The following is a 115,343-nucleotide window of genomic DNA, read 5'->3' as shown; positions in this document are numbered from 1 at the left end:
ATGGCGCGCGATTTCGAGGTAGAGTTCGCTGGCCGCTCCTTTGTCTGCGTCGACCAGGGATTGACCCCGAATGAAGCGGTAGATATCGTTATTAGGCCGGAGGATTTGGAGATTACCTCCCCTGAGAACGGAAAGCTGCAGGTACGCGTGGATTCGCAGCTGTTCCGGGGCGTTCACTACGAGATTTGCGGTTATGATGAGGCTGGCAATGAGTGGCTTGTCCATTCCACGCGCAAAGCGACGGTTGGCGAGCAGATTGGGCTGACCTTTGATTCGGAAGCGATTCATGTCATGCGTCTAGGTGAGACGGAAGAGGAATTCGATAAGCGTCTGGAAGCCTATAGCGAGGCCGGCGATGTTAAATAAATCGCGCAGCTTTTATCTCATCCCTTATTTAGCTTGGATCGTCCTATTCGTTATTGCGCCGATCCTATTGGTCGCTTACTATTCGTTATTTAATGTGGAAGGCAGCTTTACATTTGATAATTACGTGAAGTTCTTCACGCCAGTGTACATGCGGATGACGCTCAGCTCCTTCTGGTACGCATTTCTGATTACGGCCATTTCGTTGCTCGTTGCTTATCCTACGGCCTACTTGCTGACGAGGACCAAGCACAAGCAGCTGTGGCTGCTGCTTATTATTTTGCCAAGCTGGATCAATTTGCTATTGAAAGCCTACGCCTTTATCGGCCTATTCGGTACATATGGCTTGACCAACTCGGTGCTGGAAGCGATCGGGATCGGGAAGCAGCAAATTTTGTTCACCGATTTTAGCTTTATTTTTGTATCCGTCTATATTTTCATACCGTTTATGATCCTGCCGATCTTCAATGCGCTGGAGGAGATGAATCCTTCGTTGGTGTATGCGGCACGCGATCTGGGGGCGTCGGCTTGGATGACTTTCCGCCGCGTCATTTTTCCGCTCACCATCAGCGGAGTGAAGGCAGGCTGTATGGCGGTGTTTATCCCTGCGCTGTCGCTGTTCATGATTACGCGGCTCATTGCAGGGAATCGCGTCATCACGCTAGGGACCGCGATAGAGCAGCATTTTCTGGTTACGCAGGACTGGGGCATGGGCTCGACGATCGCTGTGTTTCTCATTCTGGCGATGGCAGCGATGATGCTCGTTACCGGCAACCGAAAGCGAGGTGCAGCCGATGCGCGCAAAAAATAAATGGTCCAATCTTTATCTAGTGCTCGTATTCGTTGTACTTTATGCGCCTATCTTTTATTTGATGTTCTATTCGTTTAATAGCGGCGGCTCGATGCGCAATTTTGAGAGCTTTACGCTGGATTACTACAAGGAAGTATTCGAGGACACGCGCTTGCTCATTATTGTGCTGAATACGTTCGTCATAGCGCTGCTGTCATCGGCCATCTCGACGATTCTGGGTGTTATGGGCGCGATTGCGATTCACCATATCCGAAGCCATCGTCCAAAGCAGACGCTGCTTACGCTGAATAATGTGCTCATTGTCAGCCCGGATGTCATTATTGGTGCATCTTTCCTGATTCTGTTCACCATTATCGGCATCAAGCTGGGCTTCGTATCGGTACTGCTCTCGCATATCGCGTTCAGCGTGCCGATTGTCGTCATTATGGTGCTGCCGAAGCTGCAGGAAATGAGCTCGACACTAATTGATGCGGCGCGGGACCTGGGCGCAAGCTCCTGGCAGGTGCTGACGAGAGTCGTGCTGCCGTTTATTAAACCAGGCATATTCGCAGGTTTTTTCATGGCGCTTACCTATTCGCTCGATGATTTTGCGGTGACGTTCTTCGTGACGGGCAATGGCTTCTCGACGCTGTCGGTAGAGATTTATTCACGGGCACGCCAAGGGGTGTCGCTATCGATCAATGCGCTGTCTACGCTTATCTTCCTGTTTACAATTATTTTGGTCGTAGGGTATTACTTCATTAACCAGCGGAACGCGAAGCCGTCGGCTAAGGAGGGGCGCTAATGAAGCAGCTAGTGCGAATGTTTGCTGTTGTGATGATCGTCTCGCTAGGGCTGATGTATTTCATTTCCTACCTGAATTCAAGCGCAGGCTACAGCGGCGACAACACGCTCACGATATATAATTGGGGCGATTACGTTGACCCTGAGCTGCTGACAAGGTTTGAAGAGGAGACAGGCATCAAGGTGATCTATCAGACCTTCGATTCCAATGAAGCCATGATGACCAAGATTGAGCAGGGGGGCACGACGTTCGATGTCAGCATCCCTTCCGAGTACGCCATCAGCAAGATGAAAGAGGAGGATTTGCTGATCAAGCTTGACCACTCGAAGATTCCGAATTTGAAAAATATCGATCCGAGGTTCATGAATCTGTCGTTCGATCCGGATAATGCCTATTCGATCCCTTACTTCTGGGGCACGGTCGGCATTGTCTACAATCCAGAGCTGGTGGGTGACCTAACGTTCGCCAGCTGGAATGAGCTGTGGGATCAGAGCCTGCGCAATCAAATCCTGCTGCTCGACGGCGCGCGCGAGGTGATGGGTATGGGGCTGAACAGCCTCGGTTACTCCCTCAATGACACGGAAGAGGCGCATCTGCAAGAGGCGAAAGCGAAGCTGCAGCTGTTGACGCCGAACGTGAAAGCGATCGTAGGTGACGAAATTAAGCTGCTGCTAGCGAATGAAGAAGCGGCTGTCGGCTTGGTGTGGTCAGGAGATGCCTCGGAAATTATGGGCGAGAATGAGAAGCTCGATTATGTCGTGCCGGAGGAAGGTTCGAACCTGTGGTTTGATAATATGGTCATTCCGAAAACAGCGAAAAATATCGAAGGCGCGCATCAATTCATTAATTTCATGCTCGACCCCGAGGTAGCAGCGCAAAATACGGAATATGTCGGTTATTCCTCGCCTAACCAAGCGGCGATGGCCTTGCTGCCTGAAGAGATTTCAGGCGACGAGCGTTTTTACCCAGATGAGGAGTTGACCAGCAGGCTTGAGGTGTACGACAATCTTGGCAAAAGAATGCTGGCTCATTACAATGAGCTTTTCCTGGAGTTCAAAATGCATAGGAAATAAGCCGCCTATGCGGGGTTGATTTGGATATAGGCTAGGCAATATCTGTGAATAGATGGGGCGAAGAGATTGAATAACAAGTGGATGAATTACGGCGGGCTAATCCTGATCGCAGTCGTGTGGGGAGCCAATTTCGGCATCTCCCGGCTCGCGATGGAGTCGTTTAACCCGGTAGTGTTTTCGTTTTTAAGGTTTGGCCTGGCTATTCCGTTTTTCTTTGTTATTCTAAAGCTGACTGAGGGCAGCGTGGGCATTCCTTGGCGTATCGTGCCGAGGCTTGCACTCATTGGCTTAATCGGGATTACGCTGCTCGAAATCACGGTAATGTACTCGATCAAGTACACGACACTGGCGAATGCATCGCTGCTGAATGTAGCCCCTTGGCCCATCTTCGCTGCTTTGTTTGCGCCTCTGTTCATGAAAGAATCGATAACGCTTCGGCTGATCGTTGGCGGCGCTATCTCAATTGTAGGCGTATGCTTCGTCATCCTTGGCGGGGGTGAGGGCTTCAGTCTCTCTTCTGAAAATATGCTAGGCAACGCTATGGCGTTTGGCGTCAGCATTATCGGGCCGCTCTTTAATTTAAGCTCGATGTCGCTGATGAAGAAATATTCCGCGCTGCGCGTCAGTACATGGACGATCGCCTTCGGCGCGTTGTTCATGCTTCCTCTGACCTTCGGCTCTTGGGGGCAAACCAATTGGTCTGCGCTGCAAGCCGGGCATTATCTATCGATTGGCTACAATGTGCTGATCTGTACGGTTATGGCTTTTGTCGTGTGGAATGCGTGCATGTTCAAGGTGGGAGCGACGCGGTCAAATTTTTTCCGTTATGCGGTTCCTGCTGCGGCGGTTATTGCCGGTTACTTTATGTTTGGCGAGAAAATCACGCTGCTGCAAATGTGCGGCGCAGGCTGCATGGCGGCTGGGCTGATCTGGATCAGCATCGAGCGCAAACGGCGTGAGGAGCCCGTGGCTCCGGCGGCGAACGCGGGCGGGCACTTTGTATAAAGGGAGCATCGTGTTGATGATGCCGATAGAAGACACACGCTAACGTTTGTAGGAGTGACCATGGAGTTGTCCAAAAGAGCTGAAAGTGCTCCGGCGGATAGCTCCTTTTTTGTGCACAAAAGAGTGTTAGCGAAATGTAAGCGGTTCATTAGAAAGGGGTGGAAATTTTTTTTCTAAAGATATCAAAGCGTTTGCAAAAATAGCGAAAAAACCAGTCGGTGCAAGGGATTCCCCGATTTTGGGAGAAAGAGGGGACAGGCCCGTATTACGCCATTTGGGCGCTTGCCCTCCTTGACGTAAACTTTTAAAAAATGTTACGGTTTTGTTAGTAAATCTAACATTTATGCTCTTGAGAGGAGACGGATGAATGATTAAAGCGATAATTTTTGATTTTGACGGCACGATTATTGACACAGAAACGGCTTGGTACAACGCTTTTCGTGATGCATACAAAGAACATGGTGTAGACCTCACATTGGAACAGTACTCAGGCTGTATTGGCACGAGTCTTCATACCTTTAACCCTTACGAGTATTTGATGACGGATTTGAATCTTCCCATCGATAAGCAGGCGTTCCGCGAGCTTGTTCATCAGCAGCATTCAGAGCTGATGCAAAGCGAGCAGGTACGCACGGGCATTCTAGATTATTTGAACTATGCGCAGGACTCTGGCCTGAAGATCGGCCTTGCCTCAAGCTCGGCTCGCGCCTGGATCGACAAGTATTTGGAGCAGCTTGAAATCGGGCATTACTTCGAGTGCATACGTACGGCGGATGATGTAGCTAAGGTGAAGCCGGACCCTGAGCTCTATACACAGACGCTTGCAGGACTCGGCGTAAAAGCAGGTGAAGCGGTGGCGATCGAGGATTCGCCTAACGGCGCCCGGGCGGCATCGGCAGCGGGCATGTCGTGTATCGTCGTTCCCAATACGATTACAAGAAGCTTGTCCTTCGACAAGTGCGAGCGTTCGTATCATGCGGAATCGCTGGCTCATATTGATTTTCATGAAATGGTTGCAGGCGGGCTGTAATAGGCAAGCGATTTGGATTTAAATTCGGATAGAGATGCAGATATAGATGCGGATAGAATGTGAAACGTAAAGCAGAAGCTTTTTATAACAAAATAAGTCAGAATATTCTGTCTAATTAAAGACGAAACCATCCAAATTAAGGGGGTTCGGACGATGAAGGCTGTTCATTTTGGCGCAGGCAATATAGGTAGAGGCTTTATTGGTCTTCTTCTGTCCAATGCGGGTTATGAGGTTACGTTCATTGCCCGCAATGAGAGGAAGGTCCAGCTGCTTCAGCAGCAGAAGAAATATGCCGTGACGCTGGCGAATGAAGCTAGAGATACGGAAATTGTGAGAAACATATCGGCAATCAGCGGGAAAAATAAAACGGCCGTGACTGAGGCGGTTGCAACAGCGGAGCTGGTCACCACGGCGGTGGGAGTAACGGCACTCAAGCATATCGCTGAATCTATCGCGAGCGGGATTGAGAAGCGGCTTAAGGAGCACAATTACAAGCCGCTGCACATCATTGCGTGCGAGAATGCAATATCCGGAAGCTCGCAGCTGAAGCGGCGGGTGTATGAACATTTGGCTGTAGAGTGGCATGAGGCGGCGGATCGCTGCATTGCTTTTCCCAATACGGCGGTAGACCGGATCGTTCCTGCGCAGGAGCATGACGACCCGCTGAAAGTGACCGTAGAGCCGTATTTTGAGTGGATCATCGATCGCTCGGACATGCTCGAAGGTTATCCAGAAATCGAGGGCGTAAAGTATGTAGACTCCTTGGAACCTTACATCGAACGTAAGTTGTTCACCGTGAACACGGGCCATTGCACGGCAGCGTACCATGGTTACCTTGAAGGGTATGCGACGATTCAAGAAGCGATGGGGGATGACAAGATAAAGGAGGAGCTGTCGAAGGTGCTTGGAGAGACGGGCAGCATCCTTACCTCCAAATACCACTGGGACGAGAAGAAGCATAACCGGTATATTCAAAAAATGATGCTGAGGTTCACGAATCCGAGGCTGACGGACAACGTGATTCGGGTAGGGCGCTCGCCGATCCGTAAGCTATCTTTAAATGATAGGCTGGTGAGGCCTGCCTTGCAGGCGCATAAACTGGGTATTCCAATCCCGCACCTTACCTCGGCGATAGCGGCGGCACTGCTGTTTGATTACGAGAAGGATGAAGAGGCTGTTATGCTGCAAACGGCTATTCGCCACACGGGCATTCATGATGTGATTACCTCCCATATGGGGATTCCTCACAAGCATGATATTCATCAAAGCATCGTAGATCGCTATGGGGCTTTGAAGGAGTTTTATGCGGTAATGAAATGAGATTGGGAAATAGTTACATCCTTGTGCGTAATGAAGAACGAGAATGCGAAAGAGAATTGATGGGAGCTAGACTCCCGTCAATTCTCTTTTTTTGTTGTTATTTTGCGGTCGATGACAGTTGTAAGTCGCTTTAATCCTCAAATCTATGTCACTGTTACTCCCACTCAATGAAACCTAACATGACAATGGATAAAATCGCTGAATATTTGTACTTTTTAGCGAAAAATTTCTTTTAAAATACTATTGAAAAAGGTAAAATCAAAAAAGCGGCTTTTCAATGGATTGGGAGTCGAACTCTACGAAGAAGGAATGAACCCGAAATGACAGTGACTACAGTGGAAGAAACGTTAAATCCGTACCAAATCGCACAGCAACAAATTGATACGGCAGCAGCGCATTTGCAATTGCCTGAGCATGTTACGCAAATCTTGAAGCAGCCAAAACGTGTGCTATCGGTAAACTTTCCCGTTCGTATGGACGATGGAAGCGTTCGTGTATTTGAAGGATACCGTTCTCAGCATAACGACGCGATTGGACCCACTAAGGGCGGCATTCGCTTCCACCCGGATGTAACACTTGACGAGGTTAAAGCACTTTCCATGTGGATGAGCTTCAAATGCGGCGTTGTTGGACTGCCATATGGCGGCGGTAAAGGCGGCGTTATTTGTGATCCACATCTTCTTAGCAAAGGCGAGCTTGAACGTGTCAGCCGTGCTTTCATGGAAGCGATCGCTGATTTCGTAGGACCGGACAAAGATATTCCAGCTCCAGACGTGTACACGACTCCGCAAATTATGGGTTGGATGATGGATACGTACAGCAGACTGAAGGGCGTTAACTCCCCAGGCGTTATTACAGGCAAACCGCTTATCCTTGGCGGATCGAAAGGCCGTAATGAAGCAACAGCTCAAGGCTGTGTATATACCATTCTAGAAGCGCTTAAGGATCTGGATATCCCTGTTCAAGACGCTACTGTAGCTGTACAAGGCTTTGGTAATGCAGGCCGTATTGCTGCTCGTTTGCTTAGCGAAGCAGGGTGTAAAGTCGTTGCTGTCAGCGACTCCAAATGCGGCATTTATGATCCGAACGGAATAGATATTGAAAAAATCTCCACACTAAAGGATACATCTTCCATCCGCGAGTATGGCGAATCATTCGTAATCTCGAACGAGGCGCTGCTTGAGTTGAATGTTGATATTTTGGTACCTGCTGCGCTTGAGAATGTCATTACAGCGGCTAACGCAGACCGTATCAAAGCGAAGATTATTGCAGAAGCAGCTAACGGCCCTACAACGCCTGAAGCGGATCGCGTATTGTTCGGCAAAGGCATTACCGTTATTCCAGACGTACTTGCCAATGCAGGCGGTGTAACGGTTTCGTACTTCGAGTGGGTACAAAACCTTGCGAACTACTACTGGAGCGAAGCAGAAGTGCTTGAGAAGCTTGAGACGAACATGGTCCTTTCTTATGTAGCGGTTCGTGACCTTGCTAAAGAACATGACGTAGACCTTCGTACGGCTGCTTACATGATTTCGATTAAACGCATCGCAGCAGCGATGGACGCAAGAGGCTGGATCTAAGCTTGAAACCATTTTAAAGGAAGAGGTGGCGGCATCATGACTGAACAAATTCGTATCGGTATCGTTGGTTACGGCAATTTGGGCCGCGGGGTAGAGCTTGCGGTTAAGCAAAACCCAGATATGAAACTAGACGCTATCTTTACCCGCAGAGACCCGGCTTCCATTCCGTCTGCGGTGAAAGCCTACTCCATTGAAGACGCAGAACGTTTTGTGGGTGACATCGACGTTATGATTTTGTGTGGTGGCTCCGCAACGGACCTGCCGGAGCAAGTGCCTGCTTTCGCACGCTTGTTCCATACGGTAGACAGCTTTGACACGCACGCACGCATTCCCGAGTTTTTCGAACAAGTGGATGCGATTGCGCAAGCGAGTGGCAAAGTTAGCGTTATTTCTACAGGCTGGGACCCGGGCTTGTTCTCACTGAACCGCCTGCTGGCTGAATCGATTTTGCCGGAAGGCAAGGAGTACACGTTCTGGGGCAAGGGCGTGAGCCAAGGTCACTCCGATGCGATTCGCCGTGTCAAGGGTGTTAAGCATGGCGTGCAATACACGATTCCGAGCGAAGAGGCGGTAGGCCGCGTACGTGCGGGAGAGAATCCGGAGCTTACTACCCGCGAGAAGCATGTCCGTGACTGTTACATCGTAGCGGAAGACGGGGCAGATCAAGAGGCGATTGCGGAGGAAATCCGTACGATGCCGAACTACTTCTCCGATTACAACACAACCGTGCACTTTATAGATGAAGCGACGATGAAAGCGGAGCATTCCTCGATGCCGCATGGCGGCATGGTGCTGCGCAGCGGCAAGACGGGTGAGAACAGCACGCAAATCATCGAGTTTGGTTTGAAGCTGGACAGCAATCCGGAATTCACAGCCAGCGTGTTGGTTGCTTATGCGAGAGCGGCTTACAAGCTCGCTCGCGAAGGCCAAGCTGGAGCAAAGACGGTTTTCGACATTCCATTTGCTTATCTTTCGCCAAAATCCGCAGCAGAGCTCCGCAAAGAGCTTCTTTAGCACTGAACAATTTCTGAAAAAAGCCTTGTATTTGACAATTTTTTACTAACACTTTTGGTAATTGTAGGATATAATGAAGAAAGTTATGAGTTAGAAACTGTCGAAATATAGCGAGAAGTGCTGAATCTTACAGCTTCGTGTGATAGAATTGAGATCAGAAGTGCCTATCAAGGGCGATTGATCAAAATCTACCAGAAAGTGAGATCAGCATGATAGACATCCATACACATATTTTACCCGGATTGGACGATGGTGCAGCCAATTGGAATGATGCTTTGACTATGGCCCGGGCAGCCGTATCAGAGGGAATTACAACCATCATTGCAACTCCGCATCACGCCAACGGGACTTATACTAATGCAGCAGAAGACGTAGCCGAGCACACTCACGCCATTAACGAACAGTTAATCGCTGCGGGTGTGCCTGTTACTATTAGGACCGGTCAAGAAATTCGTGTCCATGATGATCTCCTCAACGCCTGGTATAGGAGGGAACTGCTGACTTTGGCGGATTCTAGCTATGTATTGATTGAGATGCCATCCTCTCGTATTCCGAAGACGATGATTGAACTCATTCACGAGTTCAATGTCTTAAATCTCAAACCTATTATTGCTCATCCGGAGAGAAATGCCGAGGTGACGCAGCATCCGGAACGTTTGGCTGAACTGATCGAAGCGGGGGCGTATGCCCAGATGACTACGCACTCCTTATTAGGAGGGTTCGGGAAGCGCATCGAGCAGCATGCCTGGTCACTTATGAAGAGTGGGCACATTCATATTGTTTCTTCCGACGCACACCATGTAGAGCGCCGCGGATTTCGTATGGGCGAAGCCTATTCGTTCATTGAGAGGCGGATGGGAGAACAGTGGGTGAACTATTTCAAGAGCAATGCAGAAGCTGTTATTCACGATACATCATTTCATAATCAACCGCCGCTTGCCTCTGTCTCAGAGGGGGCTGTACGCCGTTTCCTTTCCTATTTTTATAAGAAATAGGTGGTACTAGATTTGGTGGGAGTAATAGTAAATAGATACATACATAATGGTAGAACGATTGGCGTTATTAGTCATTCATCTATTAGATGGATGCAACTATTTCTTATATAGGAGTGAATGAGAGTGACATTAAGAAAAAAAATAGCAGTATCTACGATTGCTGCGAGCGTAGCCCTTACGGCTTTCGCTGGAATTCCGCTTAGCAACAAGGGTCTTGCGGACAAGCTAGGACTAAATGGGGTAACTTATGCAGCCTCAGCCTTGACTGACTCTGCTCTAGTAACTGAAGCGAAGAAGCTTTACGACGCTCTGGTTGCTACAGGAGGATGGCCGAAAGTACAAGCTCTTCAAACTGCACTGAACGTGCTTGATGTCCATGTGAAAGGCGATATCGTTGATCCGATCGTTGATCGTTTCAATCCAACGGATGCTGAAGAAACACAACTGGAAGGTTTGTTCTTCGCAGCTATATCGTTGTCCTACAACCCTTCAGTTGAAGGCTTAGACAATCTGCGCACGCAATACGGGCCACTTCTTCAAACGTTTGCTACTGAAGCAGGCGTAGAAGATCTGACAGTTGACAATGTTGCCGAATATTTCTTCGATATTCAGAAAGAACTTGTCGCACAAGTGAAGAACAAAAGCTTGTCCGCGCTGCTTGATCTGATGCAGAATAAAGACAGTGTTAAGCAACTTATGCGTGATGTTTTGAATGCATTGTCTGGGAAAAATTATGCGGTACAACAAGTTTTCGCTCATTATGAAGTGAAAACAGCTGATGTGCTTGAAGTACTGACTCGCTCAAGAACGGCAGTAAACAAAGACAGCCTGTTTACGGAAGCAGCAGTGGCTTTGTTTACAGCATATGAATCTCTTAATCCGCCAACCACGGACCCTGGAACTAATCCAGGTACAGGAACGGTAACGCCAGTCATTCCGCTTCCGGTATCCACGGACAAATTGCTTAATGATTTGAAAGCAGCGCTTGATAAAGCAACAGAAGCAGAGAAAACAGCTATTATTACGAAATTTGTCACAGATGCGAAAGCAGAAATTACGACGCTTGCTGCAATTAGCGCTTCAACTAATGTAAGCATTGTTAACGGACAAGCAGTTCTTCAACTGAATGAAACGAGCCTGCTTGCTGCAATTGCAGGTATCAATGCCGTTTCCGATAAAGTGAAGGAAGTGGCTCCAGCATCGGCGCTTGCAAAAACAGCTTTGACTATCAACCTAGGAACTATTACGCAAAAGGATGTCGTACTTAACCTTTCTGATGCAACTGTGAAACTGGCGGCAGCTGGAAGCGTTTCTGGCGCTACCTTCGTTGTTGATAAATTTGAAGTAACGATTCCAGTTGGCGGCACATTCTCGTCAGCTATCGCTCTAACGATCAAGAAAAGCGATGCAACTGCAGAAGTAGTTGGCGCTTTGAAATCGGCTTCGGAGCTTTATGATTTCAACCTGACCGTTGGCGGTACAGCAACAACATCGTTTAACCGTCCGATCGTAATCAGTATTCCGCTTGGCGATACGACTGGCCTGGATAATGAGCTTCTTTCCGTAGCGAAATTCGTGGACGGCAAGTTAGTATTCAATGGCGGACGCGTATCTGGCGGCTCGATTATCGAATCGTTTGTGTCCTTCTCATCTTATGTTGTTGTCGAAAACAAAGTTTCGTTCAGCGATATTGCTTCCGTAGAAGCATGGGCTGGCCGCGAGATTCAAGTGGTAGCTGCCAAAGGAGCTATTGAGGGCAAGTCGGAAGGCAAATTCGTACCGAAGGATAAAGTCACTCGCGCTGAATTTGCGAAGATGCTGATCCGTGCTCTTGATCTTGAAAATGGCTCAGCAGTTGAGAGCTTTGATGATGTTAACTCATCTGATTGGTTCGCTCCTTATGTAGCTGCCGCAGCAGACCTGAAAATCATCAACGGTCGTTCGGCATCGAAGTTTGATCCTAATGCAACGATCACTCGCGCTGAGATGGCTACAATGATCTCTCGCGCTTTGAAAGTACAAGGAGCAGCTGATGTAACGGATGTGAACGCAGCTCTTAAAGGCTTTGCAGATGCGGCTAAGATCAGCGCGACGTTGAAAGAAGGCGTTGCATTCGCAGCGACTAACAAAATCGTTATTGGCGACGCAGGCAAGTTCTTGCCAAACAACAATGCGACTCGCGCAGAAGCAGCTGTTATTATTTATCGGGCTCTTAGTTTCGACAATTAATTAACGATAATGTCAATGTCTTCCTCTCATGTAGGTGAGAGGAAGATTTTTTGTGAAAAAACTGGTTGGTTGTAATAATATAGATTATTATGTATTAGGATGTAGTTCTTTAGGATTATAAAGTAATTCTATATAACTAGATTCGATGGAGGAGAATGGAGTGTCTAACGAACTAGATTTACGACAATACATGGCAATTATCAAGAAAAGGTTAGCATTAATTATTGTGTTCGTTATCATCTGTACGGCAGCAGCAGCTGTAGTTAGCATGTTCTTCAAAGATCCGGTCTATGAGGCGTCCACGAAGATCATTGTAAATCAGACGGCAACGCAGTTGACGACTGGACAGCTGGATATTAATCAAATTAACTCCAATATTAAGATGATTGATACATACAAGGAAATTATAAGAACACCAGCAATTTTGGATAAAGTAGCTTCGAAGTATCCTGAACTGGGCTTAAGTGCAACCGAGCTTTCACGCAAGATTCAGGTAAGCTCTGTGAACAATACGCAAGTCATGACCTTGGTCGTGCAAGACGTGGATTATAAGCTGGCTGCACAAGTCGTGAACGCGGTGTCTAAGGTGTTCCAAGAAGAGATCCAACATATCTTCAAGGTGGAGAATGTATCGATTCTGAATGAAGCGGTCATTAATGCACAGCCAAGTCCAGTGTCGCCAAATATTCCACTTAATATTGCTATCGCATTTGTTGTTTCACTAATGATTGCAATCGGCATTACATTTCTGCTGGAGTACATGGATGATACGATCAAGACAGAAGCAGATGTATTGCAATATTTGGGCCAGCCTACGCTAGCCATGATCTCAAGAATGAATACGGAGGATGCTAATTCTAGCCATAGCAGCAAAGCCAACCAAACCTACAAGGCAGGTGAATTAGAGCGTGTCTCAATTGAAAAATAAGCGTCAGATTATTACTGTTACAAATCCACGGTCGCCTATATCGGAATCTTATCGCGCGCTGCGCACCAACATTGAATTTTCATCCATTGACGATCAACTGCAGGTGTTAATGGTTTCCTCGGCAGGCCCTGGTGAGGGCAAGTCGACAACCATAACAAATCTAGCGGTGACGTTCGCGCAATCGGAGAAGAGAGTGGTGCTGGTAGACGCCGACCTTCGTAAGCCTACGGCCCATCATACTTTCTCTATTTCGAATCGCTATGGACTTTCTTCTGTGATCTCTCAGCAATGCTCGTTAGAAGAAGCGATTCAGATGTCAGACATCCCCAACCTGGACGTCATTACGTCCGGCGCGATTCCTCCGAATCCGGCCGAGATGATGAACTCTAAGCGAATGACCTTAATTATTGAGAAGCTAAGACAAATGTACGACATTATCCTCATTGACACACCGCCGCTGCTTGCCGTAACGGACGCGCAGATCGTGGCTACCAAGAGTGACGGCGTCATTCTCGTCGTTGATCAAGGTAAGGTGAAACGTGAGATCGCAAGCAAAGCTGTGAAGAACCTGGAGAACGTGAATGCAAGAATTTTAGGGGTTGTCCTTAACAATGTGAAGCGCAAGGCCAATGAAGAGGCCTACTATTATTATTATGGCATGCAAGACAAGTAAACCAATTTGAAGAGGTTAGTTTTAGTGGAGGGATGAGTAAAGTGAGCAACAGAAATAGAATGCTAGTTATCTTGGTGGTCGATATTTGCATTATATGGGTAGCGATTGCGATATCCTATATGTTTCGGTTTGATGGAAGTATCCCTCCCTTCTATGAGAACCAAATGCTAGTATTTGCGTTATCTACCACCGTGATCTGCGGAAGCAGTCTAGCTTTTTTTCGTATGTACAGACGAATGTGGCAGTATGCGAGCATTGGGGAAATCATAGAGCTGGCGAAAGCCATTATTATTGGACTTGTTCTTTCTTATGCAGTGACTTATGTATTGTTTGGGAATCGCGTCCCGCTCTCGATCGCATCCCGAACACTTGAGCTTATGATTATATTTATGGGAGGCTCACGCTTCCTCTGGCGCTTAATCCGAGTAAACAGAACAAGAAAGACAGAATTAACAAATAATGTATTAGTTGTAGGCGCAGGCGACTGTGGAGCATTGATCGCGAAGGAAATCATGACAAGCAACAGCTTTTTGGGCAATCGAATTATAGGCTTTATCGACGATGATCCGCATAAACGAAATATGCAAGTTGTAGGCTTGCCGGTATTAGGCACAAGCATGAACATTGAAGAGGTTGTACATAAATATCAAATCCATGACATTATTATCGCCATGCCTTCCGCCAAGCGGGTGCATATCAGCGATATTATCAATATTTGCAAGCTATCCGGGGCAAAGGTGAAGATCATTCCTTCCATTAATGATTTCATCAAGGGCAAGCTGGCTGTACGGTCGTTACGTAATGTAGAGGTCGAGGATCTACTGGGCAGGGAAGAGGTGATGACCGATCTGGAAGGCATCGCAAATTATGTATCGGATAAGGTGGTTCTCGTTACCGGGGCAGGCGGCTCGATCGGCTCGGAGCTATGCCGGCAAATCTCTTCTTTCCAGCCCTCCTGTCTTCTGCTTCTGGGTCATGGGGAGAACAGCATTTATACGATAGAGATGGAGCTCAGAACGAAGTTCCCGCAGGTGAAGCTGGAAACCGTTATCGCCGATATTCAGGATTGCAGCCGAATGGATGATGTGTTCCGCAAGTACCGGCCTCAGGTGGTCTTCCATGCAGCGGCTCATAAGCATGTGCCTCTCATGGAGCGCAATCCATCGGAAGCTGTGAAGAACAATGTATTCGGTACTCGTAACGTAGCCGATTGTGCGGATAAGTATAAAGCAGAACGATTCGTGATGATCTCCTCTGATAAGGCAGTTAATCCATCCAGCATTATGGGTGCAACGAAGAGAATTGCAGAGATGTACATACAAAGCATTAACACCATTAGTGAGACCCAGTTCGTAGCGGTCCGGTTCGGCAATGTACTTGGCAGCCGTGGCAGCGTAATCCCAAGATTCAAGGAGCAGATAGCTGCAGGCGGTCCAGTCACCGTTACCCATCCGGATATGGTTAGGTACTTTATGACGATACCAGAAGCTGTACAGCTGGTCATTCAAGCAGGTGCCTTTGCCAAGGGTGGGGAGATCTTTGTTCTAGATATGGGCAAGCCGGTGCGCATCCTTGATTTGGCGCAGGATCTTATCAGACTCTCTGGATACGAGCCGAATGTGGACATAGAGATTAACTTCAGTGGTATGCGTGAGGGTGAGAAATTGTTCGAGGAGCTGCTAACCGATGAGGAAGCGGTAACATCGACTCAACATGAACGAATTTACATAGGCAAACCAACACACATTAATAGAGTAGAGTTAGAGCTTCAGTTCAAACGAATTGAGAAAGTCATTGGTGAAGACCAGCATTCCATCAAGGATGTTATTGAGCATCTTGTTCCTTTTTATTCCCATGTATCTTAAGTAAACAGTCTATCTTAGCGGAGGCGAATAATATGAAAAAGTGGAAAAAGGTATTGATTTGGGTAGCATCAATTATTGTCATATTGGGAGTCGGTGGCTTATTTGCAGCAAACTATGCTGTGGATAAGCTTATTTCTTCATTATCAGAGAGTCTTGAGAATGAGATCCTAAATGAAACGATGAATGAGACTGTGGACGGTGCAATTACGGAAGGAACTGATCTAGTGGCAGGGGCAACGGATGCGCCTGTAACAGATGAAGGCACTCAGGAAACGGATATAGCTGGAGAAACATCTACGAGTCCTGAAATAACACCAGATACAAACAACGGTAATTCTACAGGTGAGGGTACTAAACCGTCTGACGGAGGTTATAAAGCAGAAGTTAGTATCGATAAAGCGAAGGATGTTCAGGAGAAGATTACAGTTGGAGAGAAAGCTCAACTTACATCCGTGTTCTTAAAGGAATTAAGTATGTCTGATATTAAGGAACTACAGGGCTTAGCAAGTGGTGGGCTAAGTGTTGAAGATAAGAAAAAGGCGAGAAGTATCATTTTGGATAAATTATCGCCTGAACAATACGATGAACTCATTCAGATTGCTAAGAAGTATGGGATGAGTCAGGGGAAGTCTTACGATCAAGTGATTAAAGAAAAATAAAAGGTAAGACAGGAGGGGAAATCTTGTGAAGGTTCGCAAGGCAATTATTCCAGCGGCAGGACTTGGAATTAGATTTTTACCAGCGACAAAGGCAATGCCTAAAGAGATGCTTCCAATCGTAGATAAACCAACCATTCAATATATAGTTGAAGAAGCAATAGAGTCAGGGATTGAAGACATTATTATTGTGACTGGCAAAGGCAAGAGAGCGATTGAGGATCATTTTGATAATTCATTTGAGCTTGAACAAAACTTGTTGGAAAAAGGTAAACTTGAACTTCTAAATGAGGTTCAAAAGTCTTCTAAGATGGTGGACATCCATTATATCAGACAAAAAGAGGCTAGAGGATTAGGGCATGCTATTTGGTGTGCTAGAAAGTTTATTGGTAGCGAGCCCTTTGCTGTATTATTGGGTGATGATATTGTCCAAGCGGAAAAGCCTTGTTTAAAGCAGATGATTGAGCAATATGATCGATACAATTCATCTATTATTGGAGTCCAACGTGTTCCTGTTGACGAAGTATCTCGATATGGAATAGTAGACGGAAATGAAATTCATGACCGTCTATTTAGTGTGCAGAACTTAGTGGAAAAACCTAATACAGATGAGGCACCATCCAATATAGCAATTATGGGACGGTACATACTGAGTCCTAAAATATTTGAAATCTTAGATAATCTGCAGCCCGGTGCAGGTGGGGAAATTCAATTAACGGATGCCATTGCAAAATTAAACTGGACCGAAGCTGTTTATGCTTATGACTTTGAAGGGGTCAGGTATGACGTAGGTGAGAAGCTAGGGTTTATTAAAACCCAAATTGATTTTGCCTTGCAACGCGAGGATTTAAAATATGATTTGTTGGAATATATTAAGTTATTTGTTGAAAAGCAAAAGCTGAGAAACTAACAATGAATTGTTAGTTTCTAACGTGGAGGTAAGGGAATGTATATTCATATAAAACAATATTTTGATTTTGTAATAGCGTTAATATCTCTAATCGTATTATGGCCATTATTTGTTGTGATATCAATTTGCATTCAACTAGACTCCAAAGGTCCTGTTTTCTTCAAACAAAAAAGGTTAGGAATTAATAAGAAATACTTTTACATATTAAAATTTAGAACAATGCGAACGGATGCTCCTAAAGATATGCCTACTCATCTCTTAGAAAACCCTGAAATTGCAATCACACGTATAGGTAAGTTTTTAAGAAAAACAAGTTTAGATGAGTTACCACAAATTTTTAATATACTTAAAGGTGAAATGAGTATCGTTGGTCCACGTCCAGCATTGTGGAATCAATACGATCTTATAGAAGAACGTGATCTTTATCGAGCTAATGATATTTATCCTGGATTAACTGGGTGGGCACAAGTCAACGGAAGAGATGAGTTACCGATTGAGATTAAAGCGAGATATGATGGTGATTATGCTGAAAATATGACTTTCTTATTTGATTTGAAAGTTATAATCAAGACCTTAACTAGCGTAATAAAGAGTGATGGTATACATGAGGGTAATACTCATTTATGAGGAAATAATTAAACCTATTTATTTGAAAAGCAAGATATTTTTTTATTTGTAACTAGATTAACAGAGCGCACTGTACGTTTGTTTTTAGAAAAGCTAGAAAGTCATACAATAAGCTATTTAGAAATGGAGTTATCTCAGTAGAGCAAGTTCTTCGAATGTAAGAGGACAAGGCTTTTAAGCATGAGAATGCAACCAGAGATTTTAATTATAAACCAGTATCATTTGAAAAAGGTATTCAGGAAGAAGTAGGGGAGTACCTTAATAGCAAAAGAAAAGGGATATAAAATGAAACTATTAGTGGTTTGCCAATACTTTTATCCGGAACAATTTAGAGTCAATGATATATGTTTTGAATTAGTTAAACATGGGCACGAGGTTTCAGTTCTCACAGGCCTTCCTAACTATCCTGCAGGTATGGTTGATAGGAAATACACATGGTTTAAAAATCGAAGTGAACAAACGAATGGTGTTCATATTTTCCGTTCTTGGCTTATTGGGAGAGGAACAGGAACTATAAGGTTAGCATTAAACTACTTAAGTTTTGCTATAAGCTCGGTCCTACGGGCTATGTTTTTAAAAAAAGACTTTGATGCTATTTTAGTATATCAGTTATCTCCGATTACAATGGCTTTACCTGCGATTATACTTAAAAAGATAACTAAGAAGCCACTAATTATTTATTGCCATGACCTGTGGCCTGAAAGTATAGCTTCTGCTGGTATAGCAAAGGAAAGTATGGTATATAAGATTCTATTAAGGGTATCACAATGGATTTATAAACAAGCCGATGAAATATTTACTAGTTCAAAAATGTTCAGTGAATATTTCCGTAATACAATAAAATATGAAAAAGAAATTACTCATCTTCCAGTATATGCTGAAGCGCTATTTGAAAATATAAAAAAATCAGCTAAGAATGCTGATACAATAAATTTACTTTTTGCTGGAAATATAGGTGAAATGCAAAGTGTTGATACAATAATTCATGCTGCTAATGAGTTGAAAAATGATAACAATATTAAAATTCATATAGTCGGAGATGGGTCTTCCCGGGATAAGTGTGAAATGCTTGCAAAGCAATTAGGTTTAGAGAATGTTATATTTCATGGTCATCATCCAATTAATCAGATGCCACAATATTACGAGATGGCGGACGCATTTTTAATTACGCTGAAAGCAAATAAAGTTATTTCTTATACATTACCTAATAAGGTCCAATCGTATATGGCAGCTGGGAAGCCTATTATTGGTGCTATTGACGGAGAAACAAAATATGTAATAGATGAATCTCAATGTGGATTATGTTCGCCAGCTGAGGATTACAAACAACTAGCAGCTAATATTCAAAAGTTTGCTAATGAAAGACAAAAACAAAATATATATGGTGAAAATTCAAAGAAATATTACAATAGCCATTTTTCTAAAGAAATATATATTCAAAAGCTAATTAAATCAATTAATAAAGCTGCAGAATGAAAGGGTGTATTAAATGTTTAAGGATAAAACTCTTTTAATCACTGGTGGTACAGGATCGTTCGGGCATGCTGCTCTAAGGAGATTCCTCGATACAGAAATTAGAGAGATCCGAATATTTTCTCGTGATGAGAAAAAACAGGATGATATGCGTAAACAATATAAAAATGAAAAATTGAAATTTTATATAGGTGATGTGCGAGATATAGCTAGTGTTAAAAATGCAATGCATGATGTAAATTATGTTTTTCATGCAGCAGCTCTAAAACAAGTTCCTTCTTGTGAATTTTTTCCACTGGAAGCTGTGAAAACCAATATCTTAGGTACAGAAAATGTTTTATCTGCTTCAATTGATGCGGGAGTAAGTAAGGTTATATGTCTCTCTACAGATAAGGCTGCGTATCCGATTAATGCAATGGGTATTTCTAAAGCAATGATGGAAAAGGTATATATAGCTAAATCAAGGACTATATCTTCTGATAAAACTCTTATTAGTGGTTCTAGGTATGGAAACGTAATGGCTTCACGCGGGTCAGTTATTCCATTATTTATTGAACAAATAAAGAATGGTAAACAAATAACTATAACAGATCCGAATATGACCAGATTTTTAATGAGTCTTGAGGAAGCAGTTGAACTTGTTATATTTGCATTCGAGAAAGCTCAGGCAGGAGATATTATGGTACAAAAAGCTCCAGCATCAACAATAGGAGATCTAGCCCAGGCTCTAAAAGAATTATTTCAAGCAACAAATGAAATTGTTACTATCGGAACACGTCATGGGGAAAAGTTATATGAAACCTTACTTACAAGAGAGGAACATCTAGTAGCAGAAGATTTCGGAAACTTTTATAGAGTTCCAGCAGATCAAAGAGATCTTAACTATGATAAGTATTTTGTGGAAGGTGAAGAACTTCTTACTTCTGAAGTTGAATATAACTCACATAATACACAAAGACTTAATATAGAACAAATAAAGGAAAAATTGTTATCACTAGATTTTGTTCAAAATGAGTTGAAAGGTTGGAATGACTAGTGAAAATTCTTGTAACCGGTGCTAATGGCTTTATTGGTAAAAATTTAATAGCAGAACTTAAGAATAGAGGCTATAACAACATATTGAGAATAAATAGAGATTCTAAAAAGGAATTGTTAAATGAATATGCGAGTGAATGCGAATTTGTATTTCATCTCGCAGGTGTGAATCGACCACAAGATGAATCAGAGTTCATGTCGGGTAACTACGGATTTACTGTGGATTTACTAGAACTCCTTAATAAACATAATAATAAGTCCCCTATACTAATAACTTCTTCAATTCAAGCGGAAAAGGAAAATCCATATGGTGCAAGTAAAAAAGCAGCAGAGGATTTGTTATTCTCTTATTGTGAAGAAAGAGGTAGTAAATCAATTGTTTATCGCCTGCCAAATCTGTTTGGAAAATGGAGTAAACCAAATTATAATTCTGTTGTGGCAACGTTCTGTTATAACTTAGCAAGAGATTTAGAGATTAAAGTAAATGATAAAGATGCTGACCTTAATTTGTGTTATATAGATGACGTTATAGATGAATTTATAAGATCTCTAGAAGGTAACGAGAATAAAAAAGGAATATTTTGTTATGTTCCTGTGACATATAATATTAAAATAGGGGAATTAGCTGATAAGTTGCAATTATTTAGTGCTAATAGAAGAACATTGATAATGCCCTCGTTAGAAAGTCCTCTTGATAAAGCATTATATGGAACGTATCTTTCATACCTAGAGGAAAATAATCTTTCCTATAAGTTGAAAAAAAATTCAGATGATAGAGGTTGGCTTGCGGAATTCATTAAGTCCGATAGTTTGGGGCAAATATTTATTTCAAAAACTAAACCAGGTATTACTAGAGGTAACCATTGGCATCATACGAAGGTGGAGAAGTTTCTAGTTATTCAAGGCGAGGCGATAATAAAGCTTAGAAATATTAATACCTCTGAGATATTGGAATATAAAGTGAGTGGGGAGATACCTGAAGTAGTGGACATTCCCGTCGGATATTCGCATTCAATTACTAATGCTGGACTAGATGAAGTTATAACATTATTCTGGGCCAGTGAAATATTTAATGTAGACAAACCAGATACATACTTTGTGGAGGTATAGTTTAAAGTGACTAAATTAAAGTTGATGACTGTTGTAGGAACAAGACCTGAAATAATTAGATTATCAGAAGTAATAAAAGCTTGTGATAAATATTTTAATCATGTGTTAGTTCATACTGGGCAAAACTGGGACTACAATCTAAATCAAATCTTTTTTAATGATCTTGAACTTCGGGAACCAGACCATTATTTGAATGTTGTTGGAGCGCATTTAGGTGAGACAATGGGGAATATTATTGCAAAATCATTTGATATTTTGAATCTGGAAAAGCCTGATGCGCTTTTAATACTGGGAGATACTAACTCAGCGTTGTGTGCAATTTCTGCAAAAAGATTAAAGATTCCTATATTTCATATGGAAGCGGGAAATCGTTGCTGGGATTGGAATGTATCTGAAATGATTAACAGGAAGATTGTAGATCATATTGCTGATATTAACTTACCATATACTGAGCATAGTAGACGATACTTGATATCAGAGGGTATCGATGGTAAGGATATATTTGTTACAGGGTCTCCAATGACAGAAGTACTGAATAAACATATGCATAAGATAAAATCTAGCCGAATTATTGAACAACTAAATTTAGAAAAAAGGAAATATATATTGTTATCAGCTCATAGGGAGGAAAATATTGATATAGAGGAAAACTTCATATCACTTATGAGTGCTGTTAACAATATTGCAGAAAAGTACCAAATGCCTGTTATATATTCCATGCATCCACGATCAAAAAAGATAATTGAAAAAAATAAGTTTAAATTCCATTCGCTAGTCAGAAGTGTTAATCCATTTGGTTTCATCGATTATAATCATTTGCAAATGAATGCCTATACTGTGCTATCAGATAGTGGTACTTTATCAGAAGAATCAGCTATTCTCGGATTCCCAGGTGTACTGATAAGAACTTCTACAGAAAGGCCCGAGGTTTTAGATAAAGCTAGTATTGTAATAGGGGGTATAACCAGCGAGGACATAGAGCAAGGAGTAGAACTCTGTGTATCAATGTATGAGAACAAAGAAGTGACATTGATTGCGGATAATTATGTGGATACTAACGTGTCAGTTAAGATTGTAAAGTTAATTCAAAGTTATACGAAGATTGTGAATATTACTATATGGGGAAAATAGTTGCGGGAGTACTCAGAATGAAAAAAATAATGATATTTACAAGTGGATATTTACCAGGTAAAAGATATGGAGGCCCGGTAGTTAGTATTAATAATTTTGTTAATTTGTGCGGAGATGATTTTGAAATATATATAGTAACAACTAATCACGATTTTAAAGAAAATATTCCCTATCGCAATATACAGGAAAATTGGAATATAGTTGGAAAATCTAGAGTTATGTATTATGCAGATAAAGATTTTAATTATAATAAAATTAATAATACTGTTAATAGTATTAATCCAGACGTTATTTATTTGAATAGTTTTTTTAATGCTAAATTTGTTATTCCAATATTACTCTTAACAAAAATGAAAAAAAGAAATGTTTTAGTAGCTCCTAGAGGAGAATTTTTTCCAAGTGCGCTCAATCAAAAAAGAATTAAAAAGACTATATATCTATTTTTTATGAAAAAGATATTGCTCAATAAAAATACTTTATTTCAGGCTACTACTGAAGTTGAAAGTGAACAAATAAAAACCGTGCTAAATATAAACTCAAATAAAATTTTTTTGCTTGAAAACTTACCATCATTACCAATGAATTTAGTTGAAAAAAATAAAAAAATAGAAGGATGTCTAAAGTTAATATATATAGCTAGAATACATTCACATAAAAACCTGAATTTCGCATTGCAATGTTTGAATGAAATCAAAGGTGATGTTACTTTTAATATTTATGGTCCTATAGAGCAGTCAAATTATTGGGAAAGTTGCAATAAGATAATTAATGAATTGCCACGTAATATAAATGTGAATTACTGTGGCATAGCTGAAAGAGAAGATATTCATCGATTATACTCTGAGAACGATGCTATGATACTTCCAACTTTATCTGAAAATTATGGACACTCTATTGTAGAAGCGATGTTATCAGGTTGTCCTATTGTAATTAGTAATAATACTCCATGGACAGATGTAAATGAAGCTAATGCAGGGTGGGCTTTATCCTTGTCAAAAAAGCAAGATTTTATATTTGTAATTCAGAAGTTAGTAGATATGGACGATATACAATATGAGGCTTTAGTAATAAATCTTAATAAATATATTCAAATAAAAACAAAAACAATTGAAATCAAACAAAAATATTTAAGTGTATTTAGTAATTTTAAAGCGGATAATGTATTAGATTCTTGAGAAAGAAAATTCAAAGGAGATAAGCATGTTAAAGATTTTTTATGAAGTACAGTCTATCTTTGAAAAAATAAATTTTAAGCTGTTAAAGAAATTTACGTATAGGGTTATACTCGAGCTAGTTCGTTTTATTGTTCCCTTATATTATAAATATTTTCCTGCTAATGAGAATGGTATAATTGATTGTATTGAGAAGCAAAGTAACCCCAAAATAATAGTAACATTAACTTCATTTCCTCCAAGAATGAACACATTATGGATGGTACTTGAATCATTATTGAGGCAATCAAAAAAGCCTGATCGAATAATCCTATGGCTTGCGAGATCGCAATTTCCGTATTTCGATGACATAGACACAAGAATTCAAAAAATGGAAAGTAGAGGTCTTGAAATCCGCTTCTGTGAAGATTTAAGGTCTCATAAAAAGTATTATTATGCTATGCAAGAGTTCAATAACGATATAATAATAACTGTGGATGATGATATTTTTTATCCAGAGAACATGATAGCAGAATTGTATGCAAAGCATATAGAATATCCAGAAAGCATTACTTGTTATAGAGCTCATAAAATTACTTTTATGAATGGTCAAGTAAGTAAGTACGTAGATTGGGATCATGGTGCAAGAGGATATACTGATAAGGATTATTTACTAATGGCAACTGGTTGCGGAGGCGTATTGTACCCACCTAATTGTCTATATCATGAAGTATTTAATATCCAAGCAATACAGGAATTGTGTTTAAATGCCGATGATATTTGGTTGAAATGTATGGGTATATTGAAAGGAACTAAAACAGTAAAGGTACATGGAATATATTCTGAGATGTTTTCAACACGTGGTTCATCAGATTCTGGTCTTGCCAAGAATAACGTTACAGGAGGCCATAACGATGAACAGTTGAAAAAAGTTTTGGAAAGATACTTAATAGATTTTAATAGGTTGAATGTTTAAATAAATATTATAAATACAAAAGGTGAGGTTATGTTAATCTATATTAAAAGTAAGGTGGAGTAAGTTGAATAGTATAATTAAGAAACAGGGATTACTAAAAATTATTTTAGGGTTTTCAGCAGCGAGTTGGATAAGTGCAGCGCTTAATTTTATTTCATTACCGATTTCAACTCGTTTGTTTGACCCTAGCCAACTTGCTAGTATTAATTTATTTTACGCAATTTTCACTCTAATCGCATGGTTTGCATGCCTTGGTCTTGACCAAGGTTATATAAGATTTTTTAATGAAAATGAGACTGAAAATGATAGGAAAAACTTGCTTTCAGTGTGTATGGCAATGAGTATTCTTGCATTAATTGCAATTACGTTAATTGCAATTCCGTTTAGGGGAAATATATCATTTTGGATTTTAAATAAGGAAGGCAACGAGAATTTAATTTATTTCTTATTTATTTGTGCTTTAAATGCAGTCGTTATACGTTATTTGAGTATGTTACACCGTATGAAAAATAATGTGTTTCTCTATACAATAACTGTAATATGCTCATCAAGTGTAATAAAATTGTCTTATTTAGTTGCTGCGCTTTATGATGCTCACCATTTAACCGCAATTCTGATTATGTTTTTGGTAAGTCTATTTTGTTTGATTATTACTTTAGTAGGGAACAAGAAAAATCTTAATTTTAAAATCTCAATAAGAAAAAATCTCTCGAAGAAAGTGTTTCTTTATAGTATCCCATTTATGCCGATAAGTGTAATGTCGTTGCTTAATAACGATTTGCCTCAGTATTTATTAAGAAGTTTAGATGATATTAGCAATTTGGGGATATATACAACAGCAGTAACTTTAGCAGGTATTATCACTTTGCTACAATCTGGTCTCGGTGTTTTTTGGGGACCCTATGTTTATAAAAACTATAAGAATAAAGCCGAAAAAATTAAAAAAATGCATGAGTTAATAGTATTCGCTATGGTTTTTTCTGCGGTATTAATCATTTCGTTTCAGGATATTATTGTATTATTATTAGGAGAAAAATATAGAGTTATGACTGCTTTTTTTCCGTTTTTACTTATCTCTCCTGTTTGTTACACAATTGCAGAAACAACGGGTGTAGGCATTGCTATTGAAAAAAAGAGTAATATTAATTTAGCTATTTATAGTTTTAGCGTAGTATCTAATATAATAGCATGTTACATATTCATTCCATTGTATAGTTTAGAAGGCGCTGCTATGTCGTCGGCATCGGCAGCAATTATAATGTTAATATTTAAAACACTATTTGGTCAAAAGTATTACAAGAGTATTGATAAATATAGATACACAATAATCGGGATGTTTGCTCTGGTAGCTGTATCTAGTATAAATGTATTATTCAAAAATGATATTTGGATTTGTATTATTTTTAATTTAGTATCGTTAATTGGATTATCAATGGTTTTTAAAATAAATTTAATAGTTAAAAGTTTTAGACACAAAGCTGTGTAACACTGAATTATTTACGATTAATTCCTAAGTAAAGTTTAATTGAAATTTTCGAGCTTATTGCAAAGACTTAAATATTCTATTGAATAACTTTAAGAGGAATGAAATTAAAAATTTTTCTATGTGAATGCAGAGTTTTGAAATTTGAATGATACTAAAAGTATTTAGTTTTTAGTAATTTAGGAGGAAAATATTATGACACTTTCTGATGGAATAATTAACAGATCCGAAAAAGTGGCTATAATTGGATTAGGATACGTAGGTATGCCTCTTGCTGTAGCTTTTGCAAAAAAGGTTACTGTAATTGGTTTTGATCTAAATGTTGATAAAATAAATCTCTATAAAAGTGGAATCGATCCTACAAACGAAGTGGGAAATGATGTTATTAAACAAACAGATATTGAGTTTACATCAGATGAAAAAAAGCTTAGTGAAGCGAAGTTCCTGATAGTTGCAGTACCAACTCCTATAAATCCAGATAAAACACCAGATTTAGCACCTGTAGAAGTTGCTAGTACTTTAATTGGGAAGAATTTATCAAGGGGTTCAATAGTAGTTTATGAGTCAACGGTATATCCTGGCGTTACTGAAGACGTTTGTATTCCCATTCTTGAAAAAGAATCAGGTATGAAATGTGGAGTGGATTTTAAAGTAGGCTACTCACCAGAAAGAATTAATCCAGGTGATAAAGAACATAGATTAGAGAATATCAAAAAAATAGTGGCTGGTATAGATATAGAGAGTCTTAATGATATTTCAAGTGTATATGAACTTGTTATTGAGGTAGGAGTACATAGGGCTAGCTCAATTAAAGTAGCGGAAGCAGCAAAAGTTGTAGAGAACAGTCAACGTGACATTAATATTGCATTTATGAATGAACTTGCTATGGTGTTTGATCGTATGGGGATTGACACTAACGAGGTTATAGAAGCGATGAATACTAAGTGGAATGCACTTAGTTTTTATCCAGGATTAGTTGGAGGACATTGTATTGGCGTGGACCCATATTATTTTGTATATGAAGCTGAAAAATTGGGTTACCATTCACAAATCATATTATCAGGTAGAAAGATAAATGATGGTATGGGTCAGTTTATCGCAGATAATATAATAAAGAATCTTGTTTTGGCAAATAAAGTTGTTAAGCAATCAAAAGTTGTTATATTTGGAATTACTTTCAAAGAAAACTGTCCCGATACTCGAAACTCTAAGGTGGAGGATATCATTATTCGTCTTAAGGAGTATGGTATAGATCCACTTATTGTTGATCCGCAGGCTAATGCTGAAGATGCAAAGTTTGAATATGGAGTAGAACTATCAGATTTACATGAGTTATCAGATATAGATTGTTTAGTATTTGCTGTAGCACATAATGAATTTAGAAGAATGACCATGCATGAAATTAATGGTTTGTTCAGGAGTTGTTCTTATGATGAAAAAGTAATTATTGATGTGAAAAGTATATTGGATAAGACACTAGTTCATAAATTAGGTTATAGGTATTGGAGTCTGTAGGGTGATTTTTTATTAAGAATTCAATTTGTATAGTTTATGAAAAATTAATAATTTATTTAACAGGCGGGCAGTATGAATATAAAAAACGACAACATACTAAGGGAAAAGATGAATACTTTTTTTAAGCTATATTTTGCGTTTGTATCGATGATGATATTAAATTTTTTTCTTACTGCAAACCCGTTCTCAGCATTGCATTCAGGAAAAGCGGGTTTGAATCATAATATAATTAGTGATAAGTTTTTTATAGTCCCTGCATATTTAGTGCTAATATCATTAATAATTTTGTTGATATATGTAAATAAAATAGTGCTTGATTACAAATTCACGGTAGCCATGTGTATTTTATTAGTATCAGGATTATATACACAAGGCTTATTTACTAATCTTGTAACTTATGTGTACAATTTTTTAACTTTTTCACTAGTCGCCTCTCTAGCTTTAACAATGTATAAATTAGATGATAATGATGAGATTATAAACTTGAAAAAAATTGCAAACATATTAACTGTTTTTTTGTTTGCAGGTATACTATTAGCTTTGATGTTTCCTAACAGATATGGTTTTTTACCATTTGAATTTTCGAGGCAATCCAGAGGCGAGGTGACACTATGGAATGTCACAGGAATTTTCACTTTGTATCCAACTATAGCAATCTTAGCTTTTAGAAAATACAAAATAAAATATTATATCATCTTATCATTGATAATGACATTGATTGTTTTATCGACCTCTACTAGAGCTCATGTAGTTATTACTTTATTACCTTTTTTTATTGTTATTCTATTTAATATAAAAATAATATATAAAATGATTTTGATTAGTTTTTTTGTAGTATTTACTTTATTTTTTAGAGAAAATATCTTGGTCTTTATTATGGGAAGTAACGTTAATTACTCTTCTGATATAACAAATGGAAGATTAGAATTATGGCAATATCACTGGGAGTATATTTTGCGAAATCCTTTATTTGGTGCAGGTGCATCTTTCTCTGAAAGAATAGGAGATTATACAGGGAGAGCGGTATCTGAAATCGGTGCATTAGCGTGGTTTTCAGAAAACGGTATTATTTTTGGTTCTATTTTAATGTTGATAATTGTAACAGCCGCATTCAGAAGTGTGAGGTTACTTTTAAAAGGAAAAAATACAACAGATATTGAAATGTTTTTTTCACTAATAATGTTAAGTATGTTCCCTAATTTAATTCAAAGTTATGGACGAATACTAAGTTTGGAAGATATGATTTTTTGGTTTTCTGTGTTTTTTTTGAATGCCTATAGTAAAAATCTGTTCCCAAATATTAAGCTGTATAAGTGAATATATATTATATCTATTTTAAACTTATTGATTTAGTAATGGGAAAAAGTATTGTAGTATAGTACTTCCTGCATGTTAAAAAAGTATTTGTAATTCTTTCGGATGGTATAAAAATTCAAATTCGAATAAGTCAGGCATAGTAGGCTATTATCATACTATTTCAAACTTAACCTTCTATACGTCATCCAACAATTTTGTTACTATGCCAGTAACAAAATAGCGTAAACCATACGACAAAGGCAATACCATAGAAAAATGGTTATGCAAAGCTAAAGGGGCTTATCTGTGAGAAGACTGCTAGCGCGCTACCCAATATCGTGCCACCCGCCATGGTTTATATGGGAAACAGGCGTAACCTTTACTGTCCTTAAAACGTTATAAATGTAAGCTGACGCCGTATTCGTCTCAGGCGTCAGCTTGTTTTTTTATTCTAATCTAAAAAGGAGAATCATAGGTGGCCATTGCTCGAGCAATAGCCCTTATGAAACCAACACGATGAAAAATCGAAATAAGTATCTTTTTATTTTAGCAGGCGCACTCGTAATTATTGGAATCGTTATTTATGGCAGTATGAGCTTATTTTCCAAGATCAATCAGGTAGAAGAGTTAAATGGGCAATTGGAGGAAACCGCGGAGGGGAATACGGGAATCGTTTCTTCATCGTCATCGTCGTCTCCCACACCATCTCCCGATGTGGAACCAGAAGCGTCTATGATTAATGAACCTACGCAGACTCCAGAGATAGTGCCTTCTACTCAGCCGGGGAATGCCACTCCTAGCCCGATTGCAACTTTGACACCAGGACCTACGTCTGATAACGTAGACAAGGACGATAATTCCAAGGGTGAATCTACCAATTCGGAAGAAAAGTCCCGGAAGAAGAAAAAGATTGATGCTTCAGTCACGGCCAAGCTGGGCAGTCTGAAATCTTCCTGCCAAGCAACAAGTAATAGTCTGGTGAAGCAGATCGCAGGAGAATTGAGCAGTAATAAGGATGCTACGCTTGCGGATATTCAGAGCAAATACCTGAATAAGGTTTTTTCTGCGGAGTCAGATTGTGATGCCAAGTTTAATGAATTAATAAGCAATGCCAAGAGTGAGTATAAGGCCGCCGACCTAGGGGATCAAGCCTTCCCTGATTGGAGCTCGCAATACGAGAGCGCGAAGGCTCAGGCCAGAGCCGATGCACTGGCTGTTATTGCAGATTCGATTAAGTAATCAGTCCTACAATTTCAAGGAGGATTTATGAAAAAGTCACCTGTATTATCTGTTTTTCTAGCCATGATGATGCTTTCTTCTTTATGGACGGCTGCTGCTTCAGCAGCAACGACAACGATTAAGACTAAGACCCAACCGGTTCAACTTAAGTTTGACGGGCAGTCGCTTAAGCTGCCGGATGGTCAATATGCTTTTATCTATGAAGGTCGTACTTATGTACCTATTCGTTATATCTCCTACGCACTTCAAAAGACTGTGAATTGGGATGGCGCGACAGCAACAGTATCAGAGCCAACGGAGAAGGAGTTGGAGGCGCTTAAGAAGCACCTACAGTCCGCAACTTCTGGGACACAGAAGCCTCAGGCAAGCGTTGAGATCACGATTCAGCCTGTAAAGGCTAAGCTCGTATTCGACGGGAAAGCGGCGGTTCTGCCGGCTGGACAATCTCTCTATGGCTACAAAGGCTCCATCTATGCGCCAATCCGTTTCTTGTCGGAGTCAGTGGGCACGCAAATCGGTTACGATGCTGTGACGAAGACGGTGAGCGGGGAATCAGCAGCTTACCGGGCGGAGCAGGGCGGTGGCGGCGTTGTTCTTCCAGGAACAGGCGGCGGCACAGGAAATGCGGGTGGAGGCAATACAGGAGGTACCGGCGGCGGTACAGTAACGCTAACGTATGAGCAAATTACGGCTGAAGCAGAATCCAAGCTTGCAGCGTTGGAAAAGAGCTGTACAGTAACATTGATGGATGTTTATGCGAAATATATACTTGCTGGCGACGCGGATAAAGTGAAGCTGAAGGAAAAAGGCATTCAAGAGGTGAACAATTGCTCGGCGAAGTTCGAGACGATCATGTCCGAAACAACGAGCAAGCTGACATCGAACGGATTCAAGACCGATATTATCGCTACTTATCGCGAGGCGTTCCAAAAAGCGCTTGCTGATGGAAGAGCTTTGGCAGAGAGCATGGCCTAATTCCATAAAGTAAAAGGGAGAGCAGGAAGTCATAATGACTTCTCTACTCTCCCTTTTTTTGTTCGATTTCGTCTATTGGCCGCTATATATGCGGTAAATGAGCGCAGCCGCTTCGGCTTTAGTTGTTGTTTGTTTTGGCTTGTAGGTACCGTCCTCGTAGCCTGTAATTAGGTTCTGCTGCTTAAGAAGAGCAACGCCATCTTTGGCCCATACGGCAATAGTGGAAGCGTCCTTAAAGCCTTTCAGCTGATTATCGCTAGTCGTTGCTGCTAGTTTCTTGCTATTGTAGGCTTCTAATGCTCTTGAGAGAAGCGTAGCAATTTCTTGGCGTGTAATCTCAGCTTTTGGCTCGAATGTTGTTGCTGTTTTTCCTTGAATTAGGCCTTGCTGATATGCAACAGCAATTTCATCATAATATTCGCTGTTCTTTGCTACATCTGTAAATGGCAGGCTAAGGCCAGTACCATCCAGACCGTAAGAGCGAACGAGCCAAGCCGCAAACTGCTCACGTGTTACTTTTAAGCTTGGGCCAAATGATGTCGTTTGATCAAGCACACCTTTCGCAAGAAGGGTGTTAACGGCTGTAGCCGCCCAGTGTGTAGCTGCAATATCCTTGAAGCTTACCGTTGATTTCATTACGGTGTATTTGCTGAAATGACCACGTTTGACGTTTACGGTCTTCGTTACCGGATCATAAAGTCCGCCTACCGGCTCCCATGTCAATGTTTTTTCATTCAACAGATATACAGTAAGGTTAGCTAGATCAGCCTCCGTGTATTTGGAAGTATCGATAGCTGACACGTCAAAGGTCACTGGCATCGGTTTTTGGAATGCCTCAACCTTCTTACCGTCTATGGTTGCTTGGAATTCCATTACCGGAATGTTCGCAACTTGTGCTGCAGAAGCTGGCGCCGTAACGGTTAGATTATGGACCGTCTCCGCTGCAAGCGTGATTGTTTGGCCGCTAGTCACGCTGCCGAAGGTATCTGGCTCAACGGTAAAGCCAATATTGCCCATGCTAAGCTTCAAGCCTGCAAGACCGCTGGCTTGAACAGCCTGATAGATCTCGGAAGGTAAGTCCGCTGCCAGTTTTGTTACATTCTCGCTTTGTTTTGGAATATGAATCGTAATAACTGGGTTAATGCTAGCAGCTTTATCCGCTCCAACTGCTGCACTTAACTCTTTCACGGTTTCACTCAAAGCTGCTTTTGTTGTTTCCAGCTGTTGAGCAATTTGTTGTGCGTCAAGTGTAGTCATTAAGGCATTGCCTTCAACTTTAATATTCTTGCTATCAAGTGTTATGGAAGCTGCTTTCTCGACTGCTTGTTTGCTAAGCAAAACAAGGGAATCTTTTAATTCATTTAATTGAGCAGCATCTGTACTGCCTAGGCTTTGCAATACTGCTGTTGTGTCTTTGATAATGGATTTTGCAAGTTCAATCGCTTTCGGCCCATCTTCAATTTGCTCGAATGCATATTTTGTGTTGTTTACCATTTGCGTAATGGAGGCAGTAATCTTTGCCTTCTCATCTGCGGTTTTCATAGAATCAAGCAGCTTGGAAGCGGCCGCAAGCGTTGACGATACATTTTGTACAGACTTCTCGGCTTCTTTCGCATCTTTGATCTCTTTCACTGCAGCTAGCACGCCGTTAATGAGATCTGCTGCTTTGTCAGCTTTCTCTTTGTCTGAGTTACTGTTCTCCAATAGCTCTTGCAGGCCTTTGTCAGCCGCAGCAGCTGTTGGAGTTGGAGTAGGGACGCCGCCGCCAGTTACCGGACCCGTGCCCGTGCCTGTGCCTGGTGCAGGGGTTGGGGAAGGCGTTGGACTTGGTGTCGTACTTGGAGTTGTTCCAGGGCCAGTGCCAGGATCAGTATTTTCCTCGCCTGAAATCACGACTTTAATTTTTTTATCCAGTGTATACGTATTTCCATCTAGAGTCAGCGTTGCTGTTACTGTATAATCCCCGCCTCGCTCCACATAGAAATATCCAGGGAAATAGTAGAGTTCATCTCTTTCTTCAATAACATTCCCTTTACCATCCTTAATAGTTACTTTAACGTTCTCGGGTAAAATATCCTGAGACCCAATGTTCCAGTATTTGTTGAACACGAGCAGTTTAGGCGTCGCATATTGAGTAATGCTATCGCCATGTTCATTGACAAGTCCTAGCTGTATTAATTTTCTGTCAGGAGGGAGCGTAAGCTTGCCAGATGAATCTAGATTTAAAATGTCGATCCCTTTCAACGGTGACAAAGTAATATCGGTTTGCTGGCCCGCCTTAAGCTCTTCCTTGGTCAATAGCATTTCATAATAATATTGCTTTGAACCGTCAAAGGCGCTTAAAGAAACCCAAATGTTTCCTGGTGTTACGTTAACAAGCTCGCTTTGGTAATTATTAGTATAACTACGCAGCTGAGAATGGTTATCTGTCACGTATGTGATGGAATTAATGTAGGCATCTCCAACCATTTTAATGGTAGCAAGCGAATTGGAGTTGCTAGGGATATCCAGTGAATTCACATCTTGGCTTAATTCAATATTTTCCAAGTAAATGAGGTTTCCTTCTATTGTTCTTGCGAGCACATTGTAAATGCCCTTTGTTGCGTAAAATTTGTTTTGGTCTTCACGATTGCCAGAAAGAATAGTATTACTGTCGTATGCACCAATACTAGTAAGGTCTTTATGGATAATGGAAACCTGACTTACTCTTTCGCTCACATTAACGGTAGATACTTGCTGCAAAGGCTGCCGTGCATCCAATACTAGGTTGTAATCCTTGCCGGGCTCTGTGTTTACATTACCTATCATGTAATAGCCAAAAGGCGAGCTGCTGCTATTGTTATACCAATTATTGCTGCGAATAAAATCGATTTTCACTTTAGAAGGTGAAGGGACAATCATATAACTCACGGTATCATTATAGTACGCAGAGCCCTGCTGCCATGACGTTGTAGTGCCTGCTTGAATAGTGGCATACACGGAGGCATTTTGCATAGGTATGCCACCAGGAACATTCAATTGATCACTGGATTCAGGTTTATCAAGTCCAGAAACTCTGACAATAGCTTCAGTCTTTGGATCAATTCCATATAAATGTATGCTTTTGTTCAAATACCCCGACTTACTGAATGTGAACTGATTATGCCCATTTAGATAATCATTAGCCAGTGTTATTTGTCCATTGGCATCGGAACGTAAAGTCATTTCATTATATTCTAGTAGAGTAACGCCTGCGACTGGAGCGCCCGTCTGTCCGGTAATATGCTCTCTGACCGTGAATTTTAATTGTTTAGAGTTAACGTTGGTGATATAAGGCTTATTGACGAGATCAATAAGATTGCCGTTTTGATCACGAATTTCGACATCAAATTCACGTTTGGGAGCGACAGTGAAGCTGGAGCTGCTTTGTTCTGCCCATTCGTTTTTATCATTTTTTTGCAAAAACTTTATTGTATAATTGCCAACTTCTGTTGCAAGGAAATCGTAATAGTAGTATTGATCTAAAATCTCGCTCTTACTACTGTAAGAACTGTATAAGTAGTTATTGTCAGAATAGAGTTCATTGTCTTTATTAATGACTATTTTACTAGAGCTGTTAATATCAAGAGCTTGACCATTCTCATCTTTGTATTTGGCCTGCAGGCTTAAGGATTCTCCCAAAATCAGCTCATTTCTTTGTTCTAACCGACCTAGCTTTTCTACGCCAACCTCGACGGTAGTAACTACTGATTTGCCGGATTTAAAAGTATAGCTGCTCTTTATTGGAAGAAAATCAGAGGCAATTATAGCTTGATCCCCTGCAGCATTAATCGTAGCATTCATTTTGTAAATGGTTTTATTCGTTTCTACAAAAACACGCTTATCCACTGCAAGTTGGGTGGAGAGCTGATAATAGTTGTATCTGTTATTAACATACGAGACAAGAAGAGCAGCGTCTTCTTTGGAATTTCTGTAGTCCGCATCGATGCTAATGGCCGAGAAACGACTAGAGCTAAGGTTGTCAGAGAAGGTAAGGCTTGGTTGTATCGTGTTGATGACATTGCTTACAACCGCTTTATCTCCATTTGGCAGCTCAAGCTCAGCTGCAAATTGAAAAGTCTTTCCTTTTGCCATATATAGTGTTTCTACATTTGCCAGCTTTGCGTTCTCATCCCGGAAAACTTGTCTGCTGCCGCTGTTATTATTCAGTGCGAGAGACTTCACATGGACAGGCTGATCATCCCATTTATATTGAAAAGAGACTTTGCTATATTCCGCTGCATTCAGAATTAATTGTTTAGGCTGCCCATCTAATGTAGGCGCAAGCTCTTCAGCGCTCAGTTCATAAAGATAAGTTTCATTGCTGATTGGTGACTTAATGGTTGATTTGAGTGTGCCCAAGCTGCCATTGGTTAAGTAGACGACAACGCCAGCTGTTTTAAAGGAATCGATGTTGCCTTGACCATACTCATAGGAAGTATTCATGACTCCTGAGAGCAGTCTGCTATCTTTGTCCCGATATTGCAGCTCGACAGCCCTGTAGTTCTTATAACGACTTTCGAGAATATCTTGAACGTAGAGGGTTTCAACCGTATAAGAAGGCAGGTTCTCATCTACCTGAAGAAACAACACGGGATTCCAGCTGTTATGTATAGGAACTCCGCCTTGGCCATTCAGCACGATTTGTCCGTCTTCATTTGTAGTCAGCTTAATGCTGCTTAGGTAATTGTAATAAACCATGCTGACGGACTTGCCCACGGCTGGTTTGCCATATTCATCAAGTACTGTAACAGTAATGTTCTTGTCATCTGTACGAATGGTTGCGTTCGTAACGAGAGTAGCATTTCCGCCTTCTTTTGCCGTACGTTCAACCTTGAAGGTATATGCGGTTGGCAAGATATTAACCGTTTGCTCCCATTGAAGCGGTCGAGTCTCACTATGGAAGGCGGCTTTGAGTTTGTAGGCCGTACCAGGCTTCAAGCCTTCAAAGGCAAGGTCTGTAAACGGAATGGAGTATGTAGAATCAATAACACTAACTTTATGATCTTCAATTTGTTTCTTGATGGATGGGGCGACAATCGTATTATTGGCATCGACGAGTGTAAATTCGATCGTTTTACCACCCATTAGGTATGCATAATCCTCTTTTTCGACATCAATGACACTTTTTAGAACAACATCTTTTGAACCGTTCTGCTGGTTAACTGTGGATACAATGTCCACCGTTGTAGCGGCCATAGCGGTAAAAGCATGGCCTAGCGCCAGTAACAGGATCATTAGCAGCAAAAAGCTGCGTTTGAACATTTTATTTTGCAATGTTAGTCTCTCCTTGCTTCAAATGGTTGAATCTTCTTGAAATGTCTATATTACTCTGATAACCACTACTATAGTACCAGAATTTGCATTAAACGAATAGTAGAATATACCTTAATATCCTAAAGGAATAGGCGGAATGTGACGAAACGCTGTCTTTTTTTGTTTGTTTTTCTACTCTAAAACCCTAAAAAATCTATACTGCAAAAAATTGACCTACCCTAGCATCGAGTTTTACTTTACAATATCTAGAGGTGTATTCCTAAAAACATACATCTGTAGGAGATAGGAGGGACTTAAGTCTCTTTTATTTGATATGCTAGTATTTGCTGTTTAATTTTCTATTCATAGGTATATATATTTGGAAGTGGAAGAGGCTTGGCAAACGTTGCCGAGCTTGATATAGGCGTAAGGGAAGCAGCTACTCAGTTATTCTGTAAGCATGTGGTTTCCTAGTCGGTATAATAACTGAGTTCTGAAGTGATAGCGTCACCGCGTGGATTGCATTCTGGTTGAGAGAGGGGAGAAGTTACATTAATAGGGATATCGCGTTGCATAAAATAAAGCTGGAGCAAAAAATCGAGCTGCTGCGTCAAGAGATGGTTGAGAAGCTATTAATGAGCCAATCTTATCAATCTGACGATGTCTTGGGGGCGAGTCAAGCTTTGGATCGCGTGTTGAACTGCTATGATTGTGTGCGTTATGAGAGAGTATGCGACAAGAAGCTGAGCTGTGAATCGCTTGTATGCTCGCCAGCAGACTATATGCTTATTTAAACAGGCGTTTGCGTTTATTGTTTTTGAATTTGTACCAATAATGTCCGTCCTCGTCTTTAAATAATCGGATGCCGAATATTTTGAATGGGGTGGAGAGCTCGGTAAACATTAAATAACTAGACATGGCAACCTCCTTATTTATAATCCTTTTAAATATAATACCAAACTTAAGACTTATTGACTATATTAAAATGGGACTTATATACTGCTTTCCCTCATTAAGAGAAAAGAACTAACGCCCTTGTTATCCTATCTCTGTTTTTACTCGTATACTCCTCGATCCCTTCGGAAACTCATTTATCAGCCGACCTGCACTCTAGGTTAACCTCCAATTTTGTTTGCGAGTTTTATTTCAAGTATGATAGAGAGATAAAAGTTTGTTTGGCAGGAGGCGCAAGATGCAGTGAATCGTTCATCAACTTGGATCTCAACCCTTGTATGGGGACTATTGTTTGCGGGATGGCTGACGCTCTTGTTCGTATTTTCTTCTCAGACGTATGATCAGCAGAGTATTCAGCCTTTCCTCCGCAGCCACTTTAGTGCTGACCAGCTTGTACGATGGCTGCCGGACGTTACGGTTAAATATCGGACGAGCGTAATTAACGCTCACGAGCGGCCTTATTCCTTCATTGAATTTTTCTTTCGCAAAGGCGCGCATTTCTTCGTATATGCCACGTTTGCCGCGATGCTGTTTATGTTCCTGCGCGCGCTTAGTCGCGGTCGTTGGTTGATATCAATTGCAATTACGCTGCTGGCAGCCGTTGCGATCCCAGCTCTGGACGAGTGGAATCAGCTTGGCTCGGATGAACGGACGGGCAATGCGACGGATGTTTTGCTTGATTTTATCGGTGGCTGTACGGGCTTGCTTGTATGCTTGTGCTTACTCGGATTGGTGAAGCTCTGGAGGCGCGTAAGGCCATCGAATCGTCTCTAAAAATAGTTGCGGACAAAGCGGGCCGCTATCCCTTATAATCGTTTTGTTACTTTAAAGATTCGGTAAATGTGGGGGAGTCGCGGCGTGCAGCGCTATGAGGAATTGGATTCACTAAGAGGTTTGGCCGCTCTTGCGGTTATGGTTGGTCATTTTTTGATGGTGTTTACGCCAATCGTACAAAATACATCAGGCCTCGGCTTGCTGGATTACCCACTTAATTTGTTGAAATATACGCCATTGCATGCGATTTGGGGCGGTCATGAAGCGGTCATTATGTTCTTTCTGCTTAGCGGCTTCGTGCTCTCGCTGCCGTTCTTCAGCGATCGCCAGCAGAACTATACCAAGTATGTTATCAAGCGGATTTGCCGGATTTACATTCCGTTTATCGTTGCGTTGTTCATTGCGATTGCGCTGCGGGAAATTCTCTTCGTTTCGAAGCTGACGGATTTAACGACTTACTACAATAACCTTTGGGTAGCTCCGCCAGATATGAAGTCGATTATTCACCACTTGTTGTTTGTAGGCAATTACAATACGACGAGGTATGATCCCATTCTATGGACACTTGTGCATGAGATGCGCATTTCATTATTATTTCCTTTTGTTATGCTAGCGATAGTTAAAGGGGGCTGGAAAATCGGCCTGCCGCTTGCAATCGCTTTATCCGTAGGGGCAACGGTAATGCTGGATATTTTCGAGACGCGCTTCATGACTAATTTTATCGTGTCGCTGCATTACGCTTCCTTCTTTATTGTGGGGGCGCTTCTGGCGAAGTATCAGGGCAAGCTGAGAGCGGTCTTCGCTCGGTTGAACAGCTGGTGGGGAGCGCTGCTTCTGATCGTTGCGCTGTGCTGCTACAGCTTCAAGTGGATTGGCTATGGCGAAGATTTCCACGATATGTTCATGCCCCATGGCGGGGATTGGATGACGGCGCTTGGCGCATCGATCTTCATTATAGCTGCGCTATCGTCCGCTCGTTTATCCCGTCAACTGCAGCGCAGACCGCTATTGTTTCTAGGCAAAATCTCATATAGCTTGTATTTGTACCATATGATCGTTTTGCTGTCCCTCATCCACTTGTTAAATGGTGAAATGGATAAGACGTTTATCGTGGTACTTGCCTTTGCCGCTTCGTTCGGAGCGGGTACGCTCAGCTATTATTTTGTCGAGCTGCCATCGATTCGTTTGGGCAAATGGCTGACCGGACTTAGGAAGAAGCCTGTTGTGGCAGCCGCGAGCGGCGGGGAAGGCTCAAGCGCTTCAATGTAACAGAGCATTGCGTAAAGGGAAATGGCAGCTTTATTAGCGCTTAGTATTTGATGAGAAATATGACTACAGTCTGTCCGCAAATAAGCATAAGAGCCGCAGGGATGATTTACCATGCGGCTCTTTAATCAGTGTTTCAAAATTAACAATGAAACAAGCTAAATAGCGTGCATTTGTTGAATAATTATGTAAACACAGACTATCCCCTTTTGGGGTTGAAGTATCGTCTTCCGTTAACGCAACAACCGATTACCTTTGATCATTCAAACAACCCCCAACTATACCCAAAAATGTTCTTAGAAATTAGACGGAAATGGTAATAAAATGTTGCGAATAATTGCCCGTTCATTCAATCAACAACGGCAGCCTATCGTGTGTAGTCGCCTGTGGGAATGTTGTGGTTAAACTAATGTTACACGTTAGTATCATAACTAATCGTCATTGCTACGGCTGCTGCCAACTAGCCATTTCGCAGCATCTAAGAGGTCCTTCGCAACAAAATTCGGTGTCGCTTGCTCATACCATGTATGACGATATTTTTCCAAAGACGGCTTACCCCAGCCTGTCTCTACAAGAATTCTTTTGGCTCCTACTGCGGCAGCTGCAAGCATATCCGTTGAACCCACGTCACCTATAACCGCACAATGAGTCAGATCTAGTTCATACTCCGCTGCAGCTTTCTGAAGCATGCCAGGCCGTGGTTTATGACACTCACAGCCCTCCTCGGGCTCATGGGGGCATATATATGCCGCATCAAATCCATAACTTGCAAATTCTTTATGAAAATCTGATTCCGTCGCTAAGCCCTTAGAAATGTTGTGTTGATTAGTAAGGGCAAATATTTTCATTCTATGATCTTTTAATAGCTTCAATGCTGCTAATGATGTAGGGAATAACTCAAAATCTCGAGGATGAATGAAGTGACCATGACCACCTAAAGTTCCATCACGATCCACAAAAACAGCTTTAATGATCAATAAAATAGCCCCCTTATTGTATATTGCTCAAATATGGTAATTCTCCTTATGATTGGAATTATCCTTCCAGCTGCCCATCTCCATCCAAGAATGGTAGACTAAATAGAAGCAGTAAGAATAGGTTGGTGAATCGATGAACGGAAAAATTATGGTCATTGAAGATGAACGGAAAATTGCGGATGCTATCGCATATGCCTTAAGAAGAGAAGGATATACCGTCGAGGTTGTTGATCATGGAGCTTTGGCTATCGAAAGGTTTTATGCGTTTCGTCCGGATGCGATTATTTTGGATGTAATGCTTCCCGGCATGGATGGTTATGACATTCTAAAGAAGCTTCAGGATAAAGGTCGCATCGGAGTAATTATGCTGACTGCCAAAGAGGATATTGTTAATAAAATTTTAGGACTTGAGCTGGGAGCCGACGATTATATCACAAAGCCCTTTGATATGCGGGAGCTGCTTGCGCGTTTAAAGTCATTGCTAAGAAGAATGCAGGCTGCGGGAGAAAAGCCAGAGCTTGATGAGATTAGGTTAGGTGCAATCGTGCTGCATATAAGTAAACGTACGGCTTGGGCAGGCGATGAGAAGCTGGACTTGACGCCTAAAGAATACGATCTGTTGGCTCTGTTAGTATCCAGCCCCGATAGGGTATATACCAGGGAGCAGCTACTCGATTTGGTCTGGGGAATGGAATATATAGGCGGTACGCGTACCGTGGATATTCATGTTCAGCGGCTGAGAAAAAAGCTGGGGCCAGACATCAGTGAAATGATACAAACCGTTCACGGTATTGGATATAAAGTCTTGGGAGGTTACGGTGAGAATCAGCATAAAAATTAAATTCAGTATTTTTTTGGCTGCGCTATTGCTTCTTACTGTATTCGTCCTAAGCTTGCTGGTGCTCGAGGGAATTAAGCAAAATCAACAAGCAGAGGTTGAGCAATACTTAGCCCAGCAAGCGACAACTGCAAACGTCTATTTTATTCAGACCCTTATGGCTGAGTCTAATAAGGTGCCTCAAACGTTCCTGGCTTCGAAAGGCAAGGAGTTTGCCGGGCAGTTGGAATTAATCAGCGGACAATCGGTCGTGCTGTATGATCAGCAAGGAACCGTCATGAATAAGGATAGATCGCCTGCGATCTCCGACAGCATGAAAAAAACGTTAGCCTTTGCGCTAAATAATAAAACGGCCTATTTGACGGCTAAAGATTCGTTATTTTACATGACTCCATTAAGAACAGGCAATGAGCAAGTGGGCGTTGTTCAGTTCAATTACTCGCTGTCGAAAAACCTTGCCTTTTACAATCAGATCAAGCAGATGTTTATTTATATAGGCACGGGTGTATTTTTACTCAGCTTTATTCTGGCTTATTTTTATTTTAATGCGTTTGCCAGCGGCATCATCAGGCTTAACCAATCGGTGGGCAGGATTCGGGAGGGGCATTTTAAGACAGAAACGCTCTCGCGTAAGGATGAAATCGGTGAACTAAGCAAAGGCATTCGCGAGATGAGCGAGCAAATGATGAGAACGATGCGGGATAAGGATCAAGAACGGGAAAAGCTAACACTGGCGGTTCATAAGCTATCCCTGCTAGATCAGCAGCAAAAGCAGTTTATTGGCAACGTCACCCACGAATTTAAAACGCCGTTAACATCAATTAAAGCCTATATCGACTTGCTTGACATGTATCCGGATGATGAGAAGCTGCTGGAAACAGCCAAAATCAATATTCAAAGTGAAACCCAGCGGCTTTATGAAATGGTTGAAAAGGTGTTGCAACTCGCTTCCTTGGAAAAATATGATTTTGAATTTAATAAGGAAAAGATCGATGTGCAGCCGGCTATCCAATCGGTGCTGAACAGCCTGAAAGGCAAAATGGACAAGTTCGGGATACAACTGGAAACCGATTTAACCGAGGCTTATGTGGAAGCCGACAAAGATATTTTGACCATTGTGCTTGTGAATCTCATGGATAATGCCATTAAGTATAACAAAGCGCAGGGCCATATTTTTGTGAAAAATGATGTGAAGAATGGCCTGGTTACCATTGAAATTGCCGATACGGGCATTGGCATTCCTGAAGAAGTCGTTCACAAGATTTTTGATCCGTTCTACACGGTTGATAGAAACAGATCCCGAGAAAACGGCGGCGCAGGCCTTGGGCTTTCTCTAGCTAAGCAGTATGCGGAAACGCAAGGGGGTTCTATCGCTCTTGTAAGCACAGATGCGGCAGGAACTGTATTCCGAATCTCTTTTCCAACATATAATCCAGTGGAGACGAGTGCATGATGAACAATTTCGATGCTTTTGTTTACATCTTGGAAACATCCGTTTGTATTTCTGGAACAATTTCTTGATATTGTAGGTATCGAGGAGGCGATCAAGATGAAGAAAACAAAAATGGTGATTAAGGGGTCTATTGCAGCGTTGCTTGTATTTGTCACAGCCTGTAGCTCGGGAGAGAATGTTGACAAGGTGACCATCAAAGAGCCCGGTGAAACGATAACGGTCATTGATAATGCAGGCAAGGAAGTCGGCGACCCTAATGTATCCGTGGAAAAAGTAGAACCGTATGAAAAGGTAGAAATGACGGATTGGCTGGATGAGGAAACCGTTATTGTGTCCAAAGAAAATACGTCATTAGACAAAATGAAGCTGGCAGAATTGTCGGATTCATATCCTAGAAGCCTGTATTTGTACAACATCAATACCAAACAATACAAGCTGCTAAAAGAACAGGATAATGTGTTTTTGGGAGGTGCAGCCTTATCTTCGGATAAAAAGCATTTGCTGTATCATGAATTCGATTTAGGCGACCCTGTTTATTATGTATTGAACCTGGAAACGCTCCAATCCTTCGGTATCATCGGCAATAATATTGGCGGAGCCGCCAGTGCCAAATGGACGGATGAAGAAACGGTTATCGGCGCAGCTTACAGCGGTGGCGCCTATACGGCAAGTACGGGTGGGAGCATTGCTCCAATAGCCGATTTGAGTGAGGAAGCTTTGTTTATTGTTGAAAAAATGAAGGATACGGTTTATTACAATACCAATTCCGATGAATCCTTAATGGCGCTGAACTTAGCTACCAAGGAAAAGACTAAATTTAAGTTCGATCATGTATACAAGGTAGTACCCTCGCCGGATGGGAATCAAATGCTGGTCATGCAAACCAACGGCTCCAAAAGCGTGATGATTCTTTGTGACGCGGATGGGGGGAATTCGAAAACGATTGCAGAGGGTACGGAGCTTGGCGGTGTTTCATGGTCGCCGGATCAGCGTATGATTGCATACAGCGAGAAGGACGATGCAAACGGAATAACCGTTAAAGGGATTTATGTCTACGATATGTTAACAGGCAAATCAACTCAATTAGCGGTAGATGTCGAAAATGCAGTCACCTCTTGGAGCCCTTCCGGCAAAGCGCTGGCGTATACGGAATGGAATGGCAGCCAATATAATAGCAAGATTGTTCACTTAAAATATTCGCTACAAAAATAAAAAGGCGAGCTATTCGGAGTTCCCCGCCCGAGTACACTGTCATCGCTGGGAGGTGTGCTTCCGTTAAGCATCCAAATGTGCCAAGCTCGGCGGTCGCCAAAGCGCTCGCAACCAAATCAGCCTCACCGTTCACTCGGTGGGGCTGTTTTGGCTGCGATTTCTCGTTAAACCCATTTATTATATAAACAACCTCATCCATGCGAGAAGCGCTGACGGTATTTGCGCGGTGAGATGCTCTCGTATTTTGCGAAGCAGGAGGTGAAGTAAGCAGCGTGGTTAAAGCCGACCTCTTCCCCAATTCGGGCGATAGGAAGATCCGTCTGAAGCAGCAGCAGCTTGGCGCGCTCGATTCGGAACCGCATCAAATAGTCAAATGGGGCGCAGCCGAACTCTTTTTGCATGCACCTGGCGATATACACGGGATGGAAGTTAATGCTCTCGCCCAGCTCCTGCGCGGTTATATTTTCACGGTAATGCTCCCGCAAATAGGAGGCTGCCTGTTCCGCGCAAAGGGCGGAGGGTGACGGCCCCTGCATCTCCATCGAGGCGGACAGCTGCTCAATTACCTCCTGAAACACGAGCTGCTGCTTCCATTTCACGCTCGGGATATGATCATTCATATTGAGCTGGACGAGCTGCCGCAGCAAGCTGTCCAGCTTGGAGGGCTGCAGCAGCTTGGCGAACTGTGGCAGTTGTTTCGTAAAGGTTTGTGTTGTGTAAAAACTAGCGGAAAGCGCTTTCTCTTTGGACGGCTCTGCTTGCTCTGGTACAGCAGCTTGGTCAGATACGCTCCAGGCACCTGTGGTCTGAAAGTGAACCCAATAATAAGTGGTCTGCTCTTGGCAGGCAAGAGTGGCGTAGTGATGGGCATCCGGCCGTAAAATAAGCGAATGCCCCGCTCGCACTTCGTAATGCTGCTCTTCCTCACCCATGTACAGGCAGCCACGCGTGACCACAAGCAGGTCAAACACTTCAATATTGCGTCTGCTTGGATGTTTCCGCCCCGAGGGAGCAACCGTATAACCTCCGATTATATAGTGGGGGAGCGGAGGAATCGTCAAATGTATGATCGTCATGTTCTCGTTTGCTCCTTGCTCTATTGAAGTTTGTATCGTTATAGTTTCGGTTGTAAAAGTGATACATCAAGCTCAGTATAGCATCTATAATTTGAAATGACGATGGATGATCAAACAACGGATGTAGGCGGCGTTAACGCGGTCTGCGCAGGGGGACACGGGGATGGCTTTAGCTAACAAAAAATTATCGCTCTGGATGTTGGCATGGCCGATATTTATTGAGCTTTTCTTACAGTTTTTGCTGGGGGCGGCGGATACCTTAATGGTGAGCCGGATTTCGGATGACGCGGTTGCGGTGGTCGGATTCTCCAACCAGCTGTTTCAAGCTTTAACGACGCTATTTATTACCGTTGCGAGCGGGGCGGGTATTCTCATCGCCCAAAAAATCGGCTCGCGCAACGGCGAGGATGCCCGCACGATCGCCATTATGGCGGTGAATGTAAGTGCAGTGATCGGCCTTGCGCTTAGCGTGCTGCTGATTCTAATGCCCGAGCAGATCGCGGCGCTGCTGCAACTGCCTGAGGATTTGCTGCCGCTGGCCAAAACCTACATCTCTATTGTAGGCGGCGGCATGGTGCTGATTGCCTTGATGTCGGCGCTTAGCACTTCTATTCGGAACACAGGCAATACCAAGGGGCCGATGTATACCGCGATCGGTATGAATGTCGTACACGTAGTGCTCAACTATGCGTTTATTTTCGGGGCATTCGGCTTTCCAAAATGGGGTTTGATGGGCGTAGCGATCTCAACTGTCGTGTGCCGCTTGTTAGCAACGATCGTGCTATTCATTATGTTTCTCAGCTCCTTCGAGCGGACCATCGGCTTGCGCGATCTCAATGTGTTCAATCGCAAGCTGTTCGGTGAAGTAATTCGCATCGGCTGGCCGCTTGGCGTGAATATGTCCTGCTGGGTATTTACGCAGCTGCTTATTTTCAGCTTTCTGGCGATGCTCGGCTCGAATGAACTGGCCGCGCGAACCTATATGAATACGCTCGAGTCGTTCTGCTTCCTGCTCGGTTATTCGATTGCGTTAGCGGTACAGATACAGATCGCGCATCTATTCGGTGCAGGCCGCGTCAAGGAGGCTTACGGGCTTGCTTACCGTGCGATGTGGATTGGTTTGGGCGTGGTAACGGTGAATGCTTTTATCATCTTCCTATTCGGCAAGCAATTGCTAGGTATGTTCACGGAGAACAAAGGAATCGTGGCGCTGGGCGTATCGCTGCTTGGCATGAACCTGATTCTGCAGCCGGGCAAAATGATCAATATGGCGCTAGGGAACGCGCTGAATGCGGTGGGAGATACCCGTTTTACAATGTGGACCTCCGTATTCTCGATGTGGCTGGTCGCAACAGCCCTTGCGTATTGGGTTGGGATTGAGCTCGGCTGGGGGTTGATCGGCATTTATGCCTGCATGATCCTGGATGAGTATATACGCGGCACGCTGTCGCTTATCCGGTGGAAAGGGCAGAAGTTTCTGCGCAAAGCGGAACGAATCGAGGACGAAGCCAAAGCCAAGGCATCCTCCGAGAATAACGGTGGAGCACTTCATAAGAAAACTGCAATGGAAGTGTAAGAAATGTTTAGAATTCGAGCTTGATGCTAGAGAAAAGCGTATAATAGAAATAGGAAAAGACAGCGGCTTAGTTAGTAGAGGCTGCTGTTTTCCGTATTTGGGGTAAGGGAGCGATACAGGAATGGCAGCATTAGTTATTATGAACGAAAAGATACGCGCCTCCGAGGTGCATTTGACCGGATTGCGAGGCGAGGATCTTGGCATTGTCTCGCGCGATGAGGCGCTGACCAAGGCACGGGAGCTGAAGGTGGATTTGGTCTGCACTTCGCTGATGAGCAGCCCTCCGCCTTGCAAGCTTGTAGCCAAAGGGCAGGCCAAGCAGCAGGCAGGCCAAGAGAAGAAGGGCGGAAAGACGCAGGAGCAGCCAAGCAAGGTGAAGGAGCTGCGTCTGACTCCACATATTGAGGAGCATGACTACGATACGAAGCTGCGACAAGCTGTGAAGCTTCTTAGCTCCGGCAACGCCGTGCAGCTTGTCGTCCGTTTGAAGGGCAAGGAAGGCCCTAAGGCGAAGGAGCTTCTGGAGCGCATGCTGAAGGATTTGGCGGAAAGCGGCAAGAAGCAGTCGGGCATCCAAGTCAGCGGCAAGCAAGCAGCTGTGCAGGTATTGCCTTTATAGGAAGAGAATAATAAAGGGGAATGGTCGGCCAGCATTCCCCTTCATCTTGTTTCCTTACTTCTACCGCGAGCAATGCTACACTTGAAGGAAGAGGGAAACGATATCGAAGGAGCTTTTTCGGCAGCAAAAATTAAATGTTTATGTATGCGCTTTCTTAAATGCGAATGGGATGTAATAGAGTGTAAAGCAAACGTTCCATAATGATCATTCACGAGGTGAATCATTAATGAAGAAAACTATTCATACCGGTCCAATCAAGCTGCCGAAGCGTCCAGACCCGAAGCTTTGGGTCAGTAAAGCGCCGTTTGGGCTCGGACGCATTAAGCCGCATCATATCCGCGATACGATTAAGGTGATGTGGGATAACCGGGACAGCCTGCCTTACGCGTACCGAATTCTCACTCAGGGAGTGTGCGATGGCTGCGCGCTTGGCGTATCCGGCTTGTACGATCAGACGCTTGATGGCCCGCATATTTGTACAACGAGGCTCAATGTGCTGCGTCTGAACACGATGCCTGCCATCAAGGCTTCCATTCTTCACTCCGATATCGAAGAGCTCCGGAAGCTAAATAGCACGCAACTGCGCAAGCTGGGCCGACTTCCGTATCCGATGATCCGTAGCAAAGGAGAGCGCAGCTTTCGCCGAATTTCTTGGGATGAGGCGCTGGACCGCATTGCGGCAAAAGCAAGGGACATCGATCCGAAGCAGCTGGCCTTTTACTTAACCGCCCGCGGGATTACGAATGAATCGTATTACGTAGCTGCGAAAGCGGCGAGGCTGATCGGCACGAACAATATCGACAACGCTTCGCGCATCTGCCATTCACCGTCCAAAACGGCGATGAAACGCTCCATTGGCGTAGGAGCCTCTACTTGCAATTACAAGGACTGGATCGGCACGGATGTACTGGTGTTTTGGGGAAGCGTCGCCGCTAATAATCAGCCCGTGTCGACCAAATACATGTATGCTGCCAAGCGGAAAGGGACGAAAATTATCGTCATTAATCCTTATCGCGAGCCGGCGATGGAGGGCTATTGGATACCGTCTATTCCGGAATCTGCGTTGTTTGGCACGAAGCTGGCTGACGATTTCTATCAGGTGAACATCGGCGGGGATATTGCGTTCATGCATGGTGTCATGAAGAGTTGGTTTGAAATGGAGGAGAGGGAGCCAGGCTCGGCGATCGATTATGCTTTTATACATGAGCATACGAATGGACTCGAGGAGCTGAGGGCTCATATCCTCCGCCAAGAATGGGCGCAGCTGGAGAAGTCCTCTGGCCTCTCCGCCCAGCGGATGCGGGAATTCGCTGTCTTGCTTTCCGCGGCCAAATCCGGCGTATTCGTCTGGAGCATGGGGCTTACGCAGCATCGCTTCGGGACGGACAATATCTCACAGGTCGCGAATCTCGTGCTGCTGCGGGGTTTTCTCGGGCGCGAGCACTGCGGCTTAATGCCAATCCGCGGCCATAGCGGCGTGCAGGGCTCTGGTGAAATGGGCGCTGATCCGTTCAGTCTGCCAGGTGGAGAATTTAAAGGAGACGATATTACCAGAATTGAGGACATATGGGGCTTTAAGCTGCCGGATTGGCAGGGGGATATCGTTGGCGTATCACTTGAGAATGCGCTGCTCCCGGATCAGCATGAACGCAAGCTGAAGCTGTTTTATACGTCGGGCGGGAATTTCATCGAAACGATGCCGGACCCGGAATTCGTGAAGCGCTGCTTGGAGGCAGTCGATATAAGAGTTCATCAGGATATCGTGCTGAACAGCTCTACACTCCTTGATGCGAGGGAGGAGGTCATCGTGCTGCCTGCGATGACGCGTTATGAGCAGCCGGGCGGCGGAACTTCTACCTCGACGGAGCGAATGGTTTATTATTCGCCGTCGATTGAAGGCCCAAGAATCGAAGAAGCTCGCGCGGAATGGCAGATTTATGCGGACCTCGCAGCCCGCATTCGGCCGGAGCTTAAAGCAGCGATTACCTTCGAGGATGCTGCGGCGGTTCGCCGGGAAATTGCGGCGGCCAATCAGCATTATGAGGGGGTCGAGCTGCTCAAGAACCAAGGTGACGTGTTCCAATGGGGGGGAGCCTGGCTATGCGAAGGCGGCATGTGTCCGACCCCTGATGGACGGGGCCAGCTGCTGCCGGTTGAGCTTCCTGAGCTGCGAATACCGGAAGGGCATTTCTACGCGACGACACGGCGTGGCAAGCAGTTCAACTCGATGATTTACGGAGAGAAGGATGCTTTTAATGCTGCGGGCCGCTATGACGTCCTGATGAATGAAGCGGATTTATCCGATCTTGCGCTCACTGAAGGGGACGCCATTGTCGTCTATAACCGAAGCGGGAGCTTCCATGGGCGAGCCAAACGGGAAGACATCGCTCAAGGGAATATCGAGCTTTACTGGCCGGAAGGCAACAGCCTGTTTCCGAAAGGAGTCTATGAGCCGCTCGCGGGCATCCCTGAGTACAATACGTCGGTTATCGTGGAGCGGGCTGACACTTATCATGCGTTTAAGGATACTAAGTATATGGAGAAACGGATCATTGAGCTGGAGATTGAGCCGCCGGCTTGAGTATGAAGGCTGGATGGCTGGACACGAACTAGCTTGGTTTGCAGCACATTGCGGGAGAGGGGCATGCGAGTGGAGCTTTCCAACACGACAACATGGCGCATTCTCAAATATGATGGCAGCATGGCATTGGAGAAGGAAGACGAGATTGCGGCAGAGTTCCCACTTACTTTGAAGCTTGATGGCGAAGAGTTTGCTACGTTAGTCTGCTCGCCATCGGATCTTCAGGAGCTGGTCATCGGATTTCTTGCATCCGAAGGTGTGATTCGTGCGGCAGGCCAGGTGAGAACGCTGACGATCGAAGAGGATACAGGCATCGCCTATGTCGAGCTTGAGCATAAGCATACGGTGAGCCAGGCTCATTATGCGAAACGCTTCATCGGTTCTTGCTGCGGCAAGAGCCGGCAGTTTTATTTTCACAATGATATGCTCACGGCCAAGACCATCATGACGCGTACGCGAATAACGGCTGACCAGTGCATTCGGTTCATGCGCGAGCTCCAGGAGAGCTCATCCGAGTTCCGCAGTACAGGCGGCGTTCATAATGCGGCTATCGGAACGCCTGCGGAGCTGATTGCGGTTAGAACGGACATTGGACGCCACAACGCGCTGGATAAGCTGTTCGGCTACTGTCTGCTGCACCGGCTGCGTACCTCGGACAAGGTGATTGCGTTCAGCGGCAGGCTGTCTTCGGAGGCGGTGCTGAAGGCGGCGAAGATCGGCTGTGGGATTATGCTCAGCAAGTCGGCACCTACGGATCTGGCCCTTCGCTTGGCCGAGGATTTGGGCATCACCTGCGTCGGCTTCATACGGGGCGGAGAAATGAATGTCTACACTCATCCTGAGCGAATTGATTTTGGCAATTGATTGACAGCCTGATAGTGTTTGTATATCATTTTCATGAAAATGATGATCACTACAGGAGAAGAAGGAGTCTACGATGCTTTTACGATTTTTTGCCTATTACAAGCCATACAAAAAGCTATTCCTGCTCGATTTCTGCTGTGCGGTGCTGCTGGCTGTTCTGGAGCTGTGCTTCCCGCTGGCGGTCAGCTATGTCATCGATACACTGCTGCCGGATGAAAATTGGGGATTGATTTTATCGGCGTGCGCGATTTTGCTCGTTATCTATGTGATCAATACAATTTTATCCTATGTCGTTACCTACTGGGGCCACATGCTTGGGATTAATATTGAGACGGACATGCGCAAAAAGCTGTTCGATCACGTACAGAAGCTCTCTTTCCGCTTCTTCGACAATACGAAGACGGGGCATCTGATCTCGCGTCTGACGAATGATTTGTTCGAGATCGGGGAGGTTGCCCACCATGGGCCGGAGGATATGTTCATTGCTGCGATGACGTTGGTCGGGGCGTTCGGCATTATGGCGTTTATTAATTTGGAGCTGGCGATTTTAACATTTGTGATCGTTCCGATCATTATCTGGCTGGTCCTTATGTTCAACGGTAAAATGACGAAGGCGGCCAATCGGCTGTTCTCGGACATGGCTGATTTCAACGCACGCGTGGAGGATACGGTCGGCGGTATCCGCGTCGTGCAGGCATTCTCGAACGAAAGCCATGAGAAGAAGCTGTTCAAGGTTAACAATTTGCGTTTCCGGGAAGCGAAGCTCATCTCTTACAAAATCATCGGCCTGAACTCTTCCATAACGTACATGCTGATGAGACTCGTTTCCGTGTTTGTGCTCATTGCCGGCACTTGGTTTGTCATTAAAGGAGACTTGAAGTACGGGGAATTTATCAGCTTTGTGCTGCTGACGAACATTTTCTTCAAGCCGATTGAAAAAATCAACGCGGTCATCGAAAGCTATCCGAAGGGCATCGCTGGCTTTAAGCGATATGTAGAGCTGCTGGAGACGGCACCGGACGTAGCGGACAAACCGAATGCGATTGCGGTTAACCGATTGAGCGGAAACATTGAATACCGGAATGTGACTTTCGGTTATGAAGGCGAAGCGAAGGTGCTGCAAAATATCGATCTATCCATCCGTGCAGGCGAGACGATTGCTTTCGTAGGCCCATCCGGTGCGGGAAAAACAACGCTGTGCAGCTTGCTGCCGCGTTTCTATGAGATCAACGGAGGCAGCATCTCGGTGGATGGCTACGATACGCGCAATTTGAAGCTGGAATCGCTCCGGAAGCAGATCGGTATCGTACAGCAGGATGTGTTCTTATTCGCGGGAACCATTCGTGAAAATATTAGCTACGGAAAGCTTGGCGCGTCGGATGAGGATATTTGGCAGGCTGCGCGCAGGGCGAAGCTGGAGGAGTTCATCCATGCTCAGCCTAACGGGCTCGATACGGTTGTCGGCGAACGCGGCGTGAAGCTGTCCGGCGGACAGAAGCAGCGCCTTGCCATCGCGCGGATGTTCCTCAAAAATCCGCCGATTCTTATTCTCGACGAAGCGACCTCGGCGCTCGATACGGAAACGGAAGCAGCGATTCAGCAGTCGCTCGCCGAGCTCTCGGTCGGCAGGACGACACTAGTCATCGCCCACCGCCTAGCAACGATTAAGAACGCGGATCGGATTGTAGTCGTTACGGAGCAAGGCATTACCGAGCAAGGCCGCCACGAGGAGCTCGTCACGGCGGGCGGCATCTACAGCCGATTGCACCATGCTCAGTTTGGGAACAAATAGTTTGTACTTAGTTAGGCTTTTGTCAGTTTCGCAATAGGTCTGTAAGTAATGCTTCTCTATAAAATGATAAAAAGGATGCCGAGATTTGTTCGGCATCCTTTTATTTGTGTGCTCACATTGTGTTATCTACATCGTACTATCCACATCATCTGTTTACTTCGTAGTGCCCACATCGTATTGCTTACACCGTATTTTCCACAACGTATCGCCTACTTCGCGTTGCCGCTTCCCACCTGTACCAGCCTTAGAAGTTCGCGAATATCACTCGCTATTTTATCCGGTGAAAGGTTCTTCGCCAGTGCGTCCGTACGAATTTTCTCGATGGCTTTCACGGCACTTTCACCAGTGACAGTCAGCACCTTCACATCGCCGCCAATGAGCTTCTTGATTTGGCTTGCGGCCATTGACAGGTTGTCGTGGCTGCTGGTGTCTTTGCCGCTAACGCCGCCGAGCCCGTCCTCAGGCGAATAACCTTTGGCGGACATGCCTTCGGTTTGGTTCAGCAGCTTCTTCTGGACGCTGTCATATGCGGAGCCAGAAGAAGTAAGCTTTTGCGTAGCGAGGATCACCGTATCGTCGAAGACGAATACACGCACGTCGGAAATGCCAAGACCGCTGAGCCGGGATTCCAAATGGGCGGAGAAGCCGTTCGAATGCAGCCCGGAGCTGCCGATTGTGCTGTAGACGGAGGTGCCCATTCCGCTTGTCGTCTGGCCATTCTTATTCGTCGTGTGATGCTTGATTCCGTTCTCGCTTGGAATGACAGAGGGATCATGAAGCATATGGGCTTCTTCCTTCGTTAACGCTTTGGATTGCGAGGTGTTCGGCGTTGCGCTCGCGCAGCCGGACAAGGCGAGAACCACCGCGGACACGGTCAAAATTTTGCTGAAAGCACTCATTGAAGATCATCCTCCATAGGGTAACATTTTGCTTTTAGCATGACCATTTCCAGCTTATGAATATTCATGACTTCTTGGAAAATAATAAAGGGGAAAGAATGAGATTTCCAGGAGGTGCAAGTATTGGATCCTAGTGATAAACAGCAAGAACCAAGCAAAGGCACGGTTGACGGAAACTCGCGACGTAAGTTTCTGGTCAATTCAGGTTACGCGCTTGGCGGTCTCGTCGTGGGCGGGGCGCTTGGCTCTCTGATCAAGAAAAAACCGGCTGCAGAGACCGCGCCTCCGAAGACGAATGAAGGCGCGGCTGCGGAGCCCAAAAACTACAACCGAGCGCTGATGTTTTTTACGCAAGAGCAGTTCCGGATCGTCGAGAGTGCCACGGAGCGGATTTTTCCTGAGGATGAAGCCGGACCGGGCGCCAAAGCGCTTGGGGTCGCTTTCTTCATCGATCACCAGCTAGCTGGGGATTGGGGCTTTAATGGCCGGGATTATATGTCGCCTCCGTTCTTTACGGGTGAGATGACCCAGGGCTATCAAGGACGGCTAAAGCGTCGGGAGCTTTTCGAGATTGGGCTGCGCGAGCTGGAAAATTACAGTATGACGAAGTTTCAGGACAGCTTCGTGACGCTTACGGGCGAGCAGCAGGATGAGCTGCTGAAGGGCTTTGAATCAGATGAAGTGAAGCTGACGACGATTTCCGCAAGCAGCTTCTTCAGAATGCTGCGCAGCAGCACGCTTGAGGGAGCATACAGCGATCCGTTATACGGAGGCAATATGGATATGAACGGTTGGAAGATGCGCGGCTATCCGGGCAATCAGATGAGCTATTTAAGCATTATCGAAAAGGATTACACGAAGCTTGATCCAAGCAGCCTGCAAGACCATCTGGTGTCACATTAGCGAATAGGGAGGATATTATGGCCAAAACATTACCGAAAACCGATGTTGTCATCGTAGGGGTTGGTTGGGCTGGCGGCATTATTGCTGCCGAGCTGACCAAAGCAGGCTTGAACGTCGTAGGGCTGGAGCGGGGCAAGGAACGGAAGACCGAGGATTATTTTATGGTGCATGATGAGCTCCGTTATGCGCTGCGCTACGAAATGATGCAGGACCTGTCGAAAGAAACGATTACGTTCCGCAGCAATGAGAAAGTACGGGCGCTGCCGATGAGGCAGTATGGCTCCTTTCTGATCGGAGATGGCCTCGGAGGATCGGGTGTCCATTGGAACGGGCAGACGTATCGGTTTTTGCCGTATGATTTTGAGATCCGCAGCAAAACGATCGAAAAATACGGAAAAAATAAAATTCCAGCGGATATGACCATTCAAGACTGGGGCATCACTTACGATGAGATAGAGCCTTATTACGACAAATTCGAGAAAACGGCAGGCATTTCAGGCGAGCCTAATCCGCTGGGCGGCAAACGCAGCAGTGAATATCCAACCCCGCCAATGAAGAAATCGCCAGCGATGAAGATGTTTGTCGATGCGGCTACTCGTCTGAAACTGAATCCGTATATGATGCCTTCGGCCAATCTATCCGAAAACTACACCAATCCCGATGGCATTGCTCGTGCCGCCTGCCAGTATTGCGGTTATTGCGAGCGGTTTGGCTGTGAATATGGGGCAAAAGCTGATCCGGTGGTAACGGTTATTCCGGTTGCCAACAAAACAGGCAAGTTCGAGATCCGCACCCATTCGAACGTTCGCCGGGTGTTACATAAGGGAGGCAAGGCGACCGGTGTTATGTACACGGACGTGACGACGGGCGAAGAAATCGTGCAGCCCGCTGACATTGTCGTTTTGACCAGCTATGTATTCAACAATGCCAGATTGCTGCTGCTGTCGCAGCTCGGCAAGGCTTACGATCCGGTAACAGGTACGGGTGTTATTGGCCGGAATTACGCTTATCAAGTTGCGAAGGGAAGCGCGATTGGCTTCTTTGAAAACCAACAATTCAATAACTTTGCGGGTGCAGGCTCGCTAGGTGTCTCGCTGGATGATTACAACGGAGATAACTTTGACCACTCTGATCTGAATTTTATCCACGGCGGCGTTATTGCGATCGGTCAGTCCGGGTCTCGCCCGATCCAGAACAATCCGGTTCCGTCTGGAACGGCTTCATGGGGTACTGAATTTAAGTCAAAGTCGGTGCATTATGCGAATCGGACGCTTGGCGTAGGCGCACAGGGATCATCGATGTCGTTCAAGCACCACTTTATCGATCTGGATACGAGCTATAAGGACGTATACGGTGATCCGCTCCTACGAATTACCTTTGACTTTGAGGATCAGGACCGCGAGCTTGCAAAGTTTATGGCGGAGCGCTGCTCTCAGATCGTCAAGGAGATGGGGGCGGATAAGGTCGATTATTTAAAAGAGCTTGGACCCTACGATATTATGACCTATCAGTCGACGCATAACACAGGCGGAGTCATTATGGGGGCACAGCCGGGGACCTCAGCAGTCAACACGTACAGCCAAATGTGGGACGCGGATAACGTGTTCGTTGTGGGGGCGAGCTCCTTCCCGCAAAATGCCGGGTACAACCCGACGAATACAGTGGGGGCGCTAGCTTATCGCGCAGCGGAAGGTATATTGAAGTACAGAGAAAAGGGCGGCCTGCTGGTCTGACGGCGGCCAAGAGCCCGGCAACAACAAAAAGGGCCGCTCCCGAAGTATTACGGGAACGGCCCTTTATCAGTGCGCCCAGCATGGGCGCTATCTCTAGGGTTCGAGTCCCGAATGGTGAAGGCAGTAGTAGCCATAGCTTAAGGCAAGGGTGTCCATCGTGAGGTGGAATCTGAAGGAAGCCGGCGGCAAATCTCCGGTCTGAGGAACACGAACTTCATATAAGGCTAGCGTACGTTGGATGAGATTGCTGAACAAATCAAAGTCCGTACTGCCGAAGGCGTACGAAAGTAAATGAAGCAGATAGATGGAGAGGAAGATAGCGTTCTTACCTGGGGAGATCTGTACGAAAGGCGAAGTGAACTTCGCAACCTTGTTCGAGAGTGCAAGTTGAACGTATAGAAGTCAGCAGAAGCCATAGTACGCTGGCTGTTGCAACAGCTAGCGGAAGGGCTGAACATGGAATAGGAACGGATCAACTTGGCGTTCGAGGATGGGCGTTGAAAGCAGACAATCCCAGTTTTTTTTTTTTGAAGGGACCTGTCTGAGGAAAGTAGCGGTGAATACGCGAGGGTACTCAGAAGGGCAGAGCTCATCAGCGGCACAAAGAGAAGAAACGTTCACGCAAGGGAGTGTATCGAAGGATGATTGAGGATGTACTGTCACGAGATAATATGCTGTCGGCGCTAGCAAGGGTCGAAACGAATAAGGGAAGTCATGGCGTAGATGGCATGTCGGTAAAAGACTTACGCAGACACATCGTACAAAATTGGCAAGCGATTCGCGAAAGCATAGAGAGCGGAACCTATGAGCCTAGTCCAGTCCGCCGGGTCGAAATCCCGAAACCGAATGGTGGAACTCGGCTGCTAGGGATACCTACCGTGACAGACCGCCTCATCCAGCAGGCGATCACGCAAGTATTAACCCCTGTATTTGACCCGCTGTTTTCCGAGCAAAGTTATGGATTCCGTCCGAAAAGGCGAGGACATGATGCAGTAAGAAAAGCGCGTAGCTATATGCAAGAAGGACACCGTATTGTAATCGACATGGATTTGGAGAAATTCTTCGACCGTATCCATCATGACCGATTAATGGCTAAGCTTGCAGAACAAGTAACAGATAAAACGGTGCTGAAACTTATTCGCAAATACTTGCAGGCGGGAGTCATGGAAGGCGGTCTTATCCAAGTATCAACGGAAGGAGCGCCGCAAGGAGGTCCACTGAGTCCATTATTATCGAACATCGTCCTTGACGAGTTAGATAAGGAACTGGAGAAGAGAAACCTTCGCTTTGTGAGATATGCCGATGACTGTAACATCTACGTGAAAACGTGGAAAGCAGGACATCGCGTGATGAAATCCGTTACCTCATTCATCGAGGAGCGGCTGAAATTGAAGGTCAACCGAGAGAAAAGTGCGGTAAACCGCCCCTGGAAACGTAAGTTTCTAGGGTTTACGTTCAGCTGGGATAAGAAGAACCCGCGAATAAGGATCGCAAAACCATCACTTGAGCGAGTGAAGGCAAAGATTAAAGCGATCACCTCTCGGAGTAAATCGATCCCAATCGAGATGAGAGTAAAGGAACTAAATCAATATCTTACAGGTTGGTGCGGTTATTATGCTCTGACGGATACAAAAAGCGTATTTCAAGAATTGGAGGAGTGGACACGGAGAAGGCTCCGAATGTGTGTTTGGAAACAATGGAAGCTACCAAAGACAAAGGTTAGGAAACTGATGTCGCTGGGTGTTCCGAAGCAGAAGGCGTACGAATGGGGCAATTCGAGGAAGAAATACTGGCGGATTGCAAATAGCCCGATTCTTCACCGATCACTAGATAACCAATATTGGTCATCTCTTGGTCTGAGAAGCTTGTCGGACAGATACAAACAACTGCGGAATAGGACATGAACCGCCGTATACCGAACGGTACGTACGGTGGTGTGAGAGGTCGGGGGCTAGGCGCCCCCTCCTACTCGATTATTTAGTGACGAGGATATGCTGGACTATAGCAGCTTCTTCACATCGTCTTTGTTTTCAGCGGGTGCCGCGGTCGGCTCCTCATCCACAATGCCGCGCGTGGAGCTGCGGAATTCGCGAAGCGTATCGCCAAACGCCCGTCCGAGCAGTGGCAGCTTAGCCGGCCCAAACACGATGAGCGCGATTAGCAAAATAATAACAAGCCCTGAAACACCGATGTTGTTTAACATGTGAAAGTCTCCTTTTTGTGGGTCAAGTTGGGGAAGGAACAGCTGCAACCCGTTTGGCGTATCTCCTTGTCACGAGCACGCTGATCTCAAAGAGCAGCAGCAATGGTACCGTTACAGACAGGTGAGACACAAAATCGGGAGGGGAGATGCAGGCCCCTACAACAGCCAGGCTGACATAAGCATATTTGCGAGAGCCTTTCAGGCGCTCGGGTGTGAGCAGTCCTAGCTTCGTCAGAAACAAAATCACGAGCGGCATCTCGAAAGCAACGCCAAGCGGGAATACGACACTGAACAAGAAGCTGAAATACCGATCGATGCCATATGTCTCTACAGCGCCGACATTTTGATTCATCTCCATCATAAATCCGAGCATCATCGGAAATACAAGGAAGTAGCTGAACGAAACGCCGATTAGAAACAGCAGAAAGGATACGGGCACATAGGCGAGTGTTCCTTTGGCTTCCATTTCGGTCAGTCCAGGCTTCACAAATGCCCATGTTTGATACAGCAGCACAGGCAAGGTGAACAGGATTGCGAACAGGAACGCACAGCGTAAATAGATAAACAATCCGTCTGTAAAGGAAAATACATTCCACTCCACGGATTTGGCGGTTAAACCGGATTTGATATATCGCAAAATGATCGGGGATACATAAAGCCCACCGCTCATTGCGACAAAGAAACATGCGATAACGATGATCAGCCTTTTCCTAAGCTCGGTCAAATGGTTAACCAGATCACCTTGTAAATCCACGATATCACCCCGCAATACAAGCTGCTATTTTCATCTGACATGACATTTTTTTAGGATAACCAGTTCGCGTGCGGTTATGCGTGCATTGCCTTTTCTGAAAATGTTTGACTTTCACTGCATACGGATGCCGAAATAGGGAAACTTAACTACAAATCTCCCTAGTATAGGAGGCAATACAATGATGCTTAAAAACAAAGGATTATTATGGATCGCCGCTATTGCGCTGTTGATTGGATTGTCCGCGTGCGGAGGGAATAAAACCAACAACGGTGCAAATGAGCAGCCGCCAACAAGCAATACAGGAAACAATAATGGCGGCGCTACGGTGGACACGGCCCAAGCCGAAAGCTTGTACGGCAAAAACTGTGTCAGCTGCCACGCCGTTGATCTGGCTGGCGGCGTCGGCCCTAACCTTCAGCATGTCGGCTCGGAGCTGTCACTAGATCAGATTAAAACGCAAATTAGCAACGGCGGGAACGGCATGCCAGCTTACAAAGGGCAGCTCAAGGAAGATGAAATTGCGGCTTTGGCCGCTTGGCTTGCTGACCACAAATCCTAATTAAAACGGAATACGGAAGGGAAGGAGCGGCTGCGGCTGCTCCTTTTTTGTTGTGTTTTGACGTGAAATATAGGGTCTATTGACGTTATTTTCTTCTGATGCTGAGTGCTTATCTTCAGTTTTTGGAGAAAACATGGAGGCTTCCATGTTAAAATGACTCGAGATTTATGAAGGGAAGGCCATTACGGCTGAAATGATTCGTATATTAAACTCCGAGCGCAATGTAGAGGAAGCGATGAAGGAGCTGGAGTCTCTCGGCATGTGTTAGGGCATAAAGTCTTCGTCCGCTAGAAGTGCTCCTGTGTTAGGTTAGGGCACCTTATATTCACTTATGGTCACCTCCGGCTGCGAGCCTAATCTCATCATTTCGCCGTTAATGGTTAGGAGACGGATTTCCTTTCCCTTCTCGTCCACCAGTGTATGTCGTATGCCTCTCGGAGGCCGCGGGCTCGAGGTTTTATAAATGCCGTCCTCCGGAATTGAAATGACTTGATAGCCTTTGATCTTGGGGATAGTTGGGTAGTCAGGCACGCCGTAATGGATGATGACCGTTCCATGAAAGCTTTGCGGAATTTCGTGAATGGCGGGTCTGCTTTTCTCCACTTCGGATGCTAAATTAAAGCTGGGATAAAAGATCAAGACCAGCGCTGCAAGCATGAATAACAAGTAGCCTCGCTCTTTCAAGGAGACTAGGGAGCCTATCGTAAATACAATCGCAGAGCTAGCAAACAGAATGGCAAAAGCCCCTATCTCTGGCGAGAAAAGATGGCTTAGCTTACCGATCCCGAAGCCGATGAGGAACGGAACGGACGCGGCAGCAAGGAGGCTTAATCCGATAAGCAAAATCACCCGCAGCCAGATCATTGCCCTGCTCCAGCGGAAGAGGAGTGTATAGCAAGGCAAAATGAGAAACAGATAAGGAGCTAGCGTCCAGCCGATCAGCAGCTTGGATTCGCTGCCAAGCCCTTGGTCGTAAACGACCGACAAAAAAGCAAGATAAGCCGAAAGCCCGCCAAAGTAACTGGTCACAGCGACCACAACATAGAACAGGATCCGCATGGGATTTTTTGATTTGGTTTTCTTATTTAACGCTGCATGCTGTACGAAGTTATTTTGTATCAATACGCTCATCCATCCTTCCTCATTCAGATTCTAATCCCCTCTCATCATAGCCCAAGCAGCAAACCGGGCAGTAGTTCTATCTTTTGTAGTACCGGGAGTGGAGCTGCCCCTAAATCTGGAGGAGGATATGAAAGCTGGATGGGTGAAGCACATGAAAAAACCATCTTTCCCTGTCATGCGGGGATAGATGGTTTTTGATTTTTCTAGCGGTAGTGGCCTAGATTTCCTTACGTTTAAAATAAAGCAGTCCAATCACAAGGAACAAGGTGAAGCTTCCTGTCACCGTAATGAGCAGTGTTTCAAGCGGCAGCGCAAAGGCGCCGAAATCTTGATCGCTGAAGCTTAGCATCGCCAGCATCGGCTGCGCCCATGGATAGTAGGGGCCGATTTTGTCGGAATTGACGATAAGCATGTTCGGGATGGTCAGCATCACGTTGATCACTAGCGGAGCGGCAAAGCTGCTCCAGCTGATGGAAACAAACAGCTGCAGCGCTGCAAGCGGAAGGCAGGCCAGCCAGCCGCTTCCGATGCTGGTCAGCAGCAAGCGCCAAGGAAGACCGTCGGTGATGCCATGGGAGGCCGCTGCAGCAATGACGGCAACCAGAAATAACAGCTGTGTGAGAGCCAGTAATATGGCGATGACGCTGAACTTGGCCAAATAAAGGCTTACCCGGGATACGGGAAGCGTCAGAAGCTGCTTCCAGCCTCCTCCCGCATGCTCGTATCGGCAAACGAAAGCAGATAGAATGCCCGTCAGGATGGGTAAGAACAGCATCGCATGGAACGAAGACATAGTGGAAGCCAGTAGGGCGTATTCCTCAAGCCGATTGGCAGCGCCAAAAGATTCAAGGGATAGGAAGACACCGATCACCAGCGACAGGAGCGGGCTAATCAGAAGCAGAATCCAGATATACGATTTGGATAGCTTTAGCCGTTCAGAAGCAACGATTCGTAGGAAGCCATTCATTTCAATTCACGTCCTTTTTGATGAAATGAAAGGTCCCCATGAGACAAATGACGCAGCCAGCTGCAAAACCAGCGGCGACAAACAGCTCTTGCCGCGGCCCAATATAACCGAACATCGGCCAGTTTATGGGCAGCATTTTGGATAAGGTGCCTGAGATCAAGCTTGTAAATACAGAACCGATCGCAGCTAGCACGCCAAGCGTGATGGGAACAGCCTGGTTTTTGAGAAGCATGCACAGCCATAGGAACAAGGCCAGCGCGGGAAGGGAAGCAGCAAATGGCAGGAAGCTGAGCCGCAGGATAGACCCTATAGGCATCGTTTCCATGCCGAAACGCAGCGATAGTCCTAACGCAGCCACGCCTATTGCAAGCACCATGCAAGACAGTGTAAGCAGCAGGAAGCTGATGGCGAATTTGGAGAAAAAGACTGCGCTTCGCGAGATCGGCAGCGCGAGCAGCTGCTTCCATGCATTCGTCTGATGCTCAATATGGGCAAGCAGCGAAGAGACGAGCGTAACGCCTAGAAAGAGCGAGATGGGGACAAACATTTGAATGTCCGCAAGCAGCGTTTCCCAAAGTTTTCCCGCGTATCTTTGCGTCAAATAGTCATATCGAAGCCCGTAGTTGAGCGCCTGCATGGCGATGATGCCTAGAGGCCCAAGGAAGATCAGAAACCAGATGCCTTTGCCTCTTATTTTCAAAAAATCAGACGAGAGCGCCTTGAACATCATAGCTGCGTTCCCTCCCCGACAATCTGCAGGAAAAGCTCCTCCAGCGTCTTCCGCTTCTCCTCGACCCGGTAAATATCATGCTTGCGCTCCACAAGCGTTCGCACGATACGTGCAACCGTATGGTCGCTCGTTTGCTCCAGCAGCAGGGTGTTTCCGCGGTGTACCGCTTCGATGCCGTGCTGCCGCAGCGTAATATGAGCCTGCTCAGGGTCTGAGACGACAAGGGACATGCTGCCCTGTGCTTGCTGGTGCAGGTTCGCAATCGTATCCTGAAAAACAAGCTCTCCCTGCCGTATGATGCCAACCGTCCCGGCGGTGAGTTCAACCTCGCTTAGCAAATGGCTCGAGATGAGCACGGTGATGCCATGCTGCTTGGGCATCTGTTTAATTAACTCGCGGATCTCCAAGATGCCGGAGGGATCGAGGCCGTTGGTTGGCTCATCGAGTAGGAGCAGCTCAGGATTGCCTAGCAAGGCGCTTGCGATGCCAAGTCGCTGCTTCATCCCGAGAGAGAAGCCTTTTACCGGACGCCTCGCTTCCTTCGACAATCCAACAATGCTCAGTACCTCCGCAATTCTGGCTTTGGGCGCTTCGATAATCCGGCGTATGGCCTCTAGGTTATCCGTGGCGCTCAAGTGCCCGTAATAGGAGGGATATTCAACAAGCGAGCCTACCCGGCGCAAAATGGAAAGTCTCTCCTTGTTGAGCGCTTTTCCGAAAATATGCACAGATCCATTGGATGGCTTGATCAAGCCAAGCAGCATGCGGATCGTCGTTGTTTTGCCCGCGCCATTCGGTCCCAGAAAGCCGTAAATATCCCCTTTGGCAATTTTTAAATTCAGATTGGAAACGGCATAACGTCCTTTATAACGCTTGCTGAGCCCCTTTGTTTCAATAATCCATTCATTCACGTTAATCACCTCTGTAGTTAGATTAACGGACGAAGGTTAAAGGGAGAGTACCCCAAGTTTAAATTTCGTTTAAAATATAGAGCGGCATCGCCAATCGTTACTTATTCAAACAAAGATGAATATGCTTGTACCCTCAGAGCTGCTCTCCGTATGCCAATCAAGCTTCATCTCCTTCAGGAGGTAGTCGACGATGGCAAGCCCAATGCCATAGCCTTTGCTGGCCGACTCCGCTTCAAGCCCGCGGCCGCGGTCGCGTATGACGATGGCGCATCTCTGCTGGAATAGCTCTACCGATAGTCCGATATAGGCTCCGCTTGCGGCATGCCGGATGATATTTTGGAACAGGTTATCGAATACGCGGCGAAGCGCGGCTTTGTCGACAGCATGGAGCATAGGTTCATCAGGCAGTTCGATCTCTGCGGCAATGCCCGCCTGTTCCCAAAGGGGATACCAAGAGGCAGCGCTCTCGCGCAGGATGCGCAGCACGTCCTGCTCAGTGAGGCTGAGTGGGTAACGCCCGCTGGTCATTAACGTGTAAGAGAGCAAATTTTCAATCAGGCTGTCGATGCTGGCGATTTTTTGGCCCATCTGCTTGACGGAAGCCTGCCCGCTCGGGCTGAGTGTTTCTTTCTCAAGGGAGTACAGGTGGCCGTTCATGACCGTCAAAGGTGTCCGCAAATCATGCGAAAGGCTCGAAATCAGCTGCTTGCGAAGTTGTTCCTCTTCGTATTCGCGTTCCTTGCTCTCTTGCAGCTGTACGACCATATCGTTAAAGGCCATCTCCAGCTGTCCGATTTCATCCTGTTTTTTCAGGATAATGGGTTGTGGGAGACCGTTGTCCCCATGAAGTGACATCGCAGCCTGCATACTAAGCAGCCGCTTGCGAATGCTGCGGAAGAACAGCAGCGATACAAGGAAGAAGAAGGCGAACATCATAATCAAAAAGGCAATATATAAAGGCGTACCGGTTCCAAGTGGCCGATCCATCTGGATAATGGACCGCGGCAGCTGCAGCACCATGAAGCCGGTCTCGGAATGGTCAGGCCCAAAGAAGGACACGACGGTAAAAGGGTCCTGATTAATGCTCGCTTTCATAAATTGAATAGCATCCGCTGCGCTCCACTGTACCTTCAGCTGCTTCTGCGGCGGCAGTTGCAGTCTGGTTTGGCCAGCGGAATCGACCCAGAATAGGGAAGCCTCCGGATACGTTTGCTTCAACTGCTGCAGCGTGCGATCGATCAGGGCTGCGTCGGTTTCTTGCAGCTGGCTGGCCTGCTCATGCCACATGGCGGCGAGCTCGCTGCTGCTCCCATACTTCAGAAAGTTTTCATCTGAAGCATTTGTATTCTCCTGAATAACGACATAAATAATGGAGGCAATGGGGAATAAGATTGGGATAAATAAAAAGGCAAATAGAATAATGAGCAAATAGCGGGACAGCAAGGTTTGGCGGAATCTCATGGCAGGGGAACGCTGTTTCACCTTTTTCACTGGCGTACCCGATAACCGATGCCGCGTACGGTTTCGATCACTTCGGGGGCAGCTGGATTCCGTTCGATTTTTTCCCGCAAATACCGAATATGCACCATTAGTGTTTTATCGCCCTCGATGAAGGCTTCTCCCCAAACAGCCTCGTAAATTTGCTCCTTCGTCAAGATTTGTCCCATGTGGCGAAGCATATAGCTGAAAATATGAAATTGTTTGCCCGTAAGCGTAATTTCTTCGCCAGTATCCCTGTTTTCGACGCGGTTCTGTTCCTCATGCACGAGCAGATGCTTGACGACTACCGGTTCAGCGCTGCGGGAGCCTGAACGGCGAAGCAGCACTTCGATGCGAGCAGTCAGTTCATCGGGATGAAACGGTTTAGTCAAATAGTCGTCAGCAAACTGCAAGCCTTGCAGCTTGTCATCGATGGAGGTGCGAGCAGACAGCATGAGGATCGGGGTATCCGGTGCGGACTTCTTGAGCCGCTGTCCAACGGTAAAGCCGTCGAGTCCCGGCAGCATGACATCGAGAATGACAAGCTTGCAGCAAGCCGCAGCTTCAACCGCACCTTCGCCGCTTTTTTGCCAGCGGACGTCATAGCCTTGATCTTTCAAATGCTGGCAAACAAAGCTGCCGATTTCTTGGTCATCCTCTATGTACAGCAGTGGAATATTCATAGATTAAGGGTTCCTTTCTGGATGGCGATTATAAGAATGATAACTAGAGGAAGGAATGGATAAACGGAAGAAATCCCTGCTCCTTCTACAAATGAGACAAAAGGTTTTTTCCATATGTTACTTTATAACGGTGTAGAATGCCAATTTCGAGTCACAGAGGCGACCCTATTGATTTGACAATGATAATGGTTATCGTTTACGATTCTAAATTGTATTGGGTTTTGCAGCTGCAAGGGATCGCATGCTATTGGCTTTGGGGGGATTAACAGTGAATTGGGAAGAATACATCCAAATATGGGACACATCGTGGATTCAATTGGCGGACATTCGGCAACATGTGATACGTAGACAGAGGAAGCAGCAACATCTACTGCCAGCGAGTAGTTTTATATTTGTCGTACAAGGACAAGGTACCATCTGGTTAGATGGTGTTCGGCATCCATTAGAACGATTCTTTATCCTGCATGCAGGAAAAGGCAGCACCATTAAGTTAGAAGCTGGCCATGAGGACGTCACATACTATTACATTTTATATAGAGGCAGTATTCATACTAAAGCTAGCAAAGCCATATTGAAGGCTTATCATATAAACAACCCCTTTCAACTGCAGTATGCATGCAAGCCTCATGCTCCGGTTGTTTTGTATCGTCATATGGAATCGATGTATGAGGAATGGAATCGCAGACAGATCAAGGAACGATTCCAAGCCAAAATTCAATTTTATCAGTTCGTACATACACTGGTAGACCAGTTGCAGCTTCAGGGGGTTGCCCCTAAAGATACGGATGTGGTGGAACAGATCGTTCAGTACATTCACCAACGTTATCATGAGCCGATTTCACTTGAATCTATGGCAGAGGTATGGAATTATAGCATTCAGCATTTATCGAAGCAGTTCAAGCGCCGAACGGGGAGAAGTCCCATTGAATACGTCATTCAGACCAGAATCGCTAAAGCGAAGGAGCTGCTGATTCAAACCGATGCTACCGTGCAGGAAATTGCTATAAACGTCGGCTATAGCGATGTCTTTTATTTTACCCGATTGTTTAAGAAACAGGTGGGATCAACGCCTATTCAATACAAAAATAAGGCGAAGACAGGCCTGGTCGTTTCAGATAGTCCATGGCAAGAGTTCTTATCCTCCATGGGCAAAAATACTTCCGCTTGCTATATTGATTATGATAATCATTATCGAATAAAGGGCGAAGGGGATACACTGATGTTACAGGGTACCAAAAAGACAATAGGAGTAACGCTAATGCTTGTGCTTACACTGCTGCTTGCAGCTTGCGGAAACGGGAACACTAGCAGCAATAACCATCCGTTAGCGGAATCGACACAAAATACGCCATCCAACCAAGCGATTGAGCAAACGGGGTTACGGAAAATAGCAACGGTCATGGGTGATGTTAATGTTCCGGCGAATCCAGAGCGCGTTGTCGTTGATTGGGATTTGGGACCAGTCTTAGCCGTTGGGGTGACGCCAGTTGGAGCATCGAATACACAACTCGAATATTCTCAGTTCCTCAAGCCTTTCTTGGATGAGACGGTTCAAGATATAGGGGCTGAAGGAAGTATTTCTTTCGAAAAAGTAGTAGAGTTAGCGCCAGACATCATTATTACTTGGAATAAAGATGCCTACAGCAACTATTCTAAGATCGCGCCAACCGTAGTATTTGATACAAGCCAATACGCAACGATTCAGGAAGAAATTACGGCGATGGGCGAAATTCTTGACCGGGAAGAAGAGGCTAAACAGTTTGTGGCCGATTTTGAAAAACGGAAAATCGCTGCCCGCGAAAAAATTAAAAATGCAATCGCGCGTGATGCAACGATTTCGATCGTTGATTATATCACGGTAGATAAATTTTTAATGGTCATTGGCGACATGGGGGAGCGAGGCGGCAGAGCTGCTTACGATATTTTGGGAATGAAGCCTACTCCTAAAGTTCAAAGTGAAATCATTGATAAGGAAATGAGCCGCGTTGAAGTTTCTTGGGAAACGGTAAATGATTATGTAGGCGATTATGTGATTATCCTTACCGTAAAGGACAAAAAACCGCCTAAATTGCCAGCGACATGGACATCTTTGGATGCAGTGAAAAACAATCGAATTATCGAGATTGATATGGAGAAATATTTTGCAGCAGATTCCTACTCCTCCTTGTTACAGGCAGAAGATATAGCAGACAAAATATCGAAGCTGGTCTCAACTAAATAATCAATTAAACAAATGAAAAGTGAAGTTAACTGAAGAGTAAGGGAATATGGGGAGTACAGAGAGTAAAGTTGCTTAAGGGGATGAAATTATAGAAAAGAAGTGTGGCCATAAACCACGCTTCTTTTCGAGTTCCAGTTAACTAATAAGTTTTGAAATGTCAGGCACCGCCACGGCTGTCAGTCAAAAAGAACATAATCCGAATACGGAGGTAGCTAATCGTTATTTTAACCTCGCTTGTACTGCTTATCACCCTCTATTGGTTGCACTTCTTCATACAAGTTCAAATCAGAACCAGAACCAGTAACAATACCCATATCCATACCAGAACCAGCCATACTGTGTGTCTCGTTTAGCTCGTTTGGACAACCTCAAAGTGCAATAGACATACAAAATTAGATTATGATTCCCAGTTTCACTCCCACTTCTGGACCACAAAACCTTGCTTCGAGCCCTATGCCCCTATTGCGAAAAACTGGTGAGATAAAGTGATGCCTTACACCTCAAAAAATGCTAAAGCTCCGGTCTTGTATCCTTTTTGTTTAGGGCTTCTCTTCTCTTCATTTCATTTGAATTAGCTGGAATTTCTCCCTCTATTTTAAAGGATTTTGGGCTTTAGAGGCATTTAGGGAATTTGTCCCTCTAATTTCAGGTAATATGCCGAAAATGCCGCGAAACGGCAGAATTAACGGAACAAAATCTCATTATTTCACTTGTCCAGCGAATCAGGCTATTATAGTGGGAGAAATTCCTGCTAAATCATAATTAGTCTATAGTCGCCAAATAAAAAGGCTGAAAGTGACTTTTTTATCTATCACCTTAAGTTTGCTTTATATCGTACAAACCATATTTTCCCTATTTCAATAAAGTTGTAACAGTGAAGGAGCTAGAGGATGAATAAAACATTTATTCAAAACCGATTAACCAATGCGCTTAGAAGGCTATATCATTTTGATAAGGAAATTATAGCTAATCATTCCAATGAGCGATCGATATGCCACAGATTAGCGGTACATCTAGGAGTAGTTTTTTATGAGTGGGATGTTGACGTGGAATACAATAGAAACCTGGGGGACAGAAAAACTTTTAGTTTAGATATCATGAGCATGCTGAATGACATCAGTAAAGAAGATTTGTTGACGGGGAGGAGGTCTGTTTATCCAGATATTATTGTTCATAAGAGAGGAACAAATCAGAATCTTATTGCGATAGAAGTGAAAAAAAGCACATCAAGCCAGAGGCTCGATGCATTTGATCAAGAAAAAATAAAGGGCTATGTATTGGAAGAATCCTTACAGTATCAATTTGGTGCATTTATTAAGCTTGGTGAAACGAAAGTAAACCAATTAGTCATAAAAAGCAAGCAAGAGGTACTGGAGGAAGTAGGGAGAGGGGAATTGGATTTTGGATGAGGTAGCAAATGATAAGATAGTATAGGAGCAATACAATAGAAGGATAAAGCACAGGTTGAGATTGAGGATTGGAAAAAAGCCAGTTTTAAAGAAAGATCAGTTAGTTACCTCTTGAGGGTGAAAGCTATCCTGCACATTTGCAATAACTTACCCCTATTTAAAGGTGATCACCGCTCTATCCTGCACATATGCAGGGAAATTATTCGAAAAGAGGATTGTTGGGCTGCAGGAAGGCTGCTATGTTGTACGGGGTACAGGATAGAGGAGGAAGAGGAGCAAATATAGGCATCTATCCTGCAGCCATACAATATAGCAGCAACAGACCACAGACCACAGACCACAGACCACAGACCACAGACCACAGACCACAGACCACAGACCACAGACCACAGACCACAGACCACAGACCACAGACCACAGACCACAGACCACAGACCACAGGCAGCCCCTTTCTGATATCATTTACCCACAACCAGCCAACATCTCATCTCTAAAATCAAACCCCTATGCGATAGACTTATCAGCACCATCTCCGCTAACGGCTCTAATGCTTCTCCACTAACCAATAAAGCCTAGCCAGCTCATTGCAACAGCCTTGCACAATCCTCGCTAAGAAAGCCTAACTCTCCTCGACTAACGTCTCTAATGCTTCCCAACTAACCAGTAAAGCCTAGCCGGCTCATTGCAGCAGCCTTGCACAAACCACACAAAGAATGCCTAACTCCTCTCCACCAATGTCTCAAATGCTTCTCCACTAACTCCCCTCCACTCACCTAACTCCATGCAAAATAAAAAACAGCAGGTCGACGAGGGGGATGCCTCGTCATGCCTGCTGTTTTTTGCATCGCAGCGGCTGATCAGCCGCTGGATTTGTCTTTTACGGGTTTCTTGCTGGCCTCTTTGGCTATTTTAGGTTTTTCCCATCTGAAGATGGTATTTAGACCTCTGAACACCAGCTTGGATTCCTTGGTCAGAAGCGGTCCCAGTATCGCCAGAATAAGCACGTACAGGGCAGCGAATGGCTGCAGAAGCTCCAGCAAGCCACCGGCTTTGCCGAGGTTTGCCATGATAATGGAGAACTCGCCGCGCGATACGATCGTTAGACCGATGTTAGCGGACGCTTTAGGCGATAAGCCTGCGCTTTTGCCTGCGAACATGCCTGCGGTGAAGTTGCCGAATAAGGTAACCGCAACCGCACCGAGCGAGAGCCAGACCGCGCCGCCTAGGGCGAACGGATCGATGGTCAGACCGAAGCTGAAGAAGAACAGTGCACCGAAGAAGTCACGGAACGGCAGAATCAGATGTTCGATCCGTTTCATGTGGACGGTCTCGGCAAGCACCAAGCCAACCAGCAAAGCTCCGATTGCTTCTGCCACGTGAATCGTTTCGGAGAAGCCTGCCACGAGGAACAGGAAGCCGAACACGAGCAGCAGGAATAGTTCATTCGAGCGAATATTGAAAATTTTGTTAAGGAGAGGCGCTGCCTTCCTTCCGATAATAAGGAACAGAAGCATAAATCCGAGTGCATAGGAAGCGGATAGAAGCACGCCGCCTAGGGATGACGAATCGCTAAGCACAAGTCCAGACAAGACGGAAATGTACACAGCAAGGAAAATATCCTCGAACATGATGATTCCAAGAATCATTTCCGTTTCCGGATTTGCTGTCCGTTTTAAATCAACGAGCACCTTCGCGACGATCGCGCTTGAGGATATCGTTGTAATACCGGCAATGACCATCGTCTCCGCAACAGGGAAATCGTTGATCCAGCCGAATAGTAAACCAAGTGAAAAGTTAATGACGATATAGATGGTTCCGCCTATCGCAATAGAGCGACCCGATTTCATCAATCGACCCACAGAAAACTCCAGACCCAAATAGAACAGCAGGAACAGCACGCCAAGCCGTCCCATGAATTCAATCAGTTCCGCACTATGAATGAACCTGAAGTCCAATATGCCCACGTGTGGCGCATGAGGACCTACGGCCATGCCGATCAAGATGTAAAACGGGATGACGGAAAACCGAATTTTTGCAGCTAACAGCCCGACTAAGGCTATAAGAATAACAGCAAGACCGATTTCCAGCACCATGTGATCCATAATTAACGGCTCCCGTTTTGCAGCATAAGCTTAAGAAGCTTCAAATGCTGGCGTTCACCTGCAACGATAAGGGTCGTGTCTGCTTTAAAGACATAGTCGGGGCCTGGATTAATATGCTTTGCTTCTTTCTCGACAGCGGCGATAATCGTCGCTCCTGTCGTCTGGCGGATATCGACTTGACCGATCGATCTGCCAATGCATGCGGCGTTTGGTTCAATTTTGTACCATTCAATTGTCAGGTCATCCAGTGCCACCTCAATGGTCTCTAGCGCCTTTGGTTTGTAAGTCATACCGCCGACAATCGCGGCTACCTGTCTTGCTTCTTCATCCTCAAGCGTAACCATGGAAATGCTATCGTCCGGATCCTCATATTCGAAGTGGTACAGTTCACGGCGTCCGTCATCATGAATAATAATGACAAACTTATCGCCGCTACGCGTCATAATCTGGTATTTGCGGCCAATACCGGGCAGGTCGGATTCTCTAATATTCAATGTGTAGGCCTCCTCATTTGTTGTTAGTGTACGAACAAAATGAGTAAATTAACCAACAAAATGTGAAGTGAATTTAATCGGGGTCATCAGCAAATCACGCATCCTTTGCGGAACAAAGGTATGAAGTGCGGATAGGGTGGCAGCCAGCCAATACATGAGCATCAGCGCGTGCATGTAAGAGGCTAGTAGTAGGTTTTCGGGCAAAAAAACTTTCGTCGAGCTGTTTTGCTTGCCAACATTTGCGGTCGCGTATTTCGCGTCAGCCGTGATGCGGCTCGCAGCAGCAGTCAGCTCAAACGTATTACCTGCTTGGTAGGCGAACAGCGCTGCCATCAGCAACGGAACAATAATGAGCAAATTCATTAAATGCTTGCGGCTGATGCGACCAAATTCAAGTACGCCATTGTTCATCTGTTCACCTCCAAAAAGTTAGTTAATATAAGTATAATTTATAAATCGGAAATAAACAAAGCTTGATCCGTATATTCGTTAGGCGAAAGCCAAAGAATTTCATTCTATACCTACTTGTTTAATGAATTGACGATAGATCTTATGCGTTATAGAATAAAGAACGTATTTATAAATAATATGCGCGCAAAAGAGAGAAAGAAGGTTGAAATGGATGGGAGTATCAGTGCAACAGCTGTCGCCGCTCGTCGAGCAACTCGGCTTAAAACCGCATGTCGAAGGCGGATGGTACAAGGAGATTTGGAAAGCAAGCTTTGAAATACCGCAGGAGGTACTTGGCGCTCCCTATTCAGGACCACGCTTTGCGGCATCCTCTATATATTTTCTGCTGCATCCGGAAGAGTTTTCCGATTGGCACAGAGTTTACTCGGACGAGCTGTGGATGTGGCATTCCGGGAGTCCGATTGTGCTCAGCCTAGGCGGTTTGGAAGCTGACCCGGAGACGAGAAAAGAAATCATTGTCGGACCTGATGTGCTCGCAGGCCACCAGCCGCAGGCGCTTGTGCCCGCGAACGAATGGCAGATGACCCGTGTTCTTGGGGATGAGCCTGTTCTTGTATCATGTGTAGTAGCGCCAGGCTTCCACTATGATGATTTTACGCTGGTTAAACGGTAATCACTTTATAATGAGACAAGAGCCATCCGGAAGGATTAATCCTTTAGCGGATGGCTCTTGTATGTCGTTAGGACACATCTTCCTCCATTTTTCCCTTCTTACGGTAAGTATCTACAAATAGCTGTGTGAGGTGCGGGTCCCATTGCGTCCCTTTGCCCTCTTCGAGAATGGAAAGGGCTCGTTCGTAGGACATTCCTTTACGGTAGGGTCGGTCAGAGGTCATGGCGTCAAAAGCATCTGCGATGGCAATGGCCCGTCCAAACAGCGGAATCGAACTGCCTGCCAATCCGTCGGGATATCCTTTGCCGTCATAGCGCTCGTGATGCGAGCGAACGCCTGGCAGCAGATCGGCCATCGCATCTGCGGGCTCGATTTGCTTTAATATATTTTCGCCAAGGACGGGATGAAGCTTGATCTGATCGAATTCCTCGTCCGTTAGACGACCCTCTTTCAACAGGACAGCATCACGTACGCCGATTTTTCCGATATCATGGAGCAATGCAGTTTTATGTAAAATGTCGATCTGGCTGTCGGACCAGCCATCTAACCGGCCGATTTGGACGGAAAAGCGAGCTACGCGAGTCGAATGCCCGGCCGTATAGGTATCACGCGCATCAAGCGCTGCTGCGAGTGTCATGAAGTAGCTTTGCAGCAGTTGGTTGTTTCTCTGTTCACGTTCCCGAAGTCCATTAACCATATGATTGAACCCGGCAACAAGCTTGGAGAACTCATCGGAATAGATATCCGCCGCACTCGTCTCTAGGTTGCCTGCTTGCACGCTGCTCATGCCATGCTGAATCATATAAATCGGATCTTCGATGTTGCGTGAGAGCAGGGAGGCTCCAAGCAGGGAGTAGATGATCCCGATAACAAGGATAAAGCCTGCCCATTTCCAGTAATCAAGACTTCCTTCGCCCTGAAGACTATCGAATCTAATTTGAGAGGCAAGTCCAAACAGCAGCAGTGGAAGCGTGCCAATTAGGAAGGCGCTAAGTCGGAATTTGGTGCGGATCGATACGAGCACTTGCCCGCCCAGCGTTATATCTTGAATATAGAGTTCTTTGTGCTTGTTGCGGATGTAGGTGATAACGGGATGAATGGCTCTAGTGGTTAGGAAAAACTCGATCATGGCATGCATGCTGGCAATCATCAACGCGACCGCTGCTGCAATTCCGATATAAAAATAGGGAAGGTTCAACCATCCCAAGCTTATGCAGATGTAAGCCATTCCGATGGCTGGCAGCAGTAGACCGAGAAAATGGGGACCGAAGGTGCGCTTCACGGCTAAGGTTGGAAATCGATGGGTTTGAAGATAGGCGATTTTTAGCTGCTCCGATGTTGGTTTCTCTGCCTTGAAGAGGATTTGAATTGGTTTAATATGCCGATAGAAGACCAACAGTTCAATGCCAATCATAATGAGAAGTGAGATAAGCATGATGGCAGCTAACGTGAGCTGCTCATTTTCGGGAATCGTCAAGGTGGAAAAAACGATAATGCCGCCGACGCCCGCTACGGCAACGGTTGATCCGAAGATATAATTGCGCAGCAGCTGAGAGAGAAAAGAGGGATATACGCGATTTTCAGGATTCTCGCGTTCTATAGGCAATGGCATAGGATGACCTCTTCTCTACAAATTCGAATGGACTGGTACATAGTACCTATAGTATAAATCGGCATTTTAAAATTGTATATTAGATATAATGATAAAAACTACGCGCAATCACTGGCAACTCGAGAGGATAACACATGTTGAAGGAACCCCTTTGGACCAAACCGTTTGTCTTATTAATCTTATCTAATTTATTTTTGTTTTTGTCGCTGGAGATGCTGCTGCCGACGCTTCCCGTCTTTGCAGCGGATAAGGGCGGCTCTGATGCGCAAATTGGACTTATTATCGGCTTATTCACCTATTCTGCAGTAGTCGTACGTCCGTTTGTCGGAATGGCCTCGGATAAATTCGGCAAGAAGCTGCTCCTTATTCTGGGCGTTGTGATTTGTTTAATTGGAACGGCCAGCTATTATGCGGCTGTTACGATTGTAATGATGCTGATGCTTCGCATCGTTCATGGTGTAGGCTTTGGTATCTCGACGACGCTTTATGGCACCGTGGCTTCTGACATTATCCCGGCTTCGCGAAGAGGCGAGGGGATGGGCTTCTTCGGCACGGGTAATGCAGTAGCGATATCCTTGGGGCCCTTTCTCGGCATTTGGCTCATGGAGGAGTTTGGCTTCTCTGCGCTGTTTATTGTGGGCGCCTGTATTTTGCTGCTGGCCGTCATCTTTACTTCTTTCGTCAAAGGGGATTCCAAAGAAGAACGCGCGCAGGCCAAGATTGCTGCCGCAGAACCTACGTCACTGCTCTTGCGATTCGTGGAGCCAAAGGCGCTTATGCCTTCGCTGCTTGGACTTCTCGTGGGCTTGTCTCTGGGAGGAGTTATCAGCTTTATTACTTTGTTCGGCAAGGAAGCCGGCGTACAAAATATCGGTTTCTTCTTTCTTGTGCTTGCGCTTAGTGAGTTTCTCATCCGGTTTGTGAGCGGGAGAATTTTTGATACGAGAGGTCGTTTCTGGGTATTATTTCCAGCAGCTATATTCTGTATTGTAGGCTGTGTGATTCTCTATATGACCAAATCAACGGGAATGCTGCTGCTTGCTGCGGTATTTTATGGCGCGGGCTTTGGAGCGATTTTCCCTGGCTTGCAGGCCTGGGTTATTGACCGGGTAGAACCGAAGCGCAGAGGCGTAGCGACAGCGACATTCTATAACGCATTTGATATCGGAATTGGAAGTGGCGCTATGCTGCTTGGCTTAGTGGCGACTTGGTCCAATTATGAAACCATGTATTTGGTATCTAGCGTATTTTTCATCATCTATTTGATCGTTTATTATGGGTATGAGAAGCATTTGAAGAAAACAAGCTTACTTGAGGCAGGAAAGCGACCGTAGCGCTGCGAACAGCAGAGACGATCGCGCAGCAAGTTAGTGAGAAATATAGCGGTTTTTTCCTTCATCCTTGGCTTGGTAGAGCGATTTGTCGGCATGGGTGAACAGCTCATCCTGCGAGAGGGAGCAATCGGGATTCCATGTGGCAGAGCCCAAGCTAATCGTGACATAAGGATGGTCTGTTTCTTGTGAATGAGGCAGCTTTAATTGCCTGACGGCTTCAAGAAGGCGATTGGCAATCGTAGCGGCGCGCTCCTTGCTGGTTTGAGGCAAAATGATACCGAATTCCTCTCCGCCGTAACGGGCGACAATATCAAGCGGGCGCTTAAGGGCGGCTCGCATAGCGGCGGCGATCTGTCTTAGACATTCGTCGCCTTTTTGATGCCCGAACGTGTCGTTATAGGCTTTGAAATTATCGATATCGCCAAGCATTAACGTTACCGGCATATGATGACGCTGGGCATCCTCCCATTCGTGATTCCACGTTTCGTCGAAGGTTCGGCGATTTGCGATGCCAGTTAATTCGTCAGTATGAGAAAGCGCATGCATGAGTTGGTATTGCTCCAGCATCTTCAGCTCTATCTCTTTGCGGGGCGTGATGTCTCTAGAGACTGCCACGATGGTTTGCGTACGGTCACCTTCATTGAAGACAACGCGCCTGGTCGTCTCAAACCAGCGGTAGCTGTCATCCTTGCGCCTGATGCGATACGTAATCGTATTCTCATCAACGTGGGTATAGAGCAACTCCTGATTGTCGAGCATTCGCTGCATGTCATCTGGATGATACAGATGAAACGGAGACTTCCCGATGAGCTCGTCATCCCTGTAGCCCAAAAGGGTATAACAGGCTGGTGATACATACGTAAACAATCCGTTCTGGTCATGCTTGGAGATCATATCGCTTGAATTCTCGGCAAGCAGGCGGAAGCTCTTCTCGCTCTCAAGCAGCTTGTCGGCGGTGCGCTTCCGCTCCGTAATTTGACGGAAATGAACGGATAGCCCGAACTCGGACGGGTAAAGATTCGCTTCGAACCAATCATTAAGCAGTGGTACGAATTGCTCATATAGCCGCTGCTCGCGGAACTGCATAGCCAGCTTGCACTCGATTTGGCTGACAGAATCAACAAGCCAGGGATACAGCTCCCAGATGTTTCGGCCAGTCAGCTCTTCGTCGCTTTTTCTAAACAGCGTCTGAGCTGCTTTATTCGTATAGATAAATCGGTATTCCTCATCCAGCGAGAAAAAAGCATCAGAAATGCTTTCGAGGATGGTCGTAATATGTTTCGTTAGCTGTTTTACTTCGTGTACAGCTTGTGTTTTTTCGGAAATATCCATCATTTGCGAGATGAAATGAAGAGGATTTTCTTCCTTGTCGTAGACAAGAGTTACGCTTAAGAGAACCGTGACGGTTTCTCCGGTCTTTTTGAAATAACGCTTCTGCATTTGGTAAGTGTCGATTTCACCGCGAAGCAATTGCTTCACATAACGGTTATCCTCTTCCAAATCATCCGGATGGGTGATGTGCTCATAGGTTTTGCTGTACAGCTCTTTCTCCTCATAACCCAGCATGACCAGAGCGGAGGGATTGGCTACCATGATCCTGCCGTCTAAATCAACTAAAGCCATGCCGATCGGGGCGTAATGAAATGCACTGCGGAATAAATCGGCTTCACGATTCGGTTTTGAAATCAAGGTCAAGCTTCGCACCTCTCCTGCTGTCTGTACTGGATAAGATTGTTAGTCTATAGTAAAGAATAGAATACAACCCGGCGTTTGTCCACATGGCAACTTTTACCTACCGATTGAGGCTGCTTGTCAGCTATTAAAACGAAAAAAAGCTGCTCCCGTTTTAATGATGGGAACAACTTCTTTCCTTGCAATGCCTTACACTGTGAATGCGCCTACCGATGCTTTTACAAGGGAAATGAATTTTGGTCTGGCTTGCTCTGCTACGCGAACGACTTGCTCATGCGTGAGCGGTTCGAGCTCATCACCAATGGCCATGTCGGTAATACAAGTGATGCCGACTACACGTATGCCGGTATAGTTAGCGGCAATGACCTCTGGAGCCGTTGACATGCCGACGGCATCTGCTCCCCAGCCTGCCATCATGGACAGCTCAGCTGGCGTGCAGTAGGTTGGTCCGGAGATGCTGACATATACGCCTTGTTGAAGCTTGATATCCAGTTCTTCCGCTTTCGCAGCCACAATGGCGCGAAGCTCGCGGTTATAGGCTTGCGACATGTCAGGAAAGCGGGGGCCAAGCTCCGGAATGTTCGTACCCATGAGCGGATTGCTGCCGGTATTGTTGATATGGTCAGTGATGAGCATCAAATCTCCTGCGGCGAACGAACGGTTCATGCCGCCTGCGGCGTTGGTGACGAGCAGGGTCTGAATACCGAGCTGCTTCATGACATATACGGGGAAGACAACCTCTTTCATGGAGTAGCCTTCATAGTAATGGAAACGGCCTTTCATGACGAGGACCGTTTTGCCTTCTAGCTGTCCGATGACCAGCTCGCCGGAATGCCCTTCTACCGTGGAAACGGGGAAATGCGGGATTTTCTCATAAGGAATGGTGATCGCATCTGTCACCTCATCGGCTATGACGCCAAGGCCGGAACCCAGAATCAGGCCGATTTGCGGCTGCTGCTGCAGTTGGCTGCGAATATAGGCTGCAGCTTCATTTATTTTGACTAGCACGTTGTCCATCGTTGATGTACCTCCCTGATTTTGTTCGATCCTGCTTATGTTATCATTGCGGAACAAATGGTTTTCATTGCCATAACAATCATAGCGTATCGAATGAACAAAAGTAAACCGAGCGGGTACTGGCAGCGGATCATTGTTGTTTGAGACAAAGCTTCGTATAATGGAACATAACTTATGTAATCGAGTATGAATTGAGATGGAGGAATAGAGGATGAGTTCCGGAACGGATTACACGCCAGCAGAAGTAGCGGCGATGATTGACCATACGATATTGAAGGCAGACGCAACAAAGGAAGAGGTATTGCAGATTTGCCGCGAGGCCAAGCAGTACCAATTTGCAACCGTTTGTGTAAATGCAGGCTGGGTAGCGGTAGCGGCCGATGAGCTCAAAGGCTCAGGAGTCGGCATTACTACCGTGGTGGGCTTTCCTTTAGGCGCTACAACGACAGCATCCAAGGCGGCTGAAGCCAAATTTGCGATCGCCGATGGCGCAACTGAGGTGGATATGGTTCTGAATATTGGCTTGCTGAAGTCGGGCGACCTCGAAGGTGTTCAGCGCGACGTAGCGGGCGTGGCTGAAGCCGTAAAGGGTCAAGCGGTTCTCAAGGTTATATTGGAGACAGGGCTGCTGACGGACGAAGAAAAGGTTGCAGCATGTAAGATTTGCGTAAAAGCGGGCGCTGATTTTGTGAAAACATCAACAGGCTTTGGAAAAGGCGGAGCAACGGTCGAGGATATTGCCTTAATGCGCCGCACAGTGGGCCCTGATCTAGGTGTGAAAGCATCTGGCGGTGTTCGCGACCGTGAAACGGCATTGCAGATGATCTCTGCAGGTGCTACGCGCATTGGCGCTAGCTCAGGCATCGCCATCGTTACGGGCGGCAAGGGCGAAGGCTACTAAGCTAAGCGGCATGCTGTCTATAAAATGAGAAGGAGGGAAGCGCTGTTTATGGGCGCGTCCCTCCTTTTTTGGTGTTTGAAAGATATTCAGAGGTTTAAGGAGAATTTCTCCCGTTAATTCAGCTCGGTCCAGCTAGGTACATCCCAATAAATCCAGGTAAAGCTCAGCTTAACGCTCGCAGCTGATCGTCACATTTGCACGCAATTCCTCACCGGCGTTGAGCATAACGAGTTCTTTCTGGCGCGTCAGCTCGCCGTTCATCGCCATCCATGGCTCTACGCATACGAACGGACGATCCTTCACCGACCACAGCACCATGTATTTGAAAATATCATCGTAAGTCAGGCGAACGCGGGCACCTTGCAGTGCGGGGAAGGAAATTTCACTTTTCTTCGCATCAAGTAAGCAAACCGACTCAACTAGCCCTTCCAGATCGATGACGCCATCGAATGGCTTCTCTACATTGTCGTTGTAGTCGATATAGCGGGTTGCTTCGATATCGTAGCCGATCTTTTTGTCCGAATCGATTGCGAAATACGGATGAAAGCCAGCGTAGAAAGGCATTGCAGCTGCCTCGCTTAAGTTGCGGTACTGCTGGCGAGTATGTAATTGGCCGTCTTGCAGGGCGTAAGTAAATGTAAGCTCGAAGTGGAAAGGATAGACGCGAAGCGTCTCTTCATTGCTTTGCAGGCGAATGGTAATGGAAGCCTCGCCCTCCGTAGAGGTCGACACAACGTCCCAAGCAGCGGTGCGCGCAACACCGTGGTTAGCGATTTTGTAAGTTTGGCCATTCCACTCATATATCCCGTTCTCTAGCTGACCGCAGATCGGGAACAATACAGGATTGCCGCCGCGAATATTCGCAGTAGGATTCTCAAAGGTTTCCTTGTCTAAGTAAAAAAGCTCAAGCCCATGCAGTTGGCAGCCGATGGTGATTCCTCCGCGCTCCGGGCAGACAAGCACACGGGAGTCGGTGTTTTTATCGGTTAATTCATATAACGTATAGGTGTCCTTGTAGCTGCGTACTTCATAGTTGCTCACTTGATTCCCTCCAGTAATAAAAGCATGTCCTATTTTCCCCATCATACCATATTTGCTTAACACGATATTGCAATTATTATAGCCTAATCCCCGCCTATAGAGTCATTTTGCATTCCCTGCCATCAGTCCGCTCACCGCTTGCACAAAATATGGCTGTTTAAAAATGGTCGAATCTAGTAAAACAATCATCTACTCCCTTTTAAGAGAATGGCATAGTATATATTAACTTCAGAGCACAGCAGGTGTTACTAAAATGTCGCACTAATAAGTCGCACTAAAAGACGATAAGCTGCTGAAATGAAAGGAACCGCCAGCTTGCGAACCCTGAAGCCAAATCCACCCCAAGCTCCTCCCTCCGAGCGACAGGGTGGATTTTTGCCTATCTAACAAAAAGAGCAGCATCGCATCGGCTGTTAAGCTTCTGCAAGTGGCTGCTCTTTTGGGTGACATTAATTATTCTTTTGTTTCTGTAGTAGCTGAAGGTGCTGGAGATGTTTCAGGCGTCAAAGTGTTAGTAATCTTTGCTTTGGCGCGAATCTCGCTCATCCAAGCCTCGGAAAGCTGATTGGCTTCCGTAGCCACAAGCTGCTTCTTGATTTCTTCCTTCTTCTCTTCAAAAGTTGGAACAACAGCAGCCTTCTCAGCTGTTTTCTTAATGATGTGGAAACCGTGCTGCGATTGAACAACAGCGCTGATTTCATTAATTTTGAGCGCGAATGCTGCTTCTTCAAACTCGGCAACCATGTCGCCTTTACCGAAGAAGCCAAGGTCGCCGCCGTTATCCTTCGAGCCTGGATCGATCGATTTTTCTTTGGCAATGGCTGCGAAGTCTCCGCCTTGCTTAAGCTCGGCCAAGATCGCATCTGCTTCTTCTTTCGTTGCTACAAGGATATGGGAAGCTTGAATTTCCTCAGGCGTACCCATGGAAGCCTTGTTTGCATCGTAGTATTGTTGAACCTCTTCGTCCGTTACGTCCGTTTTTGGTTCTAGAATTTTGCGAATCGTAAGATTGATTTTTGTATCTTTTTTCAAGCTTTCAACCGTCATATTGTATTGGGCAAGCGTCGAGTTGAACTCCTCGTCTGATCCGAAGCTCTTCTTGATCAGTTCAATCTCGGAGTCAATGTCCGCGTCAGTAACGGTGATGTTGCTCGCTTTCGCTTCCTGCTGGATGAGTTCTTGAGTGATAAGGTTCTCAAGCGTTGCAGGGCCGCCAGCCGTAATTAACTCATCGTAGAGTCTTTCTTTGCTAATGTTGGTGCCGTTGACGGTAGCCACGGACTCATTGTCAGCTCCACCAAATGGCGGTTTGATCAATACGATGATAAGCACAACAGCCAGTAGCGCGGAAATAACGATCCATGCTTTGCCGCCTCCGCCACCTTTAGGCGCTTGCTGATGGTCGTCATGACTTGGAGCTGCTGGATTGAACCCATCGTTTGGAGACTCTGGAAGCCCACCGTTTGATTCCGAGCGAAGCTCCTCTTCAATTGCAGCATCTTGCTCGGATAGCTTGTCCAATCGTATGTCGTTCTCAGTTGTGTGAAGCTCTTCTTTCGCAGCCAATTCGTTTTCTACGTCTTTTTTGGACTGCGATTCTTTGTTATCCATTCCATAAACTCCCTTCGATTTACCTGTCTTTCAATACTATAACAAAACATGCTTCAAAAAACCTTAATCTAAAATAAAAATACAACTTCTTGCCTTTTGTCGATTCGTCTCCATTGTAAGCGCATGCGGCCACCGATATCAAGCGTGAAAGGTGGAGTGTCAGGCCGAAAGCCCGCTTATTCTAAAATATAGAGATAGTATATCCTTAGCTATACTTTCACTATATTTCTCGGAATGAAACGCATCGCGCCGCCAAAGGGCGGAGATAGCCGTTTCACCTTGCGTAATTTCGCTGTTTATCAGATGCGGGAGGGATGATATGATAGGAATAAAGTTATTCCAACATTATCCTACATAATTCGTGATATTTTCAGATGACAACCAGAATTAACTTTACACCTGTGCAGGCGGCAGGCGGTATCGTTAATAATCATAATTTTGATCTAATTGTAGGAGGAATAGTCTTGCGCCAAAATATAGGGGTATATACCCGGTTCATCCTTTGCATGCTGCTGCCTTTGGCAGGGTATTTTATGCTGCGCGGTACGGCGCTCGACAAAAGCATCAACGCACCGCAGGAGCATTTTTATATGGTCAGCCTCGTTTCAGCGCTATCCTTGGTGCTTGCCGTGGCGGTCGGCTTTGTTGCGATTTCGCTGCGTAATATTAAGATTAGTTTTCTATCGTTATCTTATGTATCTCTCACCGCTCTTTTCACTTTGCATGGGTTGTCGACGCCTGGCTTTCTAATGGATCATACTGGCATCGCGGCCAGCGCGGCGCAGCTTAGCGTCATGATTGCTGCTGTCTGGCTGTGGCTATCCTCCGTTTCAGTAGATCAGCCTGTTATCAAGTGGCTTGCCGATTGGCAGCGATATTTGCTCCCCGGATGGTCGGCGCTGCTGCTTGTTTTTTGCCTGGTGCTCTGGTATCACCCCGATTTGACCCATTACTTCCACTTGAAGGAGACGGCGATGCGGTGGATCGCAAGCGTGTTTATCTTTCTCTTGAACGGCTGGACGGTATATCGTTATATGAGGACTTACTTATCTTCCCGTTTTCCTTTGCAGCTTGCGATCGTGTATAGCTCCGGTTGGATGATCGTTGCACAGGTGATTATCGCAAGCGGGCATTCCTGGCATCTAAGCTGGTGGCTTTATCATTTCCTGCTGCTTGCCTCAGTGATTATCATGGTGATGGGAATCGTATCCCAATATGTCAGCTCCAAATCGATTACGGCTTCGATTAAGCTTATGTTTCGCGCAAATCCGCGAGACTGGATTAACACGTATATGTCAACTAGCGTTCGGGAGCTGGTGATGACGACGGAAGCGCGCGATTCCTATACCGCAGGCCATAATTACCGGGTGGCATTATATGCTCTGAAGCTGGGAGAGGAGCTTTCCTTAACCTCAGCCGAGCTTCGAGCGATCGCGCAGGGCGGGCTTGTGCATGACGTTGGCAAGCTGCGCATCCCGGATACCATCCTGAACAAGCCGGGAAAGCTCACGCCAGAGGAGCGGAATATTATTGAAGTGCATCCGGTGTCGGGCTATGATTTGTGCAAACGGCTTGGATTTATGCCGGAAGAACTGTCGGTTATCCGCTCGCATCACGAAAAATGGGACGGAAGCGGCTATCCTGACCAATTGGCAGGCGAGCAGATTCCGTTATTGGCGAGAGTAACAGCTGTGGCAGACGTCTATGACGCTTTAACTTCTTCGCGTTCTTACCGCAAGGCCATGTCGCATGAAGCGGCAATGGAAATTATTTTGAAGGAGAGCGGGAGCCACTTTGATCCTTCATGCGTAGAAGCATGGGAGCGCCTGGTAAAGGAACAGCCCGGCTTCTTCGAGGAGACGATCCGCAATAGCCCCCATCTGAAGCTGGACAAAAGGCATGTTCGATAGCCAATGCGCAAGCTCATTCTATGTATTTCCTTTTTGGCTATGGACAGTTGTACAATAGGTAGGAGAGCTTCATGCGGACAAAAAGAACATGAAGGTTTTCAATAGAACTGGTTGGAGGGTTTCGAAAATGACGTATTTGGCGGATAAGCAACGGTATGAGAGCATGAAGTATAATCGCGTTGGACGCAGCGGCTTGAAGCTGCCGGCTATATCCCTCGGGCTATGGCATAATTTTGGCGGCGTTGACCGTCTTGAGAATGGACGGGCAATGGTTCGCCGGGCATTTGATTTGGGAATTACCCATTTCGATCTGGCTAACAACTATGGACCGCCTCCGGGCTCTGCCGAAGAAACGTTCGGACAAATTCTGAAACAGGACCTTGCCGCTTACCGGGATGAACTGATCATCTCCACGAAAGCTGGCTATTATATGTGGGAAGGCCCTTACGGCGAATGGGGCTCACGCAAATATTTGATATCAAGCCTGGATCAAAGCTTGAAGCGGATGAATCTCGACTACGTCGATATTTTCTACCATCACCGCCCCGATCCGAATACGCCGCTTGAGGAGACGATGACTGCGCTTGATCACGTCGTTCGCCAAGGAAAGGCGCTTTACGTCGGCGTATCGAACTACAACGCTGAGCAAACCGCGCAAGCGGCAGCGATCTTGAAGCAGCTCGGTACACCTTTCCTCATTCACCAGCCTTCCTATTCCATGTTCAACCGCTGGATCGAGGATGGCTTGCAGGATGTGCTTGAAGAGGAGGGTATTGGTTCAATTGTATTCTCTCCGCTTGCCGGAGGTTTACTGACGAATCGTTATCTGAATGGCGTTCCTGCCGATTCGCGTGCTGCTGGGCCAAGCGTATTCCTGAAGTCAGATCAAATCACGGACAGCAAGCTGAATAAGATCAAGCAGCTGCATGAGCTTGCTCAGGAACGCGGCCAATCGCTTGCCCAAATGTCTCTGGCATGGGTATTGCGCGGCGGGAAAGTAACGTCGGCACTAATTGGCGCAAGCCGTGTCGAGCAAATCGATGATAACGTGGCTGCACTCAGCCGCCTTGACTTCAGAGACGAGGAACTAAGCCGCATAGAAGCCATTCTGGCAGCGGAGTAGGGCTAGCGTTTATATCTTTTAAAACTTTAATTATCCCAGCGCTGGAGCAGCTGTCCGTAGTTTTGCGGCATGCGAGCTTCAGCGTTTTTTTTATTCTCCAGGTGATAGGCAAAAGAGGTATAATAGTGTCAAAGTTCGACATTTGCGGTTCATGCGGAGTGGAAGGGGAAAGCGGCTTGAAAAAGATGTCGTTGCGGACAAAAGGATTGATATTGATTGTTCTCATCTCTTTGGTTCCTCTATTAATTGCAGGGGTAGGCAACTACTCCGCCGTGAAGGAAGCCATGCTTCAATCAGAAATTGAGAAAACAACAAGCAAGCAAAATATACGGGCGAATAATTTGGCCTCATGGATGGCGATTCGCAAGGCTGAGGTTGTCGTCATGAGCCGGACGGAGGTCGTTCGATTCGGCACGGATGAGGAGCGACTTCATTATTTCGGACGCGAGCTCGTTCGCGGCGGCTTTATCTACCATTCGATTGGTTTCATAGATGAAGACGGAATGGCTCTGCGTACCGATGGCGGGCGGACCAATCTAAGCTCGGAGACTTTCTATCAGGAAGCAACGGATGGAAAGATTGTCATAACCGATCCGTTTATGCCTTCTTTCTCCGATACGAAGCAATCGCTGATTGTCGTGCCCGTTTATGGGGCAACCAATGAGCTGAAGGGCGTCGTGTATGCTTCCATCGTATTTTCTACCATGCGTCCCTTTATCGAATTTGCAGAAGAGAACACGCTCGTGCGCCTGTTTAATGATAGTGGCGGTGTCATTTATTGTTCCAATTTGGATCTGATCGATAATATCAGTTTATTTGACAAGAATTCCGATTGGCTTCCGGTTGCTGGCAAGCTAATGGAGTCGGAGCAGGGCGTAACAGGGCTTAATATCGAGGGTACCTCTTATTCTATTTTCCATACGAAGGTGAACGATACCCCGTGGCGATTTGCGCTGCAGGTGCCGATGTCGGAGCTTCAGAGTCAAATGAAGCCGATCTTTTGGCGTATTTTTACGACGATTGCCGTCTCCGAATTAATTATTGTAATCTTCTTTTATTTATATTTTGAGCGGATTGTGAAGCGTCTTGAAGGAATACTGGGCGTAACAGAGCAGGCTGCAGCGGGCCGATTCCAAGCGGAGCATCTTGAAGTAGAGCCGCATGATGAGATTGGGCAGTTAGGTCATTCCGTCAATGGGATGATGGAGCATTTGCAGGATATGTTTGACCGGTTGGAGGCTATTATTAATCAGAATCAATATGCCTTTATCGTGCTGGATGAGCATTATAAAGTGACCTATTTGAACAAAACGGCTGAGGAGATGTTGGGCTACAAAACGGAAGAACTGGCAGGCATCGCTACTCCCCTAATGTTTATGGATCTTGATGAAATTCGTTTGGAAGCTGAGAAGCTTACGCTTGAGCTTGGCAGAGAGATTCAGCCGGGTCTTGAGGTGTTCAAGGAGCTGCGGTCCGAAAATTTCTCCTATGAGCGAGAGTGGACATTTATACATAAGGATGGAACACGCATACCGACCTTGCACAGCTCCAACGGCCTTCGCGACCGCAATGGGCGTTTCTCCGGCGTCGTTGGCATGGTGCTTGATATTTCCGACCGCAAGCACATGGAGAAAGCGCGCAATCGCTTGCTCGATATCGTAGAGTCAGCCAAAGACTTAATCGCCTCCGTCAGTTCGGAAGGCAAGGTTGTCTACATGAACCGCGCAGGCAGAGAGATGCTCGGCTTGCAAAGTGCAGTAAATGGTAAATATTCCGTCAGGGATCACTCTCAGCCGGATATGTATTCCGAGCTTGTGAAGGGAGCCGCGCTGGCGAAGGAATTTGGTTTCTGGGAAAGCGGAGCTCAGTTGATTAGAAGCGATGGCGAAGCGGTTCATGTGTCGATGGTTGTCGTGGCGCACCAGAACGAGGACACGGGCGAGCTGTATTTCTCCTGTATAGCCCGCGATATATCGGAGCAAAAGCTGGTGCAGGAAGAGCTCATCCGCGCTACGCTTGAAGCGGAGGAAGCGAACCAGGCGAAGAGCAGCTTCCTTGCTCTGATGAGCCATGAGATCAGAACGCCGCTCAATGGCATAATTGGCTTGACGCAATTAATGCGCAAAACGGGATTGTCCGCATCACAGAAGGACTATATGGATAAGATGAACACCTCTTCGGAGACGCTGCTTCGCCTAATTAACGATATTTTGGATTTCTCCAAAATTGAAGCGGGCAAGGTGGATATCGAACGCCAGCCGTTCCGGCCAGACGAGCTCATGCACCGAATAAGCGATCAATTAAGCGTATTTATGGGTGGCAAGGAGCAGTTTGAGTTTATCATTGCGACTCCGGAGCGTTTGCCGCAGTCGATTATTGGAGACGCGCTTCGATTGGAGCAGGTGCTGCTCAACCTGTGTATGAATGCCATTAAGTTTACGAACCGCGGGCATGTAAGACTGCAATTGGAGCTGGTAGAAGAGTCAGACAAAGCAATCAGCATTCGCTTTACGATAGCAGACACGGGTATCGGCATGAGTTCGGATCAGGTCGATAAGCTGTTTAAGCCATTTACGCAGGCAGATGGTTCAACGACCCGTAAGTTCGGTGGTACGGGGCTTGGCCTAGTCATTTCCAAATCATTGGTTGAGCTGATGGGCGGTAAGCTGGAGGTGTCGAGTGAAGCATTCGTGGGCAGCCAATTTTTCTTTACGCTTCCGTTCAAAGTGCTGCACAGCTATCCAGAGCATATTTGGCGGGCTCGCAAAGAGCTGATGGAGCAGCCGGTCTGGATTGTTGAGGATGATGATGAGATGCGCAGTCATTGGATTGAAATCATAGAATCCTACGGCTTAACGGCGATACCTTTCCACTCTTGGAAAATGGCCCGTGACCGCCTGCGCCGCATTGGAGCCGGAGCGCTGCCTAAGCTAATCGTTCTCGACATGGAAATGCCCGATATGTATGGAGCCGAAACCTGGCTGGAGTTCCACCGCGATGCGGAGCTGGCTGGCGTGAAGACGATTGCGATGACGACCTCCTATGGCCGCGACGAAATGATGCAGCTCCCGGCAGCGCAAAGGCCGGTCACGTTGCTGATTAAACCGATTATGCGTTCAGGCATGCTGCGTGCGATTGAAAGCGTATTGGAGCAGAAAAACGGGCACGCCCGTGAACAAGTGAACGCTGAGCCAGCAGCCGAAGTGATGAAAAACGAATCCAACACGCGTATTTTGCTGGCTGAAGACAATAAAATCAATCAGCTTGTCGCTATTGAGATCTTGAAGGAGCAAGGCTATGAGGTAGGCTTGGCTGAAAACGGTGAGGAGGTTCTCCAGAAGCTGTCCGAGGAGCACTGGGACTTGATCTTGATGGATATTCATATGCCTGTCATGGATGGCTCGGAAGCGGTTAGACTCATTCGCAGCCAATCGAAATATGATGAAGTTCCGATTATTGCGGTAACGGCTAATGTGCTGCGCAACGATCATGAACGGTATTTGAAGCAGGGCATGAATGATGTCGTGACCAAGCCAATTTCTTCGGAACGCCTGCATACCGTTATTTCCTACTGGCTTAAGCAAGAAGAGGCAGCAGCCAAGCCCGTTGGCAATCTAGAGCTGCGCGCAGAGGCCGGTCGTATGGAAGCTGCAGAGCCTGCTGCCAAAAGCCCGCTGCCGCCGATCGCCGGTATGGACGTAGATAGCGCCATAGCACGGGTCAATGGCAAGCTGCCGATTTTGCTGCATATGATGGAGCAGTTTATGCTTGATTATGATAGTTTCGCCGATCAGCTTCGTATGATGGTTAAGCAGTCCGAGCTGACGATCGTCAAGCGGATGGCTCATACTTTAAAAGGAGCAGCTGGTTATTTGTCCGCCTATGAATTGTTAGAAGCGGTATGTGAGGTAGAGCGAATTGTTAAGCAGCCGGATATGGGGACGGAGGAGCTTCAAACCGCCATTAACGATGTGGAATCGGCACTGAAGCGGCTTCTGGCAGGTCTCCGCAGTGCCAAGGAAACATTCGACAATAATTCCTAACAAATTTCTAACAAATTGTTGTCCCTTTTAAGTCGGTATTGTATAGTAGAGATACAAAAAATATTCGACAGAAATCTTCAATCCTCAAAAAGGGTGACGACAATGTATAAAGTTCTAGTTATTGAAGATGACGTCATGATGAGTGATATGCTGTCTATGTATTTATCAGAAGAAGGCTATTCCGTCATGCAAGCCTATAGGGCAGACGATGGGCTAAGGCTCGCGTCAGAATTTGCTCCTGACTTAGTGCTGCTTGATTTGATTTTGCCTGATTTGGACGGCATGGAAGTATGTGCGCTCCTTCGAAAACGTTCTAACGTTCCAATTATGATTCTTTCTATGAAGAGTGAAGTGTCCGAACGGGTTCAGGCTTTGAAGGCCGGAGCTGATGATTACATGTGCAAGCCGTTCAGCATGCACGAAATGACCGCCAGGGTAGAAGCGCTAATTCGCCGCTCGAATACGATGCATACCGATTCGGTACAGCAGGTTGCTGCGGCCATCGAGACCGTCGATGATAGCAATGCTATTCAGCTTGACTTCGAGAGACGACTGCTGCTTGTACGCGGACAGCTCGTTGAAACCACCTTCTCGGAATATGAGCTTATGAAGCTGTTTCTAGCTTATCCGGGTAAGGTATTCAGTAGAGAAGAACTTATAAATACGATTCGCGGCTTTGATTCCTTTGTGACAGACCGTGCCATCGACGTACATATCGTCAATCTTCGCAAGAAAATCGAACAAAATCCGAAGGAGCCGCGGCTTATTCGTACGGTTTGGGGATTTGGCTACAAGTATACGGCTGAGCATACAAGCATAAGCCAGAGCTAATGACTTTTGATTTTTCATCTTGTTCCTAGGACCATTTCGCTATCGCGGAATGGTCCTTTTTTTGTTGTAAACGGTCAGGTGGAATCCTATATGAATTGAAATGTAAGGCGATGGGCCCTTGTATTAAAATAACTAACATTCTTCTAAATCTCTCTCTTTAATTTTTCTAATGATTGTATGTCAGAATAAGGATAACTAAGGAATGAGGACGGTGTTTATACGACATGGATGCTTTGACCGGTTTGCCTTGCCGCAAAGAAGCTTTTGCACAGCTGGAGGTAGCTGTAAATGTTGTACGTGCGGCCGGTAAACGGATGGTAGTGGCGCTCGTTGATATTGATCGGTTTTATCGAGTGAACGAAGCATTGGGGACGGATTTCGGCAATGAGGTGCTATGCATCATGAGCAAGCGCTTAGCGGAGGCAAGAATGGTTTCTACCCGCGTGAGCCGAGTAGGAGGAAATCGTTTCCTGATCGCTATGCCCGTTGAACCGGAAGAGAACGGGGGCCTTCAGGCTGTGGAAGCGATCAAAAATGCGGTCGAGCGGCCAATTGATGTCAAAGGAACGGAGCTGTATCTCACATCAAGCATTGGCGCAACGTTATTTCCACAGGATGGCCGGACAAGTGAGCAGTTGATTACGCGTGCGGAATCAGCTTTATATCAATCCAAGTTGCAGGGCGGAAACCGCGCTCGATTTTATAATTTAGAGGATACGATTCAGCTCAATCGGAGGATTGATATCGAGGCGGCTCTACGGCCAGCCTTGTATTTAAGACAGTTTCGCCTCAGTTATCAGCCTATTTATCGGATGTCAGACGGTAAGTTAAGAGGCTTCGAGGCGTTGATCAGATGGGAGCATCCTCAGCTTGGGGACATTTCGCCATCAGAATTTATACCTTTAGCCGAGCAAAATGGTTTAATTATCCCAATAGGGGAATGGGTGCTTCGAGAAGCGTGCAAAATGCTTGCAGGCATGAGCAAATACGGCTTGTGCAGCTTAATCATGTCTATTAATATTTCGCCAATACAGCTGCTGGATCCAACTTTTTCACAGACGGTACTGAATGCGCTCAAGGATCATCATCTGCAACCGGACTCCTTTGAGCTTGAAATAACGGAAAACCACCTGCTCTACACCTCGGACACGGCGATTTCTACACTGAGCTGGCTTCGGGCGACCGGCGTACGCATTGCGCTTGATGACTTCGGGATTGGCTACTCCTCCCTAGCCAATTTAAAGCAGCTGCCAATCCAATGTTTAAAGATCGACAAATCCTTTGTGAAAAAAATTGATCTTCAAAGCGCAGAGCGGATTATCGTCGAAGGCGTGATCAAGCTGGTGCACAAGCTTGGGCTTGAGGTGATTGCGGAGGGAGTCGAATATGCGGAGCAGTATGAACTGCTGAGCGAATGGGGCTGCAATTATGTGCAGGGTTTTCTCCTTGGCAAGCCGCAGGAGCCAGATGTGCTGGATCTCTCGATGATTCGACGCTCAGAGGAATAGCGGGCAGAGAGCTAACACGGATAGCGGAAATGCAAAAGACCTGAGGGGGCATTGGAGAAATGCGCCGTCAGGTCTTTTTTCTACTTCTACGTATTATTAACATACTTCAAGATAAAGCTTCGTGCCGTCGTTATATTGGAAAATAGCCACGTCGCGCACCATTTCAACCGATTTGATTCTTCTCCATTTTTTACGGAAATCAAAATCCAATTCCAATTCGTACAATTTATGATTAAGCAGTTCTAAGGATGCTGATTGTTCGTTAGGATAGTAGACAGGGACGGAACGACTTTTGAAGGTAACGATTTTCATCATTTCCTATAACACCTCCGATCGATTTCCTCCATTCTATCGTATACCTTTTAGCCTCTTATGAAACTGTCATGAGGATTTTGTTTATTTTACTTACACTTTTCTAACAATTCGACATTTTCTGCAAAAATTTAGGTGGAATACAGCGAACGTAGAACTTCCTTGAAGCTTTGGTTGCTCATGATCGGATAGATGATAGCAATAATCGTCAGGTGAAGCGGATAAAAGCTGCGCCAAACGATGCGGGGAACTTTAATTTTATCGGCGCTGCGTATAAAATCGGGCATATATACGATAAGAATGGTGGCAAACAGGCTGAAGAGTTGAATGAACCAGCCCTTCACAAAAAAGCTTACCACGTTTAGCGAAAAGTGAAACAAGGTGAACCATTGCGCCCCCGCGTAGCGATAGACAAGGACAAGGAGCACGACATAAGCGCCATAGCTGAACGGCAATATTTCGAGCAAGCTCGCTGTGGCACCGGCTAACAGGATTTGTAGGATAGGCTTATCGCCTAATTTATCAAGAAGGCGCAGAAGCAGCAGGCAAACGAGCAGAGAGCCTACTGTATTGACTTCAAGCCTGTGAAAAGCAAATTGATAAGGCAGCTGCGACAGGAGGGCGATTCCGGCCATTCTTTTCAGGTACCGGTTGATATCGCTTGTTCGGGAATAGCCGATTACAATGGACAAGGCATAGAATGGCAAAGCCAGGCGTCCGATTATTCGCCAGACTGAGTTCTCTGGAAACCATACGAGACCCACATGATCAATCAGCATCGTAAGCATAGCTAGAAATTGAATCGATTTCACCTACATTCTCTTGAAGTTATACCTTTTAGTATAAGCGATTCAAGAGATAAGGAACAGGAAGACCTCCAGCCCGCTAAGAGCGGTTAAGGAGGTCTTCGTTATGAATTATGGGCTTAGAGACCGGCATTTTTCTGCAGGCGGCGGGCAATTTCTAGGAAATCCTCTTGCGAGATGCCTGGCGCAAACTCCTCGGGCAGCTCTCCCAAATCCGGCATCGGCGCTCCTTGTGGAGCTCCTTGGATGACTTCGAGCGGTGCTCCGGTTAGCGGGTTCTGTCCATTCCAAATGAGCACAACATCCTTGTAATCGTTCTGGCTGAACGTATACAGCTTGTTGCCGAGCCCCATGGCTTCATATTTTCGCGCCGTCTCAAAGCTGTTATTGCTGAGATCGGGAATAGGGATAAGCCGCTTTACATCAACGCCTGTGGCGATCTCGAGCGCTTTGGCATAGGCTAGCACATGCACACCGCCCCTAACCAGCAAATACCCGATCATTGCGCGTGCAGTAGGATGGTCGGTCATCTCATACACACGCATCTTATGCGTGCGCGCCCCGCACTCCAAGAAAAAATTATGCAGCAGGTCAAGCACGAGGTTGCCGCTGCTGAATACATTATCACCCGTCCATGCGCGGCCCATGGAGTCTCCAGGCAAAGAGGTTTGTGCCGATTGGATGAAAAAGTAGCTGTTGCGCTTGTTCACACCCTCCCTGAGAGGAGTGGAATTAGGATCGCCAGCCGTTGTCGTGCCAGTGAGCACCATGTTGATGGCTGCCGATACGAGCTCGACATGGCCAAATTCTTCGGCCGTTATGCTCGATACAAGATCGTAGAATGGCTTAAGTTTTTTCTTTTCACGAAAGTTAAAGGATTGGTACATATAGTTGTTCAGAGTCGACATTTCCCCAAACTTCCCACCCAGCAGCTCCTGTACCGCAGCCGCAGCATTGGCATCTGCATAAGGGGATGGCGGGAGCTCTATCTGAAGCCGGTTTATCCGTTCAATCACGAGCCTGCTCACCTCTTCTCTTCGACAGTTCCACTCACTCATATGTATGACAGCTCTCGCAGCCATAGACCGTCGATGTCAAAAGGGACAACCTCCTGTCGAATGGACAGACCGGATCAACTAGGTAGAGAGCAGCGTAATGACGAGCAGCTCGTAGAGGATGAGCGGCAGCACCGCATTATAAGAATTCATAAAGGCACGCGAATCACGCATCGTACATTGCAAATATAAGACGCAGTGATCGATATGCATAATCCTTCCTTCATAAATATGCCCGTCGACCATTTGGACGCAAACGTATTTGTGCATATGCCCTCCGCACATGTTCATGACGCGGTCGCGCACCTCCATGACCATAGCCGTATGCTGCGGTTCCGCTTCATAGAGAACGGGCGCTGCTTTCTCCATGCCCATCGGGCCCATGTTGGGCATGCTGTTCATTTTGGGTGAATTGGCCATTCCCGCCATGTTCGGCATGCTGTTCATGTTGGGTGAGTTCGCCATCCCCGCCATGTTGGGCATGCTGTTCATGTTGGGTGAGTTCGCCATCCCTGCCATGTTGGGCATAGTGTTCATGTTGGGTGAGTTCGCCATCCCTGCCATGTTGGGCATAGTGTTCATGTTGGGTGAGTTCGTCATCCCTGCCATGTTGGGCATGCTGTTCATGTTGGGTGAGTTCGCCATCCCCGCCATGTTCGGCATGCTGTTCATGTTGGGTGAGTTCGCCATCCCTGCCATGTTGGGCATAGTGTTCATGTTGGGTGAGTTCGCCATCCCCGCCATGTTCGGCATGCTGTTCATGTTGGGTGAGTTCGCCATCCCCGCCATGTTCGGCATTCCACCCATCTGCCCCATGTTGGGAGCGGTACTCATGCCGGCTGTATTTGGCATATTGCCCATATTGCCGATATTGCCCATATTCGTCATATTTTCAGCCAAGCCCAAAACCTCCATTCGTATGGTATGTCATATAAGTATGCAGGCGGGCAACTGGTCATACGAAGTTTACAAAGGACAAATTCAACGTTTGGAGGGTATCACTCGTCCACGCGACTCTCTTAAATCTACATAGAATAGAGTATGTTCGAGAGGGAGGGGGGATAGAAATGTCCGCCAAATTAAAGCTAAACATTCGCAGCGTGAAATCTGCTCGCAAAACGACAAGCCGTGCACGCATATCATCGGATTGCAAATGCAAAGACGATCACAAAAGCTGTGGCTGTCGCCGCAAAGAAGATCCAGCTGTTGAAGCCATGCAAGAAGCAGGAAAAGAGCTAAGCGATATTTTTAAGCAATTGAAGGATCAGAATACCGCAGCAAAATTGGTCAAAGCGATTCGCTGCCGCGATGCAAGAGCGGTTCAAAGCCTACTCGATTGCAACTGTCGCGTTGTTTGCTTCTTCTGTACACGTGATAAGGACTGTGTAAGAATCTGCTGCTCTTTCGGCAGATCCAATGATGTAACGGTTACGTTTGATATTTGCGTGAGAAGAGTGCAGGATGAATGCCGTCGCAATTCTTGGTTCTAATGCAAGCAATAGCTCCATTCTAAAGAACGTTGGAGAAGAAGAGTAGGGGTTCTAGGATCGGAATTGGCATTAAAATTGGCACAGGAACAGGAACAGGAACAGGAAGAGGAAGCAGGGACGAATCCTTGAGCATTTAGGCTGCTTAAAGGGAACGTCCCTGTTTTCTGTGTGGTTGCTGGTTCATACTGCACTTTTGCAGTAACTTGATGCTGGTTAGAGGGTTTTAAAGATCTATCCTGCAGATTCACATTATTATTTCTTGTACAGTATCAATTTCACGTACTTTTCTGTTTGAGATATAGGCTATGATGCTGATGTGCAACATAGCCTAATTTCTGAGTGGGATGCAGGCGATTCGCCTGCAAAAGTGCAATATACATATCCCTGCAAGAGCGAAAGCGTGATGATAGGCGTAAAAAAGTGAAGTATACATATCACTGGAAGAGCGAAAGTATGAATATAGACGTAAATCACCGTAGCTGCACCGGCGGCATAAGATAGGGAAATGAGAGGCGAGACTATCGCACAAGCAAGGAGGAAAGACGGATGCCGCAAATACCCAATTTTCCGCAAGCTCTGCTGGATGAGCATCGTGTATGGCATCATACCAATCATTTGGTGCCGGGGACTGTGCCTCCTCCTGGTTATGGGGAGCGTTTTTTGCGATTTCATCGTGATTTTATCAATAGGGTGTACAGATGGCATGATTCGATGGGTTACGATCGTAGCTGGATTGCGCCTTGGCCTCAGATTCCTGAGGGGATTAGACGATCCAACTGCTATAACCCGGGAGCAGAGCAGCGTGTACAGAACAATCCACGCTCATTCACGACTGCGGACCAACTGGGCAGCTTTATAGAAACCAATTTGCATGGCTGCTTCCATGAGATGGGAGCGCGGCTGTTCAATCAGCCAGAGCTGAACGACTTTGATCTTGCGCCGCGCCATACTGAGTTTTATAACATTCATGGCCTCATTGACCAGTGGTATACGAACTGGGAACGTGCATGGGGCGTGCGCACGCAAGCAAGCAAAAACGCTGCAGGCGTCAAGTACAGCCATGCAGCGCCCGAAGTACGCTCGTATAATAAGAAAAGTCACGCGGCACGAACTGGCTTGCCTGAACCGAGCGCTGAACCTGCGTCAGCGATCCGTCCTGTCCGGACAGCTCGACGCCAGACGCCGACACCGAGGCCAACGAGCCCTCGAACAACGCGATCAACTCATCCAGATCAGCCTCGTAAACGCCGGCCACTTCTTCAGGCTGCAGCCGCAGTGAAGTCAAAGGGACCTCGCTTACGAGGCCAAATACGTCGCTGACCTCGCGGTCGATGAAGAGCGAGCCGTTCGCTTCGCCGCTGGCTTCCTCGCGAATCTGTGCGAGCGGGATAAGCTGCTCGAAAGAGGCGGTAAGCCCAAGCTCTTCTTCAAGCTCGCGCATAGCTTCGCGAATCGTTTCCCCCGCGGCCAAATGGCCGGCAGCGGTAATGTCAAAGCAGCCAGGATTCGTATCCTTGCCGGCTTGTCTTAACTGGAACCGCACGAACCTGCGGTTCTCTTCTCGCCGCGTCAGCCAGCAATGGAAGGTGCGATGCCAGTAACCCCTGGCATGTGTTTCCGCGCGGGTTGCGGTGCCCAGCGGGCGGAGCTGCTCATCGTAGATGTCGAACAGCTCATCAGCCATGCGCGGCTGCCTCTAGCTGGGACGTGCAGTGCTTGCAGCGCGAAGCCTTGATCGGTACCTTGGACAAGCAGTACGGGCAATCCTTCTCAGTTGCTTCTACAGGAGCAGTTTCTTTCTTCTCGTTGCGGCGAAGAATATTAATTACTTTGACGAGCAAGAAAATACAGAATGCCACAATTACGAAATCCAGCATGACATTAATAAATTGGCCGTAGGCGATGGCTGGGGCCGCTGCTAGTTGTTTATCGTCCATTATGCTTGTGTCTACTAGGTAAAGTTTTAAATCCTTAAAGTCGACTTTCCCCAAAATGCTCCCAATCGGAGGCATAATAATGTCATTAACGAGCGACGTGACGATTTTACCGAACGCTCCCCCAATGATAACCCCGACCGCGAGGTCAATGACATTGCCCTTCATAGCAAACTCTTTAAATTCTTTGATGATCTTCATTGGTTCTCCTCCTATTAACAATTGCCATTCTATCATAATAGCCGAAGTTGAAGAGAAGAGAAATACCTTCCGTGTTTCTGACAAAAAGCAGCAAAATTTCGAATGATAGGAGAGGATTTTTTTGATAATTGTCGAATTTTACTATCTGGAAGTAAATTTATGGATATTTAAGGAGTCTTATGACCCATCCCATCATTAGCGGAAATCCCTACTATCTCATTCTGTCGATTATTATTATGTGTTTTAGTTCGTATACGATGCTCAATATGATTGAACAGCTGCAGCCAAAACAAAGGGCATATGGTTTTAACTGGGTGATTGGCGGAGCATCTGTTTTTGGATTAGGCTTATGGACGATGCACGTCGTCTCGCTGCTTGCCTCCAATTATCGTTTGGTCATGAATTGGAGTATGTTGGTCATTTTAGTAGTGTGCGCAATCACGGTCTACGCCGCATTGGTTGTGCTGAAGAACCGAGAGCTTAGGCGAGGACGCTTCTTGTTCAGCGCATTATTAATGGCACTTGGTGCTACGATGCTGCAGTACATGTCCATGCTTTCGGAAACGGTTATTCTATTAAAAATGAACTGGCTGCTCTTCTGGCTATCTTATGGAGTGAGCTTCGCAGGCGCGTATTTGGCTTTCTACTGGCTGGAGGGAAAGTCGCCCAATTATAAGTTTAAAAGCTGTTTGTCGCTTGGCCTATCTAACATGGTCATGCATCAAATTGGACTTCATGCGCTGCAGGTTGATTATATGGATATATTATCAACGGATTTGCTGAATGAGTATTTGCTGATGCTTGGCTTTTTACTAGGTTTGTCGACTTTGATTATTTTGAGCTTTAGTCTGACGACCTGGCTTGCTGCCAGCAAATATAATCAAATGGATGAGCGGTACAAGCTGCTTGTCGAGAATTCCATGGACACGATTGCGTTGATCAACGATGGCCATTGGGAGTTTATGAATAGGGCAGGCCAGCGCATGTTTGAAGTACAATCGGAGAAAGAAATTATTGGAACGAACCTTTATGCGCTTCTGGACAAGAAATATCATCGCGAAATGGCAGCTTGGCTTGGAGAAGGGCAGACCGGCGAGTCTGTTTCGGCGAAGCCGATCGAGCTGCAATGGATGTCCGTGCAAGGCAGGCCGCTGCATACGGAAATAGTGAGGGCCAGCTCCTCGTTCTCCGGAAAACAGATTGTACAGGTCATCATTCGCGATATTTCTGAACGCAAGAAAAACGAGGAGCTGCTCATCAACTCTGAGAAGCTTTACGTAGCCGGTCAATTAGCCGCTGGCATTGCTCATGAGATCCGCAATCCGCTCACCTCGCTAAAAGGCTTTTTGCAATTGATCGCTTCTGGCAGGGGGAATGGCAGCAACTTCTATGACATTATGAAATCAGAGCTGGAGCGGATTGAATCAATCGTCAGTGAATTACTAATGCTGTCCAAGCCGCAGGTATACGAATGCGTGCATAAGGATTCACGTCAAATCATGGAGGATACGGTCAACCTTCTGGAGACCCAGGCTATTTTGCATAATGTAATGATTGAATACCATGCAGATGACCGTCCGCTTTGGGTATTTGGCGTAGAGAATCAACTGAAGCAGGTATTTATCAATGTGCTCAAAAACGCGATTGAAGCGATGCAGGGTGGAGGTGTGGTCAGCATTACGATGTCTCTGGAAGAGGAAGAGAGCGTAATCGTAAGGATCAAGGACGAAGGCTCGGGCATTGCGAAGGAGCAGCTGGCGAAGATTGGCCAGCCTTTCTATACGACCAAGGATAAAGGGACTGGCCTTGGCTTGATGGTTACGTATAAAATTGTTGATAATCACCATGGCCAAATTATGGCGCAGAGTGAAGTTGAGGTAGGAACTACCTTTATAATCAAGCTTCCCTATCACAAACAGGAGGTAGAGCTCACTCCAGAAAAACAAAAAATTGAAATTGAAACCTAAGGCAGCAGGCCTCGTAATATGCTTATGCTATAAGGATTCAAGATCATTGGAGTGGAGGTCATGTTGATGTTCAATCGGTTTTTGGCCAGTATCGGGATCGGCTCCGCCAAGATTGATACGCTGCTGGAGAAGGCGCGGTATTCACCTGGCGAAGAGGTTAGGGGAGTTGTGAAAATTCAGGGCGGCAGTGTGGAGCAAAGGATTGAAACCATTCAGCTATCGGTCATGACAGAATATATAAGAGAAAGCAACGATAATAAAATCAAACAGCATGGCGAGGTTGGACGTTACCAGGTCAGCGTGCCGTTCACACTTCAGTCAGGAGAGAGCCGCGAGGTGCCGTTTTCCTTCCGGCTGCCGCATCAAACGCCGCTGACGATCGGGCGTGCGCCCGTATGGGTGAAGACGGAGCTTGACGTTCGGGGTGGAATCGACCCCGGGGACAATGACCGGATTGACGTTATTCCGACTGCTGCGATGAATACGGTATTGGAGGCGCTTGGAGTGATCGGGTTCCGCTTGCGCAAGGCGGAATGTGAATATTCCTCACGGCTAGGCGGCAAAATGCCGTTTATCCAAGAGCTCGAATTCGTGCCCACGACTCAGTTTCGCTCGCAGCTTGACGAGCTGGAAGTAATGTTTTACCCATCGGACCACGAGCTTGAGCTGGTGCTGCAAATTGACCGACGCGCACGCGGGTTGTCCAGCTTTTTTGCAGAGGCCATGAATATGGATGAGTCATTCGTTCGCACTCGCTTTACGAATGACCAGTTGGCAGCTGGACCGCAAGTGATTGCAAAGCAATTGACGGATATTATTTCGCGTTACGTGTAGTAGGGGATATCACCCATGAACCTGGAGCTGCTCTTGCGAGAGCAGCTCCAGGTTTTTTTGCTTTCGAAAGCCTATGTTTCTTGCATGAGTCAACAGGTATACCAATGAGGAATAGCGCATCATCAGGGATCCGCGAAGAGATGAAGGTTAACGGTAGTGATTGAAATGGTTTTTTCGGTATAATAGCTGGAGGAGGGGATTGACGTTGGCTGAACCGCTTAAGGTGATGTATGATGGATTATTTTTGGAACGATTTGCTGGCTTGGTCAAAACGGCGTGGCCTCCATTCAAGGAAGCGGCCTTTGTGAAACGTGTGAGGGACGACAGCTGGGAGCAGCTTGAGCTGAAAGCGCGGGCCCGCAAAATTACGATAGCACTCGGTGCAGAACTGCCGGAGGCCTATGAAGACGCTTTGGCAGTTTTATATCAAATAGATGAACAGTGCAGAGGGCTGCCTTATATTTTCTTTCCCGACTTCGTTGAGGTATTCGGAATGACGCCTCAGCGCTGGCAGCTTTCTATGGCGGCGCTTGAGCGCTTTACAGAGCGCTCGACCTCGGAATTCGCGATAAGGGCATTTATATTAACCGATCCGGAGCGGATGGCTGCGCATATGCTGGCCTGGACAAGCCATCCGAATGAGCATGTCAGGCGGCTGGCGAGCGAAGGCATTAGGCCCCGTCTGCCGTGGGCGCAGGCGCTTCCCATGTTCAAGCGTGATCCCGCGCCGATTATTCCGATTCTCGAGCAGCTGAAGGCAGATCCTTCGCTTTACGTGCGCAAGAGCGTGGCGAACAATCTGAATGATATCGCAAAGGATCATCCGGAGCTGGTGATTCAGCTTGCAAGGGCTTGGCATGGCAAGGACGCTCACACGGACTGGATCATTCGTCACGGCTGCCGAACCTTGATCAAGCAAGCCCACCCGCAAATTATGGCCTTGTTTGGTTATTCTGAGCATGAGGACGATCCGGAGGGCGGCAGTGCACTCGTAGCTGTGGCAGAGCTTGAGGTTCAGCCTGGCACGGTGCCGCTTGGAGGAGAAGCGGAGCTGCAGTATGTTGTGAAGCTGCGAGAGGGCGAACCGGCCAAGCTGCGGATCGAATACGGGATTGACTTCGTGAAGTCCAGCGGCAAAACGGCGATCAAACGCTTTCTGTTGTCGGACCGGGAATATGCCGGGGGAGCGGTAGCGAAGGGAACGCGTGCCCACCGATTCGCCGACCTGACGACGCGCAAGCATTATAGCGGTCTTCACCGCATGAGCTTATGGGTGAACGGGAGAGAAGTGGCCGCCGCCGAGCTTCTCGTGACGGAGGCTGACCCGACATGACCATCGGCGCGAGAGTGTTAAAAACGGGAATGGCAGTAGCCTTTGCGATTTATTTAAGCAGCTTATTCGGCTTTGCCTCGCCGCTCATCGCGGCAGTGGCAGCTATTTTTACGATACAGCCATCAATTTACCGTTCGTGGCAGCGCGTGGCGGACCAGGTGCAAACGAATATACTGGGTGCTATCTTTGCCATTATTGCTGTGCGGCTGTTCGGACATACGCCAATTGCCGTAGGGCTCGTTTGTATTCTGGTTATTCTAATCAGCATACGTCTGAAAATGGAGACGACCATCAGCCTGACGCTCGTAACCGTCGTCGCGATCATGGAAGCGAACGGCCAAGGCTGGGATGTCGCCATTGAGCGGCTGTTGATGGTGCTTACGGGAATCGGCTCTTCCTTTGCCGTGAACGTGCTCGTCTTCCCGCCGCGCCCAAGGCGCCAGTTCACCGAACAAGTGCACCAGGCGTATACCCAGCTCTCGCTGTTGCTGCGGACCGCTGTCTCCAATGAAATGAAGGAGCAGATTTTCCGCCAGGAGAAGGATAAGCTGCATGGTACACTGCGCAAGCTGGAGGATCGTTATGCCGTCTTCGAGGAGGAGCGCAAGGTGCTTGCCCGGACAAAGACGAGCCATGCCAGGCAACTGCTGGTCTCTAAGCAAATGATCAAGACGCTGCAAAAAGGGGCTGATCTTCTCGATGTGGTGGAGGAGCATTATTTTGCCTCGCCCAGCGCCGGAGAGTGGGCGCTTCGTTTCGATCGGCAAATTGAGGATTTATCCAAGTACCATGAGCAAATTTTGCTGAAGGCGGAGGATAAAATGAAGCCGAATGCGTTGATCGAGCCAGAAGAGGAGCGGGAGGCGCGCTTTGTGAAAGAGTTGACCGAATACATATTGGATGATCCGGATGAGCATAAGCGGCTGGTGTTTGTCGCATCGGGATTGTTCGAATATGCTTATCATTTGCGTCGGTTGGAGAAGCTGCTCGACCAGGTTCAGCAGCGCGAGGAAAATGCCAAACGGGGCGAAGAAGAACCGGAAGAAGAAAAGAAGAAGCGGGCTTGATGTAAAAAAGCAAAAGCATCTGAAAAAAACAGCAGGCGCAGCGATAGGATTATCCGCTGCGCCTGCTGTTTTTTAAACCTGCCTGGCAAGCTGCCGTTTATTGGTCGTCATCGTTTTTGTTGCTGCCCTCATGACGGCGGGGATGCTGCATATGGGCTTCCGGGTCGTTATCATCATCATGCGGAACAAGTCTTGGATCGGTATGTCCCTGATGGTGATTGTTGAAAAAAAGCTCGACCAACTGCCATTCCGTTGTTCCGAGCATCGGATCCGCTGGAAAGACATCGCCACGCTCCAATTGCTCCTCGCGTCCCCATTCATTGCGGTAGGTGCCCTTTACCTCGACCGGCTCCCCTGACATGGGATTCATCTCATGATGATTAGATGAATTGCTCATTTACGCTCACCCAACCTTCCTATGCTTATAATCCGTGCTTGGGCACGGCTGCGCGGTCTGCATCTGATTGCAGCTCGCTCGCTGATTCCTTGCTGGCTAGATTGCGGTCTGCTCTCGATTGCGCCTTGCTGGCGGCTTTCTGTTGATCGGATGGCTGTTTGCCTGACATGCGGTCACCCTCCTATGGTTTTAACGTTCTTCGCAAGAAGATCCTCAGGTAGTGTGCCACAAAAGGAAGAAATGTATGAGTTCAGGAAAGAAAAAGCGGCGCAGAATGCGCCGCCACACTAGCGTATAGGAGGAAGGCAGCCATAAAAATGCCTCCTCTAGCCATTCACCTGATAACGGGATTCAAGGCGCTTGCCCCCGAACCACATGACCAGTACCGCAGTAACCGAGACAAAGATCCGCCAAGGCTCATTGACCAGGTTGCCAATATCGAAGCTGATTAATGAGATGCAAAAAATCATGACCGCTTTTCCGAGCAAGGTAGCCAGCAAAAACGTAGGAAAAGGAACCTTGCTTAGGCCCGAGACGACGGTGATGACAATGGAAGGCGTGAATGGGAAGCAAGCGAGCAGGAACAGGGGTGTAAAGCCTCTTTTCTCCACCCAGTTAAAAAATCGCTCCGACTTCGGAAACCGTCGCTCCAGCCGGCCTTTCACATTGCGTCCTAGCGTGCGGCTTATCCAAAAAACGGATACGGCCCCTGCCGTAACGCCAATCCAGGAGAAGAGAAACCCAAACCCAAGCCCGTAAATATTGGCATTAGCCGCAATGATTAGAATTAACGGGAGGAAGGGCAGAAAGGATTCAATCATCGGAAGGAGGATGCCCGGGAAAGGTCCCCACTGGGAGTAGCTCTCCAGCGTCCACTGTATCGAATCCAGGTCCAAATGTTTTATGTATTCCAGCCAATTACGCCAATCGTCCATCGCTTTAACCCCGTTCTACTTGTTTGTAGCTTTTTCATTTGCTTGGAACACCCGGTTCGGGAGCCAAAAATAAAACAGTCCGATCAGTCCGAAGAGAACAGCACTAACCCAGAAGACAACTGCTTCGCCTCTCCAAGCCGCAATAAGGCCGCCTGCAACGGGCCCAATCATAACCCCGATGCCTTCTAAGGTGGATAAAATTCCCCAGCCCAGCCCCTCTTGCTTCGGAGGGACATAAGTGGCGAGCAGCGCATTCCACGCAGGCAGTATAGCCGAATATGACAAGCCGAGGGCTACCGCTATAAGTAAACAATACCAGAACGTCAGACCAGAGGCCAGCATGTACAGGCCGAGTGCAAATAACGTAAATCCTACGACTAAAAACCATTTTTTTCCTCTGAGTCTATCTGAGAGCCGCCCCATCGGGATGAGCCCGGCAGCCGCACAGACTCCCCCAGCCGTAAGGAGAATGGAGTATTGTGTTCCTGACAAGCCAAGCTCTTGCTGTGCGAAGCCCGGCAGGATCGGAACGAGCATGCTGGCTCCTGTCGTTTGCAAAATCATGCCGGGAAGCAGCAACTTCATGCGGCTAAGCCGTTCCTTTAAGATCGTCAGCTGCATGGGCAGAGGAATTCGATTTGGCGTAATTGCCCTTTCTTTGCTCATAAAGAGCGTGAGCAGGCATGCGGCTGCGGACATGCTGACAAGAAGCTTGTACGTAAACGATACGTTGTAATCGAGCAAAATAGTACAAACAATCGGGCCGCTTCCAAGGCCAACCATCCAGATCGTGTAGAGGAACCCCATCTGGGTGGCGCGCTTCTCTTCGGTTACTTTAGTCAAGCAGACAATCCAAATCGGAGACATGCCTATACCATATAATGCAGCTGCGCTAATAAACACCCAAGGCAGCTCCGCAAATTGCAGTAAATACACGCCAGCTAGCGAAATCACCAGTCCGGCTTGCACGACGATACGTACCGAGAAGCGGTCTAATAAATAGCCAATCGCCATTTTGAGCAATGTGTCGGTTAAGTAATGGGCTGAAATAGCGGCTCCTATAACATCGGGAGCAAGACCAAGGGTCTTGGCGCCATAGATCGGCAGCAAGCTGACGAGCACCGCTCCTCGTACGAACTCCACAACGAACAAAATAACGGAGATGAGTAGCATCTCCGCTCCAAACCAAACGCTCTGATTTGTACGCACAGATAAGACCTTCTCCCTTATAGCGTCGCTGTATTCTCCATTATACGCAAATTGGATAGCATATCCAAAACAATGCTCTCTGCGGCTGATTGCGAGACCTGTAACTGCTTCATGGCGAGTCTGCTAACAGTAAGACGAAGCGGATCGTGTACAAGTTTCAAAATTTTTTCTGCCAGCTCGCTTGGGTCTTGGGACAGTACGGCCGCCCCTTTTGATGCGAGATACAGTGCATTTTGTTTTTCTTGGCCTGGAACAGGCTTATAGATGAAAATGGGCAGTCCTGCTGCTATTCCTTCGGAGAGCGTAACCCCGCCAGGCTTGGTGACCAAGCAGTCAGATAGTGCCATCAGTTCATGAATGGACTCCACATAACCATACACATGCAGACGCGAAAATTCGGGATGATTTTGAAATTGGTGCTGGATAGCCTCTTTCATAGGAAGATTTCGGCCGCATACGAGCGCAATTTGGACGCTGTCATCTTGAAGAAGGGAGCTGCAAATGATTGATACATCAGGCATAACCCCCTGCGCCCCTGTCATAATGAGGACGATTGGACAGTCAGGGCGTAGCTTGTAGAGGTCATATAACGGATAAGATGCCTCTGTCGCGACAAAACCCCGCTTGAGAGGAATTCCGCTGACTTGAATCGCAGCACCCGGAATGCCAAGGAGGGTCAGCTCCTTCTTCAAGTCCTCAGTAGCTACATAATACCGGTCAATGCTTGGATGGACCCAGCGGCGATGAAGATCGAAATCGGTAATGACGGCATAGGAGGGAGGATAAGGGTTCTTTCGCTGCCTGGGCTCCCCAAGTGCGAAGCATGGGAAAGTATGCATGATGATATCGGGTTGCTCAATCGTCAGGATACGTCTGATTTTGTCTTTTCCAAAGGAGTGAAGTAAGCCGCCAAACCAAGAGTCATGCTTCATCAACCTAGTGAAATCATACATCCAGCCGTAGAGTGAGGGCATATGCGTATAGCTCTTCAGGTAAAAACGACGGGTCATCTCATTCAGCCAAGGATGCGATTCGGCCATCAGATCAACCATGACGATGCGATGATTGCCAAGCTCCTCCCATGCACCTTTGATGGCGCGGGCGGCTTGCAGGTGCCCTTCTCCGTATGACGCGTACAAAATAAGCAGTTTTGGCTGAAAATGGTTATCATCATGAATCATACACACACCTCCTGCCGTTAGTGTAGCGAATAATTGTTTTGCGATGATGAACGCAGTTTGGTTACTTTGTGTAATTTTTGTATAATGGTTAAGTAATCCATCCTATTTCAAAAATTGAAGGAGCGATGATGAACATGCAATATACGAAGTTAGGTAGATCGGGTTTAAGAGTAAGTCGTTTGTGCTTGGGTACAATGAATTTTGGCGTAGACACCGACGAGAAGGAATCCTTTCGCATACTAGACGCTGCACTTGATGCCGGCATTAATTTTATTGATACCGCGAATATATACGGTTGGGGTGAGAACGCAGGCCGTACGGAAGAAATTATCGGAAAATGGTTTAAGCAGGGTGATGGGCGTCGCGAGCGCACCGTGTTGGCTACGAAAGTTTACGGCGATATGAGTGATGCACATGACGGACCGAACCGCGAGGCAGGCCTGTCAGCCTATAAGATTCGCAGACATCTGGAAGGCTCGCTTAAACGTCTGCAAACGGACCATATCGAGCTTTATCAAATGCATCACGTGGACCGCAGCGTGAACTGGAACGAGCTATGGGGCGCATTCGAAACAGCAGCATCCCAAGGCAAGATTGGCTACATAGGCTCAAGTAACTTTGCCGGCTGGGACATTGCGGTGGCACAGGGGGAAGCGAAGGCAAGAGGCTCGATCGGCCTTGTGTCCGAGCAGCACAAATACAATCTCCTTTGCCGTCTGCCTGAGCTGGAGGTATTGCCGGCTTCAGAAGCCTTAGGGCTTGGTGTTATCCCTTGGAGCCCGCTTGACGGAGGCTTGCTTGCAGGCAATCATCGCCGCAAGGATGGCGGACGCCGCAGCGGTGATTCGAAACGTCTGGAGCAGCACAGAGACAAGCTTGAAGCCTATGCGGCATTTTGTGATGAGCTTGGCGAGCCGGAGGATTTGGTGTCTCTCGCGTGGCTGCTAGCCAATCCGGCCGTTACGGCTCCGATTATTGGCGTGCGCACACTCGATCAGTTCGAGCGCTCCCTGCGCGCGGTGGAAATCACGCTGGATGAGTCTGCGCTTAAGCGCATCGATGAAATATTCCCTGGTCCTGGCGGGGAAGCACCTCGCGCGTACGCCTGGTAAAAAACAAATCGCCCCGTTTCCATTGCTGGAAGCGGGGCGAACTGGGTTCTAAGGAATAATCAGATCAGTAGATTAAATAGGACAGGGTCTTTGTTCAGCTCAAGAAATTGAAAGCCTTTCTTATTCATACGATCAACTAAAGGGTTGTAATCCTCTTTATACTTAAGTTCAATACCGACTAGTGCGGGACCATTATCCTTATTGGATTTTTTGGTGTACTCGAAGCGTGTAATATCATCGTTTGGCCCAAGCACCTGATCCAAAAATTCCCGGAGCGCTCCGGCGCGCTGCGGAAAGCTTACCATAAAGTAATGCTTATAGCCTTCATAGATCAGGGAGCGCTCTTTGATCTCCTGCATCCGGTCGACATCATTATTGCCGCCGCTCACGACGCAAATGACCGTTTTGCCTTGAATTTGCTCCCGATAGGCTTCAAGCGCCGCAATGGACAAAGCTCCTGCCGGCTCTGCTACAATCGCATTCTCATTGTATAAGTCCAGCATAGTGGTACATACTTTTCCTTCGGGTACGGCAATGACATCGTCTAGCTGGTCTCTGCAAAGCTCAAAGGTCAGATCTCCAATTCGTTTGACGGCTGCGCCGTCTACGAATTTATCGATTTGATCCAGCGGGGTGACCTTGCCCGCATCAAGTGAAGCTCTAAGCGACTGTGCGCCTTCCGGCTCTACGCCGATGACCTGTGTCGAGGGAGAGACGATCTTGACATAGGAGGACACGCCTGCAGCTAGCCCGCCTCCGCCAACGGTTACGAAGACAAAGTCAGGTACGGCATCGGATGCTTCCATAAATTCTTGGGCAATGGTACCGTTGCCTGCAATGATTTTCGGATCATCGAAAGGGTGAATGAAAGCCATGCCGCTGCGATTGCTTTCGGCTACGGCCTCGGCATAGGCATCATCGAATGTGTCTCCGGTGAGGATGACCTCCACCTGGGATCCGCCAAAGAAGCTGACTTGGGATACCTTTTGGCGCGGAGTCGTGCTTGGCATATAGATTTTGCCTGGAATGCCGAGCGTCTGGCAGGAGTAGGCTACGCCTTGCGCGTGGTTGCCTGCACTGGCACAGACTACGCCTTTGGCTAGTGTCTCGGGCGACAGTGAGCGCATCAGATGATAGGCTCCTCGTATTTTGAACGAGCGGACGATCTGCAAGTCCTCTCGCTTTAGCAGCACATTGCAATTGTAACGTTCGGATAACACACGGTTATGCTGGAGCGGCGTCCGTGTAATGACATCCTTTAAATGCATTTGAGCCTGGACAATCTCTTCAAGCCCGATGCGGTGTAACGGTGCGTTGTTCGTATTCACGGTAACCATCCTCTCAGTCTATCTTAAGCGGCAGCATAGATTATTTGATCCATTATAGCACTATCATGCCGAATTGACGCATCAGAAATTTGGATACGATGAATGGGGGAGGAGGAGAAGCATGGGGAAATTTTTCAAACGCTTGCTAACGACGATCATTGTTTTCGTGTTATTGCTTGGCGGCGCAAGCTGGTGGCTGTTGTCCTATGTCGCACCAGAGGAGCAGTTGGATATGAGCTACGAAGCCATTGATGTGAAGGACAAGGCGCTGAATATGATCAAAAGCTTAAAGCCGGAGCTGATCCTCACAGAAGCGGATATTAACCATTTGATTAAAATGCATATGAATGACGATTATGTAGACAGTGCCTCCGGCGATGCTGCTATGGGGCTTGATAAAAATATTCGGATTGATGGCGCACGTTTTGAGCTTGAAGAGGACAAGCTAATTGCTCGTCTGAATGTGACTTATAAAGATCGAATTCATGCTGGGTTAGATGCCGTGTACTCATTGGAATGGCAGTCTCCAAACATTGTGCTAAGGCCGCAGGCCCTGTCTCTCAAAAAACTAAAGCTGCCAGTCAGCATGCTGGATACCATTATTGTGCCGCTGGATTTGCCGGCTAGCGATGTGGTAACCGTAACGGATGTCCAATTTCTGCTGGATCAAATTAAAATCAGGTTTAAGCTGCAGATAAAGCTTCAGCTTTAAAGGCATTAACGAAATAGAATGAAAAAACGACAGTTCCGGGCATAGGCCAGGAACTGTCGTTTTTTATTGCGGGTTCTGGAAACTAATCGATGGTTAAGCCTGCGCTAGCGTAGCCAGCGACTGCGTTGATCAAGGTAATTCCGGCTGCTGTTGCAGAGAAGACGAGCAGCAGACGAGTTCCGGCAGTAACGGGAATGGTCAAGCCAGTCGTAATTCCGCTGCTGATGGTTCCAAGAGCTAATATACCAGTGAGTGGAGGCGCTAATGTCACTAAAGCCCCAGGCACTGCTGTAAACGAGTTGTTCGGAGTTGGGGAGCTGTACAATTGAGCCGTAATTGTCATCGTTGTACCTATAAGCGAGAGTGCAAGAGTCGTACTGAAATATGCAGCTAGAGAAGTAATGGTTCCGTCACGAGGCACGGAGAACGCAAAGTTCAGAAGAGTTCCCGCAGCGCCTGTGAGATCGATAATACCACCAAGAATGCTGACGCCTTCAGCAGAAGAACCAAAACCAACCAGGCTGGATGTTCCGACCAAACCACCTACGATCGTAGTCAGAGCGACAGGCAGACCGGAAGCAAACGGAATGATGGCTCCAGCGCCCGTAGCACCCGTAACCCCAGTAGCGCCCGTAGCGCCAGCGCCGGTAACGCCAGTGGCACCCGTAGCACCAGTAGCACCAGTAGCACCGGTAGCGCCGGTAACGCCAGTGGCACCCGTAGCACCAGTAGCCCCGGTAGCGCCAGTAACGCCAGTAACGCCAGTCGCACCTGTTACGCCAACGCCAGTTGCCCCCGTAGCTCCGGGATCACCAGTGGCTCCAGTCGCTCCAGCAACACCAGGATCGCCTGTAGCGCCAGTTGCACCCGTAGCGCCTGCTCCTGGACCAGTAGGTCCCACTGCACCTGTAGCGCCTGTAGCGCCAGTCGTGCCAATTCCAGTGGCTCCGATAGATCCCGTAGCTCCGGTAGAACCTGCAGCGCCTGTAGCTCCAGCAGCACCTGCTGCGCCAGCAGGACCAGCGACTCCTTGAATTCCTTGCGGACCTTGAGGCCCTTGAGGGCCCTGCGGACCTCTGCGTCCATTTTCTCCTCGTGGAGTATTAATGACGAGTTTCTTTTTCACTACAAGTACTTTATCTCCATGCTTCTTTCTTTTTGGACTGCAGCCTGAACTCGGTTTTCTAACACAACGTTTCTTGTGACCATCTGAATAACTCAGCGAAAGCACCTCCTTGGTATTTGCCTTATTCTACGTTTGTACTCTATCTATTGATTGGGTATATATCTTATAGGGTCGTAGACCTTCAACTATATTTGCGGATTTGTACGTTTGTTGGGGAGCATTCAGCCTGCTAGCTCGATATTAAGATTTTATTCTACATGTTCATTGGTTTGGCTTAGGTAGGGAGACGTGTCCAGTAGAACAACCAAGCAATAAAGAAACTAATTGACATAAATGTTGAGAATGGTTATCATAATTACGAAAGTGATAATCATTATCAATAATGATGCGTACATAGGCATATAGAGCGGAGGCATAGCTAGTGGGCTTGCTTTATGAAATGGTTCTAAAAAAACGCCAATCTGCTTTCTTATTGCAGCAGCAAAGCAATAGGAAACAAAGCATAGAGAGAAATATACGCCAGAAGCTAACCATAGAGATAGAGCTGCCGAGGTACGGTAGCAATGAGATAGGGCAACAGCGCTAAAGCAACTTTTTCAGAAGGAGTGAAGACTATGCAGACTGAAACAAGTAAGCCTTGGAATTGGCTGCTCTTTCCGTTCTCATCGGTGAAGGCGGGTCCGGATGGCTTGTTCGCGGCTTCAGTCGGCCACGGTATTTATCATATCGATGCGGAAGGCAGTTGGGAGAAGCTTGGTCAAGGAATCGAGGATCAAACCAATGTCAATCGACTGCAGCTGCAGCATGATTTGCTGCATGCCTGCACGAGCAATGGTCTATATGAATGGAATGAAAACGCTTGGGAGAACGATGGACTGTCGATTCCCTGCTACCAATATCGCAAAATCGGCGGAAGCAGCTACGCCGCAACGGAATATGGGCTGTGGTCAAAGGCAAGCTCCAAATGGGAGCAAATCGCCTGCAGCGAAAAGCGGGTATATGATTTTATCAATCTTCCACAATATTTGATTATCGCGCATGAGAGCGGCATTTCATTATATGACCGCTTTATGGATGATTGGGCACATTTTGAGCTGGAAACTAGCGTCACCAGCTTGGCTGTATTTAGAGGCCATTTGATCGGAACGAGCGAGCATGGCGAGCTGCTGATCGGCGACAAGAAAGGCAGATTTGACCGGATTCGCTTCGGTAAGCCGTTTATTTTTTCCGTGCTTACGAAAGGCAATGACGTCTATGTGTGCACAGACCGGGGGTTGTTCCAGCTCGCTTACCTTTGCAATCAGGTTACGCTTCTATCCGTTAAACTGGGCTGCCCGGTAACGGATATTGATATGCAAAATGGAAATTTATATATGGCTACGTTATTTCAAGGCATTCAAACGGTAAGCATTTAATAAATAAGAGTCAGGAAGCGGAGGAATAACAGGTGCCGAAAGTACTTGTAGTATATGCAAGCATGACAGGAAACACGGAAGAAATGGCCGAGGCTATCGTAGAGGGAGCAAAGGAAGCGGGCGCGGAGGTAGTCTCGAAGGAGGCCTTCGATGCAAGCGCAGAAGAGCTGAACGATTACGAGGGCATTATTATTGGTGCATATACATGGGGAGACGGCGAGTTGCCGGATGAATTTATTGACTTCTATGAAGCGATGGACTCGCTTGATCTAAGCGGCAAGAAGGCTGCGGTATTCGGATCAGGAGATACGTCGTATCCGATCTATTGCGCGGCGGTTGACATTATCGAAGCGAAACTAAAGGAGCTTGGAGCAGAAATTTCAGCTGAATGCATTAAATTTGAATACAATCCTTCGGAAGCGGAGAAGGAACAAGGCAGAAGCCTAGGGCGCCAAATTGCGGGGCTCGTTGCGGTAGCTGGTTAATTTGAGCGAGAAAGGCGGACGTTGTGATGGAGCAAATACCAGCGGTGCTACGAATTGAAGATTACAAGCTTGAAGAGCTGCTGCGCTGCCCTGAACGTTTCGCCAAGCGAAAAGCGGGACGCAAGCGGGAAGGCGACGTGAATTGGCGCCAAATGGTCCAATTCGCTGCCAGCCATAGCATAAATGATTTCTACGGGCTTCCTGAAGCAGCGCGATCGCCGGAAGCGATCGAAGCCTCGGTCGAGCATTGGTGGACGAACCGCAATTATAAATTTCATTCGGATGAGCATTATTTGCAAATGAAGCAGCAGATTAAAGATCAGCTTAAGGTTTTTCTGCTAAATGGCTCATGCCCGGCGATGCCGATTGTCTTTTTTGAACAGCTGTCTACTTATGTAGAAGAGCTTGATCTGGAAATATCACAAATTTTCCATTTGATTTCAAGAGATGAGGACGGGGCTGCTGACGATTACATCGTACAGAAGCTCGCAGTGGATGTGGATTCGGACGCCCTGAGTTTGCTGTTCCATATGACGTCGGTATTTTGCATGAGTGCGTTTGAGAAGCTCCCTTCCCGCATTGAGGTCCTATCGCTGCTAAACGGAAAAAATATGGTGTTTGTTCCTGATGAAGCTTCGCTTGAGCGCTCTTACGATTATATGTATTTAATCAAAAGCTTGCTGCCTGAGGCGGATGTATTTAAGGTCAATCCCACTTTTCCTGTTCAACTCGTCATGTAGCCTTTCTTCTAATAGAATAGATTTTGTGCGAGTCCCTCACATTCTTCTAAACCGGAATGAGAGGGGCTCTGTTTTGTTGTAGACAGTTGTAGACAAATGAAATGGTTTTCAAGTAACATGAGCAGTAGTCATTTTTGCATATTTGCACATGAAAAAGAGGATGAATCTAATTTTTTGAGCAAAAACAGCTGCTTGGGCAAGCTTTGGCGCGTATATTTCGGAATGCGCATCGTATAGCTGCTAGCTTCGCTAGGAAGAGCCTTATAATTATACGTATGAAGCAAGTTTTGCGATGCAAAACGCTAGAAGGAGAGATTAGATTGTCAGAGGAACTATTACTAACCTTTCGCTCACCGCCATTGCCGTTTTTCATAGAATCGAACCGCTTGACCTACCGTGCGGGGGAGGAGCATCCGAACCGGACGAATCTGGGCGTATTTGATTTGTTATTCGTCAATAAAGGAGCGCTTCATGTCGCCGAAGATAATCACCGCTGGACGCTAGGTCCTGGCGATGTGCTTATTCTCCGGCCGGATCGCTGGCATTACTCCACCCGTCCTTGCGAGGAGGACACGGTGTTTGACTGGATTCACTTCCAGACGGTAGGTGCTTGGGAGGAGACGGAGGGTAGCCAGAGCGGATCGCTTAGAGGAGATTATTATACATACGCAATACGTCTTCCCAAAAAAATGAAGCTGACCTATCCCGATGAAGCGAAGCTCATCTTCTCGCAGCTGCACGAAGCCGCCAAAAGCTCGTCGCACGGTGCTTTCTGGGAACGTCAGCAACGCTTTCTGCATTTGCTTCAGATGCTTGATGAAGGCTGGCGATCAGATGCGGCAAAGGCAGCGGTATCGGTTGCGGAACGGGCAGCAGCCTATTTGAAGCTGAATTACCGCAGTCCGATCAGCAACACGATGCTCAGTGATGTGCTTCAACTTCATACCAACTACATAACGCGCTGCATGACAGAGGTCTTCGATTGCACGCCGCAGCAATATTTGCTTTATTATAGGCTGGATCAGGCGAAGCTGCTTCTTATTAAAACGGATTGGACCATTGCTCGTGTAGCGGAAGAAACCGGTTTTCGGCAAACCCCGCATTTTTCAAGGTTATTTGCAGCCCATACGGGGATGCCGCCGCTGAAATTCCGTAAACGTTTCACGATGTGAATATCGTGATACTGTACAAACGGCAAATGGACTGGATCGAATAAAGAAAAATTCTGCATAATTTTTATGCCTTTAACAAAAACTGGATTCAACAACGTGAAAAGGGTGATCGCGATGATTGAACGGTTTTCGTTAACGGCAGAATTAGGCGATATTGTAGATATGTTTCAGGTAGGGAAGGTTATTCGCGGTCATACAAACCGGTTTAATGTGGCACCGACACAGACGGTGTCGATTGTGATGAACGATCGTTTCGATCAGCGGACGATGCAGGAGTCGAGATGGGGCTTGTTCCCATTCTGGGCGAGGGATGCGGTTAACGCCGATCACACGACACTATCCGAGAAGCCTTTCCTGCAAAGGATGCTGCGCAGGCAGCGCTGTGTGCTTCCGTGCAGCGGTTTCTTCGGGCAAAAGCAATTTGGGAAAGAGCGTGACCCGCGGGCCATGCACATTGTCGTTCCGAGCCAGCAGCTGTTCGGGATCGCTGGTATTTATGATTGCTGGAAAAACGTGAGCGGCAAGGAGGTTCGCGCCTTCACAATGGTAACCGCGGCCGCGACGGGCGCAATGTCGGTATGGCAGCCGCGGGTGCCGGTTATTTTGGACGAGGATGGCATCGAGGACTGGCTGAACCCGCAAATTACGGAGTTTAGCGGGCTGCGCAAGCATCTGGAGGCTATGGACTCCTATCTCATGCGAGCTTACCCTGTGACCAACGCTGTACATGATGATCTGTTCGAGTCGCCGGATTGCATTCGCGAGATTCGTCCAGATTTTGCATAGTTGAACGAATATTCGAAACGTAGGCATAGATTAAGCATACGTTAGGCATACGTTCCACCGCTTGGCTTCTAATGAAGCAGAGCCGTGGAGGGTGGGCCTTTTTTTGTTGGTTGGATCACCAACCATCGCCGATATTTCGACTTCTGGCTGGGAGTGCTTTTTTGTGTATCTACATGTGGTAGACTCAGCAAGAACATTAGAGGCATTTAAACTTTTCCAGAGTCACTAATGCCACAAGCCCCACAAGCCCCACAAGCCCCACAAGCCCCACAAGCCCCACAAGCCCCACAAGCCCCACAAGCCCCACAAGCCCCACAAGCCCCACAAGCCCCACAAGCCCCACAAGCCCCACAAGCCCCACAAGCCC

General features: G+C 46.4%; 100 protein-coding genes, 1 pseudogene and 1 riboswitch (1 of these 102 running past the window's edge). Of the genes and pseudogenes, 66 read left to right on the top strand and 35 right to left on the bottom strand.

Annotated features, from left to right (window positions below):
- From E0496_RS13555 to E0496_RS13420, 28 genes are all read left to right on the top strand, one after another.
- Positions 1–366, top strand: the end of a protein-coding gene (locus E0496_RS13555; RefSeq protein WP_141502244.1) for an ABC transporter ATP-binding protein. It extends 744 nt beyond the left edge of the window; the window shows 366 of its 1,110 coding nt (coding positions 745–1,110); its start codon lies beyond the left edge, outside the window; it ends in the stop codon at positions 364–366.
- Positions 356–1,174 carry an ABC transporter permease gene (locus tag E0496_RS13550; RefSeq protein ID WP_141502242.1) on the top strand — a complete coding sequence of 273 codons (819 nt, stop codon included), beginning with the start codon at positions 356–358 and terminating at the stop codon, positions 1,172–1,174. The genes E0496_RS13555 and E0496_RS13550 overlap by 11 nt, the downstream gene beginning before the upstream one ends.
- Complete coding sequence (locus E0496_RS13545; RefSeq protein WP_141502240.1) at positions 1,158–1,958, top strand: ABC transporter permease; 801 nt, start codon at positions 1,158–1,160, stop codon at positions 1,956–1,958. Before E0496_RS13550 ends, E0496_RS13545 begins: the two co-directional genes overlap by 17 nt.
- Positions 1,958–3,031: an ABC transporter substrate-binding protein gene (locus tag E0496_RS13540; RefSeq protein WP_141502239.1), complete on the top strand. Its 1,074-nt coding sequence runs from the start codon at positions 1,958–1,960 to the stop codon at positions 3,029–3,031. Before E0496_RS13545 ends, E0496_RS13540 begins: the two co-directional genes overlap by 1 nt.
- Before the next feature lie 66 nt (positions 3,032–3,097).
- Positions 3,098–4,036, top strand: a complete 939-nt coding sequence (locus E0496_RS13535) for a DMT family transporter (protein ID WP_241674793.1) — start codon at positions 3,098–3,100, stop codon at positions 4,034–4,036.
- A gap of 367 nt (positions 4,037–4,403) precedes the next feature.
- On the top strand, positions 4,404–5,066 hold the full coding sequence (locus tag E0496_RS13530) for an HAD family hydrolase (RefSeq protein ID WP_141502237.1): 663 nt from the start codon (positions 4,404–4,406) through the stop codon (positions 5,064–5,066).
- Positions 5,067–5,219: 153 nt separating this feature from the next.
- Positions 5,220–6,386, top strand: a complete 1,167-nt coding sequence (locus tag E0496_RS13525; protein ID WP_141502235.1) for a mannitol-1-phosphate 5-dehydrogenase — start codon at positions 5,220–5,222, stop codon at positions 6,384–6,386.
- 320 nt (positions 6,387–6,706) lie between these two features.
- Positions 6,707–7,966, top strand: coding sequence for a Glu/Leu/Phe/Val family dehydrogenase (locus tag E0496_RS13520; protein WP_141502233.1), 1,260 nt, complete (start codon positions 6,707–6,709; stop codon positions 7,964–7,966).
- 36 nt (positions 7,967–8,002) lie between these two features.
- Complete coding sequence (locus E0496_RS13515) at positions 8,003–8,980, top strand: diaminopimelate dehydrogenase (protein ID WP_141502231.1); 978 nt, start codon at positions 8,003–8,005, stop codon at positions 8,978–8,980.
- Positions 8,981–9,189: 209 nt separating this feature from the next.
- Complete coding sequence (locus tag E0496_RS13510) at positions 9,190–9,975, top strand: tyrosine-protein phosphatase (RefSeq protein ID WP_141502230.1); 786 nt, start codon at positions 9,190–9,192, stop codon at positions 9,973–9,975.
- A 123-nt stretch (positions 9,976–10,098) separates the two neighbouring features.
- Positions 10,099–12,204 (top strand): S-layer homology domain-containing protein, encoded by a 2,106-nt coding sequence (locus E0496_RS13505; protein WP_161601407.1) that lies wholly within the window; start codon positions 10,099–10,101, stop codon positions 12,202–12,204.
- A gap of 145 nt (positions 12,205–12,349) precedes the next feature.
- Complete coding sequence (locus E0496_RS13500; RefSeq protein ID WP_277755851.1) at positions 12,350–13,132, top strand: YveK family protein; 783 nt, start codon at positions 12,350–12,352, stop codon at positions 13,130–13,132.
- Entirely contained in the window at positions 13,113–13,805 is a 693-nt protein-coding gene (locus tag E0496_RS13495) for a CpsD/CapB family tyrosine-protein kinase (RefSeq protein ID WP_141502225.1), read from the top strand. Before E0496_RS13500 ends, E0496_RS13495 begins: the two co-directional genes overlap by 20 nt.
- Before the next feature lie 32 nt (positions 13,806–13,837).
- Entirely contained in the window at positions 13,838–15,670 is a 1,833-nt protein-coding gene (locus E0496_RS13490) for a polysaccharide biosynthesis protein (protein WP_175598057.1), read from the top strand.
- 32 nt (positions 15,671–15,702) lie between these two features.
- Positions 15,703–16,329, top strand: a complete 627-nt coding sequence (locus E0496_RS13485) for a TraB/GumN family protein (RefSeq protein ID WP_141502223.1) — start codon at positions 15,703–15,705, stop codon at positions 16,327–16,329.
- 25 nt (positions 16,330–16,354) lie between these two features.
- Positions 16,355–17,236, top strand: coding sequence for a UTP--glucose-1-phosphate uridylyltransferase GalU (galU, locus tag E0496_RS13480; protein WP_141502221.1), 882 nt, complete (start codon positions 16,355–16,357; stop codon positions 17,234–17,236).
- A 36-nt stretch (positions 17,237–17,272) separates the two neighbouring features.
- Complete coding sequence (locus E0496_RS13475) at positions 17,273–17,863, top strand: sugar transferase (RefSeq protein WP_141502219.1); 591 nt, start codon at positions 17,273–17,275, stop codon at positions 17,861–17,863.
- A 285-nt stretch (positions 17,864–18,148) separates the two neighbouring features.
- Entirely contained in the window at positions 18,149–19,339 is a 1,191-nt protein-coding gene (locus tag E0496_RS13470; RefSeq protein WP_141502217.1) for a glycosyltransferase family 4 protein, read from the top strand.
- Positions 19,340–19,352: 13 nt separating this feature from the next.
- On the top strand, positions 19,353–20,372 hold the full coding sequence (locus tag E0496_RS13465; protein WP_141502215.1) for a polysaccharide biosynthesis protein: 1,020 nt from the start codon (positions 19,353–19,355) through the stop codon (positions 20,370–20,372).
- Positions 20,372–21,481 (top strand): polysaccharide biosynthesis C-terminal domain-containing protein, encoded by a 1,110-nt coding sequence (locus E0496_RS13460; RefSeq protein ID WP_141502213.1) that lies wholly within the window; start codon positions 20,372–20,374, stop codon positions 21,479–21,481. The genes E0496_RS13465 and E0496_RS13460 overlap by 1 nt, the downstream gene beginning before the upstream one ends.
- A gap of 6 nt (positions 21,482–21,487) precedes the next feature.
- Complete coding sequence (gene wecB, locus E0496_RS13455) at positions 21,488–22,612, top strand: non-hydrolyzing UDP-N-acetylglucosamine 2-epimerase (protein ID WP_141502212.1); 1,125 nt, start codon at positions 21,488–21,490, stop codon at positions 22,610–22,612.
- 17 nt (positions 22,613–22,629) lie between these two features.
- Positions 22,630–23,787, top strand: a complete 1,158-nt coding sequence (locus tag E0496_RS13450) for a glycosyltransferase (RefSeq protein ID WP_161601406.1) — start codon at positions 22,630–22,632, stop codon at positions 23,785–23,787.
- 25 nt (positions 23,788–23,812) lie between these two features.
- Positions 23,813–24,739, top strand: a complete 927-nt coding sequence (locus tag E0496_RS13445) for a glycosyltransferase (RefSeq protein WP_141502210.1) — start codon at positions 23,813–23,815, stop codon at positions 24,737–24,739.
- A gap of 64 nt (positions 24,740–24,803) precedes the next feature.
- A complete protein-coding gene (locus E0496_RS13440) occupies positions 24,804–26,225 on the top strand; it encodes a lipopolysaccharide biosynthesis protein (RefSeq protein WP_161601405.1) in 1,422 nt (473 codons plus the stop codon).
- Between the two features lie 192 nt (positions 26,226–26,417).
- Positions 26,418–27,737, top strand: a complete 1,320-nt coding sequence (locus E0496_RS13435; RefSeq protein WP_141502206.1) for a nucleotide sugar dehydrogenase — start codon at positions 26,418–26,420, stop codon at positions 27,735–27,737.
- Positions 27,738–27,809: 72 nt separating this feature from the next.
- Positions 27,810–29,054 carry an O-antigen ligase family protein gene (locus E0496_RS13430; protein ID WP_141502204.1) on the top strand — a complete coding sequence of 415 codons (1,245 nt, stop codon included), beginning with the start codon at positions 27,810–27,812 and terminating at the stop codon, positions 29,052–29,054.
- A 228-nt stretch (positions 29,055–29,282) separates the two neighbouring features.
- A riboswitch (cyclic di-GMP riboswitch) is annotated at positions 29,283–29,367 on the top strand.
- A gap of 182 nt (positions 29,368–29,549) precedes the next feature.
- Positions 29,550–30,272 carry a hypothetical protein gene (locus tag E0496_RS13425; RefSeq protein WP_141502203.1) on the top strand — a complete coding sequence of 241 codons (723 nt, stop codon included), beginning with the start codon at positions 29,550–29,552 and terminating at the stop codon, positions 30,270–30,272.
- Between the two features lie 27 nt (positions 30,273–30,299).
- On the top strand, positions 30,300–31,247 hold the full coding sequence (locus E0496_RS13420; protein ID WP_141502202.1) for a copper amine oxidase N-terminal domain-containing protein: 948 nt from the start codon (positions 30,300–30,302) through the stop codon (positions 31,245–31,247).
- 72 nt (positions 31,248–31,319) lie between these two features.
- Here E0496_RS13420 and E0496_RS13415 read toward each other — a convergent pair whose 3' ends face one another.
- On the bottom strand, positions 31,320–36,542 hold the full coding sequence (locus E0496_RS13415) for an S-layer homology domain-containing protein (RefSeq protein WP_141502201.1): 5,223 nt from the start codon (positions 36,540–36,542) through the stop codon (positions 31,320–31,322).
- 548 nt (positions 36,543–37,090) lie between these two features.
- Between E0496_RS13415 and E0496_RS13410 the strand changes: the two genes are divergently transcribed.
- Positions 37,091–37,315 (top strand): aspartyl-phosphate phosphatase Spo0E family protein, encoded by a 225-nt coding sequence (locus E0496_RS13410; RefSeq protein WP_141502200.1) that lies wholly within the window; start codon positions 37,091–37,093, stop codon positions 37,313–37,315.
- Here the strand turns inward: E0496_RS13410 and E0496_RS36870 are convergent.
- Complete coding sequence (locus tag E0496_RS36870) at positions 37,308–37,439, bottom strand: hypothetical protein (RefSeq protein ID WP_277755850.1); 132 nt, start codon at positions 37,437–37,439, stop codon at positions 37,308–37,310. The genes E0496_RS13410 and E0496_RS36870 overlap by 8 nt on opposite strands.
- A 279-nt stretch (positions 37,440–37,718) precedes the next feature.
- On the opposite strand from E0496_RS36870, the gene E0496_RS13405 reads away from it, so the two are divergent.
- Positions 37,719–38,249, top strand: coding sequence for a VanZ family protein (locus E0496_RS13405; protein ID WP_141502199.1), 531 nt, complete (start codon positions 37,719–37,721; stop codon positions 38,247–38,249).
- Between the two features lie 102 nt (positions 38,250–38,351).
- Positions 38,352–39,518 carry an acyltransferase family protein gene (locus E0496_RS13400; protein ID WP_206669769.1) on the top strand — a complete coding sequence of 389 codons (1,167 nt, stop codon included), beginning with the start codon at positions 38,352–38,354 and terminating at the stop codon, positions 39,516–39,518.
- 428 nt (positions 39,519–39,946) lie between these two features.
- Here E0496_RS13400 and E0496_RS13395 read toward each other — a convergent pair whose 3' ends face one another.
- Positions 39,947–40,492, bottom strand: a complete 546-nt coding sequence (locus E0496_RS13395) for an HAD-IIIA family hydrolase (RefSeq protein WP_241674789.1) — start codon at positions 40,490–40,492, stop codon at positions 39,947–39,949.
- A 133-nt stretch (positions 40,493–40,625) separates the two neighbouring features.
- Between E0496_RS13395 and E0496_RS13390 the strand changes: the two genes are divergently transcribed.
- The 3 genes from E0496_RS13390 to E0496_RS13380 all read left to right on the top strand — a co-directional run bounded on the left by E0496_RS13390 (position 40,626) and on the right by E0496_RS13380 (position 43,995).
- Entirely contained in the window at positions 40,626–41,333 is a 708-nt protein-coding gene (locus E0496_RS13390; RefSeq protein WP_141502196.1) for a response regulator transcription factor, read from the top strand.
- Entirely contained in the window at positions 41,311–42,783 is a 1,473-nt protein-coding gene (locus E0496_RS13385; RefSeq protein ID WP_141502195.1) for a sensor histidine kinase, read from the top strand. Before E0496_RS13390 ends, E0496_RS13385 begins: the two co-directional genes overlap by 23 nt.
- A 96-nt stretch (positions 42,784–42,879) precedes the next feature.
- Complete coding sequence (locus E0496_RS13380) at positions 42,880–43,995, top strand: hypothetical protein (protein ID WP_141502194.1); 1,116 nt, start codon at positions 42,880–42,882, stop codon at positions 43,993–43,995.
- Between the two features lie 191 nt (positions 43,996–44,186).
- On the opposite strand, the gene E0496_RS13375 is transcribed toward E0496_RS13380, so the two are convergent.
- Positions 44,187–45,071, bottom strand: coding sequence for a helix-turn-helix domain-containing protein (locus tag E0496_RS13375; RefSeq protein WP_141502193.1), 885 nt, complete (start codon positions 45,069–45,071; stop codon positions 44,187–44,189).
- A gap of 163 nt (positions 45,072–45,234) precedes the next feature.
- On the opposite strand from E0496_RS13375, the gene E0496_RS13370 reads away from it, so the two are divergent.
- From E0496_RS13370 to E0496_RS13350, 5 genes are all read left to right on the top strand, one after another.
- The gene (locus tag E0496_RS13370) at positions 45,235–46,647 is read left to right on the top strand and encodes an MATE family efflux transporter (RefSeq protein ID WP_141502192.1); all 1,413 of its coding nucleotides are present in this window, start codon (positions 45,235–45,237) and stop codon (positions 46,645–46,647) included.
- A 121-nt stretch (positions 46,648–46,768) separates the two neighbouring features.
- A complete protein-coding gene (gene infC / locus E0496_RS13365; protein ID WP_141502191.1) occupies positions 46,769–47,266 on the top strand; it encodes a translation initiation factor IF-3 in 498 nt (165 codons plus the stop codon).
- Positions 47,267–47,492: 226 nt separating this feature from the next.
- On the top strand, positions 47,493–49,847 hold the full coding sequence (locus tag E0496_RS13360; RefSeq protein ID WP_141502190.1) for an FdhF/YdeP family oxidoreductase: 2,355 nt from the start codon (positions 47,493–47,495) through the stop codon (positions 49,845–49,847).
- A 63-nt stretch (positions 49,848–49,910) separates the two neighbouring features.
- Positions 49,911–50,711 carry a formate dehydrogenase accessory sulfurtransferase FdhD gene (gene fdhD / locus E0496_RS13355; RefSeq protein ID WP_141502189.1) on the top strand — a complete coding sequence of 267 codons (801 nt, stop codon included), beginning with the start codon at positions 49,911–49,913 and terminating at the stop codon, positions 50,709–50,711.
- Positions 50,712–50,784: 73 nt separating this feature from the next.
- Complete coding sequence (locus tag E0496_RS13350) at positions 50,785–52,503, top strand: ABC transporter ATP-binding protein (protein WP_141502188.1); 1,719 nt, start codon at positions 50,785–50,787, stop codon at positions 52,501–52,503.
- A gap of 209 nt (positions 52,504–52,712) precedes the next feature.
- On the opposite strand, the gene E0496_RS13345 is transcribed toward E0496_RS13350, so the two are convergent.
- Positions 52,713–53,402, bottom strand: a complete 690-nt coding sequence (locus E0496_RS13345; RefSeq protein ID WP_141502187.1) for a hypothetical protein — start codon at positions 53,400–53,402, stop codon at positions 52,713–52,715.
- Positions 53,403–53,525: 123 nt separating this feature from the next.
- Here E0496_RS13345 and E0496_RS13340 point away from each other — a divergent pair, with 123 nt between their 5' ends.
- From E0496_RS13340 to ltrA, 3 genes are all read left to right on the top strand, one after another.
- Positions 53,526–54,305 (top strand): gluconate 2-dehydrogenase subunit 3 family protein, encoded by a 780-nt coding sequence (locus E0496_RS13340; RefSeq protein ID WP_141502186.1) that lies wholly within the window; start codon positions 53,526–53,528, stop codon positions 54,303–54,305.
- A 17-nt stretch (positions 54,306–54,322) separates the two neighbouring features.
- Positions 54,323–56,038: a GMC family oxidoreductase gene (locus E0496_RS13335; RefSeq protein ID WP_141502185.1), complete on the top strand. Its 1,716-nt coding sequence runs from the start codon at positions 54,323–54,325 to the stop codon at positions 56,036–56,038.
- Positions 56,039–56,679: 641 nt separating this feature from the next.
- Positions 56,680–57,942, top strand: a complete 1,263-nt coding sequence (gene ltrA, locus E0496_RS13330) for a group II intron reverse transcriptase/maturase (RefSeq protein ID WP_141502184.1) — start codon at positions 56,680–56,682, stop codon at positions 57,940–57,942.
- Between the two features lie 95 nt (positions 57,943–58,037).
- On the opposite strand, the gene tatA is transcribed toward ltrA, so the two are convergent.
- Positions 58,038–58,241: a twin-arginine translocase TatA/TatE family subunit gene (gene tatA, locus E0496_RS13325; protein ID WP_141502183.1), complete on the bottom strand. Its 204-nt coding sequence runs from the start codon at positions 58,239–58,241 to the stop codon at positions 58,038–58,040.
- Positions 58,242–58,263: 22 nt separating this feature from the next.
- Positions 58,264–58,995 carry a twin-arginine translocase subunit TatC gene (tatC, locus tag E0496_RS13320; RefSeq protein ID WP_141502182.1) on the bottom strand — a complete coding sequence of 244 codons (732 nt, stop codon included), beginning with the start codon at positions 58,993–58,995 and terminating at the stop codon, positions 58,264–58,266.
- A gap of 181 nt (positions 58,996–59,176) precedes the next feature.
- Here tatC and E0496_RS13315 point away from each other — a divergent pair, with 181 nt between their 5' ends.
- Positions 59,177–59,554: a c-type cytochrome gene (locus tag E0496_RS13315; protein WP_141502269.1), complete on the top strand. Its 378-nt coding sequence runs from the start codon at positions 59,177–59,179 to the stop codon at positions 59,552–59,554.
- A gap of 309 nt (positions 59,555–59,863) precedes the next feature.
- Here E0496_RS13315 and E0496_RS13310 read toward each other — a convergent pair whose 3' ends face one another.
- From E0496_RS13310 to E0496_RS13285, 6 genes are all read right to left on the bottom strand, one after another.
- The gene (locus E0496_RS13310; protein WP_141502181.1) at positions 59,864–60,685 is read right to left on the bottom strand and encodes a DUF6843 domain-containing protein; all 822 of its coding nucleotides are present in this window, start codon (positions 60,683–60,685) and stop codon (positions 59,864–59,866) included.
- A gap of 208 nt (positions 60,686–60,893) precedes the next feature.
- Positions 60,894–61,643, bottom strand: coding sequence for an ABC transporter permease (locus E0496_RS13305; RefSeq protein WP_141502180.1), 750 nt, complete (start codon positions 61,641–61,643; stop codon positions 60,894–60,896).
- 1 nt (position 61,644) lies between these two features.
- Positions 61,645–62,373, bottom strand: a complete 729-nt coding sequence (locus E0496_RS13300; protein ID WP_141502179.1) for an ABC transporter permease — start codon at positions 62,371–62,373, stop codon at positions 61,645–61,647.
- Positions 62,370–63,284, bottom strand: a complete 915-nt coding sequence (locus tag E0496_RS13295; protein WP_141502178.1) for an ATP-binding cassette domain-containing protein — start codon at positions 63,282–63,284, stop codon at positions 62,370–62,372. The genes E0496_RS13300 and E0496_RS13295 overlap by 4 nt, the downstream gene beginning before the upstream one ends.
- 105 nt (positions 63,285–63,389) lie before the next feature.
- Positions 63,390–64,766, bottom strand: coding sequence for a HAMP domain-containing sensor histidine kinase (locus E0496_RS13290; RefSeq protein WP_241674787.1), 1,377 nt, complete (start codon positions 64,764–64,766; stop codon positions 63,390–63,392).
- Positions 64,767–64,771: 5 nt separating this feature from the next.
- Entirely contained in the window at positions 64,772–65,446 is a 675-nt protein-coding gene (locus E0496_RS13285) for a response regulator transcription factor (RefSeq protein WP_141502177.1), read from the bottom strand.
- A 268-nt stretch (positions 65,447–65,714) separates the two neighbouring features.
- Here E0496_RS13285 and E0496_RS13280 point away from each other — a divergent pair, with 268 nt between their 5' ends.
- Together E0496_RS13280 and E0496_RS13275 are read left to right on the top strand one after the other, a co-directional pair.
- Entirely contained in the window at positions 65,715–67,667 is a 1,953-nt protein-coding gene (locus E0496_RS13280; protein ID WP_161601403.1) for an ABC transporter substrate-binding protein, read from the top strand.
- An 890-nt stretch (positions 67,668–68,557) separates the two neighbouring features.
- A complete protein-coding gene (locus E0496_RS13275) occupies positions 68,558–69,076 on the top strand; it encodes a hypothetical protein (RefSeq protein WP_141502175.1) in 519 nt (172 codons plus the stop codon).
- Between the two features lie 857 nt (positions 69,077–69,933).
- Here the strand turns inward: E0496_RS13275 and E0496_RS13270 are convergent.
- The 3 genes from E0496_RS13270 to E0496_RS13260 are packed head-to-tail and all read right to left on the bottom strand — an operon-like array spanning position 69,934 to position 72,083.
- A complete protein-coding gene (locus E0496_RS13270) occupies positions 69,934–71,178 on the bottom strand; it encodes a cation:proton antiporter (protein WP_141502174.1) in 1,245 nt (414 codons plus the stop codon).
- 2 nt (positions 71,179–71,180) lie between these two features.
- The gene (locus E0496_RS13265) at positions 71,181–71,672 is read right to left on the bottom strand and encodes a cation:proton antiporter regulatory subunit (protein WP_141502173.1); all 492 of its coding nucleotides are present in this window, start codon (positions 71,670–71,672) and stop codon (positions 71,181–71,183) included.
- Positions 71,673–71,720: 48 nt separating this feature from the next.
- Entirely contained in the window at positions 71,721–72,083 is a 363-nt protein-coding gene (locus tag E0496_RS13260) for a hypothetical protein (RefSeq protein ID WP_141502172.1), read from the bottom strand.
- A gap of 211 nt (positions 72,084–72,294) precedes the next feature.
- Between E0496_RS13260 and E0496_RS13255 the strand changes: the two genes are divergently transcribed.
- Positions 72,295–72,756 carry a cupin domain-containing protein gene (locus tag E0496_RS13255; protein ID WP_141502171.1) on the top strand — a complete coding sequence of 154 codons (462 nt, stop codon included), beginning with the start codon at positions 72,295–72,297 and terminating at the stop codon, positions 72,754–72,756.
- Between the two features lie 67 nt (positions 72,757–72,823).
- Here the strand turns inward: E0496_RS13255 and E0496_RS13250 are convergent, their stop codons facing one another.
- On the bottom strand, positions 72,824–74,368 hold the full coding sequence (locus tag E0496_RS13250; protein WP_141502170.1) for an HD domain-containing phosphohydrolase: 1,545 nt from the start codon (positions 74,366–74,368) through the stop codon (positions 72,824–72,826).
- A gap of 134 nt (positions 74,369–74,502) precedes the next feature.
- Here E0496_RS13250 and E0496_RS13245 point away from each other — a divergent pair, with 134 nt between their 5' ends.
- A complete protein-coding gene (locus E0496_RS13245) occupies positions 74,503–75,702 on the top strand; it encodes an MFS transporter (RefSeq protein WP_141502169.1) in 1,200 nt (399 codons plus the stop codon).
- A gap of 33 nt (positions 75,703–75,735) precedes the next feature.
- Here the strand turns inward: E0496_RS13245 and E0496_RS13240 are convergent, their stop codons facing one another.
- Entirely contained in the window at positions 75,736–77,397 is a 1,662-nt protein-coding gene (locus tag E0496_RS13240; protein ID WP_141502168.1) for a PAS domain S-box protein, read from the bottom strand.
- Positions 77,398–77,583: 186 nt separating this feature from the next.
- Positions 77,584–78,411 (bottom strand): purine-nucleoside phosphorylase, encoded by an 828-nt coding sequence (locus E0496_RS13235; RefSeq protein WP_141502167.1) that lies wholly within the window; start codon positions 78,409–78,411, stop codon positions 77,584–77,586.
- A 211-nt stretch (positions 78,412–78,622) separates the two neighbouring features.
- Between E0496_RS13235 and deoC the strand changes: the two genes are divergently transcribed.
- The gene (gene deoC, locus E0496_RS13230; protein ID WP_141502166.1) at positions 78,623–79,312 is read left to right on the top strand and encodes a deoxyribose-phosphate aldolase; all 690 of its coding nucleotides are present in this window, start codon (positions 78,623–78,625) and stop codon (positions 79,310–79,312) included.
- 168 nt (positions 79,313–79,480) lie between these two features.
- Here the strand turns inward: deoC and E0496_RS13225 are convergent, their stop codons facing one another.
- Entirely contained in the window at positions 79,481–80,353 is an 873-nt protein-coding gene (locus E0496_RS13225; RefSeq protein WP_141502165.1) for an aldose epimerase family protein, read from the bottom strand.
- Between the two features lie 453 nt (positions 80,354–80,806).
- A complete protein-coding gene (locus E0496_RS13220; RefSeq protein ID WP_141502164.1) occupies positions 80,807–81,964 on the bottom strand; it encodes a peptidylprolyl isomerase in 1,158 nt (385 codons plus the stop codon).
- A gap of 464 nt (positions 81,965–82,428) precedes the next feature.
- On the opposite strand from E0496_RS13220, the gene E0496_RS13215 reads away from it, so the two are divergent.
- The 5 genes from E0496_RS13215 (at position 82,429) to E0496_RS13195 (ending at position 91,379) form a co-directional block, all read left to right on the top strand.
- Positions 82,429–83,874, top strand: a complete 1,446-nt coding sequence (locus tag E0496_RS13215; RefSeq protein ID WP_241674786.1) for an HD-GYP domain-containing protein — start codon at positions 82,429–82,431, stop codon at positions 83,872–83,874.
- A 127-nt stretch (positions 83,875–84,001) separates the two neighbouring features.
- Positions 84,002–84,997: an L-glyceraldehyde 3-phosphate reductase gene (mgrA, locus tag E0496_RS13210; protein ID WP_141502163.1), complete on the top strand. Its 996-nt coding sequence runs from the start codon at positions 84,002–84,004 to the stop codon at positions 84,995–84,997.
- Between the two features lie 125 nt (positions 84,998–85,122).
- Positions 85,123–89,040 carry a response regulator gene (locus E0496_RS13205; protein WP_141502162.1) on the top strand — a complete coding sequence of 1,306 codons (3,918 nt, stop codon included), beginning with the start codon at positions 85,123–85,125 and terminating at the stop codon, positions 89,038–89,040.
- A 102-nt stretch (positions 89,041–89,142) separates the two neighbouring features.
- The gene (locus tag E0496_RS13200) at positions 89,143–89,871 is read left to right on the top strand and encodes a response regulator transcription factor (RefSeq protein ID WP_141502161.1); all 729 of its coding nucleotides are present in this window, start codon (positions 89,143–89,145) and stop codon (positions 89,869–89,871) included.
- A gap of 224 nt (positions 89,872–90,095) precedes the next feature.
- Complete coding sequence (locus E0496_RS13195; RefSeq protein ID WP_141502160.1) at positions 90,096–91,379, top strand: putative bifunctional diguanylate cyclase/phosphodiesterase; 1,284 nt, start codon at positions 90,096–90,098, stop codon at positions 91,377–91,379.
- Between the two features lie 96 nt (positions 91,380–91,475).
- Here E0496_RS13195 and E0496_RS13190 read toward each other — a convergent pair whose 3' ends face one another.
- The 4 genes from E0496_RS13190 to E0496_RS13175 all read right to left on the bottom strand — a co-directional run bounded on the left by E0496_RS13190 (position 91,476) and on the right by E0496_RS13175 (position 93,945).
- Entirely contained in the window at positions 91,476–91,694 is a 219-nt protein-coding gene (locus tag E0496_RS13190) for a hypothetical protein (RefSeq protein WP_076337062.1), read from the bottom strand.
- A gap of 128 nt (positions 91,695–91,822) precedes the next feature.
- Complete coding sequence (locus E0496_RS13185; protein WP_241674785.1) at positions 91,823–92,503, bottom strand: TraX family protein; 681 nt, start codon at positions 92,501–92,503, stop codon at positions 91,823–91,825.
- Positions 92,504–92,616: 113 nt separating this feature from the next.
- Positions 92,617–93,513, bottom strand: coding sequence for a manganese catalase family protein (locus E0496_RS13180; protein ID WP_141502159.1), 897 nt, complete (start codon positions 93,511–93,513; stop codon positions 92,617–92,619).
- A 120-nt stretch (positions 93,514–93,633) separates the two neighbouring features.
- Complete coding sequence (locus E0496_RS13175; RefSeq protein ID WP_206669768.1) at positions 93,634–93,945, bottom strand: hypothetical protein; 312 nt, start codon at positions 93,943–93,945, stop codon at positions 93,634–93,636.
- On the opposite strand from E0496_RS13175, the gene E0496_RS13170 reads away from it, so the two are divergent.
- A complete protein-coding gene (locus E0496_RS13170) occupies positions 93,935–94,585 on the top strand; it encodes a hypothetical protein (protein WP_206669767.1) in 651 nt (216 codons plus the stop codon). The genes E0496_RS13175 and E0496_RS13170 overlap by 11 nt on opposite strands.
- A 34-nt stretch (positions 94,586–94,619) precedes the next feature.
- Positions 94,620–95,042 (top strand): hypothetical protein, encoded by a 423-nt coding sequence (locus E0496_RS13165; protein WP_141502156.1) that lies wholly within the window; start codon positions 94,620–94,622, stop codon positions 95,040–95,042.
- Positions 95,043–95,864: 822 nt separating this feature from the next.
- Here the strand turns inward: E0496_RS13165 and E0496_RS35580 are convergent.
- The 3 genes from E0496_RS35580 to mscL form a co-directional block, all read right to left on the bottom strand.
- The gene (locus tag E0496_RS35580) at positions 95,865–96,011 is read right to left on the bottom strand and encodes a hypothetical protein (RefSeq protein WP_161601402.1); all 147 of its coding nucleotides are present in this window, start codon (positions 96,009–96,011) and stop codon (positions 95,865–95,867) included.
- Positions 96,012–96,090: 79 nt separating this feature from the next.
- Positions 96,091–96,585, bottom strand: coding sequence for an NUDIX hydrolase (locus E0496_RS13160; RefSeq protein ID WP_421923811.1), 495 nt, complete (start codon positions 96,583–96,585; stop codon positions 96,091–96,093).
- A 133-nt stretch (positions 96,586–96,718) separates the two neighbouring features.
- On the bottom strand, positions 96,719–97,177 hold the full coding sequence (gene mscL, locus E0496_RS13155) for a large-conductance mechanosensitive channel protein MscL (protein ID WP_277755849.1): 459 nt from the start codon (positions 97,175–97,177) through the stop codon (positions 96,719–96,721).
- Between the two features lie 179 nt (positions 97,178–97,356).
- Here mscL and E0496_RS13150 point away from each other — a divergent pair, with 179 nt between their 5' ends.
- From E0496_RS13150 to E0496_RS13135, 4 genes are all read left to right on the top strand, one after another.
- A complete protein-coding gene (locus E0496_RS13150) occupies positions 97,357–99,144 on the top strand; it encodes an ATP-binding protein (protein ID WP_141502154.1) in 1,788 nt (595 codons plus the stop codon).
- Between the two features lie 66 nt (positions 99,145–99,210).
- A complete protein-coding gene (locus E0496_RS13145) occupies positions 99,211–99,978 on the top strand; it encodes a sporulation protein (protein WP_175598056.1) in 768 nt (255 codons plus the stop codon).
- Positions 99,979–100,183: 205 nt separating this feature from the next.
- Positions 100,184–101,311 carry a DNA alkylation repair protein gene (locus E0496_RS13140; RefSeq protein ID WP_141502152.1) on the top strand — a complete coding sequence of 376 codons (1,128 nt, stop codon included), beginning with the start codon at positions 100,184–100,186 and terminating at the stop codon, positions 101,309–101,311.
- Positions 101,308–102,378 (top strand): FUSC family protein, encoded by a 1,071-nt coding sequence (locus E0496_RS13135; protein ID WP_141502151.1) that lies wholly within the window; start codon positions 101,308–101,310, stop codon positions 102,376–102,378. The genes E0496_RS13140 and E0496_RS13135 overlap by 4 nt, the downstream gene beginning before the upstream one ends.
- Positions 102,379–102,475: 97 nt before the next feature.
- Here the strand turns inward: E0496_RS13135 and E0496_RS13130 are convergent, their stop codons facing one another.
- From E0496_RS13130 to E0496_RS13115, 5 genes are all read right to left on the bottom strand, one after another.
- Complete coding sequence (locus E0496_RS13130) at positions 102,476–102,775, bottom strand: transposase (protein WP_141502150.1); 300 nt, start codon at positions 102,773–102,775, stop codon at positions 102,476–102,478.
- A gap of 25 nt (positions 102,776–102,800) precedes the next feature.
- Positions 102,801–102,944, bottom strand: coding sequence for a hypothetical protein (locus E0496_RS35865; RefSeq protein ID WP_175598055.1), 144 nt, complete (start codon positions 102,942–102,944; stop codon positions 102,801–102,803).
- A gap of 157 nt (positions 102,945–103,101) precedes the next feature.
- On the bottom strand, positions 103,102–103,710 hold the full coding sequence (locus E0496_RS13125) for a TVP38/TMEM64 family protein (protein WP_141502149.1): 609 nt from the start codon (positions 103,708–103,710) through the stop codon (positions 103,102–103,104).
- 15 nt (positions 103,711–103,725) lie between these two features.
- Positions 103,726–104,919 (bottom strand): MFS transporter, encoded by a 1,194-nt coding sequence (locus E0496_RS13120; RefSeq protein ID WP_241674784.1) that lies wholly within the window; start codon positions 104,917–104,919, stop codon positions 103,726–103,728.
- A gap of 17 nt (positions 104,920–104,936) precedes the next feature.
- Positions 104,937–106,100: an MGDG synthase family glycosyltransferase gene (locus E0496_RS13115; RefSeq protein WP_141502148.1), complete on the bottom strand. Its 1,164-nt coding sequence runs from the start codon at positions 106,098–106,100 to the stop codon at positions 104,937–104,939.
- Between the two features lie 134 nt (positions 106,101–106,234).
- On the opposite strand from E0496_RS13115, the gene E0496_RS13110 reads away from it, so the two are divergent.
- Positions 106,235–107,212: an aldo/keto reductase gene (locus E0496_RS13110; protein WP_141502147.1), complete on the top strand. Its 978-nt coding sequence runs from the start codon at positions 106,235–106,237 to the stop codon at positions 107,210–107,212.
- A 59-nt stretch (positions 107,213–107,271) separates the two neighbouring features.
- Here the strand turns inward: E0496_RS13110 and ilvA are convergent, their stop codons facing one another.
- Positions 107,272–108,549 (bottom strand): threonine ammonia-lyase IlvA, encoded by a 1,278-nt coding sequence (ilvA, locus tag E0496_RS13105; protein WP_141502146.1) that lies wholly within the window; start codon positions 108,547–108,549, stop codon positions 107,272–107,274.
- A 112-nt stretch (positions 108,550–108,661) separates the two neighbouring features.
- Between ilvA and E0496_RS13100 the strand changes: the two genes are divergently transcribed.
- Complete coding sequence (locus E0496_RS13100) at positions 108,662–109,252, top strand: hypothetical protein (protein ID WP_141502145.1); 591 nt, start codon at positions 108,662–108,664, stop codon at positions 109,250–109,252.
- Positions 109,253–109,334: 82 nt separating this feature from the next.
- Here the strand turns inward: E0496_RS13100 and E0496_RS13095 are convergent.
- Positions 109,335–110,345, bottom strand: a pseudogene (locus E0496_RS13095) (exosporium glycoprotein BclB-related protein); the annotation flags it as partial.
- 647 nt (positions 110,346–110,992) lie between these two features.
- On the opposite strand from E0496_RS13095, the gene E0496_RS13090 reads away from it, so the two are divergent.
- From E0496_RS13090 to E0496_RS13070, 5 genes are all read left to right on the top strand, one after another.
- The gene (locus E0496_RS13090) at positions 110,993–111,793 is read left to right on the top strand and encodes a hypothetical protein (protein WP_141502143.1); all 801 of its coding nucleotides are present in this window, start codon (positions 110,993–110,995) and stop codon (positions 111,791–111,793) included.
- 32 nt (positions 111,794–111,825) lie between these two features.
- The gene (locus E0496_RS13085) at positions 111,826–112,278 is read left to right on the top strand and encodes a flavodoxin (protein WP_141502142.1); all 453 of its coding nucleotides are present in this window, start codon (positions 111,826–111,828) and stop codon (positions 112,276–112,278) included.
- A gap of 26 nt (positions 112,279–112,304) precedes the next feature.
- Positions 112,305–113,018: a hypothetical protein gene (locus tag E0496_RS13080; RefSeq protein ID WP_141502141.1), complete on the top strand. Its 714-nt coding sequence runs from the start codon at positions 112,305–112,307 to the stop codon at positions 113,016–113,018.
- A gap of 320 nt (positions 113,019–113,338) precedes the next feature.
- Positions 113,339–114,190 (top strand): AraC family transcriptional regulator, encoded by an 852-nt coding sequence (locus E0496_RS13075; protein ID WP_139990727.1) that lies wholly within the window; start codon positions 113,339–113,341, stop codon positions 114,188–114,190.
- Positions 114,191–114,256: 66 nt separating this feature from the next.
- Complete coding sequence (locus E0496_RS13070; protein ID WP_241674783.1) at positions 114,257–114,976, top strand: SOS response-associated peptidase; 720 nt, start codon at positions 114,257–114,259, stop codon at positions 114,974–114,976.
- Positions 114,977–115,343: the final 367 nt, after the last annotated feature.

This window comes from Paenibacillus luteus (assembly GCF_006542765.1).
GTDB lineage: Bacteria > Bacillota > Bacilli > Paenibacillales > Paenibacillaceae > Pristimantibacillus > Pristimantibacillus luteus.
Note: the sequence above shows the minus strand (reverse complement) of the source record. Positions and strands in the feature narration are given on the sequence as shown.

Coding starts and splice junctions, on each gene's coding strand:
- E0496_RS13550 (WP_141502242.1), top strand. CDS start 356: ATGTTAAATAAATCGCGCAGCTTTTATCTCATCCCTTATTTAGCTTGG.
- E0496_RS13545 (WP_141502240.1), top strand. CDS start 1,158: ATGCGCGCAAAAAATAAATGGTCCAATCTTTATCTAGTGCTCGTATTC.
- E0496_RS13540 (WP_141502239.1), top strand. CDS start 1,958: ATGAAGCAGCTAGTGCGAATGTTTGCTGTTGTGATGATCGTCTCGCTA.
- E0496_RS13530 (WP_141502237.1), top strand. CDS start 4,404: ATGATTAAAGCGATAATTTTTGATTTTGACGGCACGATTATTGACACA.
- E0496_RS13525 (WP_141502235.1), top strand. CDS start 5,220: ATGAAGGCTGTTCATTTTGGCGCAGGCAATATAGGTAGAGGCTTTATT.
- E0496_RS13520 (WP_141502233.1), top strand. CDS start 6,707: ATGACAGTGACTACAGTGGAAGAAACGTTAAATCCGTACCAAATCGCA.
- E0496_RS13515 (WP_141502231.1), top strand. CDS start 8,003: ATGACTGAACAAATTCGTATCGGTATCGTTGGTTACGGCAATTTGGGC.
- E0496_RS13510 (WP_141502230.1), top strand. CDS start 9,190: ATGATAGACATCCATACACATATTTTACCCGGATTGGACGATGGTGCA.
- E0496_RS13500 (WP_277755851.1), top strand. CDS start 12,350: ATGGAGGAGAATGGAGTGTCTAACGAACTAGATTTACGACAATACATG.
- E0496_RS13490 (WP_175598057.1), top strand. CDS start 13,838: ATGAGTAAAGTGAGCAACAGAAATAGAATGCTAGTTATCTTGGTGGTC.
- E0496_RS13485 (WP_141502223.1), top strand. CDS start 15,703: ATGAAAAAGTGGAAAAAGGTATTGATTTGGGTAGCATCAATTATTGTC.
- E0496_RS13475 (WP_141502219.1), top strand. CDS start 17,273: ATGTATATTCATATAAAACAATATTTTGATTTTGTAATAGCGTTAATA.
- E0496_RS13470 (WP_141502217.1), top strand. CDS start 18,149: ATGAAACTATTAGTGGTTTGCCAATACTTTTATCCGGAACAATTTAGA.
- E0496_RS13465 (WP_141502215.1), top strand. CDS start 19,353: ATGTTTAAGGATAAAACTCTTTTAATCACTGGTGGTACAGGATCGTTC.
- E0496_RS13450 (WP_161601406.1), top strand. CDS start 22,630: ATGAAAAAAATAATGATATTTACAAGTGGATATTTACCAGGTAAAAGA.
- E0496_RS13445 (WP_141502210.1), top strand. CDS start 23,813: ATGTTAAAGATTTTTTATGAAGTACAGTCTATCTTTGAAAAAATAAAT.
- E0496_RS13435 (WP_141502206.1), top strand. CDS start 26,418: ATGACACTTTCTGATGGAATAATTAACAGATCCGAAAAAGTGGCTATA.
- E0496_RS13430 (WP_141502204.1), top strand. CDS start 27,810: ATGAATATAAAAAACGACAACATACTAAGGGAAAAGATGAATACTTTT.
- E0496_RS13425 (WP_141502203.1), top strand. CDS start 29,550: ATGAAAAATCGAAATAAGTATCTTTTTATTTTAGCAGGCGCACTCGTA.
- E0496_RS13420 (WP_141502202.1), top strand. CDS start 30,300: ATGAAAAAGTCACCTGTATTATCTGTTTTTCTAGCCATGATGATGCTT.
- E0496_RS36870 (WP_277755850.1), bottom strand. CDS start 37,439: ATGTCTAGTTATTTAATGTTTACCGAGCTCTCCACCCCATTCAAAATA.
- E0496_RS13390 (WP_141502196.1), top strand. CDS start 40,626: ATGAACGGAAAAATTATGGTCATTGAAGATGAACGGAAAATTGCGGAT.
- E0496_RS13380 (WP_141502194.1), top strand. CDS start 42,880: ATGAAGAAAACAAAAATGGTGATTAAGGGGTCTATTGCAGCGTTGCTT.
- E0496_RS13375 (WP_141502193.1), bottom strand. CDS start 45,071: ATGACGATCATACATTTGACGATTCCTCCGCTCCCCCACTATATAATC.
- E0496_RS13370 (WP_141502192.1), top strand. CDS start 45,235: ATGGCTTTAGCTAACAAAAAATTATCGCTCTGGATGTTGGCATGGCCG.
- infC (WP_141502191.1), top strand. CDS start 46,769: ATGGCAGCATTAGTTATTATGAACGAAAAGATACGCGCCTCCGAGGTG.
- E0496_RS13360 (WP_141502190.1), top strand. CDS start 47,493: ATGAAGAAAACTATTCATACCGGTCCAATCAAGCTGCCGAAGCGTCCA.
- fdhD (WP_141502189.1), top strand. CDS start 49,911: ATGCGAGTGGAGCTTTCCAACACGACAACATGGCGCATTCTCAAATAT.
- E0496_RS13350 (WP_141502188.1), top strand. CDS start 50,785: ATGCTTTTACGATTTTTTGCCTATTACAAGCCATACAAAAAGCTATTC.
- E0496_RS13345 (WP_141502187.1), bottom strand. CDS start 53,402: ATGAGTGCTTTCAGCAAAATTTTGACCGTGTCCGCGGTGGTTCTCGCC.
- E0496_RS13335 (WP_141502185.1), top strand. CDS start 54,323: ATGGCCAAAACATTACCGAAAACCGATGTTGTCATCGTAGGGGTTGGT.
- ltrA (WP_141502184.1), top strand. CDS start 56,680: ATGATTGAGGATGTACTGTCACGAGATAATATGCTGTCGGCGCTAGCA.
- tatA (WP_141502183.1), bottom strand. CDS start 58,241: ATGTTAAACAACATCGGTGTTTCAGGGCTTGTTATTATTTTGCTAATC.
- E0496_RS13315 (WP_141502269.1), top strand. CDS start 59,177: ATGCTTAAAAACAAAGGATTATTATGGATCGCCGCTATTGCGCTGTTG.
- E0496_RS13310 (WP_141502181.1), bottom strand. CDS start 60,685: ATGAGCGTATTGATACAAAATAACTTCGTACAGCATGCAGCGTTAAAT.
- E0496_RS13305 (WP_141502180.1), bottom strand. CDS start 61,643: ATGAATGGCTTCCTACGAATCGTTGCTTCTGAACGGCTAAAGCTATCC.
- E0496_RS13300 (WP_141502179.1), bottom strand. CDS start 62,373: ATGATGTTCAAGGCGCTCTCGTCTGATTTTTTGAAAATAAGAGGCAAA.
- E0496_RS13285 (WP_141502177.1), bottom strand. CDS start 65,446: ATGAATATTCCACTGCTGTACATAGAGGATGACCAAGAAATCGGCAGC.
- E0496_RS13275 (WP_141502175.1), top strand. CDS start 68,558: ATGAATAAAACATTTATTCAAAACCGATTAACCAATGCGCTTAGAAGG.
- E0496_RS13270 (WP_141502174.1), bottom strand. CDS start 71,178: ATGGATCACATGGTGCTGGAAATCGGTCTTGCTGTTATTCTTATAGCC.
- E0496_RS13260 (WP_141502172.1), bottom strand. CDS start 72,083: ATGAACAATGGCGTACTTGAATTTGGTCGCATCAGCCGCAAGCATTTA.
- E0496_RS13255 (WP_141502171.1), top strand. CDS start 72,295: ATGGGAGTATCAGTGCAACAGCTGTCGCCGCTCGTCGAGCAACTCGGC.
- E0496_RS13250 (WP_141502170.1), bottom strand. CDS start 74,368: ATGCCATTGCCTATAGAACGCGAGAATCCTGAAAATCGCGTATATCCC.
- E0496_RS13245 (WP_141502169.1), top strand. CDS start 74,503: ATGTTGAAGGAACCCCTTTGGACCAAACCGTTTGTCTTATTAATCTTA.
- E0496_RS13235 (WP_141502167.1), bottom strand. CDS start 78,411: ATGGACAACGTGCTAGTCAAAATAAATGAAGCTGCAGCCTATATTCGC.
- deoC (WP_141502166.1), top strand. CDS start 78,623: ATGAGTTCCGGAACGGATTACACGCCAGCAGAAGTAGCGGCGATGATT.
- E0496_RS13220 (WP_141502164.1), bottom strand. CDS start 81,964: ATGGATAACAAAGAATCGCAGTCCAAAAAAGACGTAGAAAACGAATTG.
- mgrA (WP_141502163.1), top strand. CDS start 84,002: ATGACGTATTTGGCGGATAAGCAACGGTATGAGAGCATGAAGTATAAT.
- E0496_RS13200 (WP_141502161.1), top strand. CDS start 89,143: ATGTATAAAGTTCTAGTTATTGAAGATGACGTCATGATGAGTGATATG.
- E0496_RS13195 (WP_141502160.1), top strand. CDS start 90,096: ATGGATGCTTTGACCGGTTTGCCTTGCCGCAAAGAAGCTTTTGCACAG.
- E0496_RS13190 (WP_076337062.1), bottom strand. CDS start 91,694: ATGATGAAAATCGTTACCTTCAAAAGTCGTTCCGTCCCTGTCTACTAT.
- E0496_RS13170 (WP_206669767.1), top strand. CDS start 93,935: ATGTTGGGCATGCTGTTCATTTTGGGTGAATTGGCCATTCCCGCCATG.
- E0496_RS13175 (WP_206669768.1), bottom strand. CDS start 93,945: ATGCCCAACATGGGCCCGATGGGCATGGAGAAAGCAGCGCCCGTTCTC.
- E0496_RS13165 (WP_141502156.1), top strand. CDS start 94,620: ATGTCCGCCAAATTAAAGCTAAACATTCGCAGCGTGAAATCTGCTCGC.
- E0496_RS35580 (WP_161601402.1), bottom strand. CDS start 96,011: ATGAATGTTATAAAACTCAGTATGGCGCGGCGCAAGATCAAAGTCGTT.
- mscL (WP_277755849.1), bottom strand. CDS start 97,177: ATGAAGATCATCAAAGAATTTAAAGAGTTTGCTATGAAGGGCAATGTC.
- E0496_RS13150 (WP_141502154.1), top strand. CDS start 97,357: ATGACCCATCCCATCATTAGCGGAAATCCCTACTATCTCATTCTGTCG.
- E0496_RS13145 (WP_175598056.1), top strand. CDS start 99,211: ATGTTCAATCGGTTTTTGGCCAGTATCGGGATCGGCTCCGCCAAGATT.
- E0496_RS13135 (WP_141502151.1), top strand. CDS start 101,308: ATGACCATCGGCGCGAGAGTGTTAAAAACGGGAATGGCAGTAGCCTTT.
- E0496_RS13130 (WP_141502150.1), bottom strand. CDS start 102,775: ATGAGCAATTCATCTAATCATCATGAGATGAATCCCATGTCAGGGGAG.
- E0496_RS35865 (WP_175598055.1), bottom strand. CDS start 102,944: ATGTCAGGCAAACAGCCATCCGATCAACAGAAAGCCGCCAGCAAGGCG.
- E0496_RS13125 (WP_141502149.1), bottom strand. CDS start 103,710: ATGGACGATTGGCGTAATTGGCTGGAATACATAAAACATTTGGACCTG.
- E0496_RS13115 (WP_141502148.1), bottom strand. CDS start 106,100: ATGATTCATGATGATAACCATTTTCAGCCAAAACTGCTTATTTTGTAC.
- E0496_RS13110 (WP_141502147.1), top strand. CDS start 106,235: ATGCAATATACGAAGTTAGGTAGATCGGGTTTAAGAGTAAGTCGTTTG.
- ilvA (WP_141502146.1), bottom strand. CDS start 108,549: ATGGTTACCGTGAATACGAACAACGCACCGTTACACCGCATCGGGCTT.
- E0496_RS13100 (WP_141502145.1), top strand. CDS start 108,662: ATGGGGAAATTTTTCAAACGCTTGCTAACGACGATCATTGTTTTCGTG.
- E0496_RS13090 (WP_141502143.1), top strand. CDS start 110,993: ATGCAGACTGAAACAAGTAAGCCTTGGAATTGGCTGCTCTTTCCGTTC.
- E0496_RS13080 (WP_141502141.1), top strand. CDS start 112,305: ATGGAGCAAATACCAGCGGTGCTACGAATTGAAGATTACAAGCTTGAA.
- E0496_RS13070 (WP_241674783.1), top strand. CDS start 114,257: ATGCCTTTAACAAAAACTGGATTCAACAACGTGAAAAGGGTGATCGCG.